At 57.0% G+C, this 115,343-nt stretch carries 98 protein-coding genes and 3 pseudogenes (2 of these 101 only partly in view); 69 read left to right on the forward strand and 32 right to left on the reverse strand.

What is annotated here, in order from left to right:
• The 4 genes from pssA to trxC all read right to left on the reverse strand — a co-directional run.
• Positions 1–30, reverse strand: the start of a protein-coding gene (pssA, locus tag LGL98_RS06110) for a CDP-diacylglycerol--serine O-phosphatidyltransferase (RefSeq protein WP_136030112.1). The gene continues 1,326 nt to the left of window position 1, outside the view; 30 of the gene's 1,356 nt are visible here — the first part of the coding sequence; it begins with the start codon at positions 28–30; its stop codon lies beyond the left edge, outside the window.
• Between the two features lie 120 nt (positions 31–150).
• Complete coding sequence (locus tag LGL98_RS06115) at positions 151–2,802, reverse strand: bifunctional acetate--CoA ligase family protein/GNAT family N-acetyltransferase (RefSeq protein WP_136030101.1); 2,652 nt, start codon at positions 2,800–2,802, stop codon at positions 151–153.
• Between the two features lie 34 nt (positions 2,803–2,836).
• Positions 2,837–3,535, reverse strand: a complete 699-nt coding sequence (gene tapT / locus LGL98_RS06120) for a tRNA-uridine aminocarboxypropyltransferase (RefSeq protein ID WP_136030099.1) — start codon at positions 3,533–3,535, stop codon at positions 2,837–2,839.
• Between the two features lie 69 nt (positions 3,536–3,604).
• Positions 3,605–4,030, reverse strand: a complete 426-nt coding sequence (gene trxC, locus LGL98_RS06125; RefSeq protein ID WP_002914091.1) for a thioredoxin TrxC — start codon at positions 4,028–4,030, stop codon at positions 3,605–3,607.
• A 203-nt stretch (positions 4,031–4,233) separates the two neighbouring features.
• Here trxC and LGL98_RS06130 point away from each other — a divergent pair, with 203 nt between their 5' ends.
• Entirely contained in the window at positions 4,234–5,304 is a 1,071-nt protein-coding gene (locus tag LGL98_RS06130; RefSeq protein ID WP_136030097.1) for a tRNA/rRNA methyltransferase, read from the forward strand.
• A 56-nt stretch (positions 5,305–5,360) separates the two neighbouring features.
• Here the strand turns inward: LGL98_RS06130 and ung are convergent, their stop codons facing one another.
• On the reverse strand, positions 5,361–6,050 hold the full coding sequence (ung, locus tag LGL98_RS06135; protein WP_136030095.1) for a uracil-DNA glycosylase: 690 nt from the start codon (positions 6,048–6,050) through the stop codon (positions 5,361–5,363).
• Between the two features lie 311 nt (positions 6,051–6,361).
• Between ung and grcA the strand changes: the two genes are divergently transcribed.
• Positions 6,362–6,745 carry an autonomous glycyl radical cofactor GrcA gene (grcA, locus tag LGL98_RS06140; protein WP_002914084.1) on the forward strand — a complete coding sequence of 128 codons (384 nt, stop codon included), beginning with the start codon at positions 6,362–6,364 and terminating at the stop codon, positions 6,743–6,745.
• Between the two features lie 45 nt (positions 6,746–6,790).
• Here grcA and srmB read toward each other — a convergent pair whose 3' ends face one another.
• Entirely contained in the window at positions 6,791–8,122 is a 1,332-nt protein-coding gene (srmB, locus tag LGL98_RS06145; protein ID WP_136030093.1) for an ATP-dependent RNA helicase SrmB, read from the reverse strand.
• Positions 8,123–8,254: 132 nt separating this feature from the next.
• Between srmB and trmN the strand changes: the two genes are divergently transcribed.
• Positions 8,255–8,992 carry a tRNA(1)(Val) (adenine(37)-N(6))-methyltransferase TrmN gene (gene trmN, locus LGL98_RS06150; protein WP_136030091.1) on the forward strand — a complete coding sequence of 246 codons (738 nt, stop codon included), beginning with the start codon at positions 8,255–8,257 and terminating at the stop codon, positions 8,990–8,992.
• Here the strand turns inward: trmN and nadB are convergent.
• On the reverse strand, positions 8,977–10,596 hold the full coding sequence (gene nadB / locus LGL98_RS06155; RefSeq protein WP_136030088.1) for an L-aspartate oxidase: 1,620 nt from the start codon (positions 10,594–10,596) through the stop codon (positions 8,977–8,979). The two genes, trmN and nadB, sit on opposite strands and share 16 nt — an antisense overlap.
• A 327-nt stretch (positions 10,597–10,923) precedes the next feature.
• On the opposite strand from nadB, the gene rseD reads away from it, so the two are divergent.
• The 12 genes from rseD to acpS all read left to right on the forward strand — a co-directional run bounded on the left by rseD (position 10,924) and on the right by acpS (position 20,385).
• Positions 10,924–11,019, forward strand: a complete 96-nt coding sequence (gene rseD, locus LGL98_RS26295) for a rpoE leader peptide RseD (protein ID WP_121980491.1) — start codon at positions 10,924–10,926, stop codon at positions 11,017–11,019.
• Positions 11,016–11,591 (forward strand): RNA polymerase sigma factor RpoE, encoded by a 576-nt coding sequence (gene rpoE, locus LGL98_RS06165; protein WP_002914074.1) that lies wholly within the window; start codon positions 11,016–11,018, stop codon positions 11,589–11,591. Before rseD ends, rpoE begins: the two co-directional genes overlap by 4 nt.
• 32 nt (positions 11,592–11,623) lie before the next feature.
• The gene (gene rseA / locus LGL98_RS06170; RefSeq protein ID WP_136030087.1) at positions 11,624–12,274 is read left to right on the forward strand and encodes an anti-sigma-E factor RseA; all 651 of its coding nucleotides are present in this window, start codon (positions 11,624–11,626) and stop codon (positions 12,272–12,274) included.
• Positions 12,274–13,230 (forward strand): sigma-E factor regulatory protein RseB, encoded by a 957-nt coding sequence (gene rseB, locus LGL98_RS06175; protein WP_002914070.1) that lies wholly within the window; start codon positions 12,274–12,276, stop codon positions 13,228–13,230. Before rseA ends, rseB begins: the two co-directional genes overlap by 1 nt.
• Positions 13,227–13,706 carry a SoxR-reducing system protein RseC gene (rseC, locus tag LGL98_RS06180; protein WP_136030084.1) on the forward strand — a complete coding sequence of 160 codons (480 nt, stop codon included), beginning with the start codon at positions 13,227–13,229 and terminating at the stop codon, positions 13,704–13,706. Before rseB ends, rseC begins: the two co-directional genes overlap by 4 nt.
• 185 nt (positions 13,707–13,891) lie before the next feature.
• Positions 13,892–15,691 (forward strand): translation elongation factor 4, encoded by a 1,800-nt coding sequence (gene lepA, locus LGL98_RS06185; protein ID WP_136030083.1) that lies wholly within the window; start codon positions 13,892–13,894, stop codon positions 15,689–15,691.
• 15 nt (positions 15,692–15,706) lie between these two features.
• The gene (gene lepB, locus LGL98_RS06190) at positions 15,707–16,681 is read left to right on the forward strand and encodes a signal peptidase I (RefSeq protein WP_002914067.1); all 975 of its coding nucleotides are present in this window, start codon (positions 15,707–15,709) and stop codon (positions 16,679–16,681) included.
• A gap of 249 nt (positions 16,682–16,930) precedes the next feature.
• Positions 16,931–17,611 (forward strand): ribonuclease III, encoded by a 681-nt coding sequence (gene rnc / locus LGL98_RS06195; protein WP_134920730.1) that lies wholly within the window; start codon positions 16,931–16,933, stop codon positions 17,609–17,611.
• Complete coding sequence (era, locus tag LGL98_RS06200) at positions 17,608–18,513, forward strand: GTPase Era (protein WP_136030080.1); 906 nt, start codon at positions 17,608–17,610, stop codon at positions 18,511–18,513. Before rnc ends, era begins: the two co-directional genes overlap by 4 nt.
• A gap of 11 nt (positions 18,514–18,524) precedes the next feature.
• Positions 18,525–19,262, forward strand: a complete 738-nt coding sequence (gene recO, locus LGL98_RS06205; RefSeq protein ID WP_136030078.1) for a DNA repair protein RecO — start codon at positions 18,525–18,527, stop codon at positions 19,260–19,262.
• 11 nt (positions 19,263–19,273) lie between these two features.
• On the forward strand, positions 19,274–20,005 hold the full coding sequence (pdxJ, locus tag LGL98_RS06210; protein ID WP_136030076.1) for a pyridoxine 5'-phosphate synthase: 732 nt from the start codon (positions 19,274–19,276) through the stop codon (positions 20,003–20,005).
• Entirely contained in the window at positions 20,005–20,385 is a 381-nt protein-coding gene (gene acpS, locus LGL98_RS06215) for a holo-ACP synthase (RefSeq protein ID WP_136030074.1), read from the forward strand. Before pdxJ ends, acpS begins: the two co-directional genes overlap by 1 nt.
• A gap of 12 nt (positions 20,386–20,397) precedes the next feature.
• On the opposite strand, the gene LGL98_RS06220 is transcribed toward acpS, so the two are convergent.
• Together LGL98_RS06220 and LGL98_RS06225 are read right to left on the reverse strand one after the other, a co-directional pair.
• On the reverse strand, positions 20,398–20,658 hold the full coding sequence (locus LGL98_RS06220; RefSeq protein WP_136030072.1) for a YfhL family 4Fe-4S dicluster ferredoxin: 261 nt from the start codon (positions 20,656–20,658) through the stop codon (positions 20,398–20,400).
• Between the two features lie 56 nt (positions 20,659–20,714).
• Positions 20,715–21,563 carry a MurR/RpiR family transcriptional regulator gene (locus tag LGL98_RS06225; protein WP_136030070.1) on the reverse strand — a complete coding sequence of 283 codons (849 nt, stop codon included), beginning with the start codon at positions 21,561–21,563 and terminating at the stop codon, positions 20,715–20,717.
• A gap of 234 nt (positions 21,564–21,797) precedes the next feature.
• On the opposite strand from LGL98_RS06225, the gene yfhb reads away from it, so the two are divergent.
• Together yfhb and tadA are read left to right on the forward strand one after the other, a co-directional pair.
• Positions 21,798–22,409, forward strand: a complete 612-nt coding sequence (gene yfhb / locus LGL98_RS06230) for a phosphatidylglycerophosphatase C (RefSeq protein WP_226651798.1) — start codon at positions 21,798–21,800, stop codon at positions 22,407–22,409.
• A 62-nt stretch (positions 22,410–22,471) separates the two neighbouring features.
• Positions 22,472–22,981 (forward strand): tRNA adenosine(34) deaminase TadA, encoded by a 510-nt coding sequence (tadA, locus tag LGL98_RS06235; protein WP_208431236.1) that lies wholly within the window; start codon positions 22,472–22,474, stop codon positions 22,979–22,981.
• Here the strand turns inward: tadA and mltF are convergent.
• Entirely contained in the window at positions 22,978–24,594 is a 1,617-nt protein-coding gene (gene mltF, locus LGL98_RS06240; RefSeq protein ID WP_136030064.1) for a membrane-bound lytic murein transglycosylase MltF, read from the reverse strand. The genes tadA and mltF overlap by 4 nt on opposite strands.
• A gap of 175 nt (positions 24,595–24,769) precedes the next feature.
• On the opposite strand from mltF, the gene purL reads away from it, so the two are divergent.
• The 5 genes from purL (at position 24,770) to glnB (ending at position 33,112) form a co-directional block, all read left to right on the forward strand.
• A complete protein-coding gene (purL, locus tag LGL98_RS06245) occupies positions 24,770–28,657 on the forward strand; it encodes a phosphoribosylformylglycinamidine synthase (protein WP_136030062.1) in 3,888 nt (1,295 codons plus the stop codon).
• A 589-nt stretch (positions 28,658–29,246) separates the two neighbouring features.
• A complete protein-coding gene (locus LGL98_RS06250) occupies positions 29,247–30,668 on the forward strand; it encodes a sensor histidine kinase (RefSeq protein WP_136030058.1) in 1,422 nt (473 codons plus the stop codon).
• 29 nt (positions 30,669–30,697) lie between these two features.
• Positions 30,698–31,384: a two-component system QseEF-associated lipoprotein QseG gene (gene qseG / locus LGL98_RS06255; RefSeq protein ID WP_168435234.1), complete on the forward strand. Its 687-nt coding sequence runs from the start codon at positions 30,698–30,700 to the stop codon at positions 31,382–31,384.
• A complete protein-coding gene (glrR, locus tag LGL98_RS06260) occupies positions 31,371–32,708 on the forward strand; it encodes a two-component system response regulator GlrR (protein WP_136030055.1) in 1,338 nt (445 codons plus the stop codon). The genes qseG and glrR overlap by 14 nt, the downstream gene beginning before the upstream one ends.
• A gap of 65 nt (positions 32,709–32,773) precedes the next feature.
• On the forward strand, positions 32,774–33,112 hold the full coding sequence (gene glnB, locus LGL98_RS06265) for a nitrogen regulatory protein P-II (protein WP_002914032.1): 339 nt from the start codon (positions 32,774–32,776) through the stop codon (positions 33,110–33,112).
• Positions 33,113–33,186: 74 nt separating this feature from the next.
• On the opposite strand, the gene hmpA is transcribed toward glnB, so the two are convergent.
• Complete coding sequence (gene hmpA / locus LGL98_RS06270) at positions 33,187–34,377, reverse strand: NO-inducible flavohemoprotein (RefSeq protein ID WP_136030053.1); 1,191 nt, start codon at positions 34,375–34,377, stop codon at positions 33,187–33,189.
• A 325-nt stretch (positions 34,378–34,702) separates the two neighbouring features.
• On the opposite strand from hmpA, the gene glyA reads away from it, so the two are divergent.
• Positions 34,703–35,956, forward strand: a complete 1,254-nt coding sequence (gene glyA, locus LGL98_RS06275) for a serine hydroxymethyltransferase (RefSeq protein WP_002914027.1) — start codon at positions 34,703–34,705, stop codon at positions 35,954–35,956.
• A gap of 55 nt (positions 35,957–36,011) precedes the next feature.
• Here glyA and LGL98_RS06280 read toward each other — a convergent pair whose 3' ends face one another.
• A complete protein-coding gene (locus LGL98_RS06280; RefSeq protein ID WP_136030051.1) occupies positions 36,012–36,434 on the reverse strand; it encodes a DoxX family protein in 423 nt (140 codons plus the stop codon).
• A gap of 73 nt (positions 36,435–36,507) precedes the next feature.
• Positions 36,508–37,704, reverse strand: a complete 1,197-nt coding sequence (locus tag LGL98_RS06285) for an ROK family transcriptional regulator (RefSeq protein ID WP_136030049.1) — start codon at positions 37,702–37,704, stop codon at positions 36,508–36,510.
• Between the two features lie 112 nt (positions 37,705–37,816).
• On the opposite strand from LGL98_RS06285, the gene LGL98_RS06290 reads away from it, so the two are divergent.
• The 4 genes from LGL98_RS06290 to LGL98_RS06305 all read left to right on the forward strand — a co-directional run bounded on the left by LGL98_RS06290 (position 37,817) and on the right by LGL98_RS06305 (position 44,650).
• Positions 37,817–41,092 carry a DUF5107 domain-containing protein gene (locus tag LGL98_RS06290; RefSeq protein WP_136030047.1) on the forward strand — a complete coding sequence of 1,092 codons (3,276 nt, stop codon included), beginning with the start codon at positions 37,817–37,819 and terminating at the stop codon, positions 41,090–41,092.
• A gap of 69 nt (positions 41,093–41,161) precedes the next feature.
• Positions 41,162–42,598 carry a sugar porter family MFS transporter gene (locus LGL98_RS06295; RefSeq protein ID WP_136030045.1) on the forward strand — a complete coding sequence of 479 codons (1,437 nt, stop codon included), beginning with the start codon at positions 41,162–41,164 and terminating at the stop codon, positions 42,596–42,598.
• Positions 42,598–43,431, forward strand: coding sequence for an aldose 1-epimerase (locus tag LGL98_RS06300; RefSeq protein WP_004899867.1), 834 nt, complete (start codon positions 42,598–42,600; stop codon positions 43,429–43,431). Before LGL98_RS06295 ends, LGL98_RS06300 begins: the two co-directional genes overlap by 1 nt.
• Before the next feature lie 82 nt (positions 43,432–43,513).
• Positions 43,514–44,650: a 3-phenylpropionate MFS transporter gene (locus tag LGL98_RS06305; RefSeq protein ID WP_136030041.1), complete on the forward strand. Its 1,137-nt coding sequence runs from the start codon at positions 43,514–43,516 to the stop codon at positions 44,648–44,650.
• Here the strand turns inward: LGL98_RS06305 and csiE are convergent.
• Positions 44,647–45,924: a stationary phase inducible protein CsiE gene (gene csiE / locus LGL98_RS06310; protein ID WP_136030039.1), complete on the reverse strand. Its 1,278-nt coding sequence runs from the start codon at positions 45,922–45,924 to the stop codon at positions 44,647–44,649. The two genes, LGL98_RS06305 and csiE, sit on opposite strands and share 4 nt — an antisense overlap.
• 124 nt (positions 45,925–46,048) lie before the next feature.
• Between csiE and LGL98_RS06315 the strand changes: the two genes are divergently transcribed.
• From LGL98_RS06315 to LGL98_RS06325, 3 genes are all read left to right on the forward strand, one after another.
• Positions 46,049–46,687, forward strand: a complete 639-nt coding sequence (locus tag LGL98_RS06315; protein ID WP_136030037.1) for a DUF1007 family protein — start codon at positions 46,049–46,051, stop codon at positions 46,685–46,687.
• Positions 46,678–47,658 carry a nickel/cobalt transporter gene (locus LGL98_RS06320; protein WP_136030035.1) on the forward strand — a complete coding sequence of 327 codons (981 nt, stop codon included), beginning with the start codon at positions 46,678–46,680 and terminating at the stop codon, positions 47,656–47,658. The genes LGL98_RS06315 and LGL98_RS06320 overlap by 10 nt, the downstream gene beginning before the upstream one ends.
• 99 nt (positions 47,659–47,757) lie before the next feature.
• On the forward strand, positions 47,758–48,594 hold the full coding sequence (locus tag LGL98_RS06325) for a hypothetical protein (protein WP_136030033.1): 837 nt from the start codon (positions 47,758–47,760) through the stop codon (positions 48,592–48,594).
• A 46-nt stretch (positions 48,595–48,640) separates the two neighbouring features.
• Here LGL98_RS06325 and suhB read toward each other — a convergent pair whose 3' ends face one another.
• A complete protein-coding gene (gene suhB / locus LGL98_RS06330; protein ID WP_136030031.1) occupies positions 48,641–49,444 on the reverse strand; it encodes an inositol-1-monophosphatase in 804 nt (267 codons plus the stop codon).
• 120 nt (positions 49,445–49,564) lie between these two features.
• Here suhB and trmJ point away from each other — a divergent pair, with 120 nt between their 5' ends.
• The 11 genes from trmJ to sseB all read left to right on the forward strand — a co-directional run bounded on the left by trmJ (position 49,565) and on the right by sseB (position 58,453).
• Positions 49,565–50,299 (forward strand): tRNA (cytosine(32)/uridine(32)-2'-O)-methyltransferase TrmJ, encoded by a 735-nt coding sequence (gene trmJ / locus LGL98_RS06335; RefSeq protein WP_136030029.1) that lies wholly within the window; start codon positions 49,565–49,567, stop codon positions 50,297–50,299.
• A gap of 251 nt (positions 50,300–50,550) precedes the next feature.
• Positions 50,551–51,042, forward strand: coding sequence for a Fe-S cluster assembly transcriptional regulator IscR (iscR, locus tag LGL98_RS06340; protein WP_002913993.1), 492 nt, complete (start codon positions 50,551–50,553; stop codon positions 51,040–51,042).
• Positions 51,043–51,220: 178 nt separating this feature from the next.
• On the forward strand, positions 51,221–52,435 hold the full coding sequence (gene iscS / locus LGL98_RS06345; RefSeq protein ID WP_002913992.1) for a cysteine desulfurase: 1,215 nt from the start codon (positions 51,221–51,223) through the stop codon (positions 52,433–52,435).
• A gap of 26 nt (positions 52,436–52,461) precedes the next feature.
• A complete protein-coding gene (gene iscU, locus LGL98_RS06350; RefSeq protein WP_002913991.1) occupies positions 52,462–52,848 on the forward strand; it encodes a Fe-S cluster assembly scaffold IscU in 387 nt (128 codons plus the stop codon).
• A gap of 17 nt (positions 52,849–52,865) precedes the next feature.
• Positions 52,866–53,189 (forward strand): iron-sulfur cluster assembly protein IscA, encoded by a 324-nt coding sequence (iscA, locus tag LGL98_RS06355; RefSeq protein ID WP_002913979.1) that lies wholly within the window; start codon positions 52,866–52,868, stop codon positions 53,187–53,189.
• 74 nt (positions 53,190–53,263) lie between these two features.
• A complete protein-coding gene (hscB, locus tag LGL98_RS06360; protein WP_136030028.1) occupies positions 53,264–53,779 on the forward strand; it encodes a co-chaperone HscB in 516 nt (171 codons plus the stop codon).
• 15 nt (positions 53,780–53,794) lie between these two features.
• Positions 53,795–55,645: a Fe-S protein assembly chaperone HscA gene (gene hscA, locus LGL98_RS06365; RefSeq protein ID WP_136030026.1), complete on the forward strand. Its 1,851-nt coding sequence runs from the start codon at positions 53,795–53,797 to the stop codon at positions 55,643–55,645.
• A gap of 1 nt (position 55,646) precedes the next feature.
• Complete coding sequence (gene fdx / locus LGL98_RS06370; RefSeq protein WP_032103695.1) at positions 55,647–55,982, forward strand: ISC system 2Fe-2S type ferredoxin; 336 nt, start codon at positions 55,647–55,649, stop codon at positions 55,980–55,982.
• Position 55,983: 1 nt separating this feature from the next.
• On the forward strand, positions 55,984–56,184 hold the full coding sequence (iscX, locus tag LGL98_RS06375; RefSeq protein WP_002913954.1) for a Fe-S cluster assembly protein IscX: 201 nt from the start codon (positions 55,984–55,986) through the stop codon (positions 56,182–56,184).
• Between the two features lie 107 nt (positions 56,185–56,291).
• Positions 56,292–57,578, forward strand: a complete 1,287-nt coding sequence (gene pepB, locus LGL98_RS06380) for an aminopeptidase PepB (RefSeq protein ID WP_136030024.1) — start codon at positions 56,292–56,294, stop codon at positions 57,576–57,578.
• Between the two features lie 98 nt (positions 57,579–57,676).
• A complete protein-coding gene (gene sseB / locus LGL98_RS06385; RefSeq protein WP_136030022.1) occupies positions 57,677–58,453 on the forward strand; it encodes an enhanced serine sensitivity protein SseB in 777 nt (258 codons plus the stop codon).
• Positions 58,454–58,521: 68 nt separating this feature from the next.
• On the opposite strand, the gene LGL98_RS06390 is transcribed toward sseB, so the two are convergent.
• The 3 genes from LGL98_RS06390 to sseA all read right to left on the reverse strand — a co-directional run bounded on the left by LGL98_RS06390 (position 58,522) and on the right by sseA (position 61,139).
• Positions 58,522–59,364 (reverse strand): hypothetical protein, encoded by an 843-nt coding sequence (locus tag LGL98_RS06390; protein WP_136030020.1) that lies wholly within the window; start codon positions 59,362–59,364, stop codon positions 58,522–58,524.
• Between the two features lie 102 nt (positions 59,365–59,466).
• Positions 59,467–60,117 (reverse strand): DUF5066 family protein, encoded by a 651-nt coding sequence (locus tag LGL98_RS06395; protein ID WP_136030018.1) that lies wholly within the window; start codon positions 60,115–60,117, stop codon positions 59,467–59,469.
• A gap of 164 nt (positions 60,118–60,281) precedes the next feature.
• Positions 60,282–61,139 carry a 3-mercaptopyruvate sulfurtransferase gene (gene sseA, locus LGL98_RS06400; RefSeq protein ID WP_136030016.1) on the reverse strand — a complete coding sequence of 286 codons (858 nt, stop codon included), beginning with the start codon at positions 61,137–61,139 and terminating at the stop codon, positions 60,282–60,284.
• 205 nt (positions 61,140–61,344) lie between these two features.
• Between sseA and LGL98_RS06405 the strand changes: the two genes are divergently transcribed.
• The 14 genes and pseudogenes from LGL98_RS06405 (at position 61,345) to LGL98_RS06470 (ending at position 80,695) form a co-directional block, all read left to right on the forward strand.
• Positions 61,345–66,294 (forward strand): alpha-2-macroglobulin family protein, encoded by a 4,950-nt coding sequence (locus LGL98_RS06405; RefSeq protein WP_136030015.1) that lies wholly within the window; start codon positions 61,345–61,347, stop codon positions 66,292–66,294.
• Entirely contained in the window at positions 66,295–68,619 is a 2,325-nt protein-coding gene (gene pbpC / locus LGL98_RS06410) for a peptidoglycan glycosyltransferase PbpC (protein ID WP_136030013.1), read from the forward strand.
• A gap of 160 nt (positions 68,620–68,779) precedes the next feature.
• Positions 68,780–69,211, forward strand: coding sequence for a nucleoside-diphosphate kinase (gene ndk / locus LGL98_RS06415; RefSeq protein WP_004144312.1), 432 nt, complete (start codon positions 68,780–68,782; stop codon positions 69,209–69,211).
• 350 nt (positions 69,212–69,561) lie between these two features.
• Complete coding sequence (gene rlmN, locus LGL98_RS06420) at positions 69,562–70,728, forward strand: dual-specificity RNA methyltransferase RlmN (RefSeq protein WP_002913894.1); 1,167 nt, start codon at positions 69,562–69,564, stop codon at positions 70,726–70,728.
• A 276-nt stretch (positions 70,729–71,004) separates the two neighbouring features.
• Positions 71,005–72,000, forward strand: coding sequence for a cytoskeleton protein RodZ (rodZ, locus tag LGL98_RS06425; protein ID WP_004149336.1), 996 nt, complete (start codon positions 71,005–71,007; stop codon positions 71,998–72,000).
• Positions 72,001–72,026: 26 nt separating this feature from the next.
• On the forward strand, positions 72,027–73,148 hold the full coding sequence (gene ispG, locus LGL98_RS06430; RefSeq protein WP_002913892.1) for a flavodoxin-dependent (E)-4-hydroxy-3-methylbut-2-enyl-diphosphate synthase: 1,122 nt from the start codon (positions 72,027–72,029) through the stop codon (positions 73,146–73,148).
• Positions 73,149–73,239: 91 nt separating this feature from the next.
• A complete protein-coding gene (gene hisS / locus LGL98_RS06435; RefSeq protein ID WP_136030011.1) occupies positions 73,240–74,514 on the forward strand; it encodes a histidine--tRNA ligase in 1,275 nt (424 codons plus the stop codon).
• A 34-nt stretch (positions 74,515–74,548) separates the two neighbouring features.
• Positions 74,549–75,169: a YfgM family protein gene (locus LGL98_RS06440; RefSeq protein ID WP_002913890.1), complete on the forward strand. Its 621-nt coding sequence runs from the start codon at positions 74,549–74,551 to the stop codon at positions 75,167–75,169.
• 10 nt (positions 75,170–75,179) lie between these two features.
• Complete coding sequence (bamB, locus tag LGL98_RS06445; RefSeq protein WP_002913889.1) at positions 75,180–76,358, forward strand: outer membrane protein assembly factor BamB; 1,179 nt, start codon at positions 75,180–75,182, stop codon at positions 76,356–76,358.
• A 113-nt stretch (positions 76,359–76,471) separates the two neighbouring features.
• Positions 76,472–77,950, forward strand: a complete 1,479-nt coding sequence (gene der / locus LGL98_RS06450; protein WP_004144309.1) for a ribosome biogenesis GTPase Der — start codon at positions 76,472–76,474, stop codon at positions 77,948–77,950.
• A 307-nt stretch (positions 77,951–78,257) separates the two neighbouring features.
• Positions 78,258–78,461: pseudogene (locus tag LGL98_RS06455) on the forward strand (hypothetical protein); the annotation flags it as partial.
• A 222-nt stretch (positions 78,462–78,683) separates the two neighbouring features.
• Positions 78,684–79,163, forward strand: a complete 480-nt coding sequence (locus tag LGL98_RS06460) for an Hcp family type VI secretion system effector (RefSeq protein WP_136030009.1) — start codon at positions 78,684–78,686, stop codon at positions 79,161–79,163.
• A 184-nt stretch (positions 79,164–79,347) separates the two neighbouring features.
• Positions 79,348–80,427: a Gfo/Idh/MocA family oxidoreductase gene (locus LGL98_RS06465; RefSeq protein ID WP_136030007.1), complete on the forward strand. Its 1,080-nt coding sequence runs from the start codon at positions 79,348–79,350 to the stop codon at positions 80,425–80,427.
• Between the two features lie 49 nt (positions 80,428–80,476).
• Positions 80,477–80,695 (forward strand): zinc ribbon domain-containing protein, encoded by a 219-nt coding sequence (locus LGL98_RS06470; RefSeq protein ID WP_004144303.1) that lies wholly within the window; start codon positions 80,477–80,479, stop codon positions 80,693–80,695.
• Here the strand turns inward: LGL98_RS06470 and xseA are convergent.
• On the reverse strand, positions 80,679–82,070 hold the full coding sequence (xseA, locus tag LGL98_RS06475; protein ID WP_136030005.1) for an exodeoxyribonuclease VII large subunit: 1,392 nt from the start codon (positions 82,068–82,070) through the stop codon (positions 80,679–80,681). The genes LGL98_RS06470 and xseA overlap by 17 nt on opposite strands.
• A 158-nt stretch (positions 82,071–82,228) precedes the next feature.
• Here xseA and guaB point away from each other — a divergent pair, with 158 nt between their 5' ends.
• The 4 genes and pseudogenes from guaB (at position 82,229) to LGL98_RS06495 (ending at position 90,159) form a co-directional block, all read left to right on the forward strand.
• A complete protein-coding gene (gene guaB / locus LGL98_RS06480; protein ID WP_004151980.1) occupies positions 82,229–83,695 on the forward strand; it encodes an IMP dehydrogenase in 1,467 nt (488 codons plus the stop codon).
• Positions 83,696–83,762: 67 nt separating this feature from the next.
• Positions 83,763–85,340, forward strand: a complete 1,578-nt coding sequence (gene guaA, locus LGL98_RS06485; protein WP_004151979.1) for a glutamine-hydrolyzing GMP synthase — start codon at positions 83,763–83,765, stop codon at positions 85,338–85,340.
• 307 nt (positions 85,341–85,647) lie between these two features.
• Positions 85,648–85,818: pseudogene (locus LGL98_RS06490) on the forward strand (Arm DNA-binding domain-containing protein); the annotation flags it as partial.
• A gap of 243 nt (positions 85,819–86,061) precedes the next feature.
• A complete protein-coding gene (locus LGL98_RS06495; RefSeq protein ID WP_136030003.1) occupies positions 86,062–90,159 on the forward strand; it encodes a HigA family addiction module antitoxin in 4,098 nt (1,365 codons plus the stop codon).
• Positions 90,160–90,363: 204 nt separating this feature from the next.
• On the opposite strand, the gene LGL98_RS06500 is transcribed toward LGL98_RS06495, so the two are convergent.
• From LGL98_RS06500 to LGL98_RS06510, 3 genes are all read right to left on the reverse strand, one after another.
• A complete protein-coding gene (locus tag LGL98_RS06500; protein ID WP_136030001.1) occupies positions 90,364–92,232 on the reverse strand; it encodes a sulfatase family protein in 1,869 nt (622 codons plus the stop codon).
• Entirely contained in the window at positions 92,216–93,394 is a 1,179-nt protein-coding gene (locus tag LGL98_RS06505; RefSeq protein ID WP_136029999.1) for an anaerobic sulfatase maturase, read from the reverse strand. The genes LGL98_RS06500 and LGL98_RS06505 overlap by 17 nt, the downstream gene beginning before the upstream one ends.
• Before the next feature lie 296 nt (positions 93,395–93,690).
• Positions 93,691–94,920 carry an MFS transporter gene (locus LGL98_RS06510; protein ID WP_136029997.1) on the reverse strand — a complete coding sequence of 410 codons (1,230 nt, stop codon included), beginning with the start codon at positions 94,918–94,920 and terminating at the stop codon, positions 93,691–93,693.
• Between the two features lie 73 nt (positions 94,921–94,993).
• Here LGL98_RS06510 and LGL98_RS06515 point away from each other — a divergent pair.
• Positions 94,994–95,903 (forward strand): annotated as a pseudogene (locus LGL98_RS06515) (LysR family transcriptional regulator).
• A gap of 95 nt (positions 95,904–95,998) precedes the next feature.
• On the opposite strand, the gene LGL98_RS06520 reads toward LGL98_RS06515, so the two are convergent.
• A complete protein-coding gene (locus tag LGL98_RS06520) occupies positions 95,999–96,172 on the reverse strand; it encodes a YfgG family protein (RefSeq protein WP_168435232.1) in 174 nt (57 codons plus the stop codon).
• A gap of 370 nt (positions 96,173–96,542) precedes the next feature.
• On the opposite strand from LGL98_RS06520, the gene LGL98_RS06525 reads away from it, so the two are divergent.
• Positions 96,543–98,771: a sensor domain-containing phosphodiesterase gene (locus tag LGL98_RS06525; protein ID WP_136029991.1), complete on the forward strand. Its 2,229-nt coding sequence runs from the start codon at positions 96,543–96,545 to the stop codon at positions 98,769–98,771.
• A gap of 53 nt (positions 98,772–98,824) precedes the next feature.
• On the opposite strand, the gene ppx is transcribed toward LGL98_RS06525, so the two are convergent.
• The 4 genes from ppx to purM all read right to left on the reverse strand — a co-directional run bounded on the left by ppx (position 98,825) and on the right by purM (position 104,276).
• The gene (ppx, locus tag LGL98_RS06530; RefSeq protein ID WP_025711500.1) at positions 98,825–100,357 is read right to left on the reverse strand and encodes an exopolyphosphatase; all 1,533 of its coding nucleotides are present in this window, start codon (positions 100,355–100,357) and stop codon (positions 98,825–98,827) included.
• Positions 100,358–100,360: 3 nt separating this feature from the next.
• Complete coding sequence (ppk1, locus tag LGL98_RS06535) at positions 100,361–102,421, reverse strand: polyphosphate kinase 1 (protein ID WP_002913838.1); 2,061 nt, start codon at positions 102,419–102,421, stop codon at positions 100,361–100,363.
• Positions 102,422–102,600: 179 nt separating this feature from the next.
• Complete coding sequence (purN, locus tag LGL98_RS06540) at positions 102,601–103,242, reverse strand: phosphoribosylglycinamide formyltransferase (RefSeq protein ID WP_136029989.1); 642 nt, start codon at positions 103,240–103,242, stop codon at positions 102,601–102,603.
• Entirely contained in the window at positions 103,239–104,276 is a 1,038-nt protein-coding gene (gene purM, locus LGL98_RS06545; protein WP_008803825.1) for a phosphoribosylformylglycinamidine cyclo-ligase, read from the reverse strand. Before purM ends, purN begins: the two co-directional genes overlap by 4 nt.
• A gap of 264 nt (positions 104,277–104,540) precedes the next feature.
• Here purM and bglK point away from each other — a divergent pair, with 264 nt between their 5' ends.
• The 5 genes from bglK to LGL98_RS06570 all read left to right on the forward strand — a co-directional run bounded on the left by bglK (position 104,541) and on the right by LGL98_RS06570 (position 109,893).
• Complete coding sequence (bglK, locus tag LGL98_RS06550; RefSeq protein WP_136029987.1) at positions 104,541–105,434, forward strand: beta-glucoside kinase BglK; 894 nt, start codon at positions 104,541–104,543, stop codon at positions 105,432–105,434.
• 9 nt (positions 105,435–105,443) lie between these two features.
• On the forward strand, positions 105,444–106,877 hold the full coding sequence (locus LGL98_RS06555) for a 6-phospho-beta-glucosidase (RefSeq protein ID WP_136029986.1): 1,434 nt from the start codon (positions 105,444–105,446) through the stop codon (positions 106,875–106,877).
• A 216-nt stretch (positions 106,878–107,093) separates the two neighbouring features.
• Positions 107,094–107,720: a uracil phosphoribosyltransferase gene (gene upp / locus LGL98_RS06560; RefSeq protein ID WP_002913827.1), complete on the forward strand. Its 627-nt coding sequence runs from the start codon at positions 107,094–107,096 to the stop codon at positions 107,718–107,720.
• 86 nt (positions 107,721–107,806) lie between these two features.
• Positions 107,807–109,093, forward strand: a complete 1,287-nt coding sequence (gene uraA / locus LGL98_RS06565; protein WP_136029984.1) for a uracil permease — start codon at positions 107,807–107,809, stop codon at positions 109,091–109,093.
• Between the two features lie 98 nt (positions 109,094–109,191).
• Positions 109,192–109,893, forward strand: a complete 702-nt coding sequence (locus LGL98_RS06570; RefSeq protein WP_020947395.1) for a DnaA inactivator Hda — start codon at positions 109,192–109,194, stop codon at positions 109,891–109,893.
• On the opposite strand, the gene LGL98_RS06575 is transcribed toward LGL98_RS06570, so the two are convergent.
• From LGL98_RS06575 to bepA, 3 genes are all read right to left on the reverse strand, one after another.
• On the reverse strand, positions 109,890–110,813 hold the full coding sequence (locus tag LGL98_RS06575; protein WP_136029983.1) for an Rpn family recombination-promoting nuclease/putative transposase: 924 nt from the start codon (positions 110,811–110,813) through the stop codon (positions 109,890–109,892). The genes LGL98_RS06570 and LGL98_RS06575 overlap by 4 nt on opposite strands.
• Before the next feature lie 126 nt (positions 110,814–110,939).
• A complete protein-coding gene (gene arsC, locus LGL98_RS06580) occupies positions 110,940–111,299 on the reverse strand; it encodes an arsenate reductase (glutaredoxin) (RefSeq protein WP_136029981.1) in 360 nt (119 codons plus the stop codon).
• Between the two features lie 9 nt (positions 111,300–111,308).
• Complete coding sequence (gene bepA, locus LGL98_RS06585) at positions 111,309–112,772, reverse strand: beta-barrel assembly-enhancing protease (protein ID WP_136029979.1); 1,464 nt, start codon at positions 112,770–112,772, stop codon at positions 111,309–111,311.
• A 51-nt stretch (positions 112,773–112,823) separates the two neighbouring features.
• On the opposite strand from bepA, the gene LGL98_RS06590 reads away from it, so the two are divergent.
• Together LGL98_RS06590 and LGL98_RS06595 are read left to right on the forward strand one after the other, a co-directional pair.
• Positions 112,824–112,940, forward strand: a complete 117-nt coding sequence (locus tag LGL98_RS06590; RefSeq protein WP_168435230.1) for a hypothetical protein — start codon at positions 112,824–112,826, stop codon at positions 112,938–112,940.
• A gap of 54 nt (positions 112,941–112,994) precedes the next feature.
• Positions 112,995–114,059, forward strand: a complete 1,065-nt coding sequence (locus LGL98_RS06595) for an AI-2E family transporter (protein ID WP_004201933.1) — start codon at positions 112,995–112,997, stop codon at positions 114,057–114,059.
• A 61-nt stretch (positions 114,060–114,120) separates the two neighbouring features.
• On the opposite strand, the gene bcp is transcribed toward LGL98_RS06595, so the two are convergent.
• Together bcp and LGL98_RS06605 are read right to left on the reverse strand one after the other, a co-directional pair.
• Positions 114,121–114,591: a thioredoxin-dependent thiol peroxidase gene (gene bcp / locus LGL98_RS06600; protein WP_136029978.1), complete on the reverse strand. Its 471-nt coding sequence runs from the start codon at positions 114,589–114,591 to the stop codon at positions 114,121–114,123.
• A 3-nt stretch (positions 114,592–114,594) separates the two neighbouring features.
• Positions 114,595–115,161 carry a glycine cleavage system transcriptional repressor gene (locus LGL98_RS06605; RefSeq protein WP_168435227.1) on the reverse strand — a complete coding sequence of 189 codons (567 nt, stop codon included), beginning with the start codon at positions 115,159–115,161 and terminating at the stop codon, positions 114,595–114,597.
• A gap of 153 nt (positions 115,162–115,314) precedes the next feature.
• Between LGL98_RS06605 and dapA the strand changes: the two genes are divergently transcribed.
• Positions 115,315–115,343, forward strand: the 5' end (the start) of a protein-coding gene (dapA, locus tag LGL98_RS06610; RefSeq protein ID WP_136029974.1) for a 4-hydroxy-tetrahydrodipicolinate synthase. The gene runs 850 nt beyond the window's last position; the window shows 29 of its 879 coding nt (coding positions 1–29); its start codon is at positions 115,315–115,317; its stop codon lies off the right edge, out of view.

Here is a 115,343-nt window from a genome sequence, read left to right on the forward strand (position 1 = left end):
ATGTTTGTTACGCTTAAATTTTGACAACATCACAGTGCGTTTCTTCTCTGTTTATTGAAGGGTCTTCTGTACCATGCAGACGACGTAAGCGGGCAATAATACCATTACTACCCGCTAATGTGGTCAACAATTGCGGTCAGCGTGGCGCGATTATCCCTGATTCAGGGGCAGCGATAGACTGACAATCCCATCTTCCAGCTGAATATCAACGGTGAATCCCAGCTTTCTCGCAAGGCCGATCATGCCTCGGTTATTCGGCATCGTAATGCCATTAAGGCGTTGCAGGCCATGACTTTGCGTATAGGCGATCAGCTTTTCCAGCAGCCTGCGTCCCAGGCCTAACCCTTTTAAATCTGAACGGACCAGAACGGCAAACTCGGCGTCAATATTGTCGGGATCGGAGATCGCTCGCGTCACGCCGAGAATTTCGCTCTTCTCTGCGGTGGTTCTGACGGCAACAAACGCCATTTCACGATCGTAGTCGATCTGTGTCATGTTGGCTAAATCGTCGTGGGTAAATTCGTTGATCTCACTAAAATAGCGATAATAGAGATCTTCTTTAGTGACCTGGGCGATAAACGCCAGCAGCTGCGGTTCATCTTCCGGCAGGATCGGCCGAAACAGGCAGCGATCGCCATTTTTCATCACCACCCACTCCTCTTGTTGGTGTGGATAAGGACGAATCGCAAGGCGGCTTTCACTGTCGCCGCTAAAGGGAGCAAGTCCCAGGGTAACGTCCAGCGCCGTAAACTCGTTGCCGGAGGCGAGCAGGGGATGAATGTCCAGGCGTTGGATCTCCGGGCAGTCGACAATCAGGTTCGAGACCTGAACCAACAGCTGGCTTAAGCCAGCGATATCCAGTGGTCGTAATGCGCTGCGGCCGCGGATCTTTTTATTTTTGATCGCCTGGATCACCAGATAGCGCGCCAGGTTCATATTCAGCGGCGGTAGCGCCACCGCGGCCTGATCTTCGGCCCGCCACTCCACGCCGCCTTCACCCAGCATAATCAACGGGCCGAAGACGGCATCGTGTTCAACCACTACTCTTAGCTCCTGGGCGCCAGCGCGATTGGCCATGCTTTGCACCAGCAATCCATGAATGCGCGCCTGCGGCCAGGCCAGTTTGACGCGATCGATCATCGCATCTGCAGCCTGCTGCACCTCGGCGGCGGTACGCAAATAGAGCATGACCCCCTGTACTTCCGATTTGTGCGGGATATCCGGGGAACGCAGCTTCAGCGCAACCGGATAGCCTATCTGCTCCGCGATATGCACCGCTTCCGCGCTGTCAGCGGCAATCCACGTCGGCAGCGTGTGGATGCCATAGGCGCGGAGCACCGGGCTGACCTCGTGGGTATCCAGCGTGGTGGCGCCATCATCTATCGCTTGCTGCAGTAGGGCATGCGCCTCGCTGGTATTGGCGGTTAACGAGTCCGGTAGCACCGGGGTCTCACGCAACTGTTTCTGGTTACGGCGGTACTCGACCATGTGCATAAAGGCGGTGATCGTCCCCTCCGGTGTGCGGTAGGTGGGAAGACCGGCATCGCTGAACAGCCGTCGCGCCTCCTGGGAGGAAAACTCGCCGCACCAGTTGGTCAGCACGGTAACGTATTTGCCACGCGGATGATGCTTCAGGGCGTCGATCAGCGCCAGGGCACTCTCGGTACCGGGCGCGGCGGCGCTGGGGGAGTGGATCACCAGCAGCGCGTCATAATCCTGGCTGTTAAGCAAAATATTCACTGCCCGCTGATAATGTTCGCTACTGGCGTCATCGCGCAGATCCAGTGGGTTAGCGATCCCGACGCCCCTCGGCAGCGCCTGGCGCAAGGCGTCGCACGTCTCCTCGCTAAGGGCTGCCAGCTTACCGTTACGCAGCCAGAGCTCATCCAGCGCCAGCGCTGCCGGCGCCGCACCGTTGCTGACGATCATTAATTTTTCACCGCGCAGCGGGCGCATATGGCTGAGCGTTTCCACCGCAGAGAAAAGCTCATGGGTATCCTGCACCCGCAGCAGGCCAGCACGCTGAATGGCCGCATCCCATGCCGGATCCATCCCTGAGTTAACCTGCAATAGCTTCTGCGCGGCTGGACTACGGCCGCTTTTAATCACCAGGATTGGCTTGTTTCGCGAGGCGCTGCGCGCGGCGGAGACAAACCGGCGCGCGTCGCTGAGATGCTCGAGGTACAGCAAAATGGCGCTGGTCTTGCTGTCGCGGGCCAGAAAGTCCAGCAGGTCATCGACATCAATATCCAGGCTATCGCCGAGGGCGATGAAGTAGGAAAAACCCATCTCGCGCTGTTGCGCCCAGTCAAGGATAGTATTGGAGACGGCGGCCGACTGCGAGACAAAGGCCAGTTTGCCGCGATGGATCGGCACCGGTGAAAAGCTGGCGTTCAGCCCTTGCCATGGGGCCAGTAGTCCGAGGCTATTTGGGCCGAGCAGGCGCATCTGGTAGCGCGCAGCACATTCGAGCAGCGCCGGGTACTGGTCCGGCTGTGAAGAGAGGATGATGCAGGTTTTACACCCTTTCTGCCCTAAGGCTTCGAGCAATTCGAGATTACGCCGGGCGTTAGTACAGAGCACTGCCAGATCCGGCGTAAACGGCAGGCTCTCGATGGTAGGCCATGCCAGTACCCCAAGCACCGCCTTCCAGGCGGGAGTCACTGGCAGTACCGGGCCATTGAAACCACCGGCTAACAGGTTGCGCATCATAAGATAGCCAGCGCGCTGTGGCTTCATTGACGCGCCAATGACGGCGATGGACTTTGGTCGCAGCAGTGCTTCCAGGCCTCGTTGGCTCATACCGGTCTCCTTTCATCCCAATGACCGAATGATTTTAAACGTTTTCTACCTGGTCCGCTGTGATGCTGCCCTTATGCTGGGTTTTTCCCGCCAGATAGCGGGTCCGGAAGCGGGTGAAGTGCTCGCCAAGCGCAGCGGCGGCCGGGGCATCGCCCGCCAGGTCCAGCAGGGCGATGGCCACTTCCGCGGTACAATATTGTCCATCGGCGTGCGCCTCGCGCAGATGATAAGCTGAGATGCGGGACAGGTCGACAGAGATTACCGGCAGCGCGTCAAGATAAGGGCTCTTGCGGAACATCTTGCGCGCTTCGGTCCAGGTGCCGTCGAGCATGATAAACAGCGGCGGCTTGCCGGACGGCGGCACGCTCAGGACCTGGCGATCCGGCCCGGCATACGAGGCAGGGAAAACCACCATCGGTTGATAATCAGGATGGGCGACCAGATCGAGCAGCGCCTGCGGCGGCTCGGTTCTCGACCATTGATAAGCCTCGGTATTCGGCAGAATATCGGCGATGAGCCGGCCGGTGTTGCTGGGCTTCATCGGCTCCGTATCAAACATCACCAGGCAAAAGCGGCTGGTGGCCTGCGCTGGCGTTAACGTGGCGCACAGGCACTGCTTGAGCGGCAACAGACAGCGCTGACAGCGGCGGATACGGTTACCACGAGCAAGGAAAGGGCGGGTCGCCCGCGCGAGACGTTCGGCGCGCAGGCGCAGGACAGCGTTATCAGTCATGGGAGTCGCTAGTGAAAAACGCTATTGTCGCAGAGGCGAAAACGGGGCACAAGCGGTGCCCCGGAAGGATTACTGTTGACCGGCTTCATTCAGCCAGCTATCGAATGGTGCTTTTGGCACTGCGCCATTAAGCATGTCGATCACTTCGCCATTTTTGAACATCATAATGGTCGGGATGCTGCGGATACGAAACCGGGCGCTAAGCTCACGTTCCGCTTCAGTGTTGACTTTCACAAAACGCATCTTCCCGCTACGCTCTTCCGCGACATCTTCAAAGATCGGCGCGAAGCTACGGCAGGGGCCGCACCATGGCGCCCAGAAATCGACAACGACCGGCAGATCGTCCTTTAAGAGTTTATCCAGCGTTGCCCCGGTCGCGTTGATGACGTCGCCATCAAAAAGATCGTGACCGCAGCGTCCGCACTTTGCGCCATCCGCGCTACGATCGTCCGGGAGGCGGTTCAGAGCCTGACAACTGGCACAAACGGTATTCATAACTAACCTCTGGTTATGGGTTGCAACGTGGCACGTGGCCGATATGTTTCTGTGATGTTACATATTATCGATTAAGTGTTATTGAAGGACAATGCGTTTTGTTCGATGAGTGCAATAGAGGCCGGCTTTTAAACGAAATCATGGCGAAGCGATGACACATCGGGTAATCTGCGCGCTTCGCGCAGCGCAGGTGGAGAAAATTGATGAGCGACGAACTGAAAAATAAAAGCGGCAAGGTCAAAGTGATGTATGTCCGCAGTGATGATGATTCTGACAAACGCACCCATAACCCACGAACCGGGAAAGGGGGAGGTCGTCCAGGAAAATCTCGTGTTGACGGCCGCAGCCGCCCTGCGCGCGATGAACGAAACAGCCGCGGCGACGATCGCAAACGCGACGATCGTAAGCGTGATGATTTTCATCGCGACGATGCGTCCCCGTGGCGTACCGTTTCCCGTGCCCCTGGCGATGAGACGCCGGTAAAAGAAGATCACGGCGGGATCAGCGGGAAGAGCTTTATCGATCCGGAAGTGCTGCGTCGTCAGCGTGCGGAAGAGACTCGCGTCTACGGCGAAAACGCTTGTCAGGCGCTGTTCCAGAGCCGTCCGGAAGCTATCGTCCGCGCCTGGTTCATTCAGAGCGTGACGCCGCGCTTTAAAGAGGCGCTGCGCTGGATGGCGGCCAACCGTAAAGCCTATCATGTCGTGGATGAAGCTGAGCTGGCGAAAGCCTCCGGCACCGAACACCACGGCGGGGTCTGCTTCCTGATTAAAAAACGCCACGGCACCTCTGTTGCCCAATGGGTCGCGAAGGCCGCGGAAGAAGATTGCGTTCTGGCGCTGGAAGATGTTGGTAACCCGCATAATCTCGGGGCGATCATGCGCAGCTGCGCGCACTTTGGCGTGAAGGGCGTGGTGGTTCAGGATGCTGGCGTGCTAGAGTCCGGGGCGGCGATCCGTACGGCGGAGGGCGGTGCGGAGCATGTTGAACCGATCACCGGCGACAGCTTTATTGATACCCTGGATCAGTTCCGCAAAGCGGGCTACGCGATTGTCTCCACATCAAGCCATAATGGTACCCCGCTGTTTAAAGCCGAATTGCCGAAGAAAATGGTGCTGGTATTAGGCCAGGAGCGTGATGGTCTGTCGGATGCGGCGATTTCCAGCGCCGATCTCAGCGTTGCCATCGACGGTACCGGCAATGTCGAAAGCCTGAACGTCTCTGTGGCGACCGGCGTCCTGCTGGCGGAATGGTGGCGTCAGAATAAGGCGTGATTCGTCTGCCTGAATGCAAAAAGCCAGCTGATGCTGGCTTTTTTTATGGCTGTCGATCACTCGCTTTCAGCGGGAAGGACCGGCATCCAGTCGATCGGCGCTTCGCCGCGGTCAGCCAGCCACTGGTTGGTCTGTACGAAATGGTTGCTGCCAAAAAATCCGCGATGTGCAGAGAGCGGCGAAGGGTGTGGTGCCTTCAGCACGCAGTGGCGCTGACGATCGATAATCGCGCCTTTCTTCTGCGCGTGAGAACCCCACAGCAGAAAGACCACCCCCTCGCAATGCTCATTGATTAACGCGATAACTTTATCGGTAAAGGTCTCCCAACCAAGGCTGGCGTGCGAGTGCGCCTGTCCGGCGCGGACGGTCAGCACCGTATTCAGCAGCAGCACGCCCTGACGCGCCCAGCTTTCCAGGTAACCGTGGGTGGGGCGGGTAAAGCCGGGGATCGTGGCCTCCAGCTCTTTGTACATATTCAGCAGTGAAGGCGGGATCGCGACGCCCGGACGAACCGAGAACGCCAGACCGTGGGCCTGACCCGGGCCGTGATAGGGATCCTGGCCGAGAATGACGACTTTGACATCGCCCAGTTCGGTAAAGCGAAACGCATTGAAGACGTCTTTTTGCGGTGGGTAGATGGTGATCCCGGACTGGCGCTCGTCGGCGACGGTCTTCAGAGTATTGAGAAAATAGGGTTGTTGCTTTTCATCCGCCAGCACGTCATGCCAGGTTAAAGGGGTGCTCATCTTGCTCTCCTGCAAAGGGTCATCGCTATAGCTTAACGGCTTCTTTGTACAGAACAAAATCGCCACCGCTATCTCATTGCTTTTATGCAAATAAAATTGAAAATTTACAAAAATATTTTTAGCGCTGCCTGGCGTAACTTGATGTAAAACAATAAAATCCTTGCATACCCACTTTGAGTGAGTGGTTTTTATTGATTTGAATCAAGGAATGCCGTGAGTGCGGCTGATATATATACACTCATACAACAATGGTTTTACCAATTGGCCGCAAAGAGGCCAAAATCGAATAAACACTGCCTGGGAGGCATCAAATGATTACTGGTATCCAAATTACTAAAGCGGCAAACGACGACCTGCTGAACTCTTTCTGGCTGCTGGATAGCGAAAAAGGCGAAGCGCGCTGCCTGTGCGCCAAAGGTGGTTTTGCGGAAGATGACGTGGTTGCGGTAAGCAAACTGGGTGAAATCGAATACCGTGAAATCCCGGTAGACGTGAAACCGGAAGTGCGCGTAGAAGGCGGCCAGCACCTGAACGTTAACGTGCTGCGTCGTGAAACTCTGCTAGACGCGGTTGAGCATCCGGAAAAATATCCGCAGCTGACCATTCGTGTTTCCGGTTACGCGGTACGCTTCAACTCCCTGACGCCGGAACAGCAGCGCGACGTTATCGCTCGTACCTTTACCGAAAGCCTGTAAGGCTAACGCCAGATGTGAAAACGCCGGGATATCCCGGCGTTTTTTTTACTCTTCAGTGGACGTTGATGGCGTCCCGGCCGCGCTTGGCTTACGGCGCTTACCGATATTTTTCGTATCGCGGTGGCGTTTCTTCACCCGCGGTTTCTCTTTTTCTTTCTCTTTTTTCTCGGCGCGCTTCGCTAACACTTTCTTCGAAGGTTTACCGGTTAGCTTCTCGCTCGGCGCGCGAGTTTTCGGGCGCAGTTCATCAATCACCCGTGCTTTCAGCGGTTCTTCAACATAGCGACCAATTTTACCCAGCAGCACATGATCATGCGCTTCTACCAGAGAAATGGCGGTCCCTTTTTTACCGGCGCGGCCGGTACGACCGATACGGTGCAGGTAAGTATCCGCGGTACGCGGCATATCGAAGTTAAAGACGTGGCTGACGTCCGGAATATCGATACCGCGGGCAGCGACGTCGGTGGCGATTAGCACGTTCACCCGACCGTCGGTCAGGCGCTTAATGGCTTCGTTTCGCTTGGCCTGCACCATCTCGCCTTCCAGCCAGCAGGTGTTAATCCCGGCCTCACGCAGCCAGTTGGCCAGCTCATGCACGCGCTCGCGCTTACGCACAAACACGATAGCGCGGGTGGCTTCCGGCTGTTGCAGCAGATTCACCAGCAGTTTGGTTTTATGTTCGATATCGTCGGCGCGGTAGTACCACTGATGGATTTTCTTACGCTCGCGGGTTGACGGATTGGCGGAAACTTCAACCGGCTCCTCCAGCAGACGCTCAGCAAAGTCTTTAATCGCATCGCCTTCCAGCGTCGCGGAGAACAGCATGGTTTGCTTGCGCCAGCGGGTTTCACCGGCGATGGTTTCGATATCCTGGGCAAAGCCCATGTCCAGCATGCGGTCGGCTTCATCGAGGATCAGGGTCTCGACGGCGCGGCAGTCAAAGTTCTCTTCTTTAATATACTGCAGCAGACGACCGGTGGTGGCGACCACGATATCCTGGTTTTCGCTGAACACTTCCGCGTGGTTCATGTACGCCACACCGCCGGTAATAGTGGCGATGTCCAGATGGGTATGCTTCGCCAGCTCGCGGGCGTGGTCAGCCACCTGCATCGCCAGCTCACGGGTTGGCGTCAGGATAAGAATGCGCGGCGGCCCGGATTTTTTACGCGGGAAATCGAGCAGGTGCTGCAACGCAGGCAGCAGATACGCCGCCGTTTTACCGGTGCCGGTCGGCGCTGAACCGAGAATGTCACGGCCATCGAGCGCAGGCGGAATAGCGGCGGCCTGAATGGCTGTCGGGCGAGTGAAACCTTTATCCTGGAGGGCTTCCAGCAGGTTTTCGTCGAGTTCAAGTTCGGAAAAAGTCGTTACAGTCATGTTCTACCTCTGAGTGGGCCGCCGATTATAGACGTTACTGACGTAATGTTCATCTGTTTGTAAGGCTATCTGTTCTCCGGTATTGTGCATAGCCTTACGTTCAGGAGTTTTTTGTCGGCAAGGTTATTGAGGATGTCTCAGTCGAAGTTTGCGCTGCCGCGCAATGGTTTTACCTTCAAGCAGTTCTTTGTCGCCCATGACCGTTGCGCGATGAAGGTGGGCACCGACGGTATTTTGCTCGGCGCCTGGGCGCCGATTGCCGGCGTGAAGCATGTGCTGGATATTGGCGCGGGCAGTGGTCTGCTGGCGCTTATGGTGGCGCAGCGTACCGGGCATGATGTGCATGTCGATGCGGTCGAACTGGACGAAGAGGCCGCCGCCCAGGCGCAGGAAAATGTCCTCGCGTCGCCGTGGGCTTCGCGGATTGAGGTTTGTCAGGCCGATATTCATCAGTGGCAGCCGTCGCAGACCCGACGTTATGAACTGATAATCAGTAACCCGCCCTTTTTTGCCGAAGGCGTACCTTGCGCGACCTCGCAACGGGAGCAGGCGCGGTATACCACTACGCTCGATCATGCCTCCCTGCTGACCTGTGCCGCAGAGCATATTACCGAAGAAGGCTTTTTTTGCGTGGTGCTGCCGGTAGATATCGGTAATGCGTTTATCGGGCGGGCAACGGCAATGGGCTGGCATCTGCGACTACGCACGGACGTGGCGGAGACCGAACTGCGGCCGCCGCACCGGGTGCTGCTGGCTTTCTCACCTACGGCGGGGGAGTGTTTCAGCGACCGGCTGGCGATCCGCGGGCCAGAGCAGCAATATTCAGAAGGCTTTACCGCTCTGACCGAGGATTTTTATCTCTTTATGTGAGCCAGGGGCGAGAGTATCGACGGGCCGCTGTCAGGCAGCGGCTGCGGATAGTCGAGGGTATAATGCAGACCGCGGCTCTCCTTACGCAACATCGCGCAGCGTACGATAAGCTCCGCCACTTGCACCAGATTGCGCAGCTCCAGCAGATTATTCGAGACGCGGAAGCGGGCGTAATACTCATCCAGCTCCTGCTGGAGCATGGTAATGCGCCGCAGGGCGCGCTCCAGCCTGCGGGTGGTGCGCACAATCCCCACGTAATCCCACATCAGCAGGCGCAGCTCGTGCCAGTTGTGCTGGATAACCACCAGTTCATCCGGGATCTCCACTTGACTTTCATCCCATGCCGGCAGCGTGGCGACCTTCTGGGCCAGCGGCAGGCGGCGGGCAATATCCTCCGCGGCGGACCAGCCATAGACCAGGCACTCCAGCAACGAGTTCGACGCCATTCGGTTCGCACCGTGTAGCCCGGTATAGCTGACTTCACCGATGGCGTATAAACCATCGACGTCAGTACGGCCATTATCATCCACCATCACACCGCCGCAGGTGTAATGCGCGGCGGGGACGACCGGCACCGGATCTTTAGTCAAATCGATGCCCAGGCCGAGCAGCTTTTCATAAATCATCGGAAAGTGCTGGCGAACAAACGCCGCGGGTTTATGGCTGATATCAAGGAACATACAGTCCACGCCCAGGCGCTTCATCTCATGATCGATAGCGCGGGCGACGATATCGCGTGGAGCCAGTTCACCGCGCTCGTCAAAGTCCGGCATAAAGCGGGTGCCGTCCGGGCGCTTAAGGTGAGCGCCTTCGCCGCGCAGCGCCTCGGTAAGCAGGAAATTACGCGCCTGTGGATGATACAGCGCGGTGGGGTGGAACTGGTTGAACTCCAGATTCGCCACCCGGCAGCCTGCCCGCCAGGCCATCGCAATGCCGTCTCCCGAAGAGACGTCGGGGTTAGTAGTGTATTGATAAACCTTGGCGGCCCCGCCAGTGGCGAGTACTACCGCCTTCGCGCTGCAGGTTTCCACCCGCTCTTTATTGCGGTTCCAGATCCAGGCGCCGACCACCCGGCGGGTGCCCGGCAGGCCAATTTTATCCGATACGATCAAATCGACGGCATTGCTGCGCTCAAGGATGCGGATATTAGGATGGCCAAGTGCTTTATCGACTAGCGTCGTCTCTACCGCTTTGCCGGTGGCGTCGGCGGCGTGAAGAATGCGCCGGTGGCTGTGCCCCCCTTCGCGCGTGAGATGGTAGCTCTCTTCGCCATTGGCCAGGACCTGGGTGTCAAACAGTACCCCCTGATCGATAAGCCACTGGACGCATGATCGAGCGTTGCTGGCGACGAAAGTAACCGCATGGCGATCGCAGAGCCCCGCGCCGGCGATCAGGGTATCTTCGACATGGGATTCAATACTGTCCGTCTCATCAAAAACGGCGGCGATCCCGCCCTGGGCATAGAACGTAGAACCTTCGCTGATCGGCCCTTTGCTGAGTACCGTCACCGAACTGTGCTCTGCCAGGCGCAGGGCAAGGGAAAGACCGGCAGCGCCGCTGCCAATAATCAACACATCACATGAGAAATCAGGCGTGGTATTCATTGTCTTTGTTTAATTTACTAAACACATTTCGCTCACAATAGCACCACCTTGGGATGAATCGTACATTTTTTTTGAGTGGCGTTGTGAAGGCTAAACAGATAGGGGTGGGAAAAGCGACATTGAGGGCGCAAAAATCGAAGCGGGGCCGCCGGTTACTATTGGATTTTATAGTGAAATAAACGCCGTGTTACGATACCCTTCAAACGGGCCTGCGCTTTTTCTTATTGACTAACCTATCGTTTAGCAACCTGAGCATATAATGATTGATAACGATCTGCCGCCGTTGCCAGACAAAAAACAAAAGCGTAACGGAACTTTATTGTTTTCATGCACTCCAACAGTCAGCTTGCTCATAATGCAGATTTTGGGTGGTGTTTTGAAGACGCATGGGAATTGGGTTTGGGGAGACATTACCTCGGATGAGCGAGCAGTTAACGGATCAGGTCCTTGTTGAACGGGTCCAGAAAGGAGATCAGAAAGCGTTTAATTTGCTGGTGGTGCGCTATCAGCATAAGGTCGCGAGCCTGGTTTCCCGCTATGTACCGCCGGGCGATATCGCTGACGTTGTTCAGGAATCGTTCGTTAAGGCATGGCGTGCGCTGGACTCTTTCCGGGGAGATAGCGCTTTTTACACCTGGTTATACCGTATCGCCGTCAACACGGCGAAGAATTATCTGGTTGCTCAGGGTCGCCGTCCGCCGTCCAGCGATGTTGACGCCAATGAGGCGGAAAACTTCGAAAGCGGCGGGGCGTTGAAAGAAATTTCGAACCCTGAGAACTTAATGTTGTCAGAAGAACTGAGACAAATAGTTTTTCGTACCATTGAATCGCTCCCGGAAGATTTACGCATGGCAATTACGTTACGGGAGCTGGATGGCCTGAGCTATGAAGAGATAGCCGCTATCATGGATTGTCCGGTTGGGACGGTGCGTTCGCGTATCTTCCGGGCGCGAGAAGCTATTGATAATAAAGTTCAACCGCTTATCAGGCGTTGACGATAGCGGAATACTGGAAAAGGGTATCAGGCATGCAGAAAGAAAAACTTTCGGCTTTAATGGATGGTGAAACGCTGGATAACGAACTGCTCAATGAGCTGAGTCGTTCTTCTGAGATGCAAAAAACCTGGGAGAGTTACCACCTTATCCGCGATACGCTGCGTGGCGATACCGCGGAGATGCTGCAGTTTGATATCTCCGCCCGGGTGATGGCCGCCATTGAAAATGAGCCCGTTCGTCAGACGGCGCCGCTTATTCCTGAATCTCAACCCGCACCCCACCAGTGGCGGCAAATGCCGTTCTGGAACAAGGTGCGTCCGTGGGCCAGCTCCCTGACTCAAATGGGCGTTGCCGCCTGCGTATCGCTTGCGGTCATCGTCGGCGTCCAGCACTATAATGGACAGTCTGATGCGACCCAGCAGCCAGAGGCGCCGGTGTTTAATACGCTGCCAATGATGGGTAAAGCAAGCCCGGTTAGCCTTGGCGTACCGGCTGACGCATCAGCAGGTAGCGGCCAGCAGGCGCAGGTTCAGGAACAGCGCCGCCGGATTAACGCCATGTTGCAGGATTATGAACTGCAGCGTCGCCTGCACGCTGAGCAGCTTCAGTTTGGCCAGGCCCAGACTCAGCAGGCTGCGGTCCAGGTACCGGGCTATCAAACTTTAGGAACGCAATCGCAGTAATGAAGCAACTTTGGTGTGCTATGTCACTCATGGCAGGCAGCCTGTTGTTCTCTGTCAACGCCTCGGCTGATACATCGTCCGGGGCGTTGTTGCAGCAGATGAACCTGGCCAGCCAGTCCCTCAATTATGAGCTGTCTTTCGTCAGCATCAGCAAACAAGGCGTTGAGTCGCTGCGTTATCGTCACGCGCGGCTGAACAACCAGCCGCTGGCGCAACTGCTGCAGCTGGACGGCCCGCGCCGGGAAGTGGTCCTGCGCGGCACGGAAATCAGCTATTTTGAACCCGGTCTCGATCCGTTCACCCTGAACGGCGACTATATCGTCGATTCGCTGCCGTCATTGGTTTACAGCGATTTCAAGCGCCTTTCCGCAGCGTATGATTTTATCTCCGTGGGCCGTACCCGTATCGCTGACCGCCTTTGCGATGTCATTCGCGTCGTGGCTCGCGACGGCACGCGCTATAGCTTCATCGCCTGGCTGGACGCTGAGACCAAGCTGCCGCTGCGCGTCGATTTGCTCGACCGCGATGGGGAAACGCTGGAGCAGTTCCGGGTCGTCTCCTTCAACGTTGGCGATAACGTCAGCGCCAGCATGGAGACGCTGGCAAAAGCGAATTTGCCGCCGCAGCTGTCGGTGCCTGAAGGAGGCGACAAAGCCAACTTCAACTGGGCGCCGACGTGGCTCCCGCAGGGCGTGACTGAGGTTTCCAGCAGCCAGCGCCGTCTTCCCACCTTTGACGGTCCGGTAGAATCACGTCTCTATTCCGACGGCTTGTTTAGCTTCTCGATCAATATCAACCGCGCCACGGCGGCCAGCAGCGACCAGCTGTTGCGCACTGGCCGACGCACCGTCAGCACGACGGTACGCGATAATGCGGAGATAACCGTAGTGGGCGAGCTGCCGCCGCAGACGGCGAAGCGTATCTCAGACAGTATTAAATTCAAGGCAGTACAATGATTAAAGAGTGGGCCACCGTGGTTTCCTGGCATAACGGCGTGGCGCAGGTGCACTGCGACGTTAAAGCCTCATGCAGCAGCTGCGCCTCCCGCGCCGGCTGTGGTAGCCGGGTGCTAAACAAGCTGGGGCCGCAGACCAGCCATACCATTAGCGTGCCCTGCGAGCAGCCGTTGGCAGCGGGGCAAAAAGTGGAGCTGGGGATCGCTGAAAGCAGCCTGCTGGGCTCAGCGATGCTGGTCTATATGGCGCCGCTGGCGGGGCTGTTTGTGATGGCGTCGATTTTTCAGGTGCTGTTTGCCAGCGACATTGCGTCACTTTGCGGCGCGCTGCTGGGCGGGGTCGGCGGCTTCCTGGTGGCGCGCGGTCTGTCGCCCCGGCTGGCGGCACGTCAGTCCTGGCAGCCGGTGATTCTGAACGTCGCACTGCCGCCGGATCTGCTACGTGTTGATACGCCTTCCTCCGACATGGATCAGTGATTTCACTGGCCCTTATCTTTATTTACCTTTCCTGTTACAACGCCACAATTTCTGCGGGTATGCTGGATCTAACAGCATTTCCTGGTTTCGCGGATGTAGTGTAGAATGCGGCGTTTTCGGATTAAAAAACGTCAGGCACAGTACAGCGGCCTCATGATACTCGTAAGGCATAATTAACTCTAAATATGAAGAATATACGTAACTTTTCGATCATCGCTCACATCGACCACGGTAAGTCGACGCTGTCTGACCGTATCATCCAGATTTGCGGTGGCCTTTCTGATCGCGAAATGGAAGCCCAGGTTCTGGATTCCATGGATCTTGAGCGCGAACGCGGGATCACCATCAAGGCGCAGAGCGTCACCCTGGACTATAAGGCCAGCGACGGTGAGACCTACCAGCTGAACTTTATCGACACCCCGGGCCACGTGGACTTCTCCTATGAAGTTTCCCGTTCTCTTGCCGCGTGCGAAGGCGCGCTGCTGGTGGTAGACGCGGGGCAGGGTGTAGAAGCCCAGACCCTGGCCAACTGCTACACCGCCATGGAGATGGACCTTGAAGTGGTTCCGGTACTCAACAAGATCGACCTGCCTGCGGCCGACCCTGAGCGCGTTGCGGACGAGATTGAAGATATCGTCGGGATCGACGCCCACGACGCGGTGCGCTGCTCGGCAAAAACCGGCGTTGGCGTGACCGACGTGCTGGAGCGTCTGGTGCGCGATATTCCGCCGCCGGCAGGCGATCCGGACGCGCCGCTGCAGGCGCTGATTATCGACTCCTGGTTCGATAACTACCTCGGCGTGGTGTCGCTGGTGCGGATTAAAAACGGCACTATGCGCAAAGGCGACAAGATCAAAGTCATGAGCACCGGCCAGGTCTATAACGCTGACCGTCTGGGCATCTTCACCCCGAAACAGGTTGACCGTACCGAGCTGAAATGCGGCGAGGTAGGCTGGCTGGTCTGCGCGATCAAAGACATCCTCGGCGCGCCGGTGGGCGATACCCTGACCGCCGCCCGTAACCCGGCAGACAAAGCGCTGCCTGGCTTTAAGAAGGTGAAACCGCAGGTGTATGCCGGCCTGTTCCCGGTGAGCTCCGATGATTATGAAGCTTTCCGCGATGCGCTGGGCAAACTGAGCCTCAACGATGCCTCTCTGTTCTACGAGCCGGAAAGCTCTACCGCGCTGGGCTTCGGCTTCCGCTGCGGCTTCCTCGGCCTGCTGCACATGGAGATCATTCAGGAGCGTCTGGAGCGTGAATACGATCTCGACCTGATCACCACCGCGCCGACGGTAGTCTACGAAGTAGAGACCACCTCCAAAGAAGTTATCTACGTCGACAGCCCGTCCAAGCTGCCGCCGCTGAATAATATTCAGGAGCTGCGCGAGCCGATCGCCGAGTGTCACATGCTGCTGCCGCAGGAGTTCCTCGGCAATGTGATTACCTTGTGTGTCGAGAAGCGTGGTGTGCAGACCAACATGGTTTACCACGGTAAACAGGTGGCGCTGACCTATGAAATCCCGATGGCGGAAGTGGTTCTCGACTTCTTCGACCGCCTGAAGTCTACCTCCCGCGGCTATGCGTCGCTGGACTACAACTTCAAACGCTTCCAGGCGTCGAACATGGTACGCGTCGATGTGTTGATCAACGGCGAGCGCGTCGATGCGCTGGCGCTGATCACCCACAACGATAACGCGCCGTATCGCGGCCGCGAGCTGGTGGAAAAGATGAAAGATCTGATTCCGCGTCAGCAGTTTGATATCGCGATTCAGGCGGCCATCGGTAACCACATTATCGCGCGCTCTACCGTGAAACAGCTGCGTAAAAACGTCCTGGCGAAATGCTACGGCGGTGACGTCAGCCGTAAGAAAAAGCTGCTGCAGAAGCAGAAAGAAGGTAAGAAGCGTATGAAGCAGGTCGGTAACGTTGAGCTGCCGCAGGAAGCGTTCCTCGCCATTCTGCACGTTGGTAAAGACGGCAAATAACCCTAAGGAGTTGGCATGGCGAACATGTTTGCCCTGATCCTGGTGATTGCAACCCTGGTGACGGGCGTTTTATGGTGCCTGGACAAGTTCATTTTTGCACCGAAACGTCGTGAACGTCAGGCCGCTGCTCAGGCAGCGACCGGCGAGCAACTGGACAAGAAGACGCTGAAGAAAGTCGGCCCGAAACCGGGCTGGCTGGAAACCGGCGCATCGGTTTTCCCGGTGCTGGCGATCGTTCTGGTGGTACGTTCATTTATTTATGAGCCTTTCCAGATCCCGTCAGGTTCGATGATGCCAACGCTGCTCATCGGCGATTTTATTCTGGTGGAGAAATTTGCCTATGGCATTAAAGATCCTATCTACCAGAAAACGCTGATCGAGACCGGTCATCCGAAGCGCGGCGACATCGTGGTGTTTAAATATCCGGAAGACCCGCGCCTGGACTACATTAAGCGCGCGGTGGGGTTACCGGGTGATAAGGTCACTTACGATCCGGTTGCCAAACAGGTCACTATTCAGCCGGGTTGCAGCTCCGGACAGGCTTGCGGCAACGCGCTGCCGGTGACCTATTCCAACGTGGAGCCGAGCGATTTTGTTCAGACCTTCTCCCGCAGCAACGGCGGCGAAGCGAGCAGCGGTTTCTGGCAGTTGCCGAAGGGCGAAACTAAAGCCGACGGCATTCGTCTCACCGAGCGTCAGGAGACGCTGGGCGACGTGACGCACCGAATTCTGATGGTGCCGATTGCCCAGGATCAGGTTGGGATGTACTACCATCAGTCCGGTCTGCCGCTGGCCACCTGGATTGTGCCGCCCGGTCAGTACTTTATGATGGGCGACAACCGGGATAACAGCGCCGACAGCCGGTACTGGGGCTTTGTGCCGGAAGCCAACCTGGTCGGCAAAGCGACCGCAATCTGGATGAGTTTTGAAAAGCAGGAAGGTGAATGGCCGACCGGCGTGCGGTTATCGCGCATTGGTGGAATTCATTAATTTCCTCTGCTGAATTCACGTCGCTGCTGTTATCGCAGCGGCGTGAATTATTTAGTATTTAAATCCATTCAAACTAACGACATCCCGTGTCGTTGCGTATAGAATATCCCCCCGAAGTTTTTGGTTGTCGCTCTGCCGGGTGACACTGCACACGAAAGCGTATTGGTCTGTTTCAAATTACTGTTTGAAGCGAATGCTCAGGTCGGTTTCGTGTGCTGCATCTTTGACGCATTCATTTATTGGTAACGCATGAACCCCATCGTAATTAATCGGCTTCAACGAAAGCTGGGCTACACTTTTCATCATCAGGAGCTGTTGCAACAGGCATTAACTCACCGCAGTGCCAGCAGCAAACATAATGAGCGCCTGGAATTTTTAGGCGACTCCATTTTAAGTTTCGTGATCGCTAACGCGCTGTATCATCGCTTTCCTCGCGTGGATGAAGGCGACATGAGCCGTATGCGCGCGACGCTGGTGCGCGGCAACACGCTGGCGGAAATTGCCCGCGAGTTTGAGCTTGGCGAGTGTCTGCGCCTCGGGCCGGGCGAGCTGAAAAGCGGCGGTTTCCGTCGCGAATCGATTCTCGCGGATACCGTTGAAGCGTTAATTGGCGGGGTTTTCCTCGACAGCGATATTCAGAACGTTGAACGCTTAATCCTCTCCTGGTACCAGACCCGTCTGGACGAAATCAGTCCGGGCGATAAGCAAAAGGATCCGAAGACGCGTCTGCAGGAGTATCTGCAGGGACGTCATCTGCCGCTGCCGTCTTACCTGGTGGTCCAGGTACGCGGCGAAGCGCACGATCAGGAATTTACTATCCACTGCCAGGTCAGTGGCCTGAGTGAACCGGTGGTTGGCACAGGTTCCAGCCGTCGCAAGGCGGAGCAGGCTGCCGCCGAACAGACGCTGAAAAAGCTGGAGCTGGAATGAGCGAAGAAAAAAGTTATTGTGGGTTTGTCGCCATCGTGGGTCGTCCAAACGTTGGCAAATCCACGCTGTTGAACAAGCTTCTTGGGCAGAAGATCTCGATCACCTCCCGTAAAGCGCAGACTACCCGTCACCGCATCGTCGGCATCCATACCGAAGGGCCGTATCAGGCGATTTACGTTGATACTCCGGGCCTGCATATGGAAGAGAAGCGTGCGATTAACCGCCTGATGAACAAAGCGGCCAGCAGCTCGATTGGCGACGTAGAACTGGTCATCTTCGTGGTGGAAGGCACTCGCTGGACGCAGGACGACGAGATGGTGCTGAACAAGCTGCGTGAAGCGAAAGCGCCGGTGATCCTCGCGGTCAACAAGGTGGATAATGTGCAGGAAAAAGCGGATCTGTTACCGCACCTGCAGTTCCTCGCCAGCCAGATGAACTTCCTCGATATCGTGCCGATGTCGGCGGAAACGGGGACCAACGTCGACACCATCGCGGCGATCGTGCGTAAGCATCTGCCGGAAGCGATCCATCACTTCCCGGAAGACTATATTACCGATCGCTCACAACGCTTTATGGCCTCCGAAATCATCCGTGAAAAACTGATGCGTTTCCTCGGCGCTGAGCTGCCGTACTCCGTCACCGTGGAAATCGAACGTTTCGTCAGCAACGAGCGCGGCGGTTACGATATCAACGGCCTGATCCTCGTCGAGCGTGAAGGGCAGAAGAAGATGGTGATTGGCAATAAAGGTGCCAAAATCAAAACCATCGGTATCGAGGCGCGTAAGGATATGCAGGAGATGTTTGAAGCGCCGGTGCACCTCGAGCTGTGGGTGAAAGTGAAATCCGGTTGGGCCGATGACGAGCGCGCCCTGCGCAGTCTCGGTTACGTTGACGACCTCTGAGTTAACGCAACGTGGATGGATGGCAGCGCGCCTTTGTCCTGCATAGCCGTCCGTGGAGCGAAACCAGCCTGATGCTGGACGTCTTCACGGAAGAGTCCGGTCGCGTGCGCCTGGTTGCCAAAGGTGCACGCTCCAAACGCTCTAATCTCAAGGGCGCCTTACAGCCCTTTACCCCCTTACTGGTTCGCTTCGGCGGCCGCGGCGAAGTCAAAACCCTGCGCAGCGCGGAAGCCGTTTCGCTGGCGCTGCCGCTAAGCGGCATCACCCTCTACAGCGGTCTCTACGTTAACGAGCTTATTTCCCGCGTGCTGGAGCACGAAACACGCTTCTCCGAACTCTTTTTCGACTACCTGCACTGCATTCAGGCGCTCGCCGGATCCAGCGGCTCGCCGGAGCCCGCGCTGCGGCGCTTTGAGCTGGCGCTGCTCGGGCACCTGGGCTATGGCGTGGATTTTCTCCACTGCGCGGGGAGCGGCGAGCCGGTGGACGACACCATGACCTACCGCTATCGCGAAGAAAAGGGCTTTATTGCCAGCCTGGTGATTGATAACAACACGTTTACCGGGCACCATTTGAAAGCGTTGGCGAGTCGCGAGTTTCCTGATGTTGATACGTTGCGCGCCGCGAAGCGCTTTACCCGTATCGCCCTGAAGCCCTATCTCGGCGGCAAACCGCTCAAGAGCCGGGAATTGTTTCGCCAGTTTATGCCCGCGCGAAAGGCGCGAGCGGATAATACGAAGAATGATTAACGAGGATTGTCATGGCTGAATTATTGTTAGGGGTCAATATTGACCATATCGCGACCTTGCGTAACGCCCGCGGCACCGCCTACCCGGATCCGGTTCAGGCGGCTTTCATTGCCGAACAGGCCGGCGCCGATGGCATTACCGTGCATCTGCGCGAAGATCGTCGCCATATTACCGATCGCGATGTGCGTATTCTGCGCCAGACGCTGCACACCCGGATGAATCTTGAAATGGCGGTCACCGAAGAGATGCTGACGATCGCCTGCGAAACCAAACCGCACTTCTGCTGCCTGGTGCCGGAGAAGCGTCAGGAAGTCACAACCGAAGGCGGACTGGACGTGGCCGGGCAGCGCGATAAGATGCGCGATGCCTGTCAACGCCTGGCGGATGCCGGCATCCTGGTCTCCCTGTTTATCGATGCGGATGAAGCGCAGATTAAAGCGGCGGCGGACGTTGGCGCGCCCTATATCGAAATCCACACCGGCTGCTATGCCGATGCCAAAACCGACGCCGAGCAGGCGAAGGAGCTGGAACGTATTGCTAAAGCGGCCACCTATGCCGTCAGCCTCGGCCTGAAGGTGAATGCTGGCCACGGTCTGACCTACCACAACGTGAAAGCGATTGCGGCGCTGCCGGAAATGCATGAGCTGAATATCGGCCATGCGATTATTGGCCGTGCGGTGATGAGCGGCCTGAAAGAGGCGGTGGCGGAAATGAAGCGTCTGATGCTGGAAGCGCGCGGCTAATGGCCATTCTCGGGCTGGGTACCGACATCGTCGAGATCGCCCGCATCGAAGCAGTGATCGCCCGCAGTGGCGATCGCCTTGCCCGCCGGGTGCTGAGCGACCATGAATGGAGCATCTGGGAGCAGCACCAGCAGCCGGTGCGTTTCCTGGCTAAACGCTTTGCGGTCAAGGAAGCGGCGGCGAAAGCGCTGGGAACCGGGATCCGCAACGGGCTGGCGTTTAATCAGTTTGAAGTTTACAACGACGAGCTGGGCAAGCCAAAGCTGCGGTTATGGGGTGAGGCGCAACGGCTAGCGGAACGGATGGGGGTGAGCCACATTCATGTTACTCTCGCCGATGAACGCCACTACGCCTGCGCCACGGTGATTGTCGAAAGCTAGCCAGGGTGGCGGTTACAGTTTATCCGCGTGGTGCATCAGCACGAATTTATCCCACAGCTGTTCTTCACTCTCAACGTGTGCCGGATCTTTGAGAATAGTATTCGGGATCGGGCACACTTTCTGACAGGTTGGCGTGTCGTAATGGCCCACGCACTCGGTGCAGCGGTCGCTGTTAATTTCATAAATGCTGTCACCCATCGAAATGGCCTCATTCGGGCACTCCGGCTCGCACATGTCGCAATTGATGCATTTTTTGGTAATTAACAGCGCCATCAGGAAAGTCTCAGAAACAACACAAACAGGGCGGGCATTATACGCCCATTTTCTGCTCAGACCAGCTTTTTCACCAGCGCTTCGCTATGGCGAATGCGCTCCGGCGCCCGCTCCAGATCCTGCTGCACCAGCCCCATAAACAGCAGGTCGGTCAGCATCATTTGCGCGCTGGTGGAAGAGATGGCGGCGCTGCGCGTCGCCTGCTCTTCGGCGATAGTATACAGGCAGTGGGTCGCCTGCTGCTGCAGGGCGTTCGGGCTAAACCCGGTGATCGCCAGGATCTTACAGCCCACGCGCAGCGCTTCACCTGCCGCCATATTGATCTCCCGGCGCTCGCCGGAGTAAGAGATCGCCAGCAGCAGATCGTCGCTGGACATGGCCTGCACTGTCGCCAGCAGGGCATGCATATCCTGCTCAGAAACAGCGTTGATGCCGATCTTCATCAGCTTCCAGCTAAAGTTACGCGCCACCAGACCGGAGGCGCCGATGCCGGTGACAATCACCCGGCGGGCGTTGCGCAGCAGCGTGACGGCTTCCCGTAGCGTCTCTTCAGTGTTGACGTCCAGCGAGGCATGCATGGCGGCGACATTGTCTTTAATCAGTTTCTCGCCCACCAGACGCAGCGGGTCGTCACCGCGAATGTGGTTATGCACCGGAACCGAGTGCGGATCCGGGCTACTCGCCAGCGCCTCACTGAGGGCCAGCTTCAGCGCCGGAAAGCCTTTGAATCCCAGCTTCTGGGCAAATTTAACCACGCTGGACTGACTCACACCGGCTTGCGCCGCCAGCTGCTGCGAGCTGAGGTGCCGGGTCTCATCGGGCTGGCTCAGAATATAATCGGCCAACTTTTTGTCGCTCGCCGCCAGGGTGGGATAGCGCTGACGAATGCGCGTTAAACAGTTCATTGGAGCTCCGCTGGAGCCGTCCGGCTCGTGACTGACAGAATTTTTATTCGATTATAAGGGGTATACCACGAATTAAAAATTCTTAGGCCACAATTTTTCCTTAGCCTGCTACTGTAATTCTTCCTCAACGGCAGGGATGTTTTCCCGCTTTGCGGTGTAAGACTGTTAAGCTTAGATAACAAGAAGTGATTCCTGAGATGAGGAGGCAGTTTGCAGCGCAGTGAACGGAGAGTGGTGTTTTTTGATCTGGACGGAACCTTGCATCAACAGGATATGTTCGGCAGTTTTCTGCGCTACCTGCTGCGCCATTTGCCGCTGAACCTGTTGCTGGTGGTGCCGATGGGGCCGGTGATCCTTGCCGGACTGGCGGTGAGCGGACGGGCGGCGCGCTGGCCGATGAGCCTCCTGCTGTGGGCGTCAACCTTTGGCCGTCGCGAGGCGGTACTGAAGCGGCTGGAAGCGGAATTTGTCGGCTGGTTTCGCCATCATGTGACGGCGTTTCCGGTGGTTCATGCACGGCTCACGGCGTACCTGACCAGCACCGATGCCGATGTCTGGTTGATCACCGGCTCGCCGCAATCGCTGGTGGAGCAGGTCTATCGTGATACCCTCTGGTTGCCGCGGGTGAATCTGATAGCCAGCCGCACCGCGCGTCGCTGGGGCGGCTGGGTATTGACCCTGCGCTGCCTGGGGCATGAAAAGGTGGTGCAGCTGGAGAAAAAGATTGGCGCCCCGCTGCGGCTGTACAGCGGCTATAGCGATAGCGAGCAGGACAATCCCTTGCTCGGCTTTTGCCAGCATCGCTGGCGGGTAACGCCTCAGGGAGAGCTTCAGCAGCTGGAGTAATAGTGTGTAATTGATAGCGCCCATGTATAATGCGCCCCGCTTTTTCTGCTGGAGTGGCCGCTGTGTCTGACCTCGAACTCAATGATGAATACTGGATGCGTCATGCCCTGACGCTGGCGAAACGCGCCTGGGAAGAGGGCGAGGTGCCGGTGGGCGCGGTGCTGGTGCATAACAATCAGGTCATTGGCGAAGGCTGGAACCGGCCAATCGGCCGTCACGACCCCACCGCTCACGCGGAAATAATGGCTTTACGCCAGGGTGGGCTGGTGCTGCAAAACTACCGCCTGATTGATGCCACGCTGTACGTGACCCTCGAGCCCTGCGTAATGTGCGCGGGCGCGATGGTGCACAGCCGTATCGCCCGCCTGGTGTTTGGCGCCAGGGATGCCAAGACCGGCGCCGCCGGCTCGCTGATGGATGTTCTGCACCACCCGGGAATGAATCATCGGGTTGAGGTTAGCGAAGGCGTGCTGGCGGAGTCCTGCTCTGCCATGCTGAGCGACTTCTTCCGCTGGCGGCGGGAAGAGAAAAAAGCGCTGAAGAAAGCCCGGGAGCAGCAAGGGGAGAATTAGTAAGGATGGCCTGGGAGCTTTAACCGGGCATTATCCAGCTGTTTATCGGCGCGAAACTTGAAAAAGGGCAGGGTCGTTTCCTGCGGCTGTTCGAGCTCGTGCGGGAGGACGGCCGGGTAATCCTCCGCCAGGGCCAGCGTTTGCTGCTGCTGGCGCTCCTTCTCTGACAAATAGCCGACAAGGCTTATCTGATATTTACGGATGTTTTCCACATAGGCGTAGGCCTCATGGCCGCGCGCATAGCCGTATTTAAGTTTGCTGTAATAGGGCTTCTGGCTTAACAGAGGTAAACGCAGCTTAACGTCTGCCCAGCTGTTGGGATTGCCTTTTTGTTTGCGGGTGAGCGCCATGGCGTCCAGCATATGGGCATAGCCCATATTGTAAGCGGCCAGCGCAAACCAGATGCGTTCGTCTTTCGGGATCGAATCCGGCACTTTATCCATCATATCCTGCAGATAGCGCATGCCGCCCTCGATACTCTGCGCCGCATCGGTGCGATCGGTCAGCCCCAGGCTTTGCGCGGTATTGCGCGTTAGCATCATCATGCCGCGCACGCCGGTGGGGGAGGTGGCCTGCGGATCCCAGTGGGATTCCTGCCAGGCGATCGCGGCCAGCAGGCGCCAGTCGATCTCGCGGGCGTACTTTTCAAACAGCGGCTGCACCTCCGGAAGAATGTTTTCCACCGCGCGCAGGAAGGTGCGGGTATCGACATAATCGAAATCGTTGCCGTGGCCGAGGTATTTCTCCTCCAGGCGCGCCAGCGTACCGTCTTCATTAATGTTATTGAAGAAATCAAGCATCGCCGCCGACAGCGAATTATCGTCGCCTCGGGCGCTAAACCAGGTGACCGGTTGTTCGTCGGTGATATCGAGGGCTACCGCCAGCTCCGGATGGACGCGCTGAAACAAGCTGACGGCCACCGAATCGGCGACAGTGTAATCGAGTTTGCCGTCAATCACCGCCTGCATCAGGGCCGTGGTACCACGCTTCTCGTCTACGCGCCAGGCAAGATCCGGGTATTTCTCCGCTTTTAAGGACTGCAGGTCGTTGATTGCCACGTGACCCGGGGCGATGGCGAGTTGCTCGGCGGTCAGCGCCGCGAGACTGCGCGGCCGGGTATTGCCGACGCGATAGACCAGCTGTTGCGAAACGGAATAGTAGGTGGGGCCGGCCTGGTAGTTTTTCACCCGCTCCTGGTTATAGACCAGCCCGGCGGCCAGCATATCGGCCTGACCGTCATCGAGGTCGTCAAACAGCTGGCTGATGTTTTGCCGGACGGTTACCTTAAGCGTTACGCCGAGGTAGTCGGCAAACTGTTTCGCCAGTTCATAATCCAGACCGAACGTTTTATTGTTCATGGTGGTGAAGGTCATCGGCGAGTTGATGGTGCTGATGCGTAGCTCGCCGCGAGCGATAATGCCCGCCACCCGGTTCTCAGGTTTACCGGACCAGGGGATCGACGGCCACAGGGCCGCCGCCAGCAAAAGGGTGACAATGCCGATCAGCAGATAATTAATCTTTAATTTTTTCAGCGCGTTAATCTTCTGCAGCTTCAGGTTCCTCAGCAGGCGATGTCCGGAAAAAACGCAAGGTTGTCGTCGAATGAGCGGCATTCTGCTTAAGAATGCGCCAGTTGGCAACTTATTCGCGATGGTCGTCACATTTATTGATAAAGCTGATGAATCATTTTATTTCTACGCAAACGGTTTCGTCGGGGCGCAGGATTCACTATAATGACGCCCGTTTCCCCCCCTGGCTCACCCTGAAAGCTTCGAAGACGAGAGACTTATGATGGAAATTTTGCGTGGTTCACCTGCACTGTCGGCATTCCGTATTAATAAACTGCTGGCACGATTTCAGGCGGCCAACCTTCCGGTAAGCGCCATATATGCCGAGTATATTCATTTTGCCGATCTGAACGCCCCGTTGAGCGCTGACGATCGCGAGCGCCTGGCGCGACTGCTTAAGTATGGCCCGAGCTTAAACAGCCATACCCCGACCGGTAAATTACTGCTCGTGACCCCTCGCCCTGGCACCATCTCTCCCTGGTCTTCTAAAGCTACCGATATTGCCCACAACTGCGGACTGGCGCAGGTTGTACGTCTGGAGCGCGGTGTGGCGTATTACGTTGAGGCCTCAACCCTGACCGAAGCGCAATGGGCCGCAGTGGCGGCGGAGCTGCACGACCGCATGATGGAGAGTGTCTTCGACGCCCTGGAAGCAGGTGAGAAGCTGTTCGCTCACCATCAGCCGACGCCGGTCACCAGCGTCGACCTGCTGGGCGAAGGGCGTCAGGCGCTGATTGACGCCAACCTCCGTCTGGGGCTGGCGCTGGCCGACGACGAAATTGACTATCTGCAGGACGCGTTTACCCGTCTGGGCCGCAACCCGAACGATATCGAGCTGTATATGTTTGCCCAAGCGAACTCAGAGCATTGTCGCCATAAGATTTTCAATGCCGACTGGATCATCGACGGCGAACAGCAGCCGAAGTCGCTGTTCAAAATGATCAAAAACACCTTTGAAAAAACGCCGGACTACGTCCTGTCAGCCTATAAAGACAACGCCGCGGTGATGGAAGGGTCTGAAGTCGGGCGCTATTTCGCCGACCACCAGACCGGGCGTTACGACTTCCATCAGGAGCCGGCGCACATTCTGATGAAGGTGGAAACCCATAACCACCCGACGGCCATCTCTCCATGGCCGGGCGCGGCAACCGGCTCCGGCGGTGAAATCCGTGATGAAGGCGCCACCGGCCGCGGCGCGAAGCCGAAAGCGGGCCTGGTGGGCTTCTCGGTTTCCAACCTGCGTATCCCGGGCTTCGAACAGCCGTGGGAAGAAGATTTCGGTAAACCGGATCGCATTGTCACCGCCCTGGACATCATGACCGAAGGCCCGCTGGGCGGCGCGGCGTTTAACAACGAATTTGGTCGTCCGGCGCTGAACGGCTACTTCCGTACCTATGAAGAGAAAGTTACCAGCCATAATGGCGAAGAGCTGCGCGGCTACCACAAACCGATCATGCTGGCCGGCGGTATCGGCAACATCCGCGGCGAGCACGTGCAGAAGGGCGAAATCACCGTCGGGGCGAAGCTGATCGTGCTGGGTGGCCCGGCGATGAACATCGGCCTCGGCGGCGGCGCGGCGTCTTCTATGGCCTCCGGCCAGTCTGATGCCGACCTCGATTTCGCCTCCGTACAGCGTGACAACCCGGAAATGGAACGTCGCTGCCAGGAAGTGATCGACCGCTGCTGGCAACTGGGCGACGCCAACCCGATCCTCTTTATCCACGACGTTGGCGCGGGCGGTCTCTCCAACGCCATGCCGGAGCTGGTGAGCGACGGCGGCCGCGGCGGTAAATTCCAGCTGCGCGATATTCTCAGCGATGAACCAGGCATGAGCCCGCTGGAGATCTGGTGTAACGAATCGCAGGAACGTTATGTTCTGGCGGTCGCCCCGGAACAGCTGCCGCTATTTGACGAGCTGTGCCGCCGCGAGCGCGCGCCTTATGCCGTCATCGGCGAAGCCACCGCTGAGCAGCACCTGAGCCTGAGCGACAGCCACTTTAACGATCAGCCAATCGACCTGCCGCTGGACGTCCTGCTCGGCAAAACGCCGAAAATGACCCGCGACGTGCAGACTCTGAAAGCTCAGGGCAGTGCGCTGGATCGCCAACCGATTACCCTTGCCGATGCGGTTAACCGCGTTCTACACCTGCCAACGGTGGCCGAGAAAACCTTCCTCGTCACCATTGGCGACCGCACGGTGACCGGCATGGTCGCCCGTGACCAGATGGTTGGCCCGTGGCAGATCCCGGTGGCCAACTGCGCGGTGACCACCGCCAGCCTGGACAGCTACTATGGCGAAGCGATGGCGATGGGCGAGCGCGCCCCGGTCGCCCTGCTGGACTTCGCCGCCTCCGGCCGTCTGGCGGTCGGCGAAGCGCTGACCAACATCGCAGCCACGCAGATTGGCGAGCTGAACCGCGTGAAGCTGTCGGCTAACTGGATGGCCGCCGCCGGCCACCCGGGTGAAGACGCTGGCCTGTATGAGGCGGTGAAAGCGGTGGGCGAAGAGCTGTGCCCGGCGCTGGGCCTGACCATTCCGGTCGGTAAAGACTCGATGTCGATGAAAACCCGCTGGCAGGAAGGCAACGAGCAGCGTGAGATGACCTCCCCGCTGTCGCTGGTCATCTCTGCCTTCGCCCGTGTTGAAGATGTTCGTCATACCGTCACGCCGCAGCTTTCGACGGAAGATAACGCCCTGCTGCTGATCGACCTCGGTAAAGGGCACAACGCGCTGGGCGCGACGGCGCTGGCGCAGGTCTATCGCCAGCTCGGCGACAAGCCGGCTGACGTGCGCGATGTTGCCCAACTGAAAGGCTTCTGGGATGCGATGCAGGCCCTGGTGGCGCAGCGTAAACTGCTGGCCTACCACGACCGCTCCGACGGCGGCCTGCTGGTGACCCTGGCGGAAATGGCCTTTACCGGCCACTGTGGCCTGGAAGCGGATATCGCCGCGCTGGGCGACGACCGTCTTGCCGCGCTGTTCAACGAAGAGCTGGGGGCGGTGCTTCAGGTGCGCGCCGCAGACCGTGAAGCGGTAGAAGCCATTCTGGCGGCCAACGGCCTGGCAGACTGCGTGCATTACCTCGGTAAAGCGGTCGAGGGCGATCGCTTTGTGCTGACTGCCGACGGTCAGACGGTATTCAGCGAAAGCCGCACTACGTTGCGCATGTGGTGGGCGGAAACCACCTGGCAGATGCAGCGTCTGCGCGACAACCCGGCCTGTGCCGATCAGGAGCACCAGGCGAAAGCTAATGACGCCGACCCGGGCCTCAATGTGAACCTCTCGTTTGATATTAATGACGACGTCGCCGCGCCGTATATTGCCACCGGCGCGCGTCCGAAAGTAGCCGTTCTGCGCGAGCAAGGGGTGAACTCCCACGTTGAAATGGCGGCCGCCTTCCATCGTGCCGGTTTTGACGCCATCGACGTGCATATGAGCGACCTGCTGGCCGGCCGGACCGGTCTGGGCGATTTCCATGCTCTGGTAGCCTGCGGCGGCTTCTCCTACGGCGATGTGCTGGGGGCGGGCGAGGGCTGGGCGAAGTCGATTCTGTTCAACGAGCGCGTGCGCGACGAGTTCGCGACGTTCTTCCACCGTCCGCAGACGCTGGCGCTCGGCGTGTGCAACGGCTGTCAGATGATGTCCAACCTGCGCGAGCTGATCCCGGGCAGCGACCTGTGGCCGCGCTTTGTGCGTAACCAGTCTGACCGCTTCGAAGCGCGCTTTAGCCTGGTGGAAGTGACGCAAAGCCCATCCCTGCTGCTGGAAGGCATGGTTGGCTCACGGATGCCGATTGCGGTCTCCCACGGCGAAGGTCAGGTGGAAGTGCGCGACAGCGCGCATCTGGCTCAGCTGGAGAGCAAAGGTCTGGTGGCGCTGCGCTTCGTGGATAACTTCGGCAAAGTGACCGAAACCTATCCGGCGAACCCGAACGGTTCCCCGAACGGTATCACCGCGGTCACCAGCGAAAGCGGGCGCGCGACCATCATGATGCCGCACCCGGAACGCGTCTTCCGTACCGTAAGCAACTCCTGGCACCCGGAGAACTGGGGCGAGGATAGCCCGTGGATGCGTATCTTCCGAAACGCGCGTAAGCAACTGGGTTAATTGTCCTCTCGCGCCTCGCGAACGTATCAGCCCCCTGCCTGACCAGGGGGCTTTTTTTTATCTGTGATGGTCGGCACGCCAGGGTGTCGGGAATTGCCGACAACGGCGATATTGCAGTGTCGTCAATAGGCGACACTTAAGTCATTGATTTAAATGATGAGTAATCGGTAGCTTATTTGGTGTCGCTAAAGAGCGACAGTGTGGATGAAAAATAAACAGTGGTGGTTCGGTTGTTCTTGCGGTTAAAGTCATATATATCAATATGTTAATAAAATGTTTTGAGAGCTGGCATAGTTCATGCATAATATTAACCAGTGGCTCATTCACCTTCTTATGTCAGCCCCTTCGGGACGCGCTACATAAACTTCGAATGACGCACAAACAGGTGCCTGCCGTCCAACTCCTGATAACAGCCTGGCTTTATCAGACATCGGGCGAAACGTCGAGTAAGGCACCGCCTCATTCCTGAACAAAGCCAGGCCTTGTGCCTGGCTTTGTTGTTTCTGCGGCGCAGTAACCAGCGGTAGCGCTTTTCTCCGGCGCGCTCCTCAGTTAGCATCGACCAGAGCTAATGATTGAGACAACATCCTTGAAGCGACTCTCTCTTTTCCCCCGTTCGCTGCGTCAGCTGGTGACGCTCTCCTTTGTGCTGATCCTGCTGCCGTTGCTGGTGCTGGCCTGGCAGGCCTGGCAGAGCCTGAACGCCCTTAGCGCCCAGGCGGCGCATATTAACCGTACCACCCTGGTCGACGCCCGACGCAGCGAGGCGATGATCAATGCCGCACTGGAGATGGAGCGCAGCTATCGCCAGTACTGCGTGCTGGACGATCCGACGCTGGCGCGCGTCTATCAAAACCAGCGGCAGCGCTACAGCCAGATGCTGGACGCCCACGCCGGCGTGCTACCGGACGAGAAGCTCTGGCAGGCGCTGCGTCAGGATGTCAGCGATCTGGCGCAGTTGCAGTGTAAAAATAGCGGCCCCGATGCCCAGGCAGCCGCCAGACTGGAGGTTTTCGCCAGTAATAACAGCGATATGGTGCAGGCGACCCGGGCGGTCGTCTATTCTCGTGGCCAACAGCTGCAGCAGGAGATAGCCGAACGCGGCCAGTTTTTTGGCTGGCAGGCGCTGGTGCTGTTTCTGCTGAGCCTGGCGCTGGTGCTGCTCTTCACCCGCATGATTATCGGCCCGGTGAAAGGCATAGAAAGAATGATCAATCAGCTGGGGGCAGGGAAATCGCTGGACGACGCAGCAATGTTTACCGGCCCGCGCGAGCTGCGATCGGTGGGCAAGCGCATCATCTGGCTCAGCGAGCGCCTGGCGTGGCTGGAGTCGCAGCGACATCAGTTTCTTCGCCATCTGTCGCATGAGCTGAAAACCCCGTTGGCCAGTATGCGTGAAGGTACCGAGCTGTTGGCCGACCGGGTTGCCGGGCCTCTGACCCCTGAGCAGCAGGAGATTGTCGAGATCCTCGACAGCAGTAGCCGTAACCTGCAAAAGCTGATTGAACAGCTGTTGGACTACAACCGCAAACAGGCCGACGGGCCGGTGGCCCGGGAAGCGGTGGATCTGGTCGAGCTGGTGGAAAACGTTGTCGCGGCGCATAGCCTGCCCGCGCGGGCTAAACTGATGCATACCGAGCTGACGCTGCAGGCGCGGCGCTGCCTGGCAGAGCCTGCGCTATTGATCAGCGTAATGGATAATCTCTACTCCAATGCGGTGCACTATGGCGCTGAATCCGGTAACATCCGTATCCATAGCTACCGGCACGGAGAGCAGGTGCGTATTGATGTCGCCAACAGTGGCGAACCGATCCCGGCCGCGGAAAAAAACATGATATTCGAGCCTTTTTACCAGGGCAGTCACCAGCGTAAAGGGGCCGTTAAGGGCAGTGGACTGGGGTTGAGTATTGCCCGCGACTGCGTCCGGCAGATGAAAGGGGAGCTCAGCTTAGTTGATGCGCCCGCCGGGCAGGTCTGTTTTCGCATTACGCTTCCCTCAGCACCGGAATAATCCAACTTATGAATCGATATCGGGGAACTATGTCCCACTTCCTGGCCTGGCGCCGTTCCCTCAGTGGATGGCTGCTTTCAGGCATTGCTTGTCTGACGCTGGCGGGGTGTTCCGCCGGCTTTTCACCGCATACCGCGGAAGGTACCGCCGCCCCCGGGCAGGCGCAGCATCAGGTGGCCGATTTTGTCGCGGTGGACTGCGCAGATATCTGGGCGCACAGCAGCGATGCTAGCGACAAAAATCCTCTTTACTGGCTGCGGGGCATTGACTGTGCCGATCGCCTCGCTCCGGCGCAGGCGCGAGCGGAGGCGAAACGCCATACCGACGACAGCTGGCAGGACGCGTTCCGTCGCGGCATCCTGCTTGCTGATGCCAAAATTACTCCCGACGAGCGCCGCGATCTGGTGGCGCGTCTTGATACCTTCAGCCCGCAAATCGCCGTTCAGGTCCGTCCGTTGTATCAGCTCTGGCGCGACGGGCAAACCCGTCAGCTGCAGCTGGTAGAGGAGCGTGCTCGCTATGCGAAGCTTCAGCAGACCAGCGACAGCGAACTAGAGACGCTGCGACAGCAGGAGCTGGCGCTGCGCGAGCAGCTGGAGCTGACCACTCGCAAGCTGGAGAATCTCACGGATATTGAGCGTCAGCTCTCCAGCCGCAAGCCGGGCGGCAATTTCAGCAGCGAAAAAGTGCCGGAGGTGATCCATGACGATCCGTAAACCGGCGCGTTTACTGTTGGTGGATGACGATCCGGGCCTGCTGAAGCTACTGGGCATGCGCCTGGTCAGCGAAGGCTATAGCGTGGTCACCGCCGAGAGCGGGCCGGAAGCGTTGCGCGTGCTGGGGCGTGAGAAAGTGGATCTGGTGATTAGCGATCTGCGGATGGATGAAATGGACGGCCTGCAGCTGTTCAGTGAGATCCAGAAGGGGCAGCCCGGTATGCCGGTGATCATTCTCACCGCCCATGGTTCCATTCCCGACGCCGTGGCCGCTACCCAGCAGGGGGTGTTCAGCTTCCTGACCAAGCCGGTCGATAAAGATGCCTTGTATAAAGCCATTGATGAGGCGCTGGAGCAGCGCTCGCCGGCCACCGACGAAGCCTGGCGTCAGGCGATTGTAACCCGCAGCCCGCTGATGCTGCGCCTGCTTGAGCAGGCCGGGATGGTGGCGCAATCGGACGTCAGCGTACTAATTAATGGCCAGAGCGGGACCGGGAAGGAGATCGTCGCCCAGGCGATCCACAATGCCAGCCTGCGTCATGATAAGCCGTTCGTGGCGATCAACTGCGGCGCGCTGCCGGAACAGCTGCTCGAATCCGAACTGTTTGGCCATGCGCGGGGCGCTTTTACCGGCGCGGTCAGTAACCGCGAAGGGTTATTCCAGGCCGCTGAGGGCGGTACGCTGTTTCTCGACGAGATCGGCGATATGCCGGTCTCCCTGCAGGTGAAACTGCTGCGCGTCCTGCAGGAGCGTAAGGTACGTCCGCTGGGCAGCAACCGCGATATCGAAATCAACGTGCGGATTATCTCCGCCACCCACCGCGACCTGCCGAAGGCGATGGCCCGCGGCGAGTTTCGTGAAGACTTGTTCTACCGCCTCAACGTGGTGAATCTGAAGATCCCGCCGCTCTCCGAACGAACTGAAGATATTCCGCTGTTGGCCAACCACCTGCTGCGTCAGTCTGCCGATCGTCATAAGCCCTTCGTGCGGGCGTTTTCCAGCGATGCGATGAAGCGGCTGATGGCCGCCAAGTGGCCGGGCAACGTGCGCCAGCTGGTGAACGTGATTGAGCAGTGCGTGGCTCTGACCTCGTCGCCGGTGATCGGCGACGCGCTGGTGGAGCAGGCGCTGGAGGGCGAGAACACGGCGCTGCCGACCTTCGTGGAGGCGCGCAATCAGTTTGAGCTGAATTACCTGCGCAAGCTGCTGCAAATTACCAAGGGCAACGTCACTCACGCCGCGCGGATGGCAGGGCGCAACCGCACCGAATTCTATAAGCTGCTGTCGCGCCATGAGCTCGACGCCAACGACTTTAAAGAGTAGCTCCGCACTATAGCGCAAGTTATGATACGGTAAGCAACCGGTTACGCGATTAAGACAGGAACCCCATGAAAAAGATTGATGCGATTATTAAACCTTTCAAACTGGATGACGTGCGTGAAGCGCTGGCCGAAGTCGGCATCACCGGGATGACGGTAACGGAAGTGAAAGGCTTTGGCCGCCAGAAAGGGCACACCGAACTGTACCGTGGTGCCGAGTATATGGTCGATTTTCTGCCAAAAGTAAAAATTGAAATTGTGGTGACCGACGATATCGTCGATACCTGTGTGGATACCATCATCCGTACCGCACAGACCGGTAAAATCGGCGACGGTAAAATCTTTGTCTTCGACGTGGCGCGGGTCATTCGTATTCGTACCGGCGAAGAAGACGACGCGGCGATTTAACGCTCGCCGCTCGCTGCAGTATTGCCGGGTGGCTCTGCGCTTACCCGGTCAACAAATCCCCGCGTCGTCGGGGCTTACAGGACCTTATGCGGGCCGAAACATTCGTAATGAATGTTGTCTTTGTTGATCCCTAATTCTACCAGCTGCTTCGCTGCAAACTGCATAAACGCCACCGGGCCGCAGAGATAATACTGCATCTGCGGGTCGCGAATCGTGTCCGCCACTGCCGCTAAATCCATCAAACCTTCGCTATCAAAACGTTCAGCCTGACGGTCAGCCTCAGTCGGGATGCGATACCAGACGTGAGAGGTAAACGCCGGCAGCGCCGCGCCGAGCGCCTGCACTTCATCGGCAAAGGCGTGAACGTCGCCATTTTCCGCCGCATGGAACCAGTTCACCTGACCCTGATGACCGCTCTTCGCCAGCGCATCCAGCATCGCCAGCATCGGCGTTTGCCCGACGCCGCCGGAGAGCAGGGTGACCGGCGTCAGCGGCTCAACGCTAAGGAAGAAGTCTCCCGCCGGGGCGGCCAGATAGACCACATCCCCTTCGCTGGCATGGTTATGCAGCCAGCTGGAAACCTGACCGCCTTCCTCGCGTTTAACCGCAATGCGGTAGCCTTTGCCGTCCGCTTTGCGGGTCAGGGAGTACTGGCGGATTTCCTGATACTCGAACGCCTCAGGTTTCAGCCAGATGGCCAGGTATTGGCCTGGCTGGTAATCGGCGACCGGCTGGCCATCAACCGGTTCGAACTCAAAGCTGGTGATAAGCTGGCTGCGCGGGGTTTTCTTTACGATGCGGAACGCGCGAGTCCCTTCCCAGCCGCCGGTTTTACTGGCGTTTTGCTGATAGATCTCGGCTTCACGGCCGATAAAGACGTTCGCCAGCACGCCGTAGGCTTTCCCCCAGGCATCGAGCACTTCCTGGCCCGGACTGAACATTTCATCGAGGGTCGCCAGCAGATGGCTGCCAACAATATTGTACTGCTCGGGTTTGATCTGGAAGCTGGTATGTTTCTGGGCGATTTTTTCCACCGCCGGCAGCAGGGCAGGCAGGTTATCGATATTGCTGGCGTAGGCGGCAATAGCGTTGAATAACGCTTCACGCTGATCGCCGTTGCGCTGGTTGCTCATGTTGAAGATCTCTTTGAGCTCCGGATTATGCGCGAACATACGATCGTAGAAATGGGCGGTTAATTTCGGGCCGGTCTCTACCAGCAGGGGGATGGTGGCTTTTACCGTGGCGATGGTTTGAGCGTCAAGCATAGCGTGCTTCCTTGTGTGTTATCTTAATGATGCATTTTAAATGCATCTTAAAGAAATAACCCTGCGTTGTAAATGGTTCTTTAACACATTCCCCCGATCTAGTTACAACATGAAGAATTTGCATCACAAACCTGAAAAGAAATCCGTTGATACTGAGAGAGGCTTTATTGCTCAAAGCCTTGTATCATGCGGAGCCAATCGTTTGCGTAAAATCCTTTGTCAAGACCTGTTATCACAGAATGATTCGGTTATACTGTGGGCCGTTGTCCAATCGGACCGCCTTTTTAGGCCGAAATTTTATTGTTAGCTGAGTCAGGAGATGCGGATGTTAAAGCGTGAAATGAACATTGCCGATTATGATGCCGAACTGTGGCAGGCTATGGAGCAGGAAAAAGTACGTCAGGAAGAGCACATCGAACTGATCGCCTCCGAAAACTACACCAGTCCGCGCGTTATGCAGGCGCAGGGCTCTCAGCTGACCAACAAATATGCTGAAGGGTATCCGGGCAAGCGTTACTACGGCGGCTGTGAATACGTCGACGTAGTTGAACAGCTGGCAATCGACCGCGCGAAAGAACTGTTCGGCGCTGACTATGCTAACGTCCAGCCGCACTCCGGCTCTCAGGCTAACTTTGCCGTCTACACCGCGCTGCTGCAGCCGGGCGACACCGTGCTGGGGATGAACCTGGCGCAGGGCGGCCACCTGACTCACGGCTCCCCGGTTAACTTCTCCGGCAAACTGTACAACATCATCCCTTACGGTATCGATGAGTCCGGTAAAATTGACTACGACGACATGGCGAAGCAGGCTCAGGAACACAAACCGAAGATGATCATCGGTGGTTTCTCCGCTTACTCCGGTATCGTTGACTGGGCGAAAATGCGTGAAATCGCTGACAGCATCGGCGCTTACCTGTTCGTCGATATGGCCCACGTGGCAGGCCTGATTGCCGCTGGCGTGTACCCGAATCCGGTTCCGCATGCTCACGTTGTGACCACCACCACCCACAAAACCCTGGCGGGTCCGCGCGGCGGCCTGATCCTGGCGAAAGGCGGTAGCGAAGAGCTGTATAAGAAACTGAACTCTGCGGTATTCCCAAGCGCGCAGGGCGGCCCGCTGATGCACGTTATCGCGGCGAAAGCGGTGGCGCTGAAAGAAGCGATGGAGCCAGAGTTTAAAGTTTACCAGCAGCAGGTTGCGAAAAACGCCAAAGCGATGGTGGAAGTGTTCCTGAACCGCGGCTACAAAGTGGTGTCTGGTGGTACTGAGAACCACCTGTTCCTGCTGGATCTGGTGGATAAAAACCTGACCGGTAAAGAAGCTGACGCCGCTCTGGGCCGCGCCAACATCACCGTCAACAAAAACAGCGTGCCGAACGATCCGAAGAGCCCGTTCGTGACCTCCGGTATCCGTATCGGTTCTCCGGCTGTGACTCGCCGCGGCTTTAAAGAAGCGGAAGTCAAAGAGCTGGCTGGCTGGATGTGTGACGTGCTGGACAATATCAATGACGACGCGGTCATTGAGCGTGTGAAAGGTAAAGTGCTGGATATCTGCGCCCGCTTCCCGGTCTATGCGTAAGCGTTAGCGTTGACATCAAAAAGGCCGCGTATGCGGCCTTTTTTGCGTCTGGAGATTAGCGACGGTCGAGGGAGATCGCCCCGGGGCCGGCGATCGCCAGCAGCAGGAAGGCGCCAGCGATGCTGACGTTTTTCCAGAAGTTAATCATGTTCGGCAATACCGCATCGCCGGTCATATCCCAGTAGTGATGGCCAATCACCGCCGTGCCCAGGGTGTAGAAGATAAAGATGACCGCCAGCGGGCGGGTGAAAAAGCCCAGTACAATCATAATCGCGGCAGGCACTTCCATAATAACGGCGATAATCGCCGCCAGGGTCGGCATCGGTGCGCCGGAGGCGGCCATGTACTGCACCGTACCGCTAAAGCCCAGCAGTTTGGGGTAACCAAAAAGAATAAACAGAATCACCACGGCGATGCGGGCGATAAGCAGCAACAGAGAGCGGGAAGCGCCAAAATCAAAATAGCGGAGTGAGTTCATAATCAGCTCGTTATGAGAGACGTGTGATTTAAACGTAATACACAAATTTGCGCTTCGCCACGTTCGTTTATGACTAAACCAGCGTCTGCAATTGCTCCTCAACGTACAGATAACCTATCCCCATCAGCTGCTGGGCGCGTGTCAGCTGGCCAAAGCCAATTTGGGTGGCGTGCGCTCGCGGCGTATCCCGGTGGTCAAAGGGGTTAAAACCCGTTTGTTTGACGATACTTTCCAGCCACTGCTCACCGAAGGCGCAGCTGCGCCCGTAAAGCCAGATTTGATTAATATTTAATATATTCAGGAAATTATAGAGGCTTAAGCCAATCGCGTTGGCAGCGTTATCAACCCATGCGCGAATTTGCACATCTCCCTCTTTCCAGGCCTCAATGAGCGACGCCGTGGTTAACTGCTCGGGGGAGAGCGTTGCTTCAGGCTGCGTTTTGAGCCACATTCGGGCCTGTTTTTTCAGCGCGCTGAGAGAGGCGACGGTTTCGAGGCAACCGTATCTTCCGCAGTCGCAGGCTTTGCCGTCAGGATTGACAATCGTATGCCCTATCTGCCCGCTGCCGTACAGACTGCCGCGATAAATATGATCGTTAATCACAAATGACGAGCCGATACCGTAGTCGACGTTGATCACGCAAAAATCCTGCTGTGTACCCTGATGCTGCCACTTCTCCGCCAGCGCCAGCATCACGCAGTCGTTATCCACCCGAACCTGCACGCCAAGCCGCTCCTCAAGCAGATACTTTATTTCGATCGGTGTTTTCCAGCGTGCCTGGGGCATGGTTTGTGAAACGCCGGTAATCGGATCAACCTGTCCATGCACGCCAAGGGCGAGATTGATGCTGTGCTGCGGGTAGCGGCGGTGGATATGCCGCCAGCATTCAACGATGGCCTCAAGCAGGGCCTGAGGAGTGGGCGCGTTGACCGGCAAATGCTGATGGCCATCCACTGCCAGCAGGCGGGCGTCGGCAAGCTGATATTCAATGCTGGTCGGGGTGATATTCATGCACAGTGTCCAGGCGCCGTGCTCGGGGATCTGGTAGCTGCCGCTGTTCACGCCCCGTTTGCTCATGTGTTCCGTTGAGTGACCGATCAATCCCTCGCTAAGCAGCTCGGCCAGAATATTGCTCACCGCCGGAATGGAGAGACCGGTGAGTTGAGAGAGCTGTGATTTACTGAGCTGCTTTTCCCGCCACAGATGGGAAAGAAAAATCGACTTATTGGCCTGCCGGACCCGGGCGTTATTAAAGCCAGTACGCTGCATACACTTAACTCCCTTAACTATATTGCGTGAGCATTGCGCATTTTAACAGCGAATTGGCGATATAGACTCCTGTTATTGCAACTTTTACTTCGTTTTGTTTAGTGGAGGCATCATGTACGGTTCGGTTAAGGTCTGGCAGGAAATCATTTCATTACCAACGTGGACGACGGGAGCGGAAGATCCGAACCCTATGTTTCTGGAAAAACGTGTTTATCAAGGATCTTCCGGCAGCGTCTATCCCTACGGCGTAATTGATACCCTGACCGGCGAACGCGAAATGCGCGATTATCAGGCAGTGTGGATGGAGAATGATTTCCTTCGGGTCATGCTGCTACCGGAGCTTGGCGGCCGTATTCACCGGGCATATGACAAGGTCAAACAACGTGATTTCGTCTATTACAATGAGGTGGTTAAGCCAGCCCTGGTGGGGCTGCTCGGGCCCTGGATCTCCGGCGGAATCGAATTTAACTGGCCGCAACATCACCGGCCGACGACCTTTAAGCCGGTCGATTTTTCTATTCAGCAGGGAGAAAACGGCGCGCAGACCGTATGGATGGGGGAAGCGGAGCCCATGCGCGGTTTGCAGGTTATGGCCGGGTTTACGCTCTATCCTGACCGCGCGCTGATTGAAATCACTGGCAAGATCTTCAATGGTAACGCCACGCCGCGCCATTTCCTGTGGTGGGCCAACCCTGCAGTCAAAGGCGGCGATGCCCACCAGAGTGTATTCCCACCCGATGTCACCGCTGTATTCGACCATGGTAAGCGTGATGTTTCCGCTTTCCCGATTGCCACCGGTACCTACTACAAAGTGGACTATTCTGCGGGGGTTGATATCTCCCGTTATAAAAACGTCCCGGTACCCACTTCGTATATGGCGGAGAAGTCGGATTACGATTTTGTCGGCGCTTATCATCATGACGAGCGAGGCGGGTTACTGCATGTTGCCGATCACCATGTCTCTCCTGGTAAGAAACAGTGGAGCTGGGGTTACGGGGATTTTGGCCAGGCCTGGGATCGAAATCTGACCGATGAAAATGGCCCTTATATTGAGCTGATGACCGGCGTCTTCACCGATAACCAGCCTGACTTTACGTGGCTTGCGCCTTATGAAGAGAAGGTGTTTGTACAAAATTTCCTTCCCTACAGCGAGTTAGGGATGGTGCAAAATGCCAATACACAGCTGGCACTGAAGCTGGTTCGCGAGTCTGGGCAACTGCTGCTTGGCGTATATGCCATTGCTCCGCTAAATCATATCGTGGTTGAACTCAGCGCTGACCATCAGCCATTGTACGAAACTCAGCTGACGCTGAAGCCCGGTGAGAGCTGGCAGCAGACGCTGCCGGAAAATGGCGTCGGGCGCTTAACCCTCAAAGTGAAAACCGCCGAGAACCAGCCGCTGCTGGATTATCAGGAACATATTACCCAACAGACGCCGCTGCCCGAACCAGCGATAGCGCCCGCGTTACCGGAAGCGATCCACAATGGCGACGAGCTCTATTTTATCGGCCAGCACCTTGAACAATACAACCACGCAAGCCGCTACGCCGGGGATTACTATCGTCGGGCGGTTGAGCTCGATCCGCAGGATTATCGCAATAATGTTGCCCTCGGTACCCTGGCGTTCAACAGTGCCGACTGGGCGCTGGCGGAACAGTGTGCCCGTGCTGCGCTACAGCGCGCGCATCGTTTAAATAAGAACCCGCGAGATGGCGAAGCCAGTATGCTGCTTGCCAGCGTGCTGGAAAGGATGGGGGATGATGCAGGCGCCTGGGATCACTATTACAAAGCCTCCTGGAGCGGTAACTGCCGTGACGCCGCCTGGTGGTCGCTGGCGCGGCTGGCGATGAAGCGCGGTGATGTTGCCGATGCGCTGGATAAAGTAAACACCAGTCTGCGGTTCAACGCCAGCAATCCTCTGGCGATGGGGTTGAAAGCGCTGGCATTAGCCAACAGTGGGCAGAAGAAAGCAGCGCTGGAGTTTATTTTCGCCTCTCTTGAACAATACCCATTGAGCTATCCGCTGCACTGCGCGCGCTGGATGATTGAGCGGAGCGACGACGCGCGAGAAGCCCTGCTGCGCATCACGGGGCGCAGAGGGGTCAACGCCAGCCTGCTGGCGGGGTGGTTGCTCTCTTTCGGACAGACGTCGGCGGTGAAAGAGGTTCTTGCGGTTCTGGACAGTCAGGAAGCGCTGCCGATGCTCTGGCGTGCGTCGCTAAGTGATGATGCCAATGAACGCCAACAGTTTATTGCCGCCGCCGAGCACTGCCATGCGCACAATGTTCGTTTCCCTAACTCGCTCGATGAAGTTCAGATGCTGCAGTCGCTGGGCGACAGCGCTTTTGCCCGCTATCTACTCGGTTGCTTCTGGTACAGCAAACGTCGCTATGACGAGGCGGTGAGCTGCTGGCGCGAGACGCTCGAAAAATCTCCCGATTATGCGCCCGCTCATCGTCTGCTGGGCGTTTACTCGTGGAATAAACAGCAGGATGCAACGCAGGCGCTGGCTTATCTGCAGCGCGCCGTAGCGCTGGAGCCGGAAAATGCGCGCTTCCTGTTTGAACTCGATTTTTTGCAAAAATTACTGGCCAGGCCGGTACATGAGCGACTGACGACGCTGGTGGAACGTAAAGCCGTGGTGCTGAAGCGGGACGACCTGACCGCTGAGCTGCTAAGCCTGTGGAACGCGTCCGGTCATTATGCCGATGCCGCCGCGATTCTGGATACGCGCGTATTCCATCCCTGGGAAGGAGGAGAAGGGAAAATCACCGGCCAGTATTTGCTCAATCAGCTCCATCGGGCATTACAGTTCATCGAGCGTGGGGCGTTTAAACAGGCCACGGACTGTCTGAAAGCCGCATTACGCTATCCCGACAATCTGGGGGAGGGGCGACTGCCTGGGCAAACGGACAACGATATCTGGTATTTGCTGGGCTACTGCGCAGAACAGGCTGGGGATGCGCAGCAGGCGGCGGAATATTACCAGCTTGCCCGGCAAGGGGGCTCAACGCTGGACGCCGGGCGGTACTACAACGATCAACCCGCCGATTACCTTTTCTGGCAGGGCATTGCGCTGCGTAAGAGCGGTAACCCAGCGCAGGCCGAGCAGCACTTCCGCCATTTTATCGACTGGGCCGCGCAGCATCAGGATGACGTTCCGCAAGTCGATTTTTTTGCCGTCTCTCTTCCGGACCTGGTGGTTCTCGATGTATCAGCGCAGCAGAGACATCTGCAGCACTGCTTGTTTATTGAAGCGCTGGGCCATCTGGGGCTGGGCAACGTATCCGCCTGCCAGCAGAGGATGCAGCAGCTTCTGCAAATAAATCCGGCTCATGATAAGGCGCATCTGATTCACCATGCCCTGCAAAGCGGTATTTTTTCCTGAACCTCAATGGGCGGGCTTGGCCCGCCTGAACCCTACTGTTCCCTGCGTTTCCCTTATAGAGGAATCATTATGAACAACGCGCAGACACATCTGAAAATGGGCTACGTCTGGACGATTTGTCTGGTCGCCGCCTGCGGTGGTTTACTGTTTGGCTATGACTGGGTGGTGATTGGCGGCGCTAAGCCATTTTATGAAGCCTGGTTTTCAATTACGGACCCGGCGCAGTCCGGCTGGGCGATGAGCTCAGCGCTGTTGGGCTGTATTTTCGGCGCATTAATTTCGGGATGGTGCGCAGACAAACTGGGGCGCAAGTTGCCATTAATTCTTTCCGCCGTGCTGTTCAGCGCGTCGGCCTGGGGGACGGCGGTCGCCAGTCATTTCGATATGTTTGTGGTTTACCGCATTGTGGGCGGCGTAGGGATTGGTCTGGCTTCCGCTCTCAGCCCGCTTTACATTGCCGAAGTCAGTCCGGCAGAGAAAAGAGGGCGTTTTGTCGCGGTCAATCAGCTCACCATCGTGATTGGCGTACTGGCCGCTCAGTTAATCAATCTGATGATTGCTGAACCGGTGGAGCCGGGAGCGACGCAGCAGATGATTGTGGACAGCTGGAATGGGCAGATGGGCTGGCGCTGGATGTTCGGTGCGGAACTGGTGCCGGCGCTGGCGTTTCTGGTCCTGATGTTTTTTGTCCCCGAGTCGCCGCGCTGGCTCATGAAGGCCGGTAAACCGGAGCGCGCCCGGGCTGCGCTGGAACGCATTGGTTCTGCCGACTATGCTGACAGGATCCTGCGTGAAATCGCGCATACCATGGAAAAGGATAACAATAAAGTCTCCTACGGCGCGCTGTTGGCTCCCCAGGTGAAACCGATTGTGATCATTGGCATGGTGCTCGCCATATTCCAGCAGTGGTGTGGGATTAACGTCATCTTTAACTACGCGCAGGAGATTTTTGCCTCGGCGGGGTTCGATATTAACAGCACTTTGAAATCGATCGTCGCGACGGGCGTCGTTAATCTGGTCTTTACCATTGCGGCGCTGCCGCTGGTGGATAAAATCGGTCGCCGTAAATTAATGCTGCTTGGCGCTTCGGGATTGACGCTGATCTATGTGCTGATCGCCGGCGCTTACGCCATGGGCATTATGGGGTGGCCGGTACTGTTGCTGGTGCTGGCGGCGATTGCTATTTATGCGTTGACCCTGGCGCCGGTGACCTGGGTGCTGCTGGCGGAGATTTTTCCCAACCGCGTACGTGGACTCGCGATGTCTTTAGGCACCCTGGCGCTGTGGATCGCCTGTTTCCTGTTAACCTATACTTTCCCGCTGCTTAATGCCGGTCTGGGCGCGGCAGGAAGCTTCCTGCTGTATGGTGTCATTTGCGCTGCCGGCTACCTCTACATCCTGCGCAACGTCCCGGAAACGAAAGGTATCACCCTCGAAGCGCTGGAAGAGCAGCTGGCGCAGCGTCATACGGGCGTTAATGCGGCGAAGCAGGAGCAGATGCGCTAATGGCGGAAGAGTGGATTCTGGAGAACGCGCATCTGCGGATGTGCGTCTCTTCTCTGGGCGGCAAAGTGCAAAGTTTATTCTCGCGGCAATATCAAGCGCCGGTGCTATATGAAAATCCCGCCGGCGGCATGTTTCCGATGCTGCCATTGGCCAATCGCGTCGCCGGCAACCGTTTTATTTTTCATGGGCAGGAGATTGTCCTGCCTCGCCACCATGCCGACGAGTATTTCTTTCTTCACGGTGACGGCTGGTTACAGCGCTGGGATATTATTGAGTACGGCGCCGAGTATTGTGTATTACAGCTGCGTCGGCAGCATGCCTGCGGTTTCGATTATCTGGCGCAGCTCCGCTACCAGTTGCTGCGTAACCAGCTGATAGCGGAGCTAACGCTTACCCACTATGGGGAGGTCCCTGCGCTTTACGGCTGCGGCTTTCATCCCTTTTTCCCTTTCGATGAACGCAGCAAGGTCCAGTTCCAGGTCAGCGGTTACTGGCCGGAAGGGGAGAATCACTTACCTCTCAACTGGCAAGGAAACTTGCCCGACTATGCCAATTTCAGCGTGGCTCAGTTCGGTGAAGATCGTTGGCTGAACGTGGGTTATTCCGGCTGGGGCGGGCGGGCGAGGGTAAGCAATGACGTGATGAATATCACAATTCTATCGCAAACTCCGTGGTTGATGCTGTTCAGAATGCAAGGTGAATCATTCCTTTGCCTCGAGCCGCAAAGCCATCCGGTAAACGCCCACAACATGGACGGGCAGCCGGGGCTGCGAGTTTTAGGTGCGGGAGAGAAGCTCAATTTTTCGCTGAAAATCATCATCGAGGGGGCATAAATAACGAGCTACCAGCAGACAAGAGCATCTTGCGCCCGCCGGGGTTTATCGCCAGACTGTCGCCACCATTCGGGAGGAAATCATGGTCTTGCACTCCACGCGCTGGCTGGCGCTCAGTTATTTCACCTACTTTTTTAGCTACGGTATTTTTCTGCCCTTCTGGAGCGTCTGGCTGGCCGGAAACGGGTTGACCCCGGAAACCATCGGCATTTTGCTTGGCGCCGGTCTGGTGGCCCGTTTTCTCGGAAGCCTGCTGATTGCCCCGCGGGTCAGCGATCCCTCCCGGCTGATCGCCGCGCTGCGCGTGCTGGCGCTGTTAACCTTGCTCTTCGCGCTGGCCTTCTGGGCCGGCAGCCACGTAGCATGGCTGCTGGCGATCATCATCGGCTTCAACCTGTTCTTTTCGCCGCTGGTGCCGCTGACGGATGCGCTAGCTAATACCTGGCAAAAGCAGATCACCATGGACTATGGCCGGGTGCGGCTCTGGGGCTCTATTGCCTTTGTGATTGGTTCGGCGCTGACCGGCAAGCTGGTGAGCCTGTTCGATTACCGGGCGATCCTGTTGATGCTAAGCCTGGGCGTTGCCTCGATGCTGCTCGGCATGCTACTTAAGCCGTCGGTGATGCCCCAGGGGGAGTCGCGCCAGCAGCAGGGGGCCGGAATGGCGGCCTGGCTGACGCTGGTGCGCCAGAGCTGGCGCTTTCTGGCCTGCGTTTGTCTGCTGCAGGGAGCGCACGCCGCCTACTATGGCTTTAGCGCCATCTACTGGCAGCAGGCTGGCTATTCGGCCTCGGCGGTGGGCTATCTGTGGTCGCTAGGCGTGGTGGCGGAAGTGGTGATCTTCGCGTTGAGTAAAAAGGTATTTCGCCGCTTCAGCGCGCGCGACCTGCTGCTGCTCTCCGCCGTCTGCGGGCTGGTCCGCTGGACGCTGATGGGCTGGACCACGGCGCTGCCGGGGCTCATCTTCGCGCAGATCCTCCACTGCGGCACTTTCACGGTGTGTCATCTGGCGGCGATGCGCTATATCGCCGCCCGTCAGGGGAGCGAGGTGATCCGCCTGCAGGCTGTCTACTCCGCGGTGGCGATGGGCGGCAGTATTGCCATCATGACCGTCTTCGCCGGGTTCCTCTATCAACACCTGCACCAGGGCGTATTCTGGGTGATGGCCCTGCTGACGATCCCGGCGCTGATTATCCGGCCAAAAGCGGTGGCAGCCTAGCCCTCAAGCATCGCGCAGATATGCTGCTGCTGGCGTTCAGTAAAGCAGTTCTCCGCGTGGATCAGCGGCGGCGAAAAGAGCGGCAGCGCCGTCGTATAGGGGGTGACGATAAGCGTCACCCCTTTGGGCGCACCTTCCTTCTGAAAGCGCTCTACGCTCTGGTATTTGATATTCAACGGCAGCAGCGTTAGTTCGCGCAGCTGCTGTTCCAGGGCCTCTTCAATAGCTGGGTTGTCATCGGTTAGCAACAGCACCTGTTTCTCGTGCAGGTCGCTTTTCTGCATCAGCCAGGCGCCAAAGATCACCGCGATTAAACCGGTCTCTTCCTCATTAAAACGGATGTGCCAGGCCTCCTCGAATTCACTCAATGCTGCCTGGGTGGTACGCAGTAAACGAGGATAGAGCCGGCTCACTTCCTCCGTGAGCGTGCTGTCGATGCCGATGGCAAACACGCTGCGGAGCAACGCCTGCGACAAATGAATATAGAGTTGATCGCTGAGCCCCTGCTCATCACTGAACGCTCTGCCGGCGAGGATCTGGAAGCGGTGGATCAGGCCGGAGATAGCCAGCCGCAGGCGGCGATCGTGCGGGTGACCATCGCGGACCGGATCGGGGGTTTTGAGCAACATAAACAGCAGCGAAAGGAAGAAGGGTTCTCCGACATGGGGCGGAGCGCCGACCCGACGCTGCCAGTGGCGGACAATCTCCTGCGCCAGGGTAAACTCGGCGGCGGTCTGGGCCCAGCGCTGCTGTTCATCATTGAAGTCCGGAGAGTATCCTCGGTGATGTTCGAGCAGACAGTACTGCAGGTACAAGCGCAGAAACTGAACGTCGCGGCAGTCAAACTGGCGATTGAGCGTCCGCGCGCAGCGATTCACCAGCGCCTGCAGATTGGTATCATCGTATAAGGTGCGGGCAATGCCTTCCTGTTTAAGCTGCGTTTTCAGGGCCGGGGTAAAATGATGATTAACGAACTGCGGGCAGAGGCGCAGCCCCCGCCGCAGCGCATGCAGCAGACATAAACGTTGGTCGAGCGCGGCGCCTTCAATCCGATAGCTGCCGTCCACCTCTGACCGGAGGGTCAAACGGTGGTAACGCTGAATTTCGCGTCCGGTCTCCTCAATATCCTGCCGGGCCGTGGTCTCATCAACGAGGTTGATCCTGCCAAGCCGTTCAGTCGTCACCGACTGTCCGGGCAGATAAAACATCAGGAGCACCTGGCTACGGCGCTGTGGACTGGAAAGCGCAGATGGTGGTTCAATGACGGTCATCATCTGGTAAGTTCCAGTTAGGGTTTCCGCTAAGGATAGACAATGACGGCGGCGTGGGCAGAAAAACGCGTATGCTTTAGCTCAGGATTGCTGGCGAAGGTCACAGAATTTTTCACGTGAGGAACAGATGAACAGAGTGAAACAATGCACCAGCGCGGCGTTTTTCATGTTTTTATCATTTTCAGCCGCCGCGCATCCGCATAGCTTCATTAGTTTGCAGAGTGAGCCAGTGGTCAAAGACGGTCTGCTGAGCGCCTTTAAAATGCGTTGGACGATGGATGAAATTACCTCATCGGATCTGCTCTATGATGCCGGAAACGCCAAACCGGGCAGCGACGTGTGGAAAAAGCTGGCGGCGGAGGTGATGGCCAACGTGCTTGGTCAGCACTATTTCAGTGAGTTGTGGCACAACGGCCAGCGGGTGAAATTTGACAATCGTCCCGATGGCTATGGCCTTGAGCGTGAAGGGCTGCAGGCGGTACTGACTTTTACCCTGCCGCTGGCGACGCCGCAACCTGTTGCCGGGCAGACGTTTACCTTTTCCACCTTCGACCCGACCTACTACGTCGATATGTTTTATGACAAGGATAGCGATTTTTCCCTGCCCGCCGCGCTGCAGGCTGCCTGCAAGGCAACGGTGATGACGCCAAAACCGAACGATAAAATGCTCTCGTACGCCCAGTCGCTGGATAAAGCGGATGCGCCGCCGGAGGATATGGCGCTGGGCAGCTATTTTGCCCAGAAGGTGACCCTGACATGTCAGTAATTTTTACTCCGCGCGCGCGAGCTTCGCGCTGGAAAGCGCTGTGGCCGCTGGCGCTGTTGCTGGCGGTGAGCATCATCGGCGGCGTTTGGCTGTGGCGGGCGTGGCCGCAGGTGCTGATGCAGAGTGCGGTCTGGCAACGTTCGCTCAACCTGGAACTCAGCCGCCTGCTGCAGGCGGTGGCGGAGAACCCGGCGGCAGCGGGGCTGTCGCTGCTGGGGTTTAGCTTCGTTTACGGGGTACTGCATGCCTTAGGGCCTGGCCACGGTAAAATTGTCATTACGACCTGGCTTGCCACCCATCCCGCGAAGCTGAAATCAAGCATCGGCCTGACGCTGGCCGCCTCTTTACTGCAGGGACTGGTGGCCATCGCGCTGGTGGTCGTGGTGCTGGCGCTGCTGCAGCTACCGGCGCGCCAGCTGCATCTCAGCAGTTTCTGGCTGGAGAAGGGGAGTTATCTGCTGGTGGGCGCGTTAGGGCTGCTGCTGTGCTGGCGGGCGTTGAGAAAGCTACGTCTGCTGCTGCTGCGCCCCACATTTACCGCTTTTACCCCGCACCATGTTCATAACGAGCACTGCGGCTGCGGGCATCAGCATCTCCCGGCGCCGGAGCAGCTACAGGCCGGCGACGACTGGCGGGCACGCGCCGCAATCGTCCTGTCGATGGGCATGCGCCCCTGCTCGGGAGCGATCATGGTCCTGCTGTTCAGCAAGGTGATCGGCGTTTTTGGCTGGGGGATGGCGGCGGCGCTGGCGATGGCGGCGGGAACCTCGTTGACCATCACCGCGCTGGCGCTGCTCGTGCATGGATTCCGCCAGCTGGCGATCCGCCTCAGTGGCCATCAGGCGCCAGCGTTATGGAAGCAGGTTGGTTGGACGACGCTGGCGCTGGCCGGCGGCGTCATTTTGCTGGTGGCGGCAGGGGTGATGTGGCTCAGCGCCGTCCCGGCCGGCGGTGGGATCCGTCCGTTTTAGCCCGGCGCCGGGCGCAAATCTGAAAGTAGACGCCAGGGCTTGCCGCTGGCGAAGCGATGCTCTAGTTTTCCGCTTTTCGGCGGATGACAAGGAGTCGCTATGGCCGCAAATATCGTTTCTCCCGCGCAGAGCGGACGGTTCTATTATGGCTGCGCCGCTGCCGCCGGACTGCTGGTGGGGCTGGCGATCGTCTTCTGGTTTCCGGCGCTGGCCAGCTGGTGGCCGGCAGATCTGGTGCGTGTCTACCACGCCATGCCATATGTTATGCGATTCGGGGCGGCGAGTGTCGCGGATATTCCGCTGGTGGCCTACGCCACCTTAACGCTGTCGGGCTTCGTGCTGGCCTTTTGCCATCCTGGTCACAGTAAACTGCCTATTGTTGCCTGGGCTGTGCATAACCAGCCCTCGCCGCGGGAGATGATCGACTGGATCCTGCGCAGCTGGGTATTGCAGTTCGGTTTCCTGGTGATCATTTTCTGGCGTTTCGCGTTTATGGGTAAGCTGAGCAGTGACAGGCTAATGCAGATAGCGGGCATCTGTAACGACGTTTGCTATCTGGCCACGCTGGTGCTGGCAGGGATCCTGCTGCGCGACAGCTGGCGCGGCGCTAAAGGCGTTGCCGCGCCGGCAGGCAATATTCGCATTCCGCTGATCTTTGCCCTGAGCTTTTATCTGCCGTTTCAGTTGATATGGATTTTACTCAGTGCGCAGCAGTTCGAGTTGCCGCTGTGGGGATGGCTGCTGCTGGTTCCGGCGATGGTCGGCGTGCTGTTAGCCCGCCTGGCGACAGTAGGTATAGCGTTGTGTTTCCGGCGCTGGCTGGGACCGCAGGGCTGTCTGCGCTGGCGCGGGCCGCTGGCCTTGTTTAGCGGCCTGACGGTGCTCTGTATTGGCGGTAATGCGGTGATTCGCCAGATCCTGAGGATGCTGTCATGACATAAAAAAAGGAAGCCGCGGCTTCCTTTTTGACATCAGTAAGAGATTAACGCTTCAGCGCATCGCTCAGCTGCTCGCGCATGTTCGCCAGCATCGCTTTCACCACGCGCGGGTTACCGGCAACGATATTGCCCGTCAGCAGGTAGTTATGGCCACCGGTGAAGTCGCAGACAATCGCGCCAGCTTCACGGGCGATCAGCTCGCCTGCGGCGAAATCCCAGGGCTTCAGGGCGATTTCAAAGTAACCGTCAACGCGGCCAGCGGCCACATAGGCCAGATCCAGCGCGGCAGAGCCGGTGCGACGGAAGTCGGCACATTCGGTAAACATGTTGCCGAGAATATTCATGTAAGTGGTGGCGTGCTGCTTCGCTTTGAACGGGAAACCGGTTGCGATAATGGTGCCGTCGAGGTCGCGAGCGTTGCTGCCGCGCAGACGGTAGCCGTTCAGCTGTGCGCCCTGGCCGCGGGTCGCGGTGAACAGTTCGTTACGCATCGGATCGTAGACCACCGCGACTTCAGTACGCCCTTTGATGCGTACGGCGATGGAAACAGAGAAGTGCGGCAGGCGTTTAACGAAGTTGGTGGTACCATCCAGTGGATCGATAACCCATTGAACATCCTGATCTTCACCAGCGTGTTCACCGCTTTCTTCGGTGATAATGGTGTGCTGCGGGTAAGACTTGCGAATGGTTTCGATAATAATCGCTTCGGCGGCTTTATCGACGTTGGTCACAAAATCATTGCTGCCTTTCTGGCTGGTTTCTACGGTGTCTGGCGTTTCGTAGTGCTTGGCAATTAAATTACCCGCCTTGCGCGCTGCGCGCACGGCGATGTTCAGCATCGGATGCATCGGTCTCTCTCACTGGATGTTAAAGAACGGGAAAAAACGGCGCATATAATAGCAGCCAAATCTGCTTATGTCTCCGTTTTATGGTAGCATGCACGAATAATCTTTAGCCGAAGAACCATAATGCTGCAAAATATTCGAATCGTACTGGTAGAAACCTCTCACACCGGCAACATGGGCTCTGTAGCCCGCGCGATGAAAACCATGGGCTTAACTAACCTGTGGCTGGTCAACCCGTTGGTCAAACCCGATTCGCAAGCTATCGCACTGGCCGCGGGCGCCAGCGATGTGATCGGCAACGCGCAGATCGTCGATACCCTTGATGAAGCCCTGGCGGGCTGCAGCCTGGTGGTTGGCACCAGCGCGCGTTCCCGCACGCTACCGTGGCCGATGCTGGATCCGCGCGAATGCGGCCTGAAAAGCGTCGCCGAAGGCCAGCATGCGCCGGTGGCGCTGGTCTTTGGCCGCGAGCGCGTTGGTCTGACCAACGATGAACTGCAGAAGTGCCATTACCATGTGGCGATTGCCGCCAACCCGGAATACAGCTCGCTGAACCTGGCGATGGCGGTGCAGGTTATCGCCTATGAAGTGCGGATGGCCTGGCTGGCGACGCAGGAGCAGGAACAGCCGGCGGTTGAGCATGAAGAGGCGCCGTATCCGCTGGTGGACGATCTGGAGCGGTTCTACGACCATCTTGAGCAGACGCTGCTGGCGACGGGCTTTATCCGCCCGAACCATCCGGGACAGGTAATGAACAAGCTGCGTCGTCTGTTCACCCGCGCGCGTCCGGAAAGCCAGGAGTTGAACATCCTGCGCGGCATGCTGGCGTCTATTGAGCAGCAGAATAAAGGTAAGTAAGCGCGTTAACGCCGGATGGCGCTTCGCTTATCCGGCCTACGAATCTACATCTCTGTTGTAGCCCGGGCGAGGCCTTTGGCCGACCCCGGGAGCGGCTCGAAATTAATAACGCACGGAAAGCCAAATACCTGACTAAAACAGTCAAGTAAATAGTTGACCAAATTACTCGGGAATGTCAGACTTGGCCCTGCTATGCAATACCCATATTAATAAAAAGCCCGGCCAGGGGCGAGTTTGAGGTTAAGTAAGACATGAGACTGACATCTAAAGGGCGTTATGCCGTGACCGCGATGCTTGACGTTGCGCTCAACTCTGAAACGGGCCCGGTGCCGTTGGCAGATATTTCAGAGCGTCAGGGAATTTCGCTTTCCTATCTGGAACAGCTGTTCTCTCGCCTGCGTAAAAATGGCCTGGTTTCCAGCGTTCGTGGTCCAGGTGGTGGTTATCTGTTAGGTAAAGATGCCGGTAGTATCGCTGTCGGCGAAGTGATCAGCGCGGTAGACGAATCCGTTGACGCCACCCGTTGCCAGGGCAAAGGCGGCTGTCAGGGCGGTGATAAGTGCCTGACTCACGCGCTGTGGCGCGATTTGAGCGAACGCCTGACGGGCTTCCTGAACAATATCACCCTCGGGGAACTGGTGAATAACCAGGAGATCCTTGATGTTTCCGGTCGTCAGCACCAGCACGAAACCCAGCGCAATGCGCGCACCCAGGACGCGATCGACGTTAAACTGCGCGCCTGAGTGACCCGTCCCGTTTCGGGCTGCGGCTGACAGGGCAAGGCGGCGCGAAACGGCGGGACAACGATTATAACGAGCTTTCAGAATCAGGCCGGGATGCTCCGACATTCCGTGTACTCGGTCGTACATCAAGCCGGTTGCCTGATTCCTTGCATTGAGTGATGTACGGAGTTTAAGAGCAATGAAATTACCGATTTACCTCGATTACTCCGCAACCACGCCGGTGGACCCGCGTGTTGCCGAGAAAATGATGCAGTTCCTGACCATGGACGGGACCTTTGGTAACCCGGCCTCCCGTTCCCACCGTTTTGGCTGGCAGGCTGAAGAGGCGGTTGATATCGCCCGCAATCAGATTGCCGAGCTGGTCGGTGCCGACCCGCGCGAAATCGTCTTTACCTCTGGTGCGACTGAATCCGACAACCTGGCGATCAAGGGTGCAGCCAACTTTTATCAGAAAAAAGGCAAGCACATCATCACCAGCAAAACCGAGCATAAAGCGGTTCTGGATACCTGCCGTCAGCTGGAGCGCGAAGGTTTCGAAGTAACCTACCTGGCGCCGCAGAGCAACGGGATTATCGATCTGAAAGAGCTGGAAGCAGCGATGCGTGACGACACCATCCTGGTTTCCATCATGCATGTGAATAACGAAATCGGCGTGGTGCAGGATATCGCTACCATCGGCGAGATGTGTCGCGCGCGCGGTATCATTTACCACGTAGACGCCACCCAGAGCGTGGGCAAGCTGCCTATCGACCTGAGCCAGCTGAAAGTGGACCTGATGTCCTTCTCCGGCCATAAAATCTACGGTCCGAAAGGCATCGGCGCGCTGTACGTGCGTCGTAAGCCGCGTATTCGTATCGAAGCGCAGATCCACGGCGGCGGCCATGAGCGCGGTATGCGTTCCGGTACTCTGCCTGTTCACCAGATCGTCGGCATGGGTGAAGCTTACCGTATCGCCAAAGAAGAGATGGAAAGCGAGATGGCGCGTCTGCGCACCCTACGCAACCGTCTGTGGAACGGCGTGAAGGATATGGAAGAAGTTTATCTCAACGGCGACCTCGAGCAGGGCGCGCCTAATATCCTTAACGTCAGCTTCAACTATGTTGAAGGCGAGTCGCTGATTATGGCGCTGAAAGATCTGGCGGTTTCCTCCGGTTCAGCCTGTACTTCCGCGAGCCTTGAGCCATCCTACGTGCTGCGCGCGTTAGGTATGACTGATGAACTGGCGCACAGTTCTATTCGTTTCTCTTTAGGTCGTTTCACTACCGAAGAAGAGATTGACTATGCCATCGATCTGATTCGCAAATCCATTGGCCGTCTGCGCGAGCTTTCTCCGCTGTGGGAAATGTTCAAACAGGGCGTGGATCTGAACAGCATTGAATGGTCACATCACTAATTCGGCACCAATAAGGAGAATTCATCATGGCTTACAGCGAAAAAGTTATCGATCATTACGAGAATCCGCGCAACGTCGGCTCTTTTGACAACAGCGACGAGAACGTCGGCAGCGGCATGGTCGGCGCGCCGGCCTGCGGCGACGTGATGAAGTTGCAGATTAAAGTCAACAATGAAGGTATCATTGAAGACGCGCGCTTCAAGACCTACGGCTGCGGTTCCGCTATCGCTTCCAGCTCCCTGGTCACTGAGTGGGTGAAGGGCAAATCGCTGGACGAAGCGCAGGCGATCAAGAACACCGATATCGCCGATGAACTGGAACTGCCGCCGGTGAAAATTCACTGCTCTATTTTGGCGGAAGACGCGATTAAAGCCGCGATTGCGGATTACAAAAGCAAACGTGAAGCAAAATAATTAGTTGAGGTTTTGTTATGTCGATTACTCTTAGCGACAGTGCAGCAGCGCGAGTCAATGCCTTCCTGGCGAACCGCGGTAAAGGGTTTGGCCTGCGCCTGGGCGTAAGAACCTCCGGCTGCTCGGGTATGGCCTATGTACTGGAGTTTGTTGACGAGCCGGCGGCTGAAGACACCGTGTTTGAAGACAAAGGCGTGAAGGTCGTGATCGACGGCAAAAGTCTGCAATTCCTCGACGGTACTCAGTTGGACTTCGTCAAAGAAGGCCTCAACGAAGGGTTCAAATTCACTAACCCTAACGTCAAAGATGAGTGCGGCTGCGGCGAAAGCTTTAACGTATAATCGGTACTCCTCAACCCCACCGCGGTCACGCCGCGCGTGGGGTTTTAATTTAGATGCATGACCCTGAGGTTACTATGGACTATTTCACCCTCTTCGGGTTACCAGCCAGCTATACCCTCACGCTTGAACAACTGGCTGTCCGGTATCAGGATCTGCAGCGCCAGTACCATCCGGATAAATTTGCCAGCGCGCCTGCGGCGGAACAGCTTGCGGCGGTTCAGCATTCCGCCACTATAAACCAGGCCTGGCAGACGCTGCGCCATCCGCTGACTCGCGCAGAATATCTCCTTTCGCTGCATGGCTTCGATCTGGCCAGCGAGCAGCATACCGTTCGCGATACCGCGTTCCTGATGGAACAGCTGGAATTGCGCGAAGAGCTGGATGAGATCGGCCAGGCGAAAGACGACGCGCGGCTGGAAGGTTTTATCAAACGGGTGAAAGCGCTGTTTGATACCCGTCAGCAGCTGATGGTTGACCAATTGCATAATGAGCGCTGGGAGGCGGCGGCGGACACGGTTCGTAAGCTCCGTTTCCTCGATAAACTGCGCAGCAGTGCTGAAGAACTCGAAGAAAAACTGCTCGATTTTTAATTTTCGGAAGCAATTATGGCCTTATTACAAATTAGTGAGCCCGGCCTGAGCGCCGCGCCGCACCAGCGTCGTCTGGCGGCCGGTATCGATCTGGGCACCACCAATTCTCTGGTGGCTACCGTGCGTAGCGGCCAGGCCGAGACTCTGCCCGATCATCAAGGCCGCTATCTGCTGCCGTCGGTGGTGAACTACCATGCTTCGGGGCTGACCGTCGGCTATGACGCCCGGCTTAATGCCGCCCAGGATCCTGCCAATACCATCAGCTCCGTGAAGCGGATGATGGGGCGCTCCCTCGCCGATATTCAAAACCGTTACCCGCATCTGCCGTATCAGCTGCAGGCCAGTGAAAACGGCCTGCCGATGATCCAGACCGCCGGCGGCTTGCTGAACCCGATTCGCGTCTCCGCCGATATCCTCAAAGCGCTGGCCTCCCGGGCGACCGAAGCGCTGGCTGGCGAACTCGACGGCGTGGTCATTACCGTTCCGGCCTACTTCGACGACGCTCAGCGTCAGGGGACTAAAGACGCGGCGCGTCTGGCGGGTCTGCACGTGCTCCGCTTGTTGAACGAACCCACTGCGGCGGCGATTGCCTACGGCCTCGATTCCGGGCAGGAAGGGGTGATTGCGGTCTACGATCTCGGCGGTGGTACCTTTGATATCTCCATTCTGCGTTTAAGCCGCGGGGTGTTTGAAGTGCTGGCGACCGGCGGTGATTCGGCGCTCGGCGGCGATGATTTCGATCACCTGCTGGCGGACTACCTGCGTGAGCTGGCGGGCTTCAGCGACCGCAGCGATAACCGTCTGCAGCGTGAACTGCTGGATGCCGCCATCGCGGCGAAAATCGCCTTGAGCGATGCCGAGGCAGCGCACGTCGAGGTCGGCGGCTGGCAGGGCGATATCACCCGTACCCAGTTTAACGATCTGATTGCTCCGCTGGTAAAACGTACCCTGATGGCCTGCCGTCGCGCGCTGAAAGACGCCGGCGTTGACGCGCAAGAGGTGCTGGAAGTGGTAATGGTCGGCGGTTCCACTCGCGTGCCGCTGGTGCGTGAGCGCGTTGGCGAGTTCTTCGGCCGCACTCCACTGACCTCCATCGACCCGGACAAAGTCGTCGCCATCGGCGCGGCGATCCAGGCCGATATCCTGGTGGGCAACAAGCCGGACAGCGAACTGCTGCTGCTCGACGTTATCCCGCTGTCGTTAGGCCTGGAGACCATGGGCGGCCTGGTGGAGAAAGTGATCCCGCGTAATACCACCATTCCGGTGGCCCGCGCGCAGGAATTCACCACCTTCAAAGATGGCCAGACGGCGATGTCCATTCACGTGATGCAGGGCGAGCGTGAGCTGGTGCAGGATTGCCGCTCGCTGGCGCGGTTTGCGCTGCGCGGTATCCCGGCGCTTCCGGCGGGTGGGGCGCATATTCGCGTGACCTTCCAGGTAGATGCTGACGGTTTGCTGAGCGTTACGGCGATGGAAAAATCGACCGGCGTGGAAGCCTCCATCCAGGTGAAACCGTCTTACGGCCTGACGGACGGCGAAATCGCCACCATGATTAAAGATTCGATGAGCTACGCCGAACAGGATATTCAGGCGCGCATGCTGGCTGAACAGAAAGTGGAAGCCGCTCGCGTACTGGAGAGCCTGGCCAGCGCGCTGGCCGCCGACGCCGCGCTGTTAAGCGCCGCGGAACGTCAGGCTATCGATGCCGCTGCGGAGCAGGTCCGCGCCGCTGCGGCAGGCGACGATGCCGACGCGATTAAAGAAGCGATTAAAAATATCGACACACAAACCCAGGAATTCGCCGCCCGCCGTATGGATCAGTCGGTCCGTATCGCGCTGAAAGGCCAATCCGTGGACGAGGTTTAAAATGCCAAAAATTGTATTTCTGCCCCACCAGGACCTGTGTCCGGATGGCATCGTTGTGGAAGCTGAGAGCGGTGAAACCATTCTGGATGCGGCGCTGCGTAGCGGCATCGAGATTGAACACGCCTGCGAAAAATCCTGTGCCTGCACCACCTGCCACTGCATCGTGCGTGAAGGCTTTGACTCGCTGGCCGAGAGTAGCGAAGATGAAGACGATATGCTGGATAAAGCCTGGGGACTGGAACCTGACAGCCGTCTGAGCTGCCAGGCGCGCGTCACCGACGAAGATCTGGTCGTTGAGATCCCGCGTTACACCATCAACCACGCACGCGAGCACTAATATGGCACTGAAATGGACCGACAGCCGTGAAATCGGCGAAGCGCTGTATGACGCTTATCCGGATCTCGACCCGAAAACCGTTCGCTTTACCGACATGCATCAGTGGATTTGCGATCTGGAAGAGTTCGATGACGACCCAAACGCATCCAATGAAAAAATTCTGGAGGCGATTCTGCTAGTCTGGTTAGACGAAGCCGAATAATTTTCGCATCATGATTTATGCGGCGGTATAAAGTCGGATAAATCATCGAGCGAGAGAACGTTACGGGCTGCCATACGGTGGCCCGTTTGCTAAGAAGGATAATGATAATGACCGAAGCCATGAAGATTACGCTTTCTACTCAGCCAGCCGATGCGCGCTGGGGAGAAAAGGCGTCTTACAGCATTAATAACGACGGCATCGCCCTGCACCTCAACGGCAAAGACGACCTGGGCCTGATTCAGCGCGCGGCGCGTAAAATTGATGGTATGGGCATCAAACATGTCGCGTTAAGCGGCGAAGGATGGAACACCGACCGCGCATGGGCGTTCTGGGCGGGTTATAAAGGTCCGAAAGGCACCCGTAAAGTTGAATGGCCGACCCTGGACGATGTGCAGCGTAGCGAGCTGGATAACCGTCTGACCATTATTGACTGGGTGCGCGATACTATCAATGCCCCGGCGGAAGAGTTGGGCCCGGAGCAGCTGGCGCAGCGCGCCGTCGACCTGCTGTGCAGCGTGGCGGGCGAGAAGATGAGCTATCGCATCACCAAAGGCGAAGATCTGCGTGAGCAGGGTTATCTCGGCCTGCATACCGTGGGCCGCGGCTCCGAGCGTCCGCCGGTCCTGCTGGCACTGGACTATAATCCGACCGGCGATAAAGAAGCCCCGGTATACGCCTGCCTGGTGGGCAAAGGCATCACTTTTGACTCCGGCGGCTACAGCATCAAACAGAGCGCCTTTATGGATTCAATGAAATCCGATATGGGCGGCGCGGCGACCGTGACCGGCGCGCTGGCTTTTGCCATTACCCGCGGGCTGAACAAGCGCGTGAAGCTGTTCCTGTGCTGCGCCGACAACCTGATCAGCGGCAACGCCTTTAAACTTGGCGATATCATTCATTATCGTAACGGCAAAACCGTTGAAGTGATGAACACTGACGCCGAAGGCCGCCTGGTGCTGGCGGATGGCCTGATTGACGCCTCGGCGCAGAAGCCAGAGCTGATCATCGACGCCGCCACTCTGACCGGCGCGGCGAAAACGGCGTTGGGTAATGACTACCACGCGCTGTTCAGCTTTGACGATGCGTTGGCCAATCGCCTGCTGGCGAGCGCGCAGGCGGAAAACGAAGCCTTCTGGCGTCTGCCGCTGGCCGAGTTCCATCGTAACCAGCTGCCGTCCAACTTCGCTGAACTGAACAACACCGGCAGTGCGGCGTATCCGGCTGGTGCCAGCACCGCGGCGGGCTTCCTGTCCCACTTCGTGGAAAACTACCACCAGGGTTGGCTGCATATCGACTGTTCGGCAACCTACCGTAAATCTGCCGTTGAGCAGTGGTCGGCGGGCGCGACGGGGCTTGGCGTGCGTACCATTGCTAACCTGCTGACAGCTGAGTGATGGCCTTGCCGGGTAGCGCTGCGCTTACCCGGCCTGGAAACCTGTATGCCCGCGTGGACGAATGGCCGCCGGGCAATTCATTGTGAAGTAGCCTAACTATGTCAGATACAAAAAATGAATTAGAAACCCTGCTGGAGAAGGCGGCGACCGAGCCCGCTCATCGTCCGGCATTTTTCAGCGCACTGCTGGAGGCCACCGTTTGGGTACCCGGCAGTGCAGCCGATGGCGAGCAGATTGTCGAAGATAGCGCGCTGGATCTGACGCACTGGGAAAAAGACGACGGTACCTCGGTGATCCCATTCTTTACCTCGCTGGAGGCGCTGCAGCAGGCGGTGGCGGATGAACAGGCTTTCGTGATGATGCCGGCCCGCACGCTGATGGCGATGACGCTGGGCGAATCGTTATTCCTCAACCCGAAGCTGCCGAGCGGCAAAGAGTTCACCCCGCGTGAAATCAGTCATCTGCTGGGTGAAGAGGGCAGCCCACTGAGCACCCAGACGGTACTGGAGGGCGGCGAAGCGCTGCTGTTGTCTGAAGTCGCCGAACCACCGGCGCAGATGGTCGATTCCCTGACTACGCTGTTCAAGACGCTGAAGACCGTCAAGCGGGCGTTTCTGTGCTCGATTAAAGAGCACGCCGACGCGCCGGCTAACCTGCTGATCGGTATTGAAGCGGAAGGGGATATTGAAGCTATTATTCAGACCACCGGCAGCGTGGCGACTGATACCCTGCCAGGCGATGAACCTATCGACATTTGTCAGGTGGTTGAAGGCGAGAAGGGCATCAGCCACTTTATGATTGCCCATATCACGCCGTTCTATGAAAAGCGCTGGGGCAGCTTTCTGCGCGATTTTAAACAAAACCGCATTATCTGAAAGCGGGGGCGTCTGCCCCCACTGTGTTTCCGCGGCCTGCGCCAGGGTCTGAAAAACGGCTGTAGAAATTAATGCAGCGCGGCAAAGATCCGCGGATAGGCAGACACCATGTGATAGAGGAGAAATCCCGTCACGCATAGCGTGACGATCCCGTTGTAGAGCGCCATATCTCCGCGCCAGGCCCGGCATCTCTCTGCGCCGAGCAGGGAACGTAGCGCTGCCACCAGTCCGCCGACCGCCATAAACGCCAGTAACACCCCCGCCATCTGCGCAATGACAATATACCAGCCCAGCGGCGTATTCACGCCCCGGGCGCTCATCAGCGCGATCTGCGCCGGCAAAATCGTCTGGAACCCGAGGGTAAGTATCATGAGAAGACGCAGGTCCGCCAGCTGAGCGTCGAACGAGCGGGCCAGGCGCCGGGCGTCACGCAGGAGCAGCACCCCTGACACCACCGCCGCGGCAACGCTGATGTGCTGGAGAATAAATATATATAACGCCAGGGTTGCGGATGGGACCCGGGACAAAAAGAACAGATTGCAAAAGACAATGACCAGCAGGCCAAATTTTATGACCCAGGCACGGAGTACCTCGCCGGGCCAGCGCCGGCTTGACGCTGGGTTATGCATCATCCACGCGGCAAGGGTCGACTTACCGTAACCGGGCGTGAGCAGCACCATTAGAAAACCCAGCAGCGCCTGATGGCCATAGGTGATTAACGGAACATCTTCCAGAGTGACCCCGAGAAAGTGGGTATACACGGAGACCGGCGCAGGCACCAGGCTTAACCATACTCGGTTCCATTGCGGCCAAAAATAAAGGATCGCGCCGCCTGCCAGCAGGCCAGCTATGCCTCCCAGCCAGGGAAGTCGCGGTGAATAAACAGAATGTGGGTTAGAGACTAATGCCATTTTCACTCCTTGTGGTGACATCAGGTTACGGATAAAACGCTCCCTCCTGGAGCAGGCCCCGGCGGCGCGCGTTAATCGCGTCATCCGGGGTGAGATGGTGAATTAGTCAGGACAGCCTTCGAGCCTGGCGTAAAGATCCTCATGAATATATTCCAGCTCCAGCAAGGCGCCATCGCGTGCCTCATTGAGGGTCTGCTGATGCTGCCATTCGTCGTGACTCTCCTCGCTGCCGGCAAAGATCCCCTGCAGATATTCAATCAGTGACGATTCTGCCAGCCAGAGATCATTCTCTTTACCCTCGAAGCGGACAACAGGATATTCACCTTGTTCATCACGTTCAGTGACATAGATAAATACCAGCTGATCGCCGGCATGGCTGATGCGAATCAGGGCAGGAAGACGCGGATCGTCGTTCCAGACGGGCATCAGCTCTTCAAAGTCCAGTCCGGCCATATCAAGACCATTCATGTAATAAGCATCTTCATCCAGCGAGTCGGAAAGCAGGACGCCATGTTCATCAATGGAGTCCACAACCCATTCCAGTACCAGCTGTCCGTGGGGGCTTTTCAGTTGGCAATCGTAGGCCAACAGCGCTTTCAGACTCTCCGGAAGCGCCACGGTTTCGCTATTTTGCGGGTCACGATATTTCCGTACCCGCAGGCGATCCACTTCGTCTACGGGCATCGGTTTCGGGGTGGGATTGCGGTTGTACTTATGTACGACATCCATGAGATCCGGTAATGAAAATGCCATTATTCTATTTCCTTATATAGTGAGTGGCAGTAAAGCGAATACGACAGGCGCAAGCCCTGCGGCAGCACAGAGTAACCGGTTTAGTGAGAAGCAGGAGAAAGAGGAGGGAAAAATCAGAAATTATTTAGTGACTGCGGGTAGGAAAACCTGCAGTCACGCGATGTTTACTCAGCGATAGAAGCCGGTTCAATCGGCAGATCGGTTCGTGCGCCCCATTCGCTCCAGGAGCCGTCATACAGGCAGACACCGTTTACGCCAAGCGTGGTGAGCGCCAGCACGACCACCGCCGCCGTCACTCCTGAGCCGCAGCTGGCAATGATCGGCCGTTCAAAATCGACACCCTGACGTAAAAAGATGTCGTTCAGCTCGTCAACGGTTTTCAGTTCGCCGTTAATCACCAGCTCCGTCCACGGCACGTTAAGCGCGCCAGGGATATGCCCGCGGCGCAGGCCCGGGCGCGGTTCGTCGGCCTGGCCGTTAAACCGGGCCGCCGGACGTGCATCGACAATCTGCGCCGACCCTTCATGGCTAACCAGCAGGACGTCGGTCAGGCGCTTAATTTGTTGGGGATCGAAACGCACATCGAATTCGCCTTCGGCTACCTCCGGCACCCCTTGTTCCAGCGGCAGCTCGTCGCGACGCCAGCCCTCCAGGCCGCCGGCCAGAATCGACACTTTCTCCACGCCAAAGGTGCGCAGCATCCACCAGGCGCGAGGCGCGGAAAACAGATTGCCTTCGTCATAGACTACCAGATGCTTATCGCTGCAGACCCCCAGTTCACGCATAGCGACGGCGAACGCTTCGGCGCGCGGCATCATATGCGGCAGCGGGCTGGTGTGATCGGATAGCGCCTCGATATCGAAAAACAGCGCGTTCGGCACATGGCCGGCGCGGTATTCCGCGGCCATATCGCGCAGGGCCTCCTGCCCGGCGGGCGCCATGCGGGCGTCGATAATCTGAATTTCCGGGTCATCAATATGTTCTGCCAGCCAGTCGGCAGCGACAAAAAACGAGGTGGACATAGGTGCCTCCGTTTTATCATTCATGACTGAATTGTCGGCGTTTTAGCTGGCGCTGACAAGTTAAGGACGCCAGAGTGGGGACGGCGTCACGGCACTTTTCTGATTAATCGGCAGAAACCCGCTTCGTCACTGTTGAGATATGCCGCCATATCGCATAATAAATGTGACAAATTGCATCAGGCTCATCGGCCGAGGGGTTAGAAGGATGAAACCATTTCGTTTAGCGGCGCTGTCACTGGCGCTCCTTACCGCATTATCATTAACCGGGTGTGATGACAGCGGTACGCCGCAGGCCACGGCCCCTGCGCCAGCCGCGGATAGCAACCCAGGCGCGACGGCAAAACCGGACCGCGCCCAGCTGGCGGCGCTGGCGGAAAAAAGCCAGGGCAAAGCGCTGACGCTGCTCGACGCCTCGGAGGTGCAACTGGATGGCGCCGCGACCCTGGTGCTGACGTTTTCCGTGCCGCTGCAGCCGGACCAGGATTTCTCCCGCAGCGTGCATCTGGTCGACAAGAAAAGCGGTAAGGTCGACGGTGCCTGGGAGCTGGCGCCGAATCTGAAAGAGCTGCGTCTGCGTCACCTTGAGCCAAAGCGCGAGCTGATTGTCTCGGTCGACCCGACGCTGACCGCCCTGAACAAGGCGACGCTCGACAAACCGTTTGAGAAGACCCTGACCACCCGCGATATCGCACCGAGCGTTGGGTTTGCCAGCCGCGGCTCGCTGCTGCCGGGCAACGTGGTCGCCGGGCTGCCGGTCATGGCGCTGAACGTCGATAACGTTGACGTTAACTTCTTCCGTATTAAGCCGGAATCACTCTCCGCCTTTGTCAGCCAGTGGGAATACCGTAACTCGTTAAGCAACTGGGAATCTGATGAACTGCTGAAAATGGCGGATCTGGTCTATAGCGGCCGCTTCGATCTCAACCCGGCGCGTAATACTCGCGAAAAGCTGCTGCTGCCGCTGAGCGACATCAAGCCGCTCCAGCAGCCTGGCGTCTACGTGGCGGTCATGAACCCGGCGGGCCACTATAGCTACAGCAACGCGGCGACGCTGTTTACCCTCAGCGATATCGGTGTCTCGGCGCATCGCTACCATAACCGGCTGGACGTCTTTACCCAGAGCCTGGAAAACGGCGCCGCCCAGTCGGGCATTGAGGTGCAGCTGCTCAATGCCAAAGGGCAGACCCTGGCGCAGGCGAAAAGCGACAGCCAGGGCCACGTCACCCTGCAAACCGATAAAGAAGCCGCGCTGCTGCTGGCGCGCAAAGAGGGGCAAACCACGCTCCTCGATCTCAAGCTGCCGGCGCTGGATCTGGCGGAATTCTCTATCGCAGGGGCGCCCGGCTTTAGCAAACAGTTCTTTATGTTTGGCCCGCGCGATCTCTATCGTCCCGGCGAAACGGTGATCCTTAATGCGCTGTTGCGCGATAGCGACGGCAAGCCGCTGGCGGAGCAGCCGGTGAAACTGGAGGTGGTTCAGCCGGACGGCCAGGTAATCCGCTCGGTGATGTGTAAACCAGTGAATGGCCTGTACCAGTTTACTTATCCGCTCGACAGCGGCGCGGCTACCGGCATGTGGCACATTCGCTCCAGCACCGGCGACAATCAGCCGCGCGAGTGGGATTTCCACGTTGAAGACTTTATGCCGGAACGCATGGCCCTGAACCTGACGCCGCAGGCCGCGCCAGTCGCGCCGACTGCCGACGTCAGCTTTGACGTCAGCGGCGCTTATCTCTACGGCGCGCCGGCCAGCGGCAACCAGCTGCAGGGCAAGCTGTTCCTGCGCCCGCTGCGCGACGCCGTCGCTGCGCTGCCGGGCTTCCAGTTCGGCGATATTGCGGAAGAAAACCTCTCTCGTAGCCTGGATGAAGTCCAGCTGACGTTGGACGAAAAAGGCCATGGCGAAGTGACCACCTCAAGCCAGTGGCAGGATAGCCACTCGCCGCTGCAGGTGGTGCTGCAGGCCAGCCTGCTGGAATCCGGGGGGCGTCCGGTGACCCGTACGGTTAAGCAGCCGATCTGGCCCGCCGAGGCGCTGCCGGGGATCCGCCCGCAATTTACCCTGAAAGACGTTTACGATTACCGCACCGATACCACCGTGAAACAGCCGGTGGTGGATGAAAACAGTAACGCCGCGTTTGATATCGTCTATGCCGACGCCAAAGGCGAGAAAAAAGCGATCTCCGGTCTGCAGGTGCGGCTGATCCGCGAACGACGTGACTACTACTGGAACTGGTCCGATAGCGAGGGCTGGCAGTCGCAGTTCGATCAAAAAGATCTGCAGGAGGGCGAGGAGTCGCTGGATCTGCAGGCCGGCCAGATCGGTAAAGTGAGCTTCCCGGTAGAGTGGGGCTCCTATCGTCTGGAGGTGAAAGGGCCGGACGATGTCGTCAGCAGCGTGCGCTTCTGGGCCGGCTACAGCTGGCAGGATAACAGCGAAGGTACCGGCGCGGCGCGTCCTGACCGGGTCACCATGAAACTGGATAAACCGAGCTATAAACCGGGCGATACCATCAAACTGCATATCGCCGCCCCGGCGGCGGGGAAAGGCTACGCGATGGTGGAATCCAGTGAAGGGCCGCTATGGTGGCAGGAAATTGACGTCCCGGCGGAGGGGATGGACCTGTCTATTCCGGTGGATAAAACCTGGAATCGCCACGACCTCTACCTCAGCACGCTGGTGGTTCGCCCTGGCGATAAATCGCGCTCGGCGACGCCGAAACGCGCGGTAGGCCTGCTGCATCTGCCGCTGGGCGATGAAAACCGTCGCCTGACGCTGGCGCTGGAGGCCCCGGACAAAATGCGCCCCAACCAGCCGCTGACGGTGAAAGTGAAGGCCAGCGTGAAAGAGGGCGAGGTGCCGAAACAGGTCAACGTCCTGCTCTCCGCGGTGGATAGCGGAGTGCTGAATATTACCGATTACGCCACGCCGGATCCGTGGAACGCCTTCTTTGGCCAGAAGCGTTACGGCGCGGATATCTATGACATCTACGGCCAGGTGATTGAAGGGCAGGGGCGGGTGGCCAGTCTGCGCTTCGGCGGCGATGGCGACGAGTTAAAACGCGGCGGTAAACCGCCGGTTAACCACGTGACCATCATCGCCCAACAGGCGCAGCCGGTGGTGCTGAACGATCAGGGCGAAGGGACGGTGACGCTGCCGATCGGTGATTTTAACGGCGAACTGCGGGTGATGGCTCAGGCGTGGACGGCGGATGACTTCGGCAGCAGCGAAGATAAAGTGGTGGTAGCCGCCCCGGTCATCGCCGAGCTGAACACTCCGCGCTTCCTGGCCAGCGGCGACACTACGCGTCTGGCGCTGGATCTCAGCAACCTGACCGATAAACCGCAAACCCTGCAGGTCCATCTTGCCGCCAGCGGGCTGGTGACCTTAACCGAGGGCCAGCTGCCGCCGGTGCAGCTGGCGCCGGGCGCGCGCAGCACGCTGTTCGTGCCGGTGAGCGCGCTGGCGGGTTTTGGCGATGGTCAAGTTAATGCCACCATCAGCGGCCTGAGCCTGCCGGGTGAAACCTTCGCCCCGCTGCAAAAACAGTGGAAAATCGGCGTCCGTCCGGCGTTCCCGGCCCAGACCGTCAACAGCGGCGCGGTGCTGCAGCCCGGCGAAAGCTGGCAGCCGCCGGCGGCGCAGAGCCAGGGCGTTGCCCCGCAAACGCTGCAGGGCCAGCTGCTGCTCAGCGGCAAGCCGCCGCTGAACCTCGCCCGCTATATCCGCGAGCTGAAAGCCTATCCTTACGGCTGCCTTGAGCAGACCGCCAGCGGCCTGTTCCCTTCTCTGTACACCAGCGCGGCGCAGCTAAAGGCGCTGGGCATCAGCGGGGACAGTGACGAAAAACGCCGCGCGGCCATCGATATCGGTATTTCTCGCCTGCTACAGATGCAGCTGGAAAACGGCGGCTTTGCGCTATGGGATAGAGAGGGGCCGGAAGAGTACTGGCTGACCGCCTACGCCATGGACTTTCTCGTGCGCGCCAGCGAGCAGGGTTACAGCGTGCCGGTCAACGCTATCAATAAAGGCAATGAACGCCTGCTGCGCTACCTGCAGGAGCCGGGGCTGATGACCGTGCGCTACAGCGACGACGCCCAGGCCAGCCGCTTTGCCGCTCAGGCCTATGCCGCGCTGGTGCTGGCGCGTCAGCAAAAAGCGCCGCTCGGCGCCTTGCGTGAAATCTGGAGCCGTCACGACCAGGCACGCTCCGGCTTGCCGCTGCTGCAGCTCGGCATTGCGCTGAAAACCATGGGCGATGCGCCGCGCGGCGATGAGGCCATGAAGCTGGCGGTTGCCACCCCGCGCCAGGATGAGAATCGTTGGCTGGGTGATTACGGCAGCCCGCTTCGCGATGACGCCCTGAAGCTGGCGCTGCTGGAAGAGAATAAGCTGCTGCCGGAGGTGCAAAATCAGCTGTTGAGCACGCTATCGGAAGAGGCCTACGGTCAGCGCTGGCTGTCGACCCAGGAAACCAACGCCTTGTTCCTTGCTGGACGGACGCTGGCGGACCTGCCGGGCAGCTGGCAGGCGCAAACCTCGCTGCAGGCGGAGCCGCTGGCCGGCGACAAAGCGCAAACCCGCAACCTCGACGGCGATCGGCTGGCGACGCTGCAGGTGAGCAATACTGGCAGTCAGCCGCTGTGGCTGCGCCTCGACAGCAGCGGCTATCCGCAAAGCGCGCCGCAGCCGGGCGGTAACGTCCTGGGGATTGAACGCACTATTTTCGATGCCCAGGGGCAGCAGAAATCGCTGTCTTCACTGCGCAGCGGTGAGCTGGTGCTGGTCAAGCTGGAGGTGACCGCTAAACGCAATGTGCCTGACGCGCTGGTGGTTGATTTGTTGCCAGCCGGTCTGGAGCTGGAAAACCAGAACCTGGCCAATAGCAGCGCCAGCCTGCAGGAGAATGGCGACGCGGTGCAAAATCTCCTTAACCAGATGCAGCAGGCGGATATTCAGCATATCGAGTTCCGCGATGACCGTTTCGTCGCCGCTGTCGCTGTCAATGAAGGCCAGCCGGTGACGCTGGTCTATCTGGCGCGGGCGGTGACGCCGGGCACTTATCAGGTCCCGCAGCCGCAGGTGGAATCGATGTATGTGCCGCAGTGGCGAGCGACCGGAGCGGCCAGCGGTCCGCTCACCGTGACGCCGTAAATGCGCGTATTGCCTCGGGTAAAACGCCGCTGGCGCGGGCTGGCGGCGTTTATTTTTCTGCTGTGGCTGGCGGTACAGGCCGCCGATCGCCTGTGGCCGCTGCCGCTGCAGGACGTCACGCCTGCCCGGGTGGTGGTGGCGGAAGACGGCACGCCGCTCTGGCGCTTTGCCGATGCGCAGGGCGTATGGCGTTATCCGGTAACTCTCGCCGACGTGTCGCCGCGCTATCTGCAGGCGCTCATCCAGTATGAAGACCGCTGGTTCTGGAGACATCCAGGGGTCAATCCCTTCGCGGTGCTGCGCGCCGCCTGGCAGGATCTCACTTCCGGGCGAGTAATCTCGGGCGGCAGCACGCTCACCATGCAGGTCGCGCGTCTGCTCGACCCTCATCCGCGCACCTTCGGCGGCAAGCTACGCCAGCTATGGCGCGCGCTGCAGCTGGAGTGGCATCTGTCAAAAAACGACATTCTTACCCTCTATCTGAACCGCGCGCCGTTTGGCGGCACCCTGCAGGGCATCGGCGCAGCCAGCTGGGCCTATCTCGGTAAGCCGCCTGCCAGGCTTAGCTACGGCGAGGCGGCGCTGCTGGCGGTGCTGCCCCAGGCGCCCAGTCGTTTACGTCCGGACCGCTGGCCGCAGCGGGCCCAGGCGGCGCGTGATAAAGTGCTTGCGCGCATGGTCAGTCAGGGCGTCTGGCCTGAGCAGGCGGTAAAGGAAGCGATGGAGGAGCCAGTATGGCTGTTTCCACGACAGATGCCGCAGCTGGCGCCGCTTTTTTCACGCCGGGTGCTGACGAGCAGTCGTGATGAAAAGGTGGTGACGACTCTGGATGCCGGGCTCCAGCGGCAACTGGAAGATCTGGCGCTGAACTGGAAATCGCGCCTGCCGCCGCGCAGTTCGCTGGCGATGGTCGTCGTCGACCACACAGATATGAAAGTTCGCGGCTGGGTGGGCTCGGCGGATATCACCGACGACAGCCGCTTTGGCCATATTGATATGGTCTCGGCGGTACGCTCGCCGGGGTCGGTGCTGAAACCCTTTATCTACGCGATGGCGATGGATGAGGGGCTGATTCACCCGGCATCGCTATTACAGGATGTACCGCGGCGCTTTAGCGATTATCGCCCCGGCAATTTCGACAGCGGGTTTCACGGCCCGGTGAGCGCCAGCGAGGCTTTGGTGCGGTCGCTGAATCTGCCGGCGGTGCAGGTGCTTGAAGCCTACGGGCCCAAACGTTTCGCAGCGAATTTACGCAATGCCGGGTTGCCCCTGACGTTGCCCGCTGGCGCTGAGCCGAATCTGTCGCTGATTCTCGGCGGCGCCGGGGCGCGACTGGAAGACATCGTGGCGGTGTACAGCGCCTTCGCCCGCCATGGCAAGGCGGCGCGGCTGCGCCTGAAACCGGGCGATCCACTGAACGAGCGCGCACTGATGTCGCCGGGGGCGGCGTGGATCGTTCGGCGCATCCTGGCCGGCGAAGCGCAGCCGGTTCCCGATGCCTCGCTGCCGCAGGTGGTCCCGCTGGCGTGGAAGACCGGCACCAGCTACGGCTATCGCGACGCGTGGGCGGTGGGCCTTAATGCGCGTTATCTGATAGGCATCTGGACCGGGCGTCCGGACGGTACGCCGGTGGTGGGGCAGTTTGGTTTCGCCAGCGCCGTGCCGCTACTCAACCAGGTCAATAATCTGCTGCTGGCCCGCCCGGCGATGAGCCGCGGCGGGCTGCCGATCGATCCTCGCCCGCAAACGGTGAGCCGTGGGACTATTTGCTGGCCAGGCGGGCAGGATCTACCGGCCGGTGACAGCAACTGCCGCCGACGCTTAGCCAGCTGGCTGCTCGATGCCAGCCAGCCGCCGACTCTGCTGCTGCCGGGACAGGAAGGTGTGCGCGGGATCCGCTTCCCGGTGTGGCGCAATGAACAAGGTGAACGGGTGGCGGCGGATTGTCCCGGGGCGCGCGAAAGTGTGGTTGAGGTCTGGCCGCTGCCGCTGGATCCCTGGCTACCGCAGGGGGAACGTCGCTCCGTGCGTCTGGGTCCGGCATCGAAAGCATGCCCGCCGTTACAGACTCAGGATGCCGCGCCGCTGGTGCTCTCTGGCATCCGTGAAGGCGCGGTGATAAAACGTCTCCCGGGCGAGGCGCGGGTGATGTTGTCGCTACAAACCAGCGGTGGGGAAGGGCGGCGCTGGTGGTTTCTCAACGGTGAACCGATAGAGGCCGCTGGCGTAAGAACCACACTCACCCTGGATAAGCCCGGCGAGTGGCAGCTGGTGGTCATGGATGAGGCGGGGCAAACGGCGGCCGCCAGCTTTACCCTGCAATAACCAGGGTAAATTTGTTGTTGGCGGTTTGTGTTTTCAATACTCATCTTATTTTAACAAAATGTTACCTTCATCCGTAGGCAGGGGCGGGGATGCTCATTATAATGCGCGCCAGGCCATACGATCGTATGTGCAACAACAGAACATTAAATTAGAGGTAATCATGGCTATTGAACGTACTTTTTCCATCATCAAACCAAACGCGGTGGCAAAAAACGTTATTGGCAGCATCTTTTCCCGCTTTGAAGCTGCAGGGTTCAAAATCGTCGGCACCAAAATGCTGCACCTGACCGTTGAACAGGCTCGTGGTTTCTATGCTGAGCACGAAGGACGCCCGTTCTTCGACGGTCTGGTTGAGTTCATGACCTCCGGCCCGATCGTGGTTTCCGTTCTGGAAGGCGAAAATGCGGTACAGCGTCACCGTGACCTGCTGGGCGCCACCAACCCGGCAAACGCCCTGGCGGGTACCCTGCGCGCTGACTACGCTGACAGCTTCACCGAGAACGGCACTCACGGTTCCGACTCTGTAGAATCCGCTGCCCGCGAAATCGCGTTCTTCTTTGCTGAAGGCGAGGTTTGCCCGCGCACTCGCTAATCTCCTGCGTCTTTCACGCCACAGCATTGTTGGCTTCCTTCGCGCACCCCGGTCACATAGTTATCTATGCTCCCGGGGATGTGCGAACTCGCCGCCTCGCTGTGACCTGAAATACTGTGGAGATGATAACCTCGTCTTTTCGACCGTCGCGGCGTTGGCCTGACAATCGAAAAGCCTTAGAGGATTGAGCAGTCAGTTACAGATTTTTTATCATTGCTTTGTGCAAACGTGGCAATGATGCGCCAGAATTTGTAGAATATAGCGCCCCTGGACGAGCAGTCGCTCTCCGGGGCGTTTCTTTTTCAACCCACCTGGGGCCATAACGTGTAATAACGAGGCCGGAAAACATTATGTCTGAACAAATTGTCACGCCTGATACCGCCGCTCTGACGGTGCCGAACAAAGATGCCAAAATCAACCTGCTGGATTTAAACCGTCAGCAGATGCGCGAGTTTTTCAAAAACATGGGCGAGAAGCCTTTCCGCGCCGATCAGGTGATGAAATGGATGTATCACTACTGCTGCGACGACTTTGATGAAATGACCGACATCAACAAAGTCCTGCGCAGTAAACTGAAAGAAGTGGCGGAGATCCGCGCCCCGGAAGTGGTTGAAGAGCAACGCTCAACCGACGGGACCATCAAATGGGCGATTGCCGTTGGCGATCAGCGCGTCGAGACCGTCTATATCCCGGAAGAAGACCGCGCCACCCTGTGCGTCTCCTCCCAGGTTGGCTGTGCGCTGGAGTGCAAATTCTGCTCTACCGCCCAGCAGGGCTTTAACCGCAACCTGCGGGTATCCGAAATTATCGGCCAGGTCTGGCGCGCGGCGAAAATCGTCGGCGCGGTGAAGACCACCGGCGTGCGTCCCATTACCAACGTAGTAATGATGGGCATGGGCGAGCCGCTGCTGAACCTCAACAACGTCGTTCCGGCGATGGAAATCATGCTCGACGATTTCGGCTTTGGCCTTTCCAAGCGTCGTGTGACCTTGTCTACCTCCGGCGTGGTGCCGGCGCTGGATAAGCTCGGCGATATGATCGACGTCGCGCTGGCGATCTCTCTGCACGCGCCGAACGACACCATTCGTGACGAAATCGTTCCGATCAATAAAAAGTACAACATCGAGACCTTCCTTAACTCGGTGCGCGGCTATATTTCGAAGTCCAACGCCAACCAGGGCCGGGTGACCATCGAGTACGTCATGCTGGATCACGTCAACGACGGCACCGAGCATGCCCATGAACTGGCGGCGCTGCTGAAAGATACGCCGTGCAAGATCAACCTGATCCCATGGAACCCGTTCCCGGGCGCGCCGTATGGTCGCAGCTCCAACAGCCGCATCGACCGTTTCTCCAAAGTCCTGATGGAGTACGGCTTTACCACCATCGTGCGTAAAACGCGCGGCGACGATATCGATGCCGCCTGCGGCCAGCTGGCGGGCGACGTTATTGACCGGACCAAGCGTACGCTGCGTAAGCGGATGCAGGGCGAAGCGATTGACGTAAAAGCGGTCTGACAAATGATGACCCGTGCAAAGCAGGTGGCACGGGTCATATTTATGGCCAATAGCCAGGCGAAATACGCTGATTCGGTTAATAATTACGGTGCGTTTTTGTCGACTTTGAGGCAGTATGTAGCGGCACAACAACCGCTTAGCATTCAATTTTGATTCGTCTCTGTGATCGCGCGGCTGACAGTCCTATACTGTGAGGCTGACGTAGCACAGATGTCTCGCGGCGCCGGCTTTTTCCCGCGCTGAACTTTAAATTTCACGTACCAGTAGTTGTAGCGAATGAATACTGAAGCCACTCAAGATCATCAAGAAGCAAACACCACGGGCGCGCGTCTGCGTCATGCCCGCGAACAGCTCGGACTTAGCCAGCAAGCGGTGGCAGAACGCTTATGCCTGAAGGTGTCCACGGTTCGTGATATTGAAGACGATAAGGCTCCCGCCGACCTCGCCTCAACCTTTCTGCGCGGTTACATCCGCTCCTACGCTCGCCTCGTACATATCCCTGAAGACGAGCTGCTGCCGATGATGGCCAAGCAGGCGCCTATTCGCGCGGCGAAAGTCGCGCCAATGCAGAGTTTCTCTTTAGGCAAGCGCCGCAAAAAGCGCGACGGCTGGCTGATGAGCTTCACCTGGCTGGTGCTGTTTGTGGTTATCGGTCTGAGCGGCGCCTGGTGGTGGCAAGACCATAAGGCGCAGCAGGAAGAGATTTCGACCATGGCCGATCAGTCTTCCGCTGAGCTGAACGGCGGCGACGCCAACAGCCAGAACGTGCCGCTGGATACCAGCGCCCCTGCAGCCCCGACCGCCGATAGCGCCGCGAACAGCGCGCCAACCGATACCGCCAGCGCACCGACCACCAGCGCGCCGGCCCAGACGCCAGCGGATAATAACGCTGTCGTGGCGCCTTCCCAGGCCAATGTCGATACCGCGGGGACGACGCCGGCAGCTCCGGCTACCACCCCAGCCTCGCCGTTGCCGACCGATCAGGCGAACGTCACGACTCCGGCGGCGTCGGCGCAGGATCTGGTGATGAACTTTTCCGCCGACTGCTGGCTGGAAGTGAGCGATGCCACCGGTAAAAAACTGTTCAGCGGCCTGCAGCGTAAAGGCGGGAACCTGAACCTGAGCGGTCAGGCGCCATATAAGCTGAAAATTGGCGCCCCGGCTGCGGTACAGATCCAGTATCTTGGCAAGCCTGTCGATTTGAGTCGTTTTATCAGAACTAACCAGGTTGCGCGTCTGACCCTTAATGCCGAATCATCACCGGCGCAGTAACAGACGGGTAACGCGGGAGATTTTTCATGCATAACCAGGCTCCGATTCAACGTAGAAAATCTAAACGTATTTACGTTGGTAATGTGCCAATTGGCGATGGGGCTCCCATCGCCGTCCAGTCAATGACCAATACGCGCACCACCGATGTGGCGGCAACGGTAAATCAAATCAAAGCGTTAGAGCGCGTGGGCGCGGACATTGTCCGTGTCTCTGTTCCGACGATGGATGCCGCCGAGGCGTTCAAACTGATCAAACAGCAGGTTAACGTCCCGCTGGTCGCCGATATCCACTTTGACTACCGTATTGCGCTGAAAGTGGCGGAATATGGCGTCGACTGCCTGCGTATCAACCCGGGCAATATCGGCAACGAAGAGCGCATCCGCATGGTTGTAGATTGCGCGCGCGATAAAAACATCCCGATCCGCATCGGCGTCAACGCCGGATCGCTGGAAAAAGATCTGCAGGAAAAATACGGCGAGCCGACGCCGCAGGCGCTGCTCGAATCCGCTATGCGTCACGTCGATCATCTTGATCGTCTGAACTTCGATCAGTTTAAAGTCAGCGTTAAAGCCTCCGACGTTTTCCTGGCGGTGGAATCCTATCGTCTGCTGGCGAAACAGATCGATCAGCCGCTGCATCTCGGGATCACCGAAGCGGGTGGCGCACGCAGCGGCGCAGTGAAGTCCGCGATCGGCCTGGGCCTGCTGTTATCCGAGGGGATCGGCGATACGCTGCGCGTCTCGCTGGCGGCGGATCCGGTGGAAGAGATCAAGGTCGGCTTCGATATCCTCAAATCTCTGCGCATTCGTTCCCGCGGCATTAACTTTATCGCCTGCCCAACCTGTTCACGCCAGGAGTTTGACGTTATCGGAACGGTAAACGCCCTGGAGCAGCGTCTGGAAGATATCATCACTCCGATGGATGTTTCGATCATCGGTTGCGTGGTGAACGGCCCGGGCGAAGCGCTGGTTTCCACCCTCGGCGTGACCGGCGGCAACAAGAAAAGCGGCCTGTATGAAGACGGCGTGCGTAAAGATCGCCTGGATAACAACGACATGATCGACCAGCTGGAAGCGCGGATCCGCGCCAAAGCCTCGATGCTCGATGAAGCCCGTCGGATTGACGTTCAACAGGTTGAAGCAAAATAACGTGTTGGGAAGCGATACGCTTCCCGTGTATGATTGAACCTGCGGGCGCGAGGCGCCGGGGTTCATTTTTGTATATATAAAGAGAATAAACGTGGCAAAGAACATTCAAGCCATCCGTGGCATGAACGATTATCTGCCGGGCGAAACCGCTCTCTGGCAGCGCATTGAAGGCTCACTGAAGCAGGTGCTCGGTAGCTACGGTTACAGCGAAATCCGTTTGCCGATTGTAGAGCAGACCCCGTTATTCAAACGCGCGATCGGCGAAGTGACCGACGTGGTTGAAAAAGAGATGTATACCTTCGAAGACCGCAATGGCGATAGCCTGACGCTGCGTCCGGAAGGGACGGCGGGCTGCGTACGTGCCGGCATCGAACATGGTCTGCTGTACAATCAAGAACAGCGTCTGTGGTACGTCGGGCCGATGTTCCGTCACGAGCGTCCGCAGAAAGGCCGTTACCGCCAGTTCCATCAGATCGGCGCCGAAGTGTTTGGCCTGCAGGGCCCGGACATCGACGCGGAGCTGATTATGCTGACCGCGCGCTGGTGGCGCGAGCTGGGTATTGCCGATCACGTCAGCCTGGAGCTGAACTCCATCGGTTCGCTGGAGGCTCGTGCCAACTACCGCGACGCGCTGGTGGCATACCTGGAGCAGTTTACCGATAAGCTGGATGAAGACAGCAAACGCCGGATGTACACCAATCCGCTGCGGGTGCTGGACTCCAAGAACCCGGACGTACAGGCGCTGCTGAACGAGGCGCCGGCGCTCGGCGATTACCTCGACGAAGAATCGAAAACCCACTTTGCCGGCCTGTGCGCACTGCTCGATGATGCCGGGATCCGCTACACCGTCAACCAGCGTCTGGTACGCGGCCTCGACTACTATAACCGCACCGTATTCGAGTGGGTGACCACCAGCCTTGGTTCGCAGGGCACCGTCTGCGCCGGCGGCCGCTACGACGGTCTGGTTGAGCAGCTGGGCGGTCGTGCTACTCCAGGCGTAGGCTTTGCTATGGGGTTAGAGCGCCTTGTTTTACTGGTCCAGGCAGTGAATCCGGAATTTAAAGCCGATCCTGTTGTCGATATATACCTGGTAGCCTCCGGGACCGATACTCAGTCTGCTGCAATGCGTCTGGCTGAGCAGGTTCGCGATGCGCTGCCCGGCGTGAAGCTGATGACCAACCACGGCGGCGGCAACTTTAAGAAGCAGTTTGCCCGCGCCGATAAATGGGGCGCCCGTATCGCCCTGGTGATTGGTGAGTCAGAGATCGCTGACGGAAACGTGGTAGTGAAGGATTTACGCTCAGGTGAGCAAACTACCGTAACGCAGGAGAGCGTTGCCGCGCATTTGCGCACACTTCTGGGTTAATCTCCCGGGAATTATTAGTCAGGAGAAGGACTGCGTGGAAACTTTTAACAACGAGAACGATCAGGTCGATGCGCTGAAGCGCTTCTTTGCCGAAAACGGCAAAGCGCTGGCGGTCGGGGTGATTTTAGGGATTGGCGCGCTGGTTGGCTGGCGCTACTGGACCTCCCATCAGCAGGATACCGCCAGAGACGCGTCGCTGGCTTACGAAAAGGCGACTTCCGCGCTGAAATCGAATACGCCAGAAGTGCTGTCAGGGGCAGAGAAATTCGCGGCTGACAATAAAAATACCTACGGCGCCTTCGCCTCTCTCGAGCTGGCACAGCATTTTGTTGAACAGAACGATCTGCCGAACGCTGAAAAGCAGCTGCAGCAGGGGCTGGCAGCCGCATCTGATGATAATCTGAAATCGGTTATCAGCATGCGTCTTGCCCGCGTTCAACTGCAGATGAAACAGGCTGATGCGGCGCTGAAAACCCTCGACAGCATCAAAGGTGAGGGCTGGACCGCCATTGTGGCCGATTTGCGCGGCGAAATTCTGTTGAGCAAAGGCGATAAGCAAGGGGCCCGTGCGGCGTGGGAAGCTGGCGTGAAAAGCGATGCTTCTCCTGCGCTCAGCGAAATGATGCGTATGAAAATGAATAATTTGTCCATCTGAGAGGGACTCGATGCAATTGCGTAAATTACTGTTGCCAGGGCTGCTTTCCGTTACCTTGCTGAGCGGGTGTTCGCTGTTTAATAGCGAAGAAGATGTGGTGAAAATGTCACCGCTGCCGACGGTAGAAAACCAGTTTACGCCGTCCACGTCCTGGAGCACCTCGGTTGGCGATGGTATCGGCGAATTTTACTCTAACCTTCATCCGGCCTTCGCCGACGGCGTAGTGTATGCTGCTGACCGTAAAGGCACCGTCAAAGCGCTGAACGCCGATGACGGCAAAGAGGTGTGGTCGGTGAATCTGGCGGAGAAAGATGGCTGGTTCTCGCGCACGCCAGCGCTGCTTTCCGGCGGGGTGACCGTCTCTGGCGGCCATGTTTATATCGGCAGTGAGAAAGCGCAGCTGTATGCGCTGAATACCAGCGATGGTACCGTGGCCTGGCAAACCCGCGTTGCTGGCGAGGCACTGTCGCGTCCGGTGGTGAGCGATGGCATGGTGCTGGTGCATACCAGTAACGGCCAGCTGCAGGCGTTGAATGAGACCGATGGGGCCGTGAAGTGGACCGTTAACCTCGATATGCCAGCGCTCTCCCTGCGCGGCGAGTCTGCGCCTGCGACCGCTTATGGTGCGGCGATCGTCGGCGGCGACAATGGCCGCGTCAGTGCAGTATTGATGCAGCAGGGGCAGATGATTTGGCAGCAACGTATTTCTACGGCCACCGGCCCGACGGAAATTGACCGCCTGAACGACGTCGACACGACGCCGATCATCGTTAACGGTGTGGTTTATGCGCTGGCTTATAACGGTAACCTGACCGCGCTGGACCTGCGTAGCGGCCAGATTATGTGGAAACGCGAGCTGGGTTCGGTGAATGATTTCATCGTCGATGGTAACCGTATCTACCTGGTTGACCAGAACGATCGCCTGCTGGCACTGACCACCGACGGCGGTGTAACCCTGTGGACGCAAAGCGATCTGCTGCACCGTTTGCTGACTGCGCCGGTGTTGTATAATGGCAATCTGGTCGTCGGCGATAGCGAAGGCTACATGCACTGGGTGAATCCGGAAGATGGCCATTTTGTGGCGCAGCAGAAAGTGGACAGCTCCGGCTTCCTGACCGATCCGGTGGTTGCCGATGGTCGACTGCTGATCCAGGCGAAAGACGGTACGCTGTACGCGATTACGCGTTAATTACCGCTGCCGTGAGTGATTAAGAAACGGCCCCTGGCAGACAGGGGCCGTTTTGACTTTTTTAAAAACGTCGTTAAGACGATGTTGCTTAGTGATTGTATGAGGCATTTAACATGATACCTGTGGTCGCGCTTGTCGGGCGCCCTAACGTTGGAAAATCCACGCTCTTTAACCGCCTGACGCGCACTCGTGATGCGCTGGTTGCGGATTTCCCGGGGCTGACTCGTGACCGTAAGTACGGTCGGGCCGAAGTCGAAGGCCGCGAATTCATCTGTATCGATACCGGTGGTATTGATGGTACAGAAGAGGGCGTGGAAACCCGGATGGCGGAGCAGTCGCTGCTGGCTATCGAAGAGGCCGATGTGGTGCTGTTTATGGTCGATGCGCGCGCGGGCCTGATGCCGGCGGACATCGCGATCGCTAAACACCTGCGCTCTCGTGAAAAGCCCACCTTCCTGGTGGCTAACAAAACCGACGGCATCGACGTCGACCAGGCGATGGCGGACTTCTGGTCGCTCGGCCTGGGCGATATCTATCCGATTGCCGCTTCGCACGGCCGCGGCGTGACCAGCCTGCTGGAGCAGGCCCTGCTGCCATGGGTCGATGAGGTTAATCCGCAGGAAGAGGTGGATGAAGACGCCGAATACTGGGCGAAATTCGAAGCCGAGCAGAATGGCGAAGCGGAAGAAGAGCCGGAAGACGACTTCAATCCGCAGGATCTGCCGATCAAGCTGGCAATTGTCGGACGTCCCAATGTCGGTAAATCGACCCTCACCAACCGTATCCTCGGTGAAGACCGCGTTGTGGTCTACGATATGCCTGGTACCACCCGTGACAGCATTTATATTCCGATGCAGCGCGACGAGCGTGAATATGTGCTCATCGATACCGCCGGGGTACGTAAGCGCGGCAAGATTACTGACGTGGTGGAGAAATTCTCGGTTATTAAGACGCTGCAGGCGATTGAAGACGCCAACGTCGTGTTGCTGGTGATCGATGCTCGTGAAGGGATTTCCGACCAGGATCTCTCCCTGCTGGGCTTTATTCTGAACAGCGGCCGTTCGCTGGTGATCGTCGTCAACAAGTGGGACGGCCTCAGTCAGGAAGTGAAAGAGCAGGTGAAGGAGACCCTCGACTATCGTCTGGGCTTTATCGATTTTGCCCGAGTGCACTTCATCTCCGCCCTGCACGGCAGCGGCGTAGGCAACCTGTTTGAATCGGTACGCGAAGCCTACGATAGCGCTACGCGCCGCGTAAGCACTGCGATGCTGACCCGGATCATGAACATGGCGGCCGAAGATCATCAGCCACCGCTGGTTCGTGGCCGTCGCGTGAAGCTGAAATATGCCCACGCCGGGGGCTACAACCCGCCTATCGTGGTGATCCACGGTAACCAGGTCAAGGATCTGCCGGATTCCTACAAGCGCTACCTGATGAACTACTTCCGTAAATCCCTGGACGTGATGGGCACGCCAATCCGGATCCAGTTCAAGGAAGGGGAAAACCCGTTCGCCAACAAGCGCAACACCCTGACGCCGAACCAGATGCGTAAACGTAAGCGCTTGATCAAGCACATCAAGAAAAGCAAATAAGCTATCAGCAAGATTTACCCACCAACATGAATCCTTTAAAGCCCGCATCTGCCGGGCTTTTTTTATTAAGGGCGATCGTAACAACGCATCAACGCGCATGTTTGGCATGTATACCTGCACGTATCTTATGAAATTTCTTATTTGCTAGCTTCGTTTGCTCAAGCGATTGTTTGAGAACGCTACGATAATATATACGCAGAAAGTTATCGCAATGATAAGAGAGAAAACGCATCTGGATATATTGGGGAAAATCCACGGTGTCGTTCTAAAAGCGTTCTAATGGCTATTAACCTTCATATCAGTGGTTGGCGTTGGCATTGTGCAGAAGGCTGCAGATAGCGCTGAGCGTCTCCGAATCTGTTATCCTGCATTCTTTTCTATACTATACGAACAAGAACTTGAAATGATGTATTTTCTGGTGGCGCCGTTATTTGAACATGCCGGCGCTTTTAAAGCTCAATGGGCCTCAGATGCAGAGATCGCTAATATCATCGAAAGAATGATTAGGTAGTGATGATGTCATTTATTAAAAGAGCGCTTTTGTGGTTGTTCCAGCAATTAATTTCGCTGTATGCCCCACCACTTTGCATTGTCATATTTGCAGTGGTTTTTTTTTCAAATTTTGCCTGAAGGGCCGGTTTGGCCTGTTGGTATATTCGCTGTACTTATGATTATTATCTTTGGGCGCTATGTGAAATGGTAATTCTAACGTTATTTATGATAAGGAAATTGTATGTCTACTCCCGCACATTTATGGCTTGAAGATGAAAACGGTTCTCCGATCATTGGAAGCTGCATGATGCCAACGCGTCTTGGATCTATTGAGTTAAAATCATTCTCTCATGGTATTACTATTCCAGTTGATCCAAGCTGGGGAAAACTTACAGGTACGCGTATACATCGTCCTGTGTCGATAGTGAAGGAATTCGATCAGACAACACCGCTTTTGTATCGTGCCGTGTGTGAGGGGCGCCCGATGAAGAAGGCGATTATAAAGATGTATCGCATTCTGGAGGCGGGCATTGAGGCCGAGTATTTCAACATCCTCCTGGAGAACGTCAAAGTCACTACGGTTGCGCCGTATTTATCACCTACTGGTATGAGCAGTACCCACCTGGAAACGCTCGAGATGCGTTATGAGGCGATCACCTGGAAATACATGGACGGAAATATTTACTACCGCGACTCATGGAATGACCGTTGTTGTGCATGACTCCATTATTTTCACGCAAAAAATGCCAGGTATCTCGTAGTAGGTACCATTTTATACATCATTTCAAAATTGAAATTCATATTGGCGGGTTTTTTGTGGCCGCCATGCCGGTAAATGTCAAAACCTTCCGCCATAATCCCGCGATACTTCGCCGGGAACAGAGCGGCTCAAAGGTGGACTTACTATGCAGATTGGATTTATTGGCCTCGGCGCGGTGGTGGAAACTGCCTATTTACCGGCGCTGCGCCGCCTGGGATACGCCGTCGACAACTGCTGGGGTTATGACCTCGACAGCAGCAGAGCGCTGCCGGGGATCCAGCGCTGCAGTTCACTGTCAGCGCTGCTGACCGAACCCCTGGATACGCTCTTCATTACCACCTCATCACTTCAGCATCTGCCCGTACTGGAGAGGGCGTTAGCCAGCGGCATTTCCCGCATCGTGGTGGAAAAGCCGATCGTGGCCAACCTTGAGCAGGCCGCCCGACTGCGGGCGCTGCTGGCGCCGCCTGAGCAGGCCGCGCGGGTGCTGGCTCTTGACCACTGGATGGCGCGAGGCGTTGCGCTGAACGCTCCTGGCCCGCGGTGGCGGGCGGAAGGGGAGGCCAGCGGCCTGCCGCCGCCGAACCTGTCAGCGCAGGATATCGTCTGGATCGAAGGTTATTTGCAGGAGCCAAGCTGCTTTAACAGCGCTGGTGAGCCGGTTGCACTCAATTTTGCCACCGGGGAGCTGGATACCCGGCAGCTGCGTCACCCTGATGGGGTGATCCTCGATATTGGCACCCATGTCCTGGCGATGCTCCGCGAAACCCTGCATGCCAGCGGAGGCAATACGGCGCTGAGCCTTTCCCTTCGGGTGGCGAAAGACCGCCTCGGCCATGACATTGCCCCTGGAGATACGGTCACCGCAGAGGGGCAGGCGCATTTGCAGGGAACCCTGGGCACTATCCCGCTCAATATCTGGCTCAACAAATACGCGGGCCCCGCGGGCGGGCAAAAGGGAATGCGGATAGGGCTGCGGGACGAGCGAATCCTCACTCTCGACCGCTCCCCTGAGGGCGAAGTGGTGACGCTTCACGACGGCGAGCGGATCCAGTGCTGGATACGGCCAGGGGCGATCTATACGCACTGTCTTGATGAGCAGATCCTCGGCGCGGAGAATCTGTTTATGCGGGCGCCGGACAGCGTGGCCGGGCTGACGCAGCGCAGGCTTGAGGAAGTGGAAATCCTGCTCCGGCTACAGCAGCAATTACGCGGCCCGCATTAAACCCGGAACATGATAAAATAGGTGCAGATAAACGTTGAAAGGAATGGTTATGGAACTTGATTGCCCTCTGTGCCACGCACCGTTAGATGTCAAAGGCAGCAGCGCGCATTGCGCCCAGTGCGAAAGGGTATTTACCCTTGAGGCCCGCTGCCCGGAATGCCACCAGCCGCTGGAGGTGCTCAAGGCGTGCGGCGCGGTGGATTACTTTTGCCAGCACGGGCACGGCCTGATCTCGAAAAAACGGGTAGAATTTATTCCGCTGGTTTAGTGGATGAAGACTTTCTGGCCCGCGTTTTTTTCACCGGCGCGATCTGCTTCACTTCACTTTCGACCCAGCCGTCTTTCACGCGGGTGGTGAGCAGATCGCCGGTTTTGACCTGTTTTGTCTGCTTCAGCACCGTACCGTCATTCACCGAGGTGACGCTGTAGCCGCGCGCCAGGGTGGCTAAGGGACTCACTGCTTCCAGATGGGTCACCGCGTTGCCAAATCGTTCGCGCTGCTCGCTGAGGCGGCCACGCATATTTTCCGCCAGCCGGTATTCCAGTTGCTGAATCCGCGACTGTGCCCGGTGGATCCGCGGCTGCGGGTTGTAGTGATTCAGACGCTGACCGGTGCGCTTTTGCCGCTGTTCTGCGCGCTTAAGCTGTGACTCCACGGCGATGCGCATCCGCTGGCGCAGGCGTTCCAGGGCGGTCTGCTGGCGGGCCAATCGCAGCTGCGGATGCTGCTGCTGCAGGCGATGAAACAGCTGGGTAAAGCGGCGCTGACGACTGGCGAGGAAATAGTCCATCGCCATCTCCAGCCGCTGTTGCCCGGCCTGTAGCTGGCGCAGCAGCTCCTGCTGGTTGCGGCTGACGATCTCTGCGGCGGCAGAGGGAGTCGGTGCCCGCAGGTCGGCAACAAAATCAGCGATCGTGACGTCGGTTTCATGGCCGACGGCACTGACGATAGGGATCTGGCTGGCGAAAATAGCCCGCGCTACCCGCTCATCGTTAAAACTCCACAGATCCTCCAGCGAACCGCCGCCGCGCCCGACAATCAGCACGTCACACTCCTGGCGTGCGTTGGCCAGCGCGATAGCGCGCACAATCTGCCCTGGGGCGTCGTCACCCTGGACCGCGGTTGGGTAGATGATCACCGGCAGCCCGGGATCGCGGCGCCTGAGAACATGGAGAATATCGTGCAGCGCCGCACCGGTTTTCGAGGTAATGACGCCGACGCAGTGGGCGGGAGAGGGGAGCGCCTGCTTATGTTTTTGCTCGAACAGTCCTTCCGCCGTTAACTGCGCTTTCAGCTGCTCATACTTCTGCTGCAGCAACCCTTCGCCGGCGGGCTGCATGCTTTCGACGATAATCTGGTAGTCGCCGCGCGGCTCATACAGCGTGATGTTGGCGCGAACCAGCACCTGCTGCCCGTGCTGCGGGCGAAACGTCACCCGGCGGTTGCTATTGCGGAACATCGCGCAGCGCACCTGGGCGTTATCGTCTTTTAAGGTGAAGTACCAGTGGCCGGAGGAGGGCTGGCTGAAGTTAGAGATCTCGCCGCTGATCCAAACCTGGCCCATTTCGCGCTCAAGCAGCAGACGCACCGTCTGATTGAGGCGGCTTACGGTAAAAATTGCGGGGGATTGAGAGGGTAACATGTGAGCAAGATCAAACTTTAAATCAGCAGGTTATTCAGTCGATAGTAACGCGCTCAGAGGGGATGGCAAGTATTATTTGCAAAAAAGGGTAGATGCAATCGGTTACGCTCTGTATAATGCCACGGCAATATTTATCCACCCTGGTCGAGATATTGCCCATGCTACGTATCGCTAAAGAAGCCCTGACGTTTGACGACGTCCTCCTCGTTCCCGCTCATTCTACCGTTCTGCCGAATACTGCCGATCTCAGCACTCAGCTGACGAAAACCATTCGTCTGAATATTCCTATGCTCTCCGCAGCCATGGATACCGTAACGGAAGCGCGTCTGGCTATTGCCCTGGCACAGGAAGGCGGCATCGGCTTTATTCACAAAAACATGTCCATCGAGCGCCAGGCGGAAGAAGTTCGTCGCGTGAAGAAACATGAGTCCGGCGTGGTCACTGACCCACAGACCGTTCTGCCGACTACCACCCTGCGTGAAGTGAAAGAGCTGACCGAGCGTAACGGTTTCGCCGGCTACCCGGTGGTTACCGAAGAAAACGAGCTGGTCGGCATCATCACCGGCCGCGACGTGCGTTTCGTCACCGATCTGAACCAGCCGGTCAGCGTCTACATGACGCCGAAAGAGCGTCTGGTCACCGTTCGTGAAGGCGAAAGCCGCGAAGTGGTCTTCGCTAAGATGCACGAAAAACGCGTTGAGAAAGCGCTGGTCGTGGATGAGAGCTTCCACCTGCGCGGCATGATCACCGTCAAAGACTTCCAGAAAGCAGAACGTAAACCGAACGCCTGTAAAGATGAGCAGGGCCGTCTGCGCGTAGGCGCGGCGGTCGGCGCCGGTGCCGGCAACGAAGAGCGCGTTGACGCGCTGGTAGCGGCAGGCGTTGACGTTCTGCTGATCGACTCCTCGCACGGTCACTCAGAAGGCGTTCTGCAGCGTATCCGTGAAACGCGCGCGAAATACCCTGACCTGCAGATCATCGGCGGCAACGTCGCCACTGGCGCAGGCGCGCGCGCGCTGGCGGAAGCTGGCTGCAGCGCAGTGAAAGTCGGTATCGGCCCGGGCTCCATCTGTACTACCCGTATCGTCACCGGCGTGGGTGTACCGCAGATCACCGCCGTTTCTGACGCAGTGGAAGCGCTGGAAGGCACCGGTATTCCGGTTATCGCTGACGGCGGTATCCGTTTCTCCGGCGATATCGCCAAAGCGATCGCCGCCGGTGCGGCGGCGGTGATGGTTGGCTCCATGCTGGCGGGTACCGAAGAGTCCCCGGGTGAAATCGAACTCTACCAGGGGCGCTCTTACAAATCCTACCGCGGGATGGGCTCCCTTGGCGCGATGTCCAAAGGCTCCTCTGACCGCTATTTCCAGAGCGATAACGCTGCTGACAAACTGGTGCCGGAAGGTATCGAAGGCCGCGTGGCCTATAAAGGTCGCCTGAAAGAGATCATTCACCAGCAGATGGGTGGTCTGCGTTCCTGTATGGGTCTGACCGGCTGTGGTACCATTGACCTGCTGCGTACCAAAGCTGAATTCGTACGCATCAGCGGTGCGGGCATTCAGGAAAGCCACGTTCACGACGTGACCATCACCAAAGAGTCCCCGAACTACCGTCTGGGCTCCTGATTTCTTCGCCCGACCTCGCGTCGGGCGATTTATTTACTCTGTTTCACTTGCCTCGGAATTAGCGTTAATGACGGAAAACATTCATAAACATCGCATCCTCATCCTCGACTTCGGGTCTCAGTATACTCAGCTGGTGGCGCGTCGCGTGCGTGAGCTGGGCGTCTACTGTGAGCTGTGGGCATGGGATGTCACGGAAGCACAGATCCGCGAATTTAATCCAAGCGGCATTATTCTTTCCGGCGGCCCGGAAAGCACCACCGAAGAGAACAGCCCGCGCGCGCCGCAGTATGTGTTCGAAGCCGGCGTGCCGGTATTTGGCGTCTGCTATGGCATGCAGACCATGGCGATGCAGCTGGGCGGCCATGTAGAAGGTTCTAACGAGCGTGAGTTTGGTTACGCGCAGGTTGAAGTGGTTAACGACAGCGCGCTGGTGCGCGGTATCGAAGATTCCCTGACCGCAGACGGCAAACCGCTGCTGGACGTATGGATGAGCCACGGCGACAAAGTCACCGCCATCCCAGCGGACTTCGTGACCGTCGCCAGCACCGACAACTGCCCGTTCGCCATTATGGCCAACGAAGAAAAACGCTTCTACGGCGTTCAGTTCCACCCGGAAGTGACCCACACCCGTCAGGGGATGCGTATGCTGGAGCGCTTCGTGCGCGACATCTGCCAGTGCGAAGCGCTGTGGACCCCGGCGAAAATCATCGACGACGCCGTGGAGCGTATCCGTCAGCAGGTTGGCGACGACAAAGTGATCCTCGGCCTCTCCGGCGGCGTGGACTCCTCCGTCACTGCAATGCTGCTGCACCGCGCTATCGGCAAAAACCTGACCTGCGTATTCGTGGACAACGGTCTGCTGCGCCTGAACGAAGCGCAGCAGGTGATGGAGATGTTCGGCGACCACTTTGGCCTGAACATTGTTCACGTTGAAGGCGAGCAGCGTTTCCTCGATGCGCTGGCGGGTGAAAGCGATCCGGAAGCGAAGCGTAAAATTATCGGTCGCGTTTTCGTGGAAGTGTTCGACGAAGAAGCGCTGAAGCTGGACGACGTCAAATGGCTGGCGCAGGGTACCATCTACCCTGACGTTATCGAATCTGCTGCTTCCGCCACCGGTAAAGCGCACGTCATCAAATCTCACCACAACGTGGGCGGCCTGCCGAAAGAGATGAAGATGGGCCTGGTTGAGCCGCTGCGTGAGCTGTTCAAAGACGAAGTGCGTAAGATCGGCCTGGAACTGGGCCTGCCGTACGACATGCTCTACCGTCACCCGTTCCCGGGCCCCGGCCTTGGCGTGCGCGTGCTGGGCGAAGTGAAGAAAGAGTACTGCGACCTGCTGCGTCGTGCGGACGCTATCTTCATCGAAGAGTTGCACAAAGCTGACCTGTACAACAAAGTCAGCCAGGCGTTTACCGTGTTCCTGCCAGTTCGTTCCGTCGGCGTGATGGGCGATGGCCGTAAATACGACTGGGTCGTTTCCCTGCGTGCGGTGGAAACCATCGACTTTATGACTGCGCACTGGGCGCACCTGCCGTATGATTTCCTCGGCCGCGTCTCTAACCGCATCATCAATGAAGTGAACGGTATCTCCCGCGTGGTGTATGACATCAGCGGCAAGCCGCCAGCAACGATTGAGTGGGAATGATTTCGCGTCTGGCAACAGCCTGCACGTAAAAGGACTAAAGTACCTCTAAGCCCGCGTAACTGCGGGCTTTTTTGTTTTTGTGTCTGGCACTTTCTGGCAGCTTTTAGCAACGGGAAGCACGGTTTTTTCAATGGAATTTTTGATGGTACTCTCTGATTTCGAATTCAGGTTTTAAAAAAGTACCATGTGATAAATTTCTGTTGAGTTATGGTATTTGTTTTTTATAACTCAATTAAAAACAGGTAGTTAAATAACTTTTCTGTTTTTTTTACAACATGGTATTTTTTGATAAAGGGAAACAATAAACCTGTTGGCTGACACCAGGCTGCGTCACCTTAAGCCGAAGGAGAAACTTTATAAAGTTAATGACCGTGATGGTCTGTATGTTGCGGTCACCCCGGCTGGAACGATCTTATTTCGTTATAACTATTCAATAAACGGAAGACAGGAGACCGTTACTTTTGGCCGCTATGGTGTGGATCTAGTCCAGGGGGATGCTCAATGGGGAGCTTTTTGCCCTGCGATGGGTCTTGGGTGATGAGTGGGACATGCTCGATACGTAAGTAAGGCATTGCTGCTTATCGAATGGGCAAAAGCTACGCTAGCGAGCAGCTATCTTGGAGGATGATTACGGGAAGAGCTGCATAAAGACATTGCAATGAACCGTTTTTGAACTTAATGTGTAAAGTGTAACGTTACACTTTACACAGAGGCGGCAACCATGACTGATGATTCCCTCCCCCTTCATCCCGGCTCCTATGTTAGGAAAAACGTCCTTGATCCTCGTGGGCTCACGGTTACTGAGGTGGCGAAGTTGATCGGCGTTAGCCGCCCGGGCCTATCGAATTTTCTCAATGGGAAGGTATCTGCAACGCCCGATATGGCAGCACGTCTTGAACGTGCTTTCGGGATTTCCGCCAAGGCCATTCTCGATTTGCAGACAGAATATGACGCGCAGGGTGATAAAACGGCAGGCGCAGCTCAAGAGGCGCGTACTTACGTGCCCCCTTTTTTAAATGTCCAGGCCAACGATCTCGTAAATTGGTTCACAACGACAATTCTTGCGCGCACTAAGCTGTCGGTGCTGCTGCGAACGCTCATTCACTCCACGGGACGTGATCTTCAGAAAGTAGATTTCCCCGGTAATGACGATGCCGAGCGTGCTGGCTGGGATGGCTTTATTGAGGCCAGTTCCGGCACACCTTGGATACCTTCTGGTGCCTCTGGGTGGGAGTTCGGTGTCACCGCGGACATCAAGGCCAAGGCAGACGGAGATTTTGCAAAAAGCGTCCGGGCTATCAAGAGCGCTGAAAGGGCAAATATTACGTTTGTCTTTGTCACTCCAAGGCGGTGGCCGGGTAAGACGGCCTGGGTCGCGGATATGAAGAGCAAAAAGCTTTGGAAAGACATTCGTGCATACGACGCCAGTGATCTTGAGCAGTGGATGGAGCAATCACTCGCGGCCCAGACCTGGTTTGCGAACCAGACGGATCGTCCTTCTAATGGTGTCAGAACCTTAGAGCGTTGCTGGAGCGATTGGGCAAACGTAGCGGCCCCCGCGCTTCATCCTTCTCTTTTTACTACGGCGAATGAGGCGTGGAACGGCAAGATCAAATCCTTCTTGGCGAAAGACGATGCAAACCCCTTAGTAATAGCGGCTGACTCCGTTGAAGAGGCGCTGGCGTTTTTAAATCAAGTCTTGGCCCCTCCCGAGTTTGAACAATATAGGGATCGGGTGTTGGTATTTGACAAGGCAGGAGTACTCCCGAAACTCGCCCAAGGCACTACCGATTTCATTGCAGTAGCCCATACGCGGGAAGTGGAGCGTGAGCTTGGGCCCTACAGCACATCGCTGCGAACCATTGTTGTTTATCCCCGCAATGCTACTAGCGTGGAGCCTCATGTGGTGTTGGAGCCGCTCGGGTTCGAGCCGTTCACTAACGCTCTGGAAGCGATGGGAAAATCGCGCGATGACATAGCGAAACTAACTAACGCCTCGGGGCGTTCGTTGACGGTTCTTCGACGTCAACTTTCGAATATTCCGGCAATCCACACACCTGCTTGGGCTGAAGATCCAAGAATCGCATCGGGGATTGTTCCGCTCGTTCTTGTCGGCGCATGGGACGCTCAGAACAAGGCGGATCAAACTATCCTGTCCCATCTGGCTGAGGCACCTTTTGAGGTGTTGGAAAAGCGCATACTCGATTTGTTGCGGCTCAACGATTCTCCAGTCTGGTCAATTGGTGGGTATCGGGGGGTAATTTCGAAAATCGACTCCCTCTTCGCAATTGCGGGCACGGTCTCCAAGGCTGATCTTGACCGCTTTCTTGACGTTGCGCGGACTGTACTGGGTGAAGATGATCCCGCCCTCGACTTGCCCGAGAAAGATCGTTGGGCGGCGGCCATTCATGGCAAAAGACGAGAGTTCTCGGGGGCTATGCGAGAAGGCGTTTCCGAGACTTTGGTTTTGCTGGCTGTGTACGGCAAGAATCTCTTCGGGAAGCACCTTGGCTTTGATGGGGAATTTGAAGCCGCGAAAATTGTGCGTGATCTTCTTGTGCCTGTAACGACTAGAAAGCTAGAGGCTAATGGGCGCGACCTTCCACTTTATGCAGAAGCTGCTCCCGCCGAGTTTCTTGATATCATCGAGCGTGATCTGCGAGCAGAAAAGTCCGAAGTCATGGGCCTGCTGAGGCCTACCGATACCGGGCTTTTTGGCTCATGTCCGCGCACTGGACTGCTTTGGGCTCTCGAAGGACTTGCTTGGAATCCGACCACCTTTCCGCGGGTAGTGAAGATTCTGGGCCAGCTTTCTGAGGTAGAGATTAACGATAACTGGGCAAATAAGCCTATCGAATCGCTTAGCTCCATTCTTTGTGCATGGATGCCGCAGACGGCGGCAAACCACGAGATGCGCCTGAAGGCGGTCAGCATGCTTTTGGATAAGCACCCGGCGGTCGGGTGGAGGGTTTGTCTCCAGCAGTTCGGTGATTATGGCAGTGGCGTCGGCGACTATAGCCATAAGCCGAAGTGGCGTCCTGACGGCTACGGGTTTGGGGAGCCTTTCAAAACATGGGGACCAATCCATGCATTCGTCAGAGAAATGGTGAAAGTCGCGCTAAGCAGGCCGTCCTACACTGTCGAGATGCTATGCGACCTTGTGTCAAGGCTGCATGCACTCGCGGCGGAGGATCAAGCGCGCGTATGGGAGATTATCGACGAGTGGCGCAACTCGGGCGCACTTGACGAGGAAGTTGCGAAGATCCGCGAGAAAATTCGTGTGACTGTTCTCTCTCGCCGGGGGCGTAAAAAGGTCAATGAGGAAGGCCAGGCGAGCCTGACGGAGAAAGCCAAGGCAGTCTATGCGGAGTTGCAGCCCAAGGACATTGTGAATAAGTATGAGTGGCTGTTTCGGCAGGGATGGGTTGAGGAGTCGGCAGACGAACTCGCAGGAGACGAGATGGACTTCAGAGCGCGTGAGCAACGCATAGAAAAGCTCCGCGTTGAAGCCCTGACAGACATTGTGCAAGAACGAGGTATTCCGGGCATTCTCGCACTCTCCGAAAAAGGAAATTCCCAACGCCAAATCGGCGCTCACCTGGTGTCCGGCATACTTACCGACGAGCAGATTGAAGATTTGATCTTGCAATGCCTGCGTCCGGCAGAAAATTATTCGGGTCGTGATGGCATTGTCGCCGGTGCGCTCTGGTCGTTGGACGAGGATAGGAGAAAGGCCATATATGCGGGCCTGCGGGATAAAGTGGTCGAAGAGGAAACGCTCCGTCTCTTGTTGCTTTCACCTTACCGGGCTTCTACGTGGGGGCTTGTAGATCAACTTTCGGCTGAAGCTCGGAGTCGTTACTGGGTTGAAGTAGTTCCACAATATATTTTTGACTCGCCTGAGGAAAACAATGAGAGCGTTCGCCGCCTGCTTGAAGTCGAACGTCCGAGGGCAGCCTTCGCATCAATGCATTTCAAGCTTGAAGAAATACACCCACCTCTCCTTGTGCAGACGCTATCTGCCATGGCGAAAAATAGTCAGGATAAAGCTGGGGAGTACCAGCTGCACGACTACGATGTGCGGCGCGCCTTCCATCTTCTCAATCACAACTCAGACCTCACTCTAGAGGAAAAAGCTGGACTGGAATTCGCATATTTAGAGGTTCTAGCTCGCTCTTTCCGAGGGAGAGACCAGCAGCAGATTCCAAACCTTGAGCGCTACATTGAGGAACATCCTGAACTATTCGTGCAGGCTGTAGTGTGGGCCTATAAGCGCAAGGATCGTGGCGAAGATCCCGCCGAGTTTCGCATTACAGAAGGTCGCGAGCATCTGGCAAAGCGCGGGTACCGCCTCCTTGAAGCCATTGAACGTATCCCTGGTCAAGATAAAGCAACTAAAGAGGAACAGCAGGAAAAGCTCGCAGAATGGGTTGCAACGGTAAGGCGGTCTTGTGCTGAACTTGACCGCGCGGAGATCGCGGACGTGTGCCTTGGAAAGCTATTCTCTAACGCACCGGCTGGCGAGGATGGCGCGTGGCCGAACGAAGCTGTTCGCGATGTGATGGAGGATCTGCGGTCTGAGGACATCAGCAGTGGCGCACATACGGGTTTATACAACGCGCGCGGCGTCCATTGGCGCGGGGAAGGCGGTGGTCAGGAGCGGGAGCTTGCAGACAAGTATCGCGCCTGGGCCGATACCTTGCAATTTACGCATCCCTTCGTGTCGTCATCATTGCTGATGTCGATGGTCAATACGTATGAGCGTGAAGCTGAACAACACGATACTGAAGCCGGTATCCGTCGTCGGTTAAGGCATTAAAGGGGAGAATATGGCTGTGGCTTACAACTTCATGGCATCATGATGTTGGTGATGTTCATATCCTTGATGTAAAAGAGAAATGTCACTCTATTGGTAATAGAGTGGGAATAATCCCCGGCGTTAGCTAAGTAAAACGAAACCCTCTGTTTTTACAGAGGGTTTTTTTATCGACTACATCGCCTGATTTCTGCTGAACGGTGTGCATTAATCGCGCATATATTGTCGCAGCTCGGCGGCCGACATATCCCACTGGTTGCCTTCAAAGGGGGGCATATAGCTGCCATCATCTTCGCCAATCTCTGCGGCAGTGAGCTGATTGAGTTTATCGTTCATTGTCATTAACAGATCCCGGTACTTCTCTGGTTCCCGGGCGAGGTTATGATTTTCTTCGGGGTCGTTAACCAGATCGAAGAGTTCAACATCATTATTCTCCAGCAGCTCGGCGAGGGTAGCAGGAATATGATGCTGCTTCAGCGAAAAGTAGCGGGCAAATTTATAGTGTCCATCATTGATCATACGGATCCCTGAACGATGGGAAAAATCAGGATGGAGCGATGCGATCGCTTTTTTAAATTGATCGTGCGGGAGTTTTTCTCCAGCCAGCTTTCTGAATTTTGCCGTGTATTGTGCATCCATATACAGGATCATGCCGTAACAATAAAGCGAACCCGGACGCAGCGCATTTAAGCCCGCTTGCTCAGGATGCGCCAGTAATGGGCTCATATCCCGACCTTTTCTGCCCTCCAGGACTTTCTCTCGCAGCGAGCGATCGCGTCCAGTCAGGCCAATCAGGGTCGGTACTAAATCCAGATGATTAGTTAAACTATTGCAGCGGATATTTCCCGGATACGCCGGATGGCGAATGATCATCGGCACATGGATCTGCTCTTTATACACCGAGGAACCTTTACCATGCATCTGATGAGAGCCTCCGAGTTCCCCATGGTCGGCGGTAAAGACGATAATCGTATTTTGCGTCAATTGAAGATTATCAAGTTCATTGAGAATCGCCTCAAGATGTTGGTCATTATCGCGAATACAGTTGAAATAATAATCCAGTAATTTGCGCCAGCGCCGGTCTTCATCCGGGAACTGTCCCTCCATCACCGCCCTGGCATTCTGGTACTCTTTATGGGCGGCAGGTCTGCCTGGCTCGTCCAGGGGTTGATGGCGATTCTCAGGCAGCGGATAGTCTGGCCAGCTTTGCTGATAGATTTGGTTGTGCGGGGGTTGGGTTGGCAGCAGGGTGTGGTTTTCTTTATCCATTGGGCCTTTCCACTGCACCTGCTCGCCATGCTCATCGGTGTCGATAAACATGACATCGTGGGGATTAACCAGGTTTACTGCCGCGAACCAGGGCTTATTTTCATCATTCAGCGGGCGGCCGGTGTTACGTAGCCAACTAATGGTCTGCCCCGTGGTGACTGAGTCAAAGAAATAGCCGCCCTTACTTTTACCAATCACATCGCCAATGCCGTGATAATCAGAGAAACCATACTTTTCCATAATTTCATGCAGTCGCGGCGTCGGGATCTCGCCCAGGTCCATTTCTTCTACCGATTTACCAGCGACTGGCTGATCGATCTCCCGGGTAAGATGCCATTTACCTTTATACGCCGTGTAGTAACCCAGTTCACGCATCATATGGCCCACGGTACGTAATTCAGGATCAAGATCGTAATTCATCCACGGGAAGCCAAGATTATCAAACATCCGGGTGTGCGGCATATGCAAGCCGGTGTACATGACAGAGCGCGATGGCGTACAAACGTTGGCCGTATTCTGATGATGGGTAAAGGTTATGCCGGTTTTCATCAAACGTTCCCGGCCTGGCACCGGAAAGGGATACCGATCGAAATAACGTTCCTGATCGCAGGTTATTAGCAAAATATTGTAGCCTTCGGGCAGTGTGTCAGGGATTTCGCCGGTGAAAGGAATATCCCATTCCGCTTTCAGGGCGGTATTATTTTGCGTGGCGTTTCCCGTTTCTGGTAACAGGCTCACGACAGCGGCAATCCCCAAACCTTTGAGGAGATCGCGGCGATTTCCATCTATTTTATTTGGCTCTTTCATCTTCAGACTCCGTTAATTGTAATATATTTTGCCGAATCTCCGGGATAAGACTCATAATGAGCGCGGGCGGCTGGCAATTTAATAAAAGCCTTCTCGTGACGTTCATATAGGGCGTGATATGGCGGAAAAAAGTTAAATAACCGCGACACAGAAAGTTCTGCACCTCGTCGTCATGCGTCAAAATACGATGTTTAGGGCAGCCTCCGTGACAGGCAAAGCGCCAGGTACAGCCCTGACAGCGGGCAGAGAGTTGGGCCTTTTGCTTCCCGAACTGTTGCTGAAATGGCGAGTTCGCCATCGCGGCCATGCCATCTTGCTTCAGATTACCCAGCTTATATTCCGCTGAGACAAAGTGATCGCAGCTGTACACATCGCCGTTTTGCTCCACCAGCAAACTCTGCCCACATAAAGGTTGCATCGTGCAGAGTGTGGCGGGCTGGCCGGCCCATACGCCGAGCAGATTGTCGAAATACTGAATAAATACCTTGCCGACATCATTTTCCAGCCAGTCGTCGAAAACACTGCACAAAAATTTGCCCCAGCCCTCAGGGGTAACTGACCAGGGAGCAGGGGAGGCAACGAGAGGAATAAACTGTAGATGATGGAGATGTAGCTCACGACTCAGACAGCGATAGAGACTTTTCCCCTGGCTTTCAGACTCGCGGCTGACCACCACCATGGCATTAACCGGAACGTCATGCCGCTGCAGGCAGCGTATGGCCTGCACAACTTTTTCCCAGGTGGGTTTTCCGCAGCGTGTCGTACGCCAGGTGTCGTGGAGTGACGTAGGGCCATCAATGGATAATCCGACCAGAAATCCATGACGACGCAAAAAGCGAGCCCATTTATCGTTCAGCAAGATGCCGTTTGTTTGCAGACTATTAGCGATAGTTTTAGTACCACGATAACGTTGCTGGAGGGAGACTACTTTTTCAAAAAAATCCAGCCCGCATAAAGTGGGTTCACCGCCCTGCCAGCAAAACTCCACGTTCTCCGCAGGGGTCGATAAAATGGTATTGTGAATGTACGCCTCCAGCGTCAGGTCATCCATCGTGGTATACCCTGGACGCGGAACCTCGTTTTCCAGATAGAAACAATACCGACAGGCCAGATTGCATCGATTGCCGCCGGGTTTTGCTACGGTATTAAAATTAGCGCTCATTCTTTGCTATGCTCGAACGTTTTCGATGAGAAAGAGAATAACGCTAATTGTGTTACCGGAGGTGTGGCTAATGTTACCGATGGCGACTGGCTTTATTTTTTGGATCATTATGCAAGCGAAAAATACAGACGGTATCGTTATTTTTCGAAGGAGACAGCATGCCCTGCTATTCCCTTAAATATTTAATCATTAATATGGTGAATGTATTTTCATTAAAAATTTATACTATGAAAAATGCCTGCCATATTGCTATAAGGGCAGGCGTAAATTACCAAGGGCGTAGTCATCCAGGCTTACTAATCAGCAAGCTTGTTTTCGGCTATCGGTTGGTCAACGGCGGCTGCCGGATATTCTACAATACGTTCACCCTGCGCTTTATCCGCCCCGCGCACCATCGCCAGTGCCATGCAGGTAACTATCAACGTCAACCCGGTGGACACCCACATTCCGCCGATAATGCCCAGCCGGTGGTTCAGCCATGCGTAGGCAAAGGGTGAAACAGCCGCCATCAGTTGCCCGGGGATCAGCAGGAGACCCGTGCGGCTGGCGTAGCTTTCTGCGCTAAACAGCGCCAGCGGTAGCGTCGCTTTGACAATCGTCACCAGCCCATTAATCGCGCCATAGCCCAGCACAAACCCGGCTGCGCATCCGGCATAGGCCGTGCTACTCAATCCAAGGAGAAAACAGAGCGGCATGGCGAGCGCAGTAAAACGCGTTAACGTGAGTGGCGTGACCCGGGGACCGGCCAGGACCTCCCCCAGCCGGGCGCCGGTCTGACCAAACCCCCACAGCATACCGACGGCAACCGGCAGGCCAAAGTGGCTGATAAACTCCGGCAGATGGGTGGAGGTGCCGTTAGAGATGAAGGTGATCAGCGCAATAAAGATTGCGTAACGCGCCCCGTTACGCCGGTTGCCTTCTGCTGTCGCTTGCGGGGCGGGTGTTTTCGCCGGTGAACTGAGCCGCTGGCGAGGCAGTTGATAACTCAGCCATGCGCTCAGTAGGCCAAACAGCGCATAAATCCGCAGGGCATTCTGCCAGGACATGATGGTTAATAACGCCTCGCCCAGCGGCCAGAAGAGGGCAGAGGCCAGACCGCCAGCGAGGGTGATATGAGAGATAGTTTTCCGTGCCTGCTGGCCGTAAAGGTTGACTACCGCGGCGAACAGGGCGTCATACAGCGACAGCCGCATGCCGATGCCGGTCAGCAGCCAGGCGCCGTACCAGCCGGCCAGCGATGGGTACCAGGCCATCATGGCGCAGCCGGCGGCTATCAGTATGGTACCGCTGGTGACCACCAGCCTTCCACCAAAGCGAGCCAGCAACCTGGCGACGAACGGGGAGACAGCGGCCATCATCAGCATCGCAAGCGTCAGGCCGAGATAGATCTGCGGAGAGGTCCATCCGGTGTCGGCGGCGATAGCCCCGGCAAAGGTGCCGGGTAGATAAAAAGAGACCCCCCAGTTGATCAGTTGCTGACCGCCCGCGGTGAAGGCAAGGCGTCGGGGAATTGCGGGCATTTCCATGATTTTTCATTCCGTTAAGACAGTTGTCCAGAGCATACCCGGCAGGCTATTGTTCTGGCAGAGCGGCCAACTTATACGCGGTATAAGAGAAACTTTGTATGACAACACTGAACCTGGGAAATCTGGCGACCTTCCGGCTGGTCGTGCAGCGCGGCAGCTTTTCTGCCGCCGCCGACGCGTTGGGTATCTCCCAACCTGCTGTTAGCCTGCAGGTGCGTCAGCTGGAGCAATTTTTACAGACCAGGCTACTGGAGCGAACCGGACGCGGGATCAAGGCGACGGCGGCGGGAATGGCATTGCTGGCCCACAGCGAGCAGATTGATCGGGCGGTGAATAGCGCGGTGCAGTCGGTCAGCGCATTTAGTCAGGAAGTTAATGGATCATTGACGCTGGGGACCGGCGCGACGGCCTGCATTCATCTTCTCCCGTCGCTGCTCCAGCGCTTACGGCATGAACATCCACTGCTGACGGTGGGGGTAACCACCGGCAACACGCTGGATATCGTCCGCGCAGTGGAAGAAAATCGGCTCGATCTCGGGCTGGTCACCTTGCCCGTCCAGGGGCGCAGTCTGGCGGTGACCGCGGTATTAGATGAAGAGTTCGTGGCCATCCATGCCAGCCGCGAGACGGAGATGCTGGCGGTTTATACTCCCGCCGAGCTGCAGGCACTGCCGCTCATTGCCTTCGAGGCCGGCAGCGGTACCCGGGATCTGATTGACCGCTGGTTCCGCTCTGCAGGAATGGCGGTTACGCCGGTAATGCAGTTGGGGAGCATCGAGGCGATCAAGCGCATGGTGCGGGCAGGGCTGGGCTACAGTATCGTGCCCCGCATGGCGGTGGAGCAGAAGGAGGATCGCTGTGGGTTAACGGTCCATTCGCTGGCACCGCCGCTCTACCGTCAGCTGGCAATCGTTATGCGTCAGGATAAAATTATCACCAAAGGAATGACGGAAATGCTGCGCCTGCTGCAGTCCGCGCACTGACAAAACGCTGGCGGCAACTCAGGCCCATCAGAGATGACGTAGCGAAAACAGGCTCTGTCAGCGGATGCTGGCGTACCGATATCATGCCTTACAGGTTACTCGCGCGGAGAGGGCTCAACGGTGAGCGTTGACTCCTGCGAGGCTTTTTTATCCTGATGATGGTACCAGGCACCGATGGAGGAGTAGACGAAACGTCCAAAGAAGAAGAGAAAGCTGATAAGCAGTACGATACGGGTCATGCGACGGTTAAATCGATGTCGTTTGCGCATACTGGGTGCCTGACTCACAAAAGGTTCCTTGAAGTATACCCGAAGATGGGCGATGGGGGTATTAAGGCACAGGAACGAGGTGGGGTCAATTGATGCAGATGTAAAAGTGCGGCAGTGAAAACATTAATTAATGTTATATAAGATAATCATCGTATTTACATGCTCACTTTATTAGCCGTGAAACGACGTAAAAATAAGTTTTATTAATGTTGGTGTCAATATTTGTTGATTTATATCAACTGACTCATTCTCTTGACCACTAAAATCAGCGGACATTACCGTATCGTTATTACTTTTACGGTCAGCATGGGGTGGTTGGATGCCTGCCTGAATATGCCTCGCGGGAGCAGAGGCTCTCTGTAGAGCACCTATGAATTTATTAAAATACTATCAACAATATCGTGACAAATGGTGGGCCTTACCGCTTATCCTGCCAACGCTGTTATTACCTCTCGCCAGATGGGCGAATACATTCACCATGCTAAATGGTCATATGGTATTCCTGTATTATCTTCCCCTGGCGCTGGTTCTCAGCCTGATGATGTTTTTTGGCTGGGCGGCAATCCCGGGCATTATTATTGGCCTGTTGTTAACCCTGGCGCACGGCATGGCGCCCGAGCAAGCGATAGGCGTGTTGTTCCATTTTCTGATTCCCTGCGTGCTCTGCTGGGGCGGGTACCGTATTTTTGTGCCGCAACGTCAGCAGATTTCGCACGGTAACGTCAAACTGATGCCGCATCGTCTGTTCTGGCAAATGTTGCTTCCCTCGGTCATTTTTCTGATTCTGTCCCAGATCGCCGAATATCTGGGCCTTCATCCGCGCACGACGGAGATGACCGGCATTACGCCGTTCAGTTTACGGTCGTTAATTACCTTTCAGGCGCTGATGGTGGGATGTCTGACGGGGGTACCGTTGTGTTATTTGCTGCTGCGGATCATTCGTAATCCTTTTCATGTTCGCGGCTTTATTTCGCAAATTCGGTTACAAATTGATCCAAAAATAAAAAAGCTGGAAATCTTTTGCTGGGTGGCGATATTAATATTGTTGCTCGGGTTATTATTGATGCCATTAAATAATACCAGCACGATATTTAGCACGAATTATACATTGTCATTGCTTATGCCTGTGATGCTCTGGGGAGCGATGCGTTTTGGCTATCGCTTTACCTCGCTGATCTGGACGCCAGTGCTGATTGCCGTGATTCATTTTCATTACCGTTATTTACCGATTTATCCAAGCTATAACACCCAACTGGCGATCACCTCATCAAGCTATCTGGTGTTCTCGTTTATTGTCGCCTATACGGCGATGTTGGCGACACAGCAGCGGTTGATTTATGCTCGCGTCCGGCAGATGGCTTTCCTCGACCCGGTGGTTCATATGCCGAATCTGCGGGCGCTGAGCCGGGCACTCAACAGTACGAGCTGGTCGACATTGTGTTTTCTGCGCATTCCTGAACTGGAGCTACTCGGGCGTCATTACGGGGTATTGTTGCGTATTCAGTATAAGCAAATGCTGGCAAACTACCTGAGCGCGTTGCTGCAGCCCGATGAGGCGGTTTACCACCTTGCCGGCCATGATTTAGTTTTTCGCCTCAACAGTGAGGGGCACCAGGCGCGTATTCACTTAATCGACCGCTCCCTGCGACAGTTTCGTTTTCACTGGGACGGGGTTCCCCTGCAGCCGCGGATTGGCATGAGCTATTGCAACGTTCGCTCACCGGTCAAACATCTGTATTTGCTGCTTGGCGAACTAAATACTATTGCCGACATGTCGCTGGCCAGCGGCCATCCGGAGAATATGCAGCGCCGCGGCGCCGGTCATGTTCAGCAGGATCTGAAAGACAAAGTGGTGATGATGAACCGCATCCTTAAGTCGCTGGAACAAGACCATTTTGTCCTGATGGCGCAGCCTATTCAGGGCATTCGTGGCGATCACTACCATGAAGTCTTGCTGCGAATGCAAGGAGAGTCAGGAGAACTGATCGGCCCAAACGCGTTCCTGCCGGTGGCGCACGAGTTTGGCCTCTCCTCTCGTGTGGATCAGTGGGTCATTGAGCATACGCTAGCCTTTATGGATACCCACCGGCGGGCACTGCCCGGCCTGCGGCTGGCCATCAATCTCTCTCCGGTCTCGCTGAGCCGCAGCCAGTTTCCCCGTGAGGTCGAAGATCTGCTGCAGACGTACAACATAGAGCCCTGGCAGATTATTTTCGAGCTGACCGAGAACTATGCGCTAAGTAATCCGGAACTGGTCTGCCAAACATTAGAGCATTTGCGGGCGCTGGGCTGCCGGGTGGCGATTGATGATTTTGGTACGGGTTATGCCAGCTATGCTCGCCTGAAAACCATGAACGTCGACATCCTTAAGATCGACGGCAGCTTTATTCGCAATTTGCTTGCCAGTAGTCTCGATTATCAGGTGGTGGACTCTATTTGTCGTCTGGCGCGTATGAAGAACATGCAGGTAGTGGCTGAATATGTCGAGTCGCCGGAGATACGCCAGGCGGTTATCGCGCTGGGGATCGATTATATGCAAGGTTATGATATCGGCGTACCGGTGCCACTGGCGCAACTGGCAGAGGGGATGACTGCCTGAAGTAATAAAAAGCCGGGCGCGATGGCCCGGCTCTGATGATGTCAGAGAGTCGGTCAGGCGTCTGGCTCTTCTTCTGCAATCTTCAGCAACCACTCCGGCACGCCTTCCCAGTACTGCTGCTCTTTTTCCAGATCCAGCAGCACCAGCGCATTCTGGCTAAACCAGTCATGCGGAAACGTCAGCGTCCAGTGGTGAGCTTCCGTTTGCAGCCGCAGGGTCGGCGGTGTCGTGGTGGCCTGACGCTGGTTATTCAGCAGCACGCCCAGACGCAGCAGCTGGATCAGCGGCAGAAACTGTTTTTTCCTGAACAGCGTAAAGCGCGGCAGGTCGTCGAGTTTTATCGCTTTGCGATGATAGCGCACCAGGGTGGCCATCAGCATCTGCTGCTCCTGATTGAAACCCGGCAGGTCGCTGTTCTGTAAAATATAGGCCGAGTGGCGATGCATGCCGCTGTGGTTGATATTCAGTCCCACCTCATGGAGCATCACCGCCCACTTCAGCAGCGCCGCGAGGTGCGGATTGGCCAGCTTGGGATTCTGCTCCTGCCACTGCTCAAGCATATGGGTGGTGGTTTCCAGCACCCGGCGCGCCTGTTCGCGATCGATGTTGTACTGATTCGCCAGGCTCTGTGCTGTGCGGCTGCGAATATCCTGATGGCGGAAGCGGCCTTCCATCTCGTACAACACACCTTCGCGCAGCGCCCCATCGGACAGACGAAGCTCTTTAATCGCCAGTGCGTCAAACACGCCGCACAGAATCGCCAGCCCGGGGGCAAAGACCGCTTTGCGATCTTCTGAGAGGCCGGGCAGACTGAGCGCGTCGAAGTTTTTATGCTTCAATAGCTCACTGACCAGCATTTCGAGGCGTTCCGGGGTAATAAACCCATCTTTCTCGCCCATCGCCACCAGCACTTCCTGCGCGGCTTTGATGGTGCCGGAGGCGCCCAACGCCACGGTCCAGCCCTGAATACGGAACTGCCAGGCCAGCGTCTCCAGCTTCTGCACCGCCGCCAGGCGAGCACGCTGGAAATTCTCTTTGTTAATGGTTCCGCCGGGGAAGTAGGCCTGCGAGAAGCTCACGCAGCCCATGCGGCGGCTTTCCACCAGCCGGGGCTCGAAATCTTCACCGATAACCAGCTCGGTTGAACCGCCGCCGATATCAATCACCAGTTTGCGTCCGCGCTCCGGCTGCGTATGCTCCACACCCATAAAAATCAGGCGCGCTTCTTCGTTACCGGAGATGATCTCGATCGGATAGGGGATCACTTTTTCCGCACGTTTGAGAAACTCCGCCGCGTTGGTCGCCTGACGCAGCGTATGCGTTCCGACGATGCAGACGCTGGAGGGGGAGAACCCCTGCAGACGTTCGGCAAACAGCGACAGGCAGTTCAGCCCGCGGGTCATGGCTTCTTCGCTCAACACCGAGTTTTCATCGAGGCCGTCGGCCAGATGTACGCGTTGTTTCAGGCGTCCAATGATCTGCATGGCGCCATCGACGACACGGGCGATCACCATATGAAAACTGTTCGAACCAAGGTCGACCGCAGCGAATTCCTGCGGCCGAGGGGTTTTTTCGTTTAGTGGCATAGGTTAGTCGGGTTGTTCGAGTGATTTGAGATAATCGTAAATCGCCATTTGTGCGCGTACTTTACGGCGATTGCCGCGCGGCACATAGCGATTACTCAGTTCTTTATCAAGATAGCGCGCTTTTACCGTATCGTTGAACAGGATATCAAAAATATCCAGCACCCGCTGCTTCAGACGTGGGTCAAGCAGGGGAGCGGCAACTTCAATACGATAATCAATATTTCGCGTCATCCAGTCGGCAGAGGAGAGCCAGACCTGTTTATCGCCACCGTTTTCAAAACAGTAGACCCGGTCGTGCTCGAGGAAACGGTCCACAATACTGATGACGCGGATATTTTCGCTGATACCTTCCAGGCCAGGGATCAGCGAGCACATGCCGCGGATCAGCAGATTAACCGGCACGCCGGAGCTGGAGGCAGCGTAGAGTCTGTCCACCAGACCTTTATCCACCAGATTGTTCAGCTTCAGCGTAATTCCGGACGGCTGCCCGTTCTGCGCATTGGCGATCTCGCGGTCAATCATCTCATACAGCAGACGGCGCGAGTTCTGCGGCGACACCAGCAGGTAATCGAAGCTGACCGGGCGGTAGGGGTTTTCAATAAAGTTAAACACCCGGCGGACTTCATTGGTAATGCGCGCATCGGCGGTTAACAGCGAATAGTCGGTGTAGATCCGCGCCGTCTTCTCGTTGAAGTTACCGGTACCGATGTGGGCGTAGCGCACCACCTCATCACCTTCTTTACGCGAGATAAGGAACAGCTTGGCGTGGATCTTCAGACCCGGCGCGGAGAAGATCACGTGGACGCCCGCTTCCGTCAGGCGTTTCGCCCAGTGAATGTTGGCCTCTTCGTCAAAACGCGCCTGCAGCTCCACCACCACGGTGACTTTTTTGCCGTTGTGAGCGGCGTGGATCATCGCGTCGATGATGCGCGAATCCTTGGCTACGCGGTAGATATTGATTTTGATCGCCAGTACGCTGGGATCGAACGAGGCCTGGCGCAGCAGCTCAAGCACGTGCTCAAAAGTGTGATAGGGATAGTAGAGCAGCACATCGCGTTCGCGGATGGCGTCAAAGCCGTTGCGGAATTTATCAAACCACAGATGACGCAGGCGCGGCATGGGTTTATTAACCAGATTGGCCTTACCGACGTTCGGGAAACCGATAAAGTCTTTAAAGTTGTGGTAACGGCCGCCCGGCAGCATCGAGTCGTAGTTGGAAATGGAGAGCTTATCGCGCAGCATTTCGACCATCGCATCCGGCATATCGCGCTGGTAGACAAAGCGAACCGGCTCGGCGGTCAGGCGCTGCTTGAGGCTGGAGGACATCAGCTCCATCAGGCTCGACTCCATCTCATGCACCAGATCGTACTCGGCGTCACGGGTCATTTTCATCGAGTAGGCGTTCAGCGCATCGTAATCGAAGAAGCCTTTAAAGATATCATCCAGGCAATAACGCAGGATGTTATCCAACAGGATCATTGGCTTACGGCGGCGAGGCGCCTCCGGCGGCAGGTTTACGAAGCGCGGCACTTTGTCTGACGGAATTTCCAGCAGGGCATAGTTGATGTTTTCCCCGCGGATAATCTCCACCGCCAGATAGGTGTAATCATCTTTCAGGAACTGCACGAGGTCCGTTTCGCGGTTAATCAGGATCGGCGAGATGTGCTGACGCAAATACTGTTTGAAGTAGTTGCGCAGCCAGGCCTGCTGATTGACAGACAGCTGGCGCTCGTTGATCAGGAAGATCTGGTTACGCGCCATCTCCAGCAGCAGTTCGTTGTACAGACTATCGAATTCCTGGTCGGCCTTGAGAACGCGGGCCTGAATTTTGCCTAACAGATGGCGAGAATGGGCGGTACTGCCTTGTTCTTCACTGATAATAATCCGCCGCTTAAGCTCAGCGAAGCGCACTTTGTAAAATTCATCAAGGTTGTTGGAGTAGATCCCCAGAAAGCGCATGCGCTCAATCAGCGGGTTACTCTTGTCCGCCGCTTCCTGCAGCACGCGCTCGTTAAAAGACAACCAGCTGAGTTCTTTTTCGATGTATAGCTTTTCCTGGCCCATTACCGCTCACACTCCGTTTTACTCACAGGACGTAGACTATTATGACGAATTTTTCTGCATAGCGATTTACTGTGTCACAACAATATGACAGTAAGAAGAAATATTTCCGTGAGATGATTGATTAATAAACAATTTTAATTAAAAAAAAGCCCCGCGACAGGAAAAGGCGGGGCTGTTGTTCATTCTTCAGCGGCATAGCCCTGGGGGGGAAGCTGTCGTTCATCCAGCCAGGCGTGGTTGCCTGCCATGCGCAGACGTCCCTCGACAAACCAGCTTATCACCAGCGGATAAATAGCATGTTCCTGGGTCTGAACCCGCGCCGTCACCTCATCTTCGCTGTCGCCAGCGAAGACCGGCACTTTGGCCTGCAGAATAACTGGACCGCCGTCGAGCTCATCGGTGACGAAATGCACCGAGGTGCCGTGCTCCTCATCACCGTTTTCCAGCACCTGACGATGAGTATGCAGGCCAGGATACTTCGGCAGTAATGAGGGATGGATGTTCAGCAGACGTCCCTGATAGTGGCTGACGAACGCCGGGCTCAGGATACGCATATAACCCGCCAGCACCACCAGATCCGGGGCGTAGGCGTCGATTTCATGCATCAGCTGACGATCGAAGGATTCCCGGTCGGCAAACTGACTTTGCGCCAGCGCGTGGGCCGGGATGCCGGCCGCGCGCGCGCGCTCAAGGCCAAACGCATCGGCCTTGTTACTGAATACCGCACGCAGGGTGCCGTTTATCTGTTTCCGGCTGCAGGCGTCGATGATCGCCTGTAGATTGCTACCGCTACCGGAAATCAGCACCACGATGTTTTTCATGCAATGACCACACGCTGTTCGGAATCGGAGGCTTTGATATACCCGATTTTCCACGCGTTTTCACCTTTCTCGTTCAGCAGGGCAATGGCCTTGTCCGCTTCCGCTGCCGGCAGGGCGATTACCATCCCCACGCCGCAGTTAAAGGTACGATACATTTCATGCTGGCTGACGTTACCGGCGGTTTGCAGCCAGTTGAAGACCGACGGCCACTGCCAGGAAGATTCATCAATGATCGCCTGGGTGTTGTCCGGTAAGACGCGCGGGATGTTTTCCCAGAAGCCGCCGCCGGTCAGGTGAGCGATAGCGTGGACGTCAACGCTGGCGATCAGGTCGAGCACCGATTTTACATAGATGCGGGTCGGCGCCAGCAGATGGTCGGCCAGCGGTTTGCCGTCAAGGTCGGTGGTCTGCGGGTCAACGCCGCTAACCTCAATGATCTTACGCACCAGTGAATAGCCGTTAGAGTGCGGGCCGCTGGACGCCAGCGCCACCAGCACGTCGCCGTCGGCCACTTTGCTGCCGTCGATGATTTCTGATTTTTCCACCACCCCGACGCAGAAACCCGCTACGTCGTAATCTTCACCGTGATACATCCCCGGCATCTCAGCGGTTTCACCCCCGACCAGCGCGCAACCGGACTGCAGGCAGCCTTCGGCGATGCCGTTAATGACGCTGGCTGCGGTATCGACGTCCAGCTTACCGGTGGCGTAATAATCCAGGAAAAACAGCGGCTCAGCGCCCTGAACCACCAGGTCGTTCACGCACATGGCGACCAGGTCGATGCCGATGGTGTCGTGACGCTTCAGATCCATTGCCAGACGCAGCTTGGTACCGACGCCGTCGGTGCCGGAGACCAGTACCGGCTCGCGGTATTTCTGCGGCAGTGCGCACAGCGCGCCGAATCCGCCCAGTCCACCCATCACTTCCGGGCGACGGGTTTTCTTCACCACGCCCTTAATACGGTCGACGAGAGCGTTGCCTGCATCAATATCCACGCCGGCATCTTTATAGCTGAGAGAGGTTTTATCGGTCACTGCGAAGTCTCCACGCGTTTGCGGTAAGCAAGAAAAATCGGCGCAATTCTAACAGGGAAAGCAAACGTTTGCGAGCCTGCTTTACAGTCGGCGTAAAACAGCCGGGAGATGGTCAAATTTGATACTGCTCACGAAAATGAAACCGGGTACAGCCTTGTGCTTGCCTCCGCGTTGAGGAATCCTCATCATATCAATGAAACCGGTTTCTTTCTTTGATTTGCCGCGCGTTAGGTCGGTTATTTATGCATGCCGGGGGAGGGATGAATGGATATTGCGGCATTTGATATTGGTGGCACCGCGTTAAAAATGGGCGTGATGACCCGCGACGGCAGGTTGCTGGAAACGGCGAAACAGTCAATCAATGACAGCGATGGCGATCATATCTTACAGGCAATGCTGTCGTGGCTGGCGGCCCACCCGTCGTGTGAAGGGGTAGCCATCAGCGCGCCGGGCTATGTCGATCCGCACAGCGGCTTTATTACCATGGGCGGTGCTATTCGTCGATTTGATAATTTCGCCATGAAAGCATGGCTGGAAGCCCGGACCGGACTGCCGGTCTCAGTTGAAAACGATGCCAACTGTGTGCTGCTGGCCGAGCGCTGGCAGGGCAAAGCGGCGGAAATGGCCAATTTTCTGGTGCTCACCATTGGCACCGGCATTGGTGGCGCGATTTATTGCCACCACCAGCTAGTGCATGGGGCGCGTTTTCGTGCCGGTGAATTCGGCTACATGCTAACCGACCGTCCCGGCGGACGCGATCCTCGTCGCTATTCGATGAATGAGAACTGCACTCTCAGAGTGCTGCGCCATCGCTATGCGCAACATATCGGCGCGCCGCTGGAGAGCGTGACAGGCGAAATGATTTTTGACCGCTATGACGCCGGCGACCCGGTTTGCCAGCGTCTGGTCGCCGAGTTCTTCAATGGCCTGGGCCACGGCCTATATAACCTCGTCAATATCTTCGATCCGCAGACCATTTTTATCGGCGGCGGCATTGTGGAACGTCCCGGATTTCTGGCGCTGCTGCGCCAGCATCTGGCCTGGTTCGGCATTGCCGACTATCTCGATACCGTCAGTCACGGCAACGATGCCGGCCTGATTGGCGCGGTTTACCATTTCAATCAGCAGTATCGTTCGCCTGGCGACGATCGACATTAGGGAGAGACTATGTCCGGATTTAAAGCAGGGTTTCTGTGGGGCGGCGCGGTCGCAGCGCATCAGTTAGAGGGCGGCTGGCAGGAGGGCGGTAAGGGGATCAGCGTGGCGGATGTGATGACCGCCGGCGCCCACGGCGTGCCGCGTGAAATTACCGACGGCGTGGTGGCGGGGAAAAACTACCCGAACCATGAGGCGATCGATTTTTATCATCGTTATCCGCAGGACCTGGCGCTGTTTGCCGAGATGGGCTTCAAATGTTTTCGCACCTCGATTGCCTGGACGCGTATTTTCCCACAAGGCGATGAGCTGGAGCCGAACGAGGCTGGCCTGCAGTTTTACGATGATCTGTTCGACGAATGCCTGAAACTCGGCATTGAGCCAGTGATTACGCTGTCGCATTTTGAAATGCCTTATCACCTGGTCACCAAGTACGGCGGCTGGCGTAACCGCAAGCTAATCGACTTTTTCGTGCGCTTTGCCAGGGTCGTCTTCAGCCGCTATCAACATAAAGTGAAGTACTGGATGACCTTTAACGAGATCAACAACCAGGCCAACTTCCATGAGGACTTTGCCCCCTTCACCAACTCTGGGCTGAAATATTTGCCAGGTGAAGACAGGGAGCCGGTAATGTACCAGGCCGCGCACTATGAGCTGGTGGCCAGCGCCCTGGCGGTAAAAGCGGCGCGCGAGATCAACCCGGCGCTGCAGATTGGCTGCATGATCGCTATGTGTCCGATCTACCCGCTGACCTGCGCGCCGGACGATATGATGATGGCGATGAACGCCATGCACCGTCGTTACTGGTTCACCGACGTCCACGTGCGCGGTCGCTACCCGCAGCATTTGCTCAACTATTTTGCCCGCCGCGGCTTTACCCTCGATATCACCGAAGCCGATCGCCAGGCGCTAACCGAGGGCTGTGTCGACTACATTGGTTTTAGCTACTATATGTCGTTTGCCACCAAAGCCACTGCAGATAACCCCTTGCTCGATTATGATGAAACCACCAGCCTGGTCTCCAACCCGTACGTCAAAAAGTCGGACTGGGGCTGGCAGATTGACCCGGTCGGCCTGCGCTATTCGCTGAACTGGTTCTGGGATCACTACCAGCTGCCGCTGTTTATTGTCGAAAACGGTTTTGGCGCAATTGATGTCCGCGAAGCGGACGGCAGCGTCAATGACCAGTATCGCATCGATTATCTTTCTGCCCATATCGCGGAGATGAAAAAGGCGGTGGTCGAGGATGGCGTCGACCTGATGGGCTACACTCCGTGGGGCTGCATCGATCTGGTTTCCGCCGGCACGGGGGAAATGAAAAAACGCTACGGCTTCATTTATGTCGATAAAGATAATGAAGGGAATGGCACGCTGGCCCGTAGCCGGAAAAAGTCGTTTGCCTGGTATCAGCAGGTGATTGCCAGCAACGGGGAGAACCTGTCGTAGTCGGGTGGCGCTAACGCTTAACCGACCTACAATACACGTAGGCCCGCGTAAGCGTATGGACTGCACCCGCAGCTAAGCCGGAGCCTCGCCTCCGGTTTTTTTGTCTCTAAATCACTTTGCTTGATATACGTCAAGCAAGATGGGTATGGCCTAATCCGAAAAAAGCGGTATAATCCCGCGATTTTTTTTGTGGCTGCCCCTCAGAGGAGAAAGAGAATGAAGATTGTGGAAGTCAAACACCCACTCGTCAAACACAAGCTGGGCCTGATGCGCGAGCATGACATCAGCACCAAACGCTTCCGTGAACTCGCCTCAGAAGTGGGCAGCTTACTGACTTATGAAGCCACCGCCGATCTGGAGACTGAGAAAGTCACTATTGAAGGCTGGAACGGTCCGGTGGAAGTCGAGCAGATCAAGGGCAAGAAAATTACCGTTGTGCCAATCCTGCGCGCCGGCCTCGGCATGATGGAAGGGGTGCTGGAGCACGTGCCGAGCGCACGTATTAGCGTGGTCGGTATCTATCGCAACGAAGAAACCCTCGAGCCGGTGCCTTACTTCCAGAAGCTGGTGTCCAACATCGATGAGCGTATGGCGCTGGTCGTTGACCCGATGCTGGCCACCGGTGGATCGATGATCGCCACAATCGATCTGCTGAAAAACGCTGGCTGCACCAGCATCAAGGTGCTGGTGCTGGTGGCGGCGCCGGAAGGGATTGCCGCGCTGGAGAAAGCGCACCCGGACGTTGAGCTGTACACCGCCTCTGTCGATAAGGGGCTGAATGAGCATGGATACATCATTCCCGGTCTCGGCGATGCCGGCGACAAGATTTTTGGAACGAAATAATCGAATAACGATAAATAAGCCGACTTTGAGAGTCGGCTTTTTTTTGAATAAAACACACATAACTAACCATCTCAGAGGAAAACATTATGACGCGCCGTGCTATCGGGGTGAGTGAAAGACCGCCGCTTTTACAGACTATCCCGCTTAGTTTGCAGCACCTGTTCGCCATGTTTGGCGCAACGGTCCTGGTGCCTATTCTGTTCCACATTAACCCGGCCACCGTCCTGCTGTTCAACGGCATCGGTACGCTGTTGTACCTCTTTATCTGTAAAGGCAAAATTCCCGCGTATCTCGGATCGAGTTTCGCCTTTATCTCCCCGGTGCTGCTGCTGTTGCCGCTGGGCTACGAAGTGGCGCTGGGCGGTTTTATTATGTGCGGCGTGCTGTTCTGCATCGTCTCCTTTATTGTCAAAAAAGCCGGTACCGGCTGGCTGGACGTGATGTTCCCGCCGGCGGCGATGGGCGCCATCGTGGCGGTTATCGGCCTCGAACTGGCGGGTGTGGCGGCTAATATGGCCGGGCTGCTGCCGGCCGACGGCCAGTCACCGGACAGTAAAACCATTATTATCTCGATGGTGACCCTGGCGGTGACGGTGTTCGGCTCCGTGCTGTTCCGCGGCTTCCTGGCAATTATCCCGATCCTGATCGGCGTGCTGGTGGGCTATGCGCTGTCGTTTGTGATGGGCGTGGTCGATACCACCCCGATCGCCGAGGCGCACTGGTTCGCGCTGCCGACTTTCTACACCCCGCGCTTTGAGTGGTTTGCTATCTTCACCATTCTGCCTGCCGCGCTGGTGGTAATTGCTGAGCACGTGGGGCACCTGGTGGTGACCGCCAATATCGTTAAGCGCGATCTGATCCGCGACCCGGGCCTGCATCGTTCGATGTTTGCCAACGGCCTGTCGACGATCGTTTCCGGCTTCTTCGGTTCGACGCCCAACACCACCTACGGGGAAAATATCGGCGTGATGGCGATTACCCGGGTCTACAGCTCCTGGGTTATCGGCGGCGCGGCGATCATTGCGATTCTGCTCTCCTGCGTCGGCAAACTGGCGGCGGCTATCCAGATCATCCCGGTGCCGGTGATGGGCGGCGTGTCTCTGCTGCTGTACGGGGTGATCGGCGCCTCGGGGATCCGCGTACTGATTGAATCGAAAGTGGATTACAGTAAAGCGCAGAATCTGATCCTCACCTCCGTGATCCTGATCATCGGTGTTAGCGGCGCTAAAGTGCACATTGGCGCAGCCGAGCTGAAAGGGATGGCGCTGGCGACCATCGTGGGCATCGCGCTCAGCCTGATTTTCAAGCTTATCAGTGTCCTGCGTCCGGAAGAGGTGGTCCTCGACGCGGCGGATAGCGAAGAGGTTAAATAACGATCTCCTGACCGGGCGGCGATCCCGCCCGGTTCTCTCCGGACCTAAATCTGTGGTAAACTCTTCGCGTTTTTCTGTAAGCCTATGTTGAGGTCCATCTGAACGCACCGGCACAGCTCTCTTTGCCACTGTATCTTCCTGACGACGAAACCTTCGCGAGTTTCTGGCCGGGTGATAATCCTTCCCTACTTGCTGCCCTCCAGAACGTACTACGCCAGGAACACAGTGGGTACATTTATATCTGGTCACGTGAAGGGGCAGGTCGCAGCCACCTGTTACACGCCGCCTGCGCGGAACTTTCCCAGCGCGGGGATGCGGTGGGCTACGTGCCGCTGGATAAACGGACGTGGTTTGTGCCGGAGGTGCTGGAGGGGATGGAACAGCTGGCGCTGGTCTGCATTGATAATATCGAGTGCGTCGCCGGCGATGAGCCATGGGAGATGGCTATCTTTAATCTCTACAACCGGATCCTGGAATCAGGCAAAACCCGGCTGCTGATCACCGGCGATCGACCGCCGCGACAGTTGAATCTTGGCCTGCCGGATCTCGCCTCACGACTGGACTGGGGGCAAATCTACAAGCTGCAGCCGCTGTCCGATGAAGACAAACTGCAGGCGCTGCAGCTGCGCGCCAGACTTCGCGGCTTCGAAATGCCGGAAGACGTGTGCCGCTTCTTGCTAAAGCGACTGGATCGCGAGATGCGCTCGCTGTTTATGACCCTCGACCAGCTGGATCATGCGTCAATTACCGCTCAGCGCAAGCTGACCATCCCCTTCGTGAAAGAGATCCTTAAGCTCTAGTCTGCCTGGGGGGCTAGCTCCTGCTCCGTCAACCCGGTTAACCGGGCGACCAGGTCGTGCGGAAGGCCGCTGTGCAGCATGGCGACAGCGATACGCTGCGCCTCTTCTTTTCGGCCTTCCTGACGACCTTCCTGACGGCCTTGCGCCAGGCCCCGCTCCAGCCCTTGTTGTTCCAGATATTCCGCAATCGTCATCAACGTCTCCTTGTGCTGCGGCGTACGTAACGCCAGTTCGCGAATGAACTTGATTGGCTCGCGCGTATTGCCTGCCTGTACCAGATAGTGCATCAGGGCTTGTACCTGCGATTGCGTCGCCAGTCCAGTCAATAATAATTCGCTGAGTTTGTCGAGGAGCTGCGCCAGATCGCGTTGTCGAATATGTTTTTGCAGTAACTCCAGCGTCGCCATGCGCTGGTGGGTGGCAATATCGTCATCCGGAATAACGGTAATGTCCGCCAGCGGAAATGCGTCGTGATAAAGGCGGCTGGCCAGTTCCGGGGCGGCGAATTCATCGAGCCAGCGAAGAGAGAATGGATAAGGGCTTACCAGGCCATGGTAGAAGAGGACAGGGATCACCAGCGGCAGGCGATCGTGGCCGGCATCGAGATGGCGCTGCATGGCGGCAATGGCGTAGCGCATCAGACGAAAGGCCATATGCCGGTCGGGCGTGCTCTGGTGTTCGATCAGCGCATAAATATAGCCATCTCCCGCCGTGGTTTTCAGGGAATACAAAATGTCGGCATAAAAAGGACGCAGATCGTCTTCGACAAAATGCCCGGACTCGAGATGCAGCGTACGCAGATCGCACACCTCAAGCAGCGTCTTGGGCAGATACAGTTGCAGGAAATCGCGGGCGGTATCGGGATGGGAGAGATAGGTTTTAAATACAGCGTCATGGGGCGTGGGGGTCGGTTTTTTCATGTTCATCCGTCCAGTGGATTGAGCGATGGATAAACAGTAGCACTGCCCGGCAGGCAGGGGGGAACGGCGTAAAAGATCTGGAATCGGCCACGTAAAAAAGCGCCGCGAAAGCGCGGCGCAGGTGGGTTAGCTTACGATCTCAAGGACCTGCTCCGGCGGCCGGCCAATGCGCGCCTGGCCGCGGCTGACGACGATCGGGCGTTCGATGAGCTTAGGGTTATCGACCATCGCCTGAATCAGCGCCGCGTCGCTGAGCGCCTGGTCGGCCAGATTGAGCGATTTGTACAGCTCCTCCTTCTGGCGCATGAGCTCGCGGGGGCTCTCCATACCCAACAGCTGCAGCAGCTGGCGCAGCGTATCGGCATCAGGCGGTGTGTCGAGATAGAGCACCACCTCGGGATCGATGCCGTGACTCTGCAGCAGGCTCAGCGTTTCGCGACTCTTGGAGCAGCGTGGGTTATGGTAAATTTTTACCGCGTCGGTCATGAGGTCTCCTTACATTTTTTGATAGGGACGGAAGCGAGCCTGCAGATCGCGTAGCTGATCGATACGGGCATCGTAACGTGCCTGCTGCAGGCTACCGAGTTTCACCTGCGAACTGGCGCTGCTGAGCAGGGAAATCGCCTGCCCCAGCTGGCCGACCAGCGCCATGCTTTCTGCCCGCGCCGCCAGCTCCTGGTCACGATTGCCCAGCGCGCCTTCCGCCTGAGCCAGCAGATCCCAGCCGTTGCCATCCTCTTTATAGGTAAAGGTATACCGATTCAGAATGGTCGCCGCTTCCCCGGGTTGTCCGCCCTGCAGCAGGGCATTGGCCAGGTTCAGCTGCAGCACCGGATTAGTACGTAGCTCGCGCGCGTTTTTAAGGCGATTGATGGCGTCGCTGGTTTTCTTCTGTCCGAGGTCGATATCGGTGGCCAGATCGAGATACCAGGCATTTTGCGGGTCGGCGCTGAGCAGCGGCTGCAGCGTTTTGCGTGCCTGGTCAAAGTTATTGCTTTCCATCGCCAGCAGGGCGCGGCCATACTGGGCGGCATGCTGCTGACGGATATTGCCCTTATCCCAGGCGCTCAGCAGATCGGTGCCCAGCTTGTTGTCGCCGTTGGTGTACATCCCGAGGGTGCGCGCCTTCGCCAGATAGAAGTCTGCCGAGGACTGCACCACCACCGGGCGCATCTGGTTGGCGCGGTTACGGGCATCGGCCAGCCGGCTTTCCGGCAGGGGGTGGGTGAGCAGCATTTCCGGTGGCCGCGTCGAGTAGCGCGACTCATCAAGCAGTTTACCCATAAACATCGGCATGGCCTGCGGGTCGAATCCCGAGCGTTGCAGAACCTGAATACCAATCCGGTCGGCTTCTTCTTCATTTTGTCGGGTGAAGCTGATCATGCCCTGCTGGGTGCCGGCCAGCGTGCCGGTCAGGGCCGCCATCCCGGCCTGCGGGCTGGCCATCGCCAGCAGAATTGAACCCAGCGCGCCGACCCAGGTCAGCGGCGCATTGCGCTTTTGATCTTCCATTGCGCGAGCGAGATGCCGCTGCGTCACGTGGGAAATTTCGTGCGCCATGACGGAAGCCAGTTCGCTCTCGTTATCGGAGTAGCGGAATAGGGCTGAGTGGAGGACCACGTTGCCGCCGAAGAAGGCGAAGGCGTTGATCTGGTCGTTATTAATCAAATAGAAGTGGAACGGGGTGCGTACCGAATTGGCGTGCGCCACCAGACGCATACCCAACCCGTTGATATATTGCACCAGCAGAGGGTCGTTGATCAGCGGCGCGCTGCCGCGCAGCTGGCGGACGTAGTAGTCTCCCATCTGCATTTCCTGACCAATTGACAGCGTGCTTCCTGCGGAGGTCCCCATGTCCGGCAGGGTATCTGCGGAGTCAGCAAAAGCAGGGCCTATTGAACCCAGCGTCAGCGACGCGATCACGGTCGCCACCAGCGTTTTCTTCAACTGCCTGAACATAACCTCTGTCCTGTAATGTAGGTGTGCCAGTTTGACCGATTGTGCGGCGTAATGTTCCCTGGCCGCATCCCAGCGAGTTTAGCTGGCGTTGGGCGCATTGAAAATATGTTCTTAATGGCGGAGGAAGGTTTGTCTGTGGCGCATCAAAAAGCGAAGTCTTTTTTGTGACATTTCGATACAATTCCCCGGATTGTCGCCGCGTTGCCCTTCAGGGAAGGTTTTATGCTTGAGATGTTAATGCAGTGGTACCGCCGTCGCTTCAGCGACCCTGAGGCGATAGCGCTGCTGGTTATTTTGCTTGCCGGTTTCGGCATCATGTTCTTTTTCAGCGGCCTGCTGGCCCCTCTACTGGTGGCTATCGTTCTGGCCTATCTGCTGGAGTGGCCGACGGTTCGTCTGGAACGAATAGGCCTGTCGCGCACCTGGGCGACCTCGCTGGTGCTGATCCTCTTTGTGGGCATCCTGCTGTTGCTGGCCTTTGTGGTGCTGCCGGTAGCCTGGCAGCAAGGGATCTACCTCATCCGCGATATGCCGGGCATGCTCAATAAGCTCTCTGATTTTGCCGCCACGCTGCCGCGGCGCTATCCGGCGTTAATGGATGCCGGCATTATCGATGCGATGGCGGAAAATATGCGCACCCGGATGCTGACGGTGGGTGACTCGGTAGTGAAATACTCTCTGGCCTCGCTGGTGGGGCTGCTCACCCTGGCGGTCTATCTGGTGCTGGTGCCGCTGATGGTTTTCTTCCTGCTGAAGGATAAAGAGCAGATGCTCAACGCGGTCCGTCGCGTGTTGCCGCGCAATCGCGGGCTCGCCGGGCAGGTATGGAAGGAGATGAACCAGCAGATCACCAATTACATTCGCGGTAAGGTGCTGGAGATGATTGTCGTCAGCGTCGCCACCTGGATAGGCTTTATTCTGTTTGGCCTCAACTACTCGCTGCTGTTGGCGGTGCTGGTGGGCTTCTCAGTGCTGATCCCCTATATCGGCGCGTTTGTGGTGACCATTCCGGTGGTGGGGGTGGCACTGTTTCAGTTTGGTGCTGGCACCGAGTTCTGGAGCCTGTTCGCGGTCTATCTGATTATCCAGGGGCTGGATGGTAACCTGCTGGTCCCGGTACTGTTTTCGGAAGCGGTGAATCTGCACCCGCTGGTGATTATCCTGTCGGTGGTGATCTTTGGCGGGCTGTGGGGATTCTGGGGCGTCTTCTTTGCTATTCCGCTGGCCACGTTGATTAAAGCGGTGGTGCATGCCTGGCCGGATGGTCTGGTGGTCGACGACGACTGACGTGTTCAGGACCAAAAAAGACGCCGGGCGAGGGCTTCCTCTCCCGGCGTCTTGCGTTGTATCAGGCGTTTTCTTTCAGCCAGTTCAGCACTACGTCGTGGTGATTGCTGGTTTTAAAGTCATCAAACACGTGTTCGATTTTGCCATCGGCGTCAACGAGGAAACTAATCCGGTGAATACCGTTGTAGGTTTTCCCCATAAAGGTTTTTTCGCCCCAGACGCCAAACTGCTCGCAAACCTGATGATCTTCATCAGACAGCAGCGTGAAATTCAGCAGCTCTTTTTCGGCGAAACGGGAGAGCTTTTCCGGTTTATCAGTGCTGATGCCCAACACTTCGACACCGGCTTTTTTCAATTCGTCCATATTATCGCGCAAGCCGCACGCCTGGACGGTGCAACCCGGGGTCATCGCTTTCGGGTAAAAATAAACCAGGACACGCTGTCCCTGGAAGTCGGTTAAATTTACTTCCTCGCCGTCCTGGTCCGGTAAGCTAAATTTCGGTGCGATATCACCGGCTTTCAGTGGGGTCATGGGTTAAACTCCATCCTGTTCATCATGCTGTGAATAATTAACGATGTTAATACTGCCTTGTGCGTTCAGTTCTGTACATAGGGCTTTGAACGCTTGTTCGATATTTGCTGCATTTTGCGTCGCAGGACTATGGGCGGTTATCTGGATAAAAAGCTGTGCACCATCGCCGTCTCCCGGCTGTGTGCGGGACACCAGTTCCGCGATATTCATATTCCATGTATCGCACAGGGCAGTGAAGCGCTCGATGATATGCGGTGAGTCCGGCACCTCAACCTGGACCCAAACAGTGTTTGGCATGGCCTGCGGCGGGCGCGCGGTGGTGCGCTTCATCACGATCAACAGCTCCAGCTCCGCGCCTTTCAGCGGCAGGGTTGATTCGATCAGGTTAATCGCATTCCACGACCCGGAAAGCAGCATAATAAACGTAAACTCATCACCGAGCATGGCCAGCCGGCTGTCTTCGATATTACAACCGCAGCTGCTGACGTGGCGAGTGATCGTGTTCACGATGCCGGGACGGTCAGCCCCCAGGGCGGTAATAACCAGATAGTGTTGTAATGAGGCTGTCAAACCTGTTCTTCCTTTAAAAAGGTGAGGTAACATTAGGAAAGCATAAAAAAAACCGCCATACAACATCCCTGATGGCGTCGGGTCTCTTGCTTTTATTACAGCTCCAAACGTAACATTGAGAATCTTGTCGCACTTCTGCTCTGAGGATGGCCCATGTTCACGGGAAGTATTGTAGCGCTTGT

This window comes from Klebsiella africana (assembly GCF_020526085.1).
GTDB classification, from domain to species: Bacteria; Pseudomonadota; Gammaproteobacteria; order Enterobacterales; family Enterobacteriaceae; genus Klebsiella; species Klebsiella africana.

Bases quoted from the DNA above. Each gene is read 5' to 3' on its own strand.
- LGL98_RS06115 (WP_136030101.1), bottom strand. From the start codon at position 2,802: ATGAGCCAACGAGGCCTGGAAGCACTGCTGCGACCAAAGTCCATCGCC.
- tapT (WP_136030099.1), bottom strand. From the start codon at position 3,535: ATGACTGATAACGCTGTCCTGCGCCTGCGCGCCGAACGTCTCGCGCGG.
- trxC (WP_002914091.1), bottom strand. From the start codon at position 4,030: ATGAATACCGTTTGTGCCAGTTGTCAGGCTCTGAACCGCCTCCCGGAC.
- LGL98_RS06130 (WP_136030097.1), top strand. From the start codon at position 4,234: ATGAGCGACGAACTGAAAAATAAAAGCGGCAAGGTCAAAGTGATGTAT.
- ung (WP_136030095.1), bottom strand. From the start codon at position 6,050: ATGAGCACCCCTTTAACCTGGCATGACGTGCTGGCGGATGAAAAGCAA.
- grcA (WP_002914084.1), top strand. From the start codon at position 6,362: ATGATTACTGGTATCCAAATTACTAAAGCGGCAAACGACGACCTGCTG.
- srmB (WP_136030093.1), bottom strand. From the start codon at position 8,122: ATGACTGTAACGACTTTTTCCGAACTTGAACTCGACGAAAACCTGCTG.
- trmN (WP_136030091.1), top strand. From the start codon at position 8,255: ATGTCTCAGTCGAAGTTTGCGCTGCCGCGCAATGGTTTTACCTTCAAG.
- nadB (WP_136030088.1), bottom strand. From the start codon at position 10,596: ATGAATACCACGCCTGATTTCTCATGTGATGTGTTGATTATTGGCAGC.
- rseD (WP_121980491.1), top strand. From the start codon at position 10,924: ATGCACTCCAACAGTCAGCTTGCTCATAATGCAGATTTTGGGTGGTGT.
- rpoE (WP_002914074.1), top strand. From the start codon at position 11,016: ATGAGCGAGCAGTTAACGGATCAGGTCCTTGTTGAACGGGTCCAGAAA.
- rseA (WP_136030087.1), top strand. From the start codon at position 11,624: ATGCAGAAAGAAAAACTTTCGGCTTTAATGGATGGTGAAACGCTGGAT.
- rseB (WP_002914070.1), top strand. From the start codon at position 12,274: ATGAAGCAACTTTGGTGTGCTATGTCACTCATGGCAGGCAGCCTGTTG.
- rseC (WP_136030084.1), top strand. From the start codon at position 13,227: ATGATTAAAGAGTGGGCCACCGTGGTTTCCTGGCATAACGGCGTGGCG.
- lepA (WP_136030083.1), top strand. From the start codon at position 13,892: ATGAAGAATATACGTAACTTTTCGATCATCGCTCACATCGACCACGGT.
- lepB (WP_002914067.1), top strand. From the start codon at position 15,707: ATGGCGAACATGTTTGCCCTGATCCTGGTGATTGCAACCCTGGTGACG.
- rnc (WP_134920730.1), top strand. From the start codon at position 16,931: ATGAACCCCATCGTAATTAATCGGCTTCAACGAAAGCTGGGCTACACT.
- era (WP_136030080.1), top strand. From the start codon at position 17,608: ATGAGCGAAGAAAAAAGTTATTGTGGGTTTGTCGCCATCGTGGGTCGT.
- pdxJ (WP_136030076.1), top strand. From the start codon at position 19,274: ATGGCTGAATTATTGTTAGGGGTCAATATTGACCATATCGCGACCTTG.
- acpS (WP_136030074.1), top strand. From the start codon at position 20,005: ATGGCCATTCTCGGGCTGGGTACCGACATCGTCGAGATCGCCCGCATC.
- LGL98_RS06220 (WP_136030072.1), bottom strand. From the start codon at position 20,658: ATGGCGCTGTTAATTACCAAAAAATGCATCAATTGCGACATGTGCGAG.
- LGL98_RS06225 (WP_136030070.1), bottom strand. From the start codon at position 21,563: ATGAACTGTTTAACGCGCATTCGTCAGCGCTATCCCACCCTGGCGGCG.
- mltF (WP_136030064.1), bottom strand. From the start codon at position 24,594: ATGCCGCTCATTCGACGACAACCTTGCGTTTTTTCCGGACATCGCCTG.
- purL (WP_136030062.1), top strand. From the start codon at position 24,770: ATGATGGAAATTTTGCGTGGTTCACCTGCACTGTCGGCATTCCGTATT.
- qseG (WP_168435234.1), top strand. From the start codon at position 30,698: ATGTCCCACTTCCTGGCCTGGCGCCGTTCCCTCAGTGGATGGCTGCTT.
- glrR (WP_136030055.1), top strand. From the start codon at position 31,371: ATGACGATCCGTAAACCGGCGCGTTTACTGTTGGTGGATGACGATCCG.
- glnB (WP_002914032.1), top strand. From the start codon at position 32,774: ATGAAAAAGATTGATGCGATTATTAAACCTTTCAAACTGGATGACGTG.
- hmpA (WP_136030053.1), bottom strand. From the start codon at position 34,377: ATGCTTGACGCTCAAACCATCGCCACGGTAAAAGCCACCATCCCCCTG.
- glyA (WP_002914027.1), top strand. From the start codon at position 34,703: ATGTTAAAGCGTGAAATGAACATTGCCGATTATGATGCCGAACTGTGG.
- LGL98_RS06280 (WP_136030051.1), bottom strand. From the start codon at position 36,434: ATGAACTCACTCCGCTATTTTGATTTTGGCGCTTCCCGCTCTCTGTTG.
- LGL98_RS06285 (WP_136030049.1), bottom strand. From the start codon at position 37,704: ATGCAGCGTACTGGCTTTAATAACGCCCGGGTCCGGCAGGCCAATAAG.
- LGL98_RS06290 (WP_136030047.1), top strand. From the start codon at position 37,817: ATGTACGGTTCGGTTAAGGTCTGGCAGGAAATCATTTCATTACCAACG.
- LGL98_RS06295 (WP_136030045.1), top strand. From the start codon at position 41,162: ATGAACAACGCGCAGACACATCTGAAAATGGGCTACGTCTGGACGATT.
- LGL98_RS06300 (WP_004899867.1), top strand. From the start codon at position 42,598: ATGGCGGAAGAGTGGATTCTGGAGAACGCGCATCTGCGGATGTGCGTC.
- LGL98_RS06305 (WP_136030041.1), top strand. From the start codon at position 43,514: ATGGTCTTGCACTCCACGCGCTGGCTGGCGCTCAGTTATTTCACCTAC.
- csiE (WP_136030039.1), bottom strand. From the start codon at position 45,924: ATGATGACCGTCATTGAACCACCATCTGCGCTTTCCAGTCCACAGCGC.
- LGL98_RS06315 (WP_136030037.1), top strand. From the start codon at position 46,049: ATGAACAGAGTGAAACAATGCACCAGCGCGGCGTTTTTCATGTTTTTA.
- LGL98_RS06320 (WP_136030035.1), top strand. From the start codon at position 46,678: ATGTCAGTAATTTTTACTCCGCGCGCGCGAGCTTCGCGCTGGAAAGCG.
- LGL98_RS06325 (WP_136030033.1), top strand. From the start codon at position 47,758: ATGGCCGCAAATATCGTTTCTCCCGCGCAGAGCGGACGGTTCTATTAT.
- suhB (WP_136030031.1), bottom strand. From the start codon at position 49,444: ATGCATCCGATGCTGAACATCGCCGTGCGCGCAGCGCGCAAGGCGGGT.
- trmJ (WP_136030029.1), top strand. From the start codon at position 49,565: ATGCTGCAAAATATTCGAATCGTACTGGTAGAAACCTCTCACACCGGC.
- iscR (WP_002913993.1), top strand. From the start codon at position 50,551: ATGAGACTGACATCTAAAGGGCGTTATGCCGTGACCGCGATGCTTGAC.
- iscS (WP_002913992.1), top strand. From the start codon at position 51,221: ATGAAATTACCGATTTACCTCGATTACTCCGCAACCACGCCGGTGGAC.
- iscU (WP_002913991.1), top strand. From the start codon at position 52,462: ATGGCTTACAGCGAAAAAGTTATCGATCATTACGAGAATCCGCGCAAC.
- iscA (WP_002913979.1), top strand. From the start codon at position 52,866: ATGTCGATTACTCTTAGCGACAGTGCAGCAGCGCGAGTCAATGCCTTC.
- hscB (WP_136030028.1), top strand. From the start codon at position 53,264: ATGGACTATTTCACCCTCTTCGGGTTACCAGCCAGCTATACCCTCACG.
- hscA (WP_136030026.1), top strand. From the start codon at position 53,795: ATGGCCTTATTACAAATTAGTGAGCCCGGCCTGAGCGCCGCGCCGCAC.
- fdx (WP_032103695.1), top strand. From the start codon at position 55,647: ATGCCAAAAATTGTATTTCTGCCCCACCAGGACCTGTGTCCGGATGGC.
- iscX (WP_002913954.1), top strand. From the start codon at position 55,984: ATGGCACTGAAATGGACCGACAGCCGTGAAATCGGCGAAGCGCTGTAT.
- pepB (WP_136030024.1), top strand. From the start codon at position 56,292: ATGACCGAAGCCATGAAGATTACGCTTTCTACTCAGCCAGCCGATGCG.
- sseB (WP_136030022.1), top strand. From the start codon at position 57,677: ATGTCAGATACAAAAAATGAATTAGAAACCCTGCTGGAGAAGGCGGCG.
- LGL98_RS06390 (WP_136030020.1), bottom strand. From the start codon at position 59,364: ATGGCATTAGTCTCTAACCCACATTCTGTTTATTCACCGCGACTTCCC.
- LGL98_RS06395 (WP_136030018.1), bottom strand. From the start codon at position 60,117: ATGGCATTTTCATTACCGGATCTCATGGATGTCGTACATAAGTACAAC.
- sseA (WP_136030016.1), bottom strand. From the start codon at position 61,139: ATGTCCACCTCGTTTTTTGTCGCTGCCGACTGGCTGGCAGAACATATT.
- LGL98_RS06405 (WP_136030015.1), top strand. From the start codon at position 61,345: ATGAAACCATTTCGTTTAGCGGCGCTGTCACTGGCGCTCCTTACCGCA.
- pbpC (WP_136030013.1), top strand. From the start codon at position 66,295: ATGCGCGTATTGCCTCGGGTAAAACGCCGCTGGCGCGGGCTGGCGGCG.
- ndk (WP_004144312.1), top strand. From the start codon at position 68,780: ATGGCTATTGAACGTACTTTTTCCATCATCAAACCAAACGCGGTGGCA.
- rlmN (WP_002913894.1), top strand. From the start codon at position 69,562: ATGTCTGAACAAATTGTCACGCCTGATACCGCCGCTCTGACGGTGCCG.
- rodZ (WP_004149336.1), top strand. From the start codon at position 71,005: ATGAATACTGAAGCCACTCAAGATCATCAAGAAGCAAACACCACGGGC.
- ispG (WP_002913892.1), top strand. From the start codon at position 72,027: ATGCATAACCAGGCTCCGATTCAACGTAGAAAATCTAAACGTATTTAC.
- bamB (WP_002913889.1), top strand. From the start codon at position 75,180: ATGCAATTGCGTAAATTACTGTTGCCAGGGCTGCTTTCCGTTACCTTG.
- der (WP_004144309.1), top strand. From the start codon at position 76,472: ATGATACCTGTGGTCGCGCTTGTCGGGCGCCCTAACGTTGGAAAATCC.
- LGL98_RS06460 (WP_136030009.1), top strand. From the start codon at position 78,684: ATGTCTACTCCCGCACATTTATGGCTTGAAGATGAAAACGGTTCTCCG.
- LGL98_RS06465 (WP_136030007.1), top strand. From the start codon at position 79,348: ATGCAGATTGGATTTATTGGCCTCGGCGCGGTGGTGGAAACTGCCTAT.
- LGL98_RS06470 (WP_004144303.1), top strand. From the start codon at position 80,477: ATGGAACTTGATTGCCCTCTGTGCCACGCACCGTTAGATGTCAAAGGC.
- xseA (WP_136030005.1), bottom strand. From the start codon at position 82,070: ATGTTACCCTCTCAATCCCCCGCAATTTTTACCGTAAGCCGCCTCAAT.
- guaB (WP_004151980.1), top strand. From the start codon at position 82,229: ATGCTACGTATCGCTAAAGAAGCCCTGACGTTTGACGACGTCCTCCTC.
- guaA (WP_004151979.1), top strand. From the start codon at position 83,763: ATGACGGAAAACATTCATAAACATCGCATCCTCATCCTCGACTTCGGG.
- LGL98_RS06495 (WP_136030003.1), top strand. From the start codon at position 86,062: ATGACTGATGATTCCCTCCCCCTTCATCCCGGCTCCTATGTTAGGAAA.
- LGL98_RS06500 (WP_136030001.1), bottom strand. From the start codon at position 92,232: ATGAAAGAGCCAAATAAAATAGATGGAAATCGCCGCGATCTCCTCAAA.
- LGL98_RS06505 (WP_136029999.1), bottom strand. From the start codon at position 93,394: ATGAGCGCTAATTTTAATACCGTAGCAAAACCCGGCGGCAATCGATGC.
- LGL98_RS06510 (WP_136029997.1), bottom strand. From the start codon at position 94,920: ATGGAAATGCCCGCAATTCCCCGACGCCTTGCCTTCACCGCGGGCGGT.
- LGL98_RS06520 (WP_168435232.1), bottom strand. From the start codon at position 96,172: ATGCGCAAACGACATCGATTTAACCGTCGCATGACCCGTATCGTACTG.
- LGL98_RS06525 (WP_136029991.1), top strand. From the start codon at position 96,543: ATGAATTTATTAAAATACTATCAACAATATCGTGACAAATGGTGGGCC.
- ppx (WP_025711500.1), bottom strand. From the start codon at position 100,357: ATGCCACTAAACGAAAAAACCCCTCGGCCGCAGGAATTCGCTGCGGTC.
- ppk1 (WP_002913838.1), bottom strand. From the start codon at position 102,421: ATGGGCCAGGAAAAGCTATACATCGAAAAAGAACTCAGCTGGTTGTCT.
- purN (WP_136029989.1), bottom strand. From the start codon at position 103,242: ATGAAAAACATCGTGGTGCTGATTTCCGGTAGCGGTAGCAATCTACAG.
- bglK (WP_136029987.1), top strand. From the start codon at position 104,541: ATGGATATTGCGGCATTTGATATTGGTGGCACCGCGTTAAAAATGGGC.
- LGL98_RS06555 (WP_136029986.1), top strand. From the start codon at position 105,444: ATGTCCGGATTTAAAGCAGGGTTTCTGTGGGGCGGCGCGGTCGCAGCG.
- upp (WP_002913827.1), top strand. From the start codon at position 107,094: ATGAAGATTGTGGAAGTCAAACACCCACTCGTCAAACACAAGCTGGGC.
- uraA (WP_136029984.1), top strand. From the start codon at position 107,807: ATGACGCGCCGTGCTATCGGGGTGAGTGAAAGACCGCCGCTTTTACAG.
- LGL98_RS06575 (WP_136029983.1), bottom strand. From the start codon at position 110,813: ATGAAAAAACCGACCCCCACGCCCCATGACGCTGTATTTAAAACCTAT.
- arsC (WP_136029981.1), bottom strand. From the start codon at position 111,299: ATGACCGACGCGGTAAAAATTTACCATAACCCACGCTGCTCCAAGAGT.
- bepA (WP_136029979.1), bottom strand. From the start codon at position 112,772: ATGTTCAGGCAGTTGAAGAAAACGCTGGTGGCGACCGTGATCGCGTCG.
- LGL98_RS06590 (WP_168435230.1), top strand. From the start codon at position 112,824: ATGTTCCCTGGCCGCATCCCAGCGAGTTTAGCTGGCGTTGGGCGCATT.
- LGL98_RS06595 (WP_004201933.1), top strand. From the start codon at position 112,995: ATGCTTGAGATGTTAATGCAGTGGTACCGCCGTCGCTTCAGCGACCCT.
- bcp (WP_136029978.1), bottom strand. From the start codon at position 114,591: ATGACCCCACTGAAAGCCGGTGATATCGCACCGAAATTTAGCTTACCG.